Here is a 103,096-nt window from a genome sequence, read left to right as displayed (position 1 = left end):
GGTACACGAGGCTCGAACTCGTGACCTCAACCTTGGCAAGGTTGCGCTCTACCAGCTGAGCTAGTACCGCATCACATCTGTGTTCATTTCTTGCCAGCTGAACTTACTGTTTGTTTTATGTAACGGCCAAGTTACATGGGCCAACGTCAGCTTGTTAATACTGCTTCGTTGCCGGATGTGCTGCGCATTCTAATGATTAAAACGAACCAGTCAACACACTTTTTTAAACTTTTTGATTGCTCGCCTATAATTTACGCAAAGCGAATATTTATTAGTCAAACAAGGACCTTATTGGGCACTCAGATCTTTCCAAGCAGCCGAAAGGTAGCTAAACATCGACCAAAAAGTCAACGCTGTCGCGATATACAATAGCCCAAGACCAAAATATTCCATCCACCCTGCTTGTTGCCATATAAGCGCAATAAGCGCCATCATCTGCGCCGCCGTTTTCCATTTACCAATTGATGAGACAGCAACATTAGCCCGCTTGCCTAACTCGGCCATCCATTCACGTAATGCCGAAATAATAATTTCACGGCTGATCATGGTCAGTGCAGGGATAGTCACCCAAAGTGAATTGTAATGCTCTACAATCACAACCAGTGCAGCAGCAACCATTACTTTATCTGCGACAGGATCTAAAAATGCACCAAACGCTGTTTGTTGTTTAAGTTTGCGCGCTAAGTAACCATCAAAATAATCGGTTACCGCTGCGAGCCAAAAAAAGAATGCAGCCCAAAATGCGGCATGCTCTATTGGAAGGTAATAGCATAAGACGAATACGGGAATCAGAAAAACACGAAAAGCAGTTAAAATATTGGGAATATTAATCATTATGGTTACAACGTTAAATTAGCGCATGGTCAGTCGGTTAATGGTGCAATGTATCATAGATCTTTTGCGCAAGCTCATGACTTATACCTGGGACACGAGCAAGATCATCCACCGATGCTTTTTTAACCTCATGCAATCCCCCTAAATAAGTCAAAATAGCTTGTCGTCGCTTAGGCCCAACACCAGAGATAGATTCAAGTGTACTCTGCTTTCTGGCCTTGTCGCGACGCTGGCGATGCCCTGTTATTGCAAAACGGTGAGACTCATCGCGAATATGTTGAATAAGGTGAAGTGCGGGTGAATCCCCGGCCATTTCAAGCTCTTCATGGGTTTGTCCCATAATCAAGCTCTCAAGCCCAGCCTTACGAGTCACGCCTTTTGCAATACCAATCAGTAAAGGCATTTTCTCAGTAAAATTTTCGCTAAAATCAGCCAATACAGCTTCCGCTTGAGCAAGCTGACCTAGGCCACCGTCAATAAATACGATATCGGGAATATTCTCTAAAGCCTGTACATCGCGAAAACGTCGTGTCAGCACTTGTTTCATAGCCGCGTAATCATCACCTGGCGTAATGCCAGTAATATTGAATAAGCGATAATCAGACTTCAACGGCCCTTCCCGATTAAACACCACTGATGAGGCAACGGTTTTTTCCCCCATCGTATGAGAGATATCGTAACACTCTATCCGCTTAATAGGCTGCTCTAAATCTAAAGCTTCTTGTAGTAAATAGAATCGCTGCAACATGGTGCTTTTATGGCTAAGTTGACTGGTCAGGGCCGACAGAGCATTGGTACATGCAAGACGTAAAAAGCCAGCCCTATCCGCTCGCACCTTCTCTGTTAGGACTACTTTGTATTTAGCAAACTCAGACAACGCAGCAGAGATCGCATTTTGCTCTTCTAATGCTTGGCTAATCAAGATCTGTTTAGGGATCACTCTTCCATTAGCACCAGACAAATAAAATTGACTGATAAAAGCAGTAAACACTTCGTCGGCAGAGCTAGCATTAGGCACTTTAGGAAAATAACTACGGCTGCCCAAAACTTGACCCTGTCTTATGAACAGTACATGAATACAGGCCATGCCATTTTGATAGGCAAAGCCAATCGCATCAAGCTGCTCCCCTGCTCCAGTAACACTTTGTTGTTCAGATACTTTACGCAAAGCTTGAATTTGGTCTCGAAAGCGCGCAGCTTGTTCAAACTCTAATCGATCACTCGCTTGCTGCATTTTCTCAATCATTTTCCCGATCACATCTTGGCTTTTACCTTGTAAAAACAAGGTCGCCAATTCTACTTGCTGCTGATATTCATCGTCCGAGACCATATTGGTACAAGGCCCTAAACAGCGCTTAAGTTGGTATTGCAAGCAAGGCCTTGAACGATTTCGGTAATAGCTATCCTCGCACTGACGCACGGGGAAAATTTTTTGCATTAAATGCAGGCTTTCACGCACTGCGCCACCACTGGGATAGGGGCCAAAAAATTGCCCTTTCGACTTTTTACTACCGCGATAGACCCCAAGACGAGGATGCTTATGATCGGTAATTACAATATAAGGATAGGATTTATCATCACGCAACAATACGTTATAGCGCGGCATGTATTTTTTAATGTAGTTATGCTCAAGGATCAGCGCCTCTGTTTCAGTATGAGTAACAGTGACATCAATCGAAGCAATGTTTTTAACTAAAACACGCGTCTTCTCATTATCCAGAGTAGAGCGAAAGTAGCTGCTAAGGCGATTTTTTAAATTTTTGGCTTTACCAACATAAATGACAGTTCGCGAGCTATCATACATACGATAAACCCCCGGCTGTTGCGTCACGGTTTTTAAGAAAGCTGCAGAATCAAATAGTTCGGTCATAACTTCACATATAAGGCTTAAAACAAAAAAGGTGCCCTCAGGCACCTAGTTCACAATCAAACATTACGCTTAAAATTGTATTTATAGGGTATCCGCATCTAACATACCATGGCGAATCGCTAAGTGGGTTAGCTCTACATCACCACTGATATCTAACTTATTGAATAAGCGATAACGATAGCTATTGACCGTTTTCGGACTTAGGCTCAATTGCTCCGAGATTTCTGTCACTTTCTGTCCCTTCGTAATCATCAACATAATTTGAAGCTCACGTTCAGATAAGTTTTTAAATGGGTTTTCATCATCCGGAGAAAAATGGGCTAGCGCCATTTGTTGTGCTATTTCTGGCGATAAATAACGCTGACCCGCATTTACCACGCGAATAGCATTAAGTACCTCATCTGGCGCGGCGCCTTTAGTTAGGTAGCCAGAAGCTCCCGCTTGCATCACTTTGGTCGGAAAAGGGTTTTCGGTATGAATAGTTAATACTACGATTTTGATATCGGGATTGTATCTTAAGATTTTACGGGTGGCTTCTAAACCACCAATACCCGGCATGTTCATATCCATTAGGATGACATCAGGATTATTATCCCTGCACCACTGCACTGCGGCTTCGCCACTTTGAGCTTCGCCCACAACCTTGATGCCACGAATGTCTTCAAGAATACGTCGGATCCCTGTTCTTACCAACTCATGGTCATCAACAAGAAATACGTTAATCAAGAGAATTACTCCGCAAAATACTGATAGACCGATTCGGAATTAAAGCGGTCTTTGCTCGATGATAACCAAACTAATCAAATTAAAAAACACAAAAGCAGCATATCGTGTACATATTTGCAAATTTGCAACACAACGCAAAGAAATGAATTTAAAATTGTAATAAGCAGCTGTTTTTATTGTTTTTTCGTAAGGTGTTGAAAGTGGTGATTGCAATGATATAGAAGAGGAAAGGAATGGCGGAGGAGGAGAGATTTGAACTCTCGGTGAGCTATTAACCCACGCCGGTTTTCAAGACCGGTGCATTCGGCCACTCTGCCACCCCTCCGCAGCGGGGCGCATAATACTGGATATAAACCTGTGATTGCAAATAAAAATTTATTTTTTTAATGCATTTTTTAAAAACGCTTAATTTAACATCGATAGTTCAGTTTTTTATGACAAAACTACTTTACCTAGGATAAACTAAAGCAACTGATATCTTATCATCGATAGTTCAACGAGTTAATTTGATCTAAAGTGTGATAATCTCAGTACTTGAAATAGTAGGGGTTAAACCCCATTTAATAATTATGTAGCATCGTACTCTTATTTGATGGTAAGACTAATGACTCATTAGCACCGCAGGTACAGAGCACGACGTTCGATGCAAAGCAGATTCGTACAACATTTTTCATGAGGATTCAGCAATGAACCAATTTAGTCAAACTCAAACGGTTGAACGCGTCAGCGAAACCAACAAAGTGTTACGTAACACCTACTTCTTACTCGGTCTTACTTTAGCCTTTTCATCCATTGTGACTGCGGTTTCTGTAGCAATGATGGCTCCAGCTTTACCATGGTGGGGTATGTTAATCGGTGCTTACGGATTAATGTTCCTAACTGAAAAGAACCGCAACTCAAGCCTTGGTTTAGTGTTTGTTTTCTTATTTACCGGCTTTATGGGTTACACCTTAGGTCCATTGATTGGCATGTTCTTAGCTGCTGGCGCGGGTGAAACAGTAATGACAGCCCTTGGCGGTACTGCGTTAGCCTTTTTTGCAACTTCGGCCTACGCACTAACAACTAAACGTGACCTATCATTCTTAAACGGCATGATAGTGACAGGTTTTGTGGTATTGATTGTAGCCATGATCGCTAATTTTTTCCTAGCTATGCCTGCACTTTCACTGGCAATCAGCAGCATGTTTATTTTGTTCTCTTCGGCGGTGATCATGCTAACCACGCAAAATATTATTCGCGGTGGTGAGACAAACTACATTTCAGCGACGGTTACTTTATATGTCTCTATCTACAATATCTTTGTTAGCTTACTGAGCATCTTAGGTATTGGTGGGGATGATTAATCTCTTTTAGATTAACGTTGGCTTAATCTAAATCATAAAAGCCCTAAAAAGCCCCTGCCATCAGGGGCTTTTTGTTTATGGATGTTTTACACTGACAGCAGTTTGATTTCATCGATACTTGGATAACTTTCCGCCCCTATGCAACCCTTAATCAACCTGCTCCAAGACCAGCTTCGGACACTCATTACGCACACCTACTTTCATGCAGGCGCGCGAGTGTTATGTGCCATCAGCTTTACACTGTTGCCTGCATTATTGTGGCAACAAACGGAATTATCACTCACTCTCGCACTGGGCGTGGTGGCCTGCGGTATCGCTGAAACTGACGATGCCAGCGTTAACCATTTAAAAAGCTTAGGGATCACTTTAGTCTGCTTCTTGATTGCGTCATTTTCAGTTGAGTTGCTTTATGCCACGCCAACACTCTTTGTTATTGGCTTAGCCGGCTCTACTTTTATTTTTATCATGCTTGGCATTTTTGGCCAGAGATACGGTCAGATTGCCTTTGGCGCCCTAATTATTGCTATTTACACCATGATAGGTTACCAAAGTAACCACCCTTTCTATATTCAACCCTTAATGCTCACTGCCGGTGCCTTATGGTATGGGTTATTTTCACTTATGTGGGCATTTGCCTCGCCTTACCGCTCATTACATGAACAATTAGCCCAGCTGTACTTCAACCTAAGCCGTTATCAGCTGGAGAAATCACGCTTTTTTGGTAGTAATCAAACCGATTGGCTGGCGGTAAGGCAAAACCTCGTTGTGCAAAATATCAGTGTGGTGAACAGTCTCAATATTTGCAAAGATACACTCAATAACCGTTTGCACGACTCAGGCAAAAAAGAGCGTCTTGATTTGTTATTGCAGTATTACCTGATCGCACAGCAAATACATGAGCGGGTCACGGCCACGCATTATCAGTACAGTCAGTTAGAGAGTGCTTTTTCCGAAACCCAAATGACGCAAGGGTTCCACCAGTTAATTTCGCAATTATCTGAAGCCAGTCACCAGCTTGGGAAATGTATTTTAATGCGTAAGAGTTATACCGTACCAGCATCATTAAGCTGGACGGTAAAAGCCCTGCAGGATCAACTTGAACACCTCAATAATAAACACCATTTTGATACTTCGTTGTTTACCCCTTTATCTTTTGTACTCAAAAACTTAACGGGTATTCATCAGCTTTTATTAGAAGCCAGTGAAATCAGCCATACAGGCAGCCGCCTATTGGACGACGCTAAATTATCCACAGAGCCCAAAATAGCAACATGGGATCGTATTACGCACCACATTAAAAGTCGTTCAGCCATATTTAGACACGCGATTCGCATGAGCCTGTGTTTTGTTACTGGCTATTTGCTCTTACAATATTTAGATCTAGAGAAAGGCTATTGGGTGTTACTCACTTGTTTGTTTGTTTGTCAGCCCAGTTTTAGCGAAACGCGTAAACGCCTGATCCAACGTGTTATTGGCACCTTTATCGGGGTCGCGATTGGTTTTCCACTGCTTTATCTATTACCCAGCGTGTATGGCCAATTTTTTGTTTTAGCCCTATCGGCTTTTTTCTTCTTTACCTATTTGAAAACGAATTACAGCATTGCGGTTATTTTCATCACTATATTTGTAATGATGGTGTTTAACTTATTATCAGGTACTGGTTTAGAGGTGGTTTGGCCGCGAATTCAGGAAACCGTATTAGGCAGTGTGCTTGCCGTATTAACCGTGAGTTTTATTTTGCCGCAATGGCAGTACAAGCGCATTCCAAGCCTGCTGTCATTGTCATTACACGCTAATTTGAATTACTTTGAACACGTAGTTGAGCAATATCATAATGGTAAACATGAGTCCCTGCCCTATCGTATCGCGCGCCGCGATGCGCATATTGCCGACATTAATTTGGCCAGCGCTTGGCAAAATATGCTGATAGACCCAGGCTCAAAACGCAAACTGGTTAAAGAAAGCTATGCCCTTACTAATCGCAATAATGCTTTATTAGCTTATATCTCAGCGTTAGCAGCACACCGTGCGCCTTTTAGTGAACTAGAAACGCGGCCCGATCTCGCGCCAATTTTGACCTTAACTAGGCAAGCACTGAATAAAGCCATTCAAAGTATTGAAACACCCGATTGTGGTCACACTGAAATAGAGGCACAATTACCGCCATTAAAAATCACCGAACTGACTCCTGAACAACTGTCGATCGTGCAGCAGCTGCAATTAATTGCTAACACGGCAACGGATATTCAAGCACTTGCTTGCAATATCACTCAGGTAAAATAAGTCAGAACGGTTTATTGCAAGTAAAGAGAAAATTATGTACATCATTAATGGCGAAACCATAGCAACTGACAAACAAGGCTACTTACTTGATCTTAACTTGTGGTCAAAACCATTAGCCGAACAAATTGCCGAACAAGAAAGTATCAAGATGACCGAAGCGCATTGGGAAGTGGTATTGTTTGTCCGTGAGTTTTACCTTGAATTTAATACCTCACCCGCTGTTCGAGCATTGGTCAAAGCCATGGCAAACAAATTTGGCCCTGAAAAAGGCAACAGTCGCTATTTATTCAAGCTGTTTCCACAAGGTCCAGCCAAGCAAGCGACTAAAATTGCAGGCTTACCCAAACCAGCTAAATGTCTATAGCCCCTCGTTAAGTTCACTTTGGAGTCACCAATGAGACCTTATTTATCCATTGCTTTCTTGTTACTACTACTTGGCTTCTCAAATATTGGCTTTGCATCGAGTTTGAGCGAACAACTCGAGCATATCGCGCAAGCACAAGAAGCGCTTAAATCTGAACAATCTAAGCTGGCTCAGTCGCATCAAGAAGAACGCTTATACTTTGAAGATGTAGTACAACGTCAGAATCAGAAACTAAGAAAGGATCTTGCAAGCATCATCAATCAATATGGCAAAAGCCATCAAGATGAAGTTGCACCCTATATTTTTGCGCAATTGGCTTTTTTAAACCAAGCGCTTGAGTTAACAAAAGCTGAGCTCACCGACTCACTAAAGCTAGGGGAACAAAGTCAAGGGGAAGACAAGGCTGAACTGACCCATGTATCACAAGAGCTGTTTAATGTGATCGATGGACATTATCTAGCACTATCGGATACTTTCGCTTGGGCCATTCAGCTTGACCTAGATGTGGCGAAAGAGCTACACACATTTAAAATAGAATTAGACGGACGAGCAAAATTATTAAGTAACATGCTCCGTTTTTTTACTAAACGACAAGCTGATTTGAAAGCACGATTAGACTCTGCCGTCGAAAGTGATAAAGCCCCCATCCAGCAATCATTACAAACCCTTACCGACAACAACTATTGGTTAGTCAATAACCTTGAAAATACTGTCAATATCATGGACCGATACCAGCTAGATACTTCTGAATACAAGCAGCTCATATTCAGTATTACTGGCGCAATAACGGTTGATGTACTGGACCTAAATGTAGTTTCAGGACTGGCTCAGCAATGGCTTGGTAGTTTGAAGTCTTGGGCATTAGAGCATACCCCTACCCTAGTCATGCGACTGTTGCTCTTTGGGCTTATTCTGGTTGTGACCAGAAGCATTGCCCGTTTAGTAAAGAAAGCAGTCAAACGCAGCGTGTCACATTCAACCATGAAATTTAGCGTACTCATGCAAGAATTTTTCATAAACTTATCCGCTAAAATTGTTTATGTGTTCGGCATCATGGTTGGTATTTCTCAGCTTGGTGTTGAGTTAGGCCCACTTTTAGCTGGCTTTGGCGTTGCAGGTATTGTAATTGGCCTTGCCTTGCAAGACACGCTGTCTAACTTTGCTTCCGGTATGATGATCTTAATTTACCGCCCATTTGACGTGGGCGACTACGTTGAAGTGGCGGGCGGTGTACGCGGCAACGTTAGTCATATGAGCTTAGTATCAACGACCATAAAAACTATCGATCACCAGCGTCTTATCATACCGAATAATAAGATTTGGGGAGATACCATCAATAATATTTCGGCTGAACACTTTCGTCGCGTGGATATGCTCTTTGGTATTGGCTACGGCGATGATATTCGTAAAGCAGAAGCGGTGTTAACCGAGATCTTAGAAGCCCATCCTGCTGTACTAAAAGATGATGCTCACCCATATATGGTTAAAGTGCACGCATTAGGTGAATCTTCCGTCGATTTTGCAGTTCGTCCTTGGGTTAAAAATGAAGACTACTGGAATGTTTACTGGGACGTTACTCGCTCCGTTAAGCTGCGTTTCGATGAAGAAAAAATAAGTATCCCCTTCCCGCAACGAGACGTTCATATCTATCAGCATAATGAAGCGTAAGCTTGCAAAGTTAATATAAAAATGCCGCTCAATTGAGCGGCATTTTTATTGCTTATTTATGTTTGTTAGCCAAACAATTTAACCGAGATGAGTCAGTCCACCCATGTAAGGCACTAGCACAGCTGGCACTTCGATACGGCCATCGGCCATCTGGTAATTTTCTAACACCGCAACCAAAGTGCGCCCAACCGCTAAACCAGAGCCATTTAAGGTATGGATAAGTTCAGGCTTTTTCGCGCCTTCTGGACGAAAACGTGCTTGTAAACGACGCGCTTGGAAATCACCCACGTTAGAGCAAGATGAAATTTCACGATAGGTGTTTTGCGCCGGTAACCATACTTCTAAATCAAACGTTTTAGTTGCGCCAAAGCCCATGTCACCAGTACATAGCGCCATTACGCGATACGGCAAGCCTAGCTTTTGCAATACGGCTTCCGCATGACCGGTTAACTCATCTAACGCTGCAAAGCTCTGCTCAGGATGCACTAATTGCACCATTTCAACTTTGTCGAACTGATGCTGACGAATTAAACCACGGGTATCGCGGCCGTAAGAGCCCGCTTCACTACGAAAACACGGTGTGTGCGCCGTCATCTTAATGGGTAAATCAGATTCAGCGTAAATCGTATCGCGCGACATGTTTGTTAGCGGCACTTCAGCTGTTGGGATCAAAGATAAACCTTGGCCTTCTTCTGTCGCTGGCTGGGTATGGAAAAGATCGCCACCAAACTTAGGCAACTGACCGGTGCCATATAAGCTGTCAGCATTGACTAAGTAAGGCACGTACATTTCAGTGTAACCGTGTTCGGTGGTATGCAGATCCAACATAAACTGGGCCAGTGCACGGTGCATACGGGCAATTTGTCCCTGCATCACAATGAAACGAGAGCCGGTGATTTTAACGGCTGCAGGAAAATCTAACCCACCCAAGGCTTCGCCTAAATCAACGTGATCTTTAACTTCAAAATCATAAGCCTTTGGCTCACCCCAACGGCGAACTTCAAGGTTTTCAGTCTCATCTTTACCGACAGGCACCGACTCATGAGGTAAATTAGGAATACTTAATGACAGCCCATTAAGTTCAGTCATCAATGCAGTTAGTTGCTCTTTAGCCGCATCAAGCTCTGCACCGAACTTATTCATTTCAGCGCGCAGCGGTGCAATGTCTTCACCCCGTTTGGCGGCAGCACCGATAGATTTGGATCGACTGTTACGCTCAGCTTGTAGATTCTCAGTGCGAACTTGTAGCTCTTTACGTTGATTTTCTAATGTATTGAGCTTTTCAACATCAAGTTCATAACCGCGTGAGGCCAATTTAGCCGCAACTTCGTTTAAATCACCACGCAAAAATTTAGGATCTAACATGCTTAACCTTTAACTTTTTATTATTAATTGGGTGCCGATCCATGCAGCGATAATACAAATCACCACATTGATAACGACATTTAATACGGCTTTGATTAGCTCACCTTGTTGGATGAGCAATAAACTGTCCATGGAAAACGTGGAAAACGTGGTTAACGCACCGAGTAGGCCAACGCCAATTAACTGTTTCCAAGGATTGGTATTGAGAATATTTTGCTCTAATAAAGCAAAGATAATCCCCATTAACAATGAGCCAATCACATTGACTATCAGTGTACCAAAAGGGAAGCCCTTTCCAAAAGTAGCAAGGGCCCAATTACTGATAAGAAAGCGCAAACACGCCCCTGTCGCGCCACCACACGCAACAAATGCCAGTGCTGTGTAATTAGTCATAGCGTTTGTTCTCACTTAATTGGTCTTGCTCGCGCAGCCAATTAAGCTTATCTGAAATTTGTTTTTCCAAGCCGCGCTCGGTTGGAAAGTAATATTGTTGATGAGCGAGTGAGTCCGGGAAGTAGTTTTCACCTGCGGCATAAGCATTAGGTTCATTATGAGCATAGCGATACTCTGCGCCATGCCCTAACTCAGCGAGTAGCTGGGTTGGCGCATTACGTAAATGTACTGGTACAGGCGCATCGCCGTGTTCTTTGGCATCACGAAGGGCCGCTTTAAACGCGTTATAAACAGCATTACTTTTTGGTGCACAAGCCAGATAAACAATGGCCTGTGCAATCGCGCGCTCACCTTCAGCAGGGCCAACGCGACTAAAACAATCCCAGGCTGACACCGCGACTTGCATGGCACGTGGATCGGCATTTCCCACATCTTCTGATGCAATAGCTAAACAGCGCCGCGCAATATATAAAGGATCGCACCCTGCTGTTAACATCCGTGCATACCAATAAAGTGCAGCATCAGGCGCAGAGCCGCGAATGGACTTGTGCAAGGCAGAGATTAAATCAAAATAGATATCGCCTTGCTTATCAATGCTGGCCAATGGCCTACCCGCCACCGCTTTGAGTAAATCCTCAGTCAATCGTTTCTCGCCATTGACTAAGTCGGCCATATCAACCATCAATTCAATAAAATTAAGGACTTTACGGCCATCGCCCCCCGCTAATTGAACCGTCTTTTCCGCCAAACCATCAGCTAGCGTGACCGACACATCGGTAAAACCTTGCTTAACAGCACGCTCTATCATGGCTAATAAGTCAGTTGTTTCGAGCTTTTTTAACACATAAACACGGGCTCGCGAGAGCAGTGCGTTATTGAGTTCAAACGAGGGATTTTCTGTGGTGGCACCAATAAAAGTAATGGTGCCATCTTCAATGTAAGGTAAAAAGCCATCTTGCTGACTTTTATTAAAGCGATGCACCTCATCGACAAATAACAAGGTACGTTGGCCCTGTTGACCATTTTGCTGCGCGCGCTCAATAGCAGCGCGAATATCTTTTACCCCTGACGTAACCGCCGACAAACGCTCAACCTTAGCGTCACAATATTGAGCAGCTAACTCGGCCAAGGTCGTTTTCCCTGTACCCGGCGGTCCCCACAAGATCATAGAATGACAAAAGCCCGCTTCAAGGGCTTTTCTTAAGGGTTGCTCGGGGCCGATGATATGTTGCTGGCCAACATAATGCTCAAGGCTCGTTGGCCGCATCCGCGCCGCCAACGGCCTAAAGTCAGGCGCAAAATTAAGACTTAAGTTATCCATTAACGCTGGTCGTCAACCTCAACCCCTTCCGGGATGACAAATTCGAAGTCGCTGTCTTTAAATGTATTTTTCGAGTTAAATTCGGTTAGCACAAACTGACTGGTTTGGCCTTGGCGCTCTTTAATGCTAAAACCGATCAGTTGATCTTTTTGATTAAACTTCATGGTAAATTCAGCAATACTGGCTTGCTCATCCTTTGGCTTAATAACAAATTCTTGCTGTTGAGCCACAACCTCATATTGCTGCCAGACTGCTTTATCGGTCGATGCCAATAATAGAAAAGGCGTCCCCGCAACGGCGTCGGCTTGATCGAGCAAAGTGACTTGCTCAACAAATGGGCTGTAAACCCACACCGTATTACCATTTGACAACACTAACTCTTCATCAGGCATCAATACTTGCCAACGAAATTTATCCGGATGGGCAACGTTAAGCTCTCCTGATGCTTCTTGGATCACTTTTCCATCTAAATCTAATACTTGCTGCGAAAAGTTAGCTGAGAACTGCGATACTTTATGTAGCTTCTGCTGTAGATCTTGCGCGGCATCGGCCCACACTGAGCTTGAAAACAACATCAATGAGGTGAAGCCTGATGTTAATAATAACGATAATTTGTTCATCTTAATTCCTTGGCGGAGGGGGAGCTAATACTTCACGATTGCCATTATGGCCCGGCGCACTCACAATGCCTTGTTGCTCCATTTGCTCAACAATACGTGCCGCGCGGTTGTAACCTATTTTAAATTTACGTTGTACGCCTGATACAGAGCCACGGCGTGTTTCTGTTACAAAGGCAACGGCTTCATCATAGAAAGCATCAACTTCTTCGTCAGACTCAGACATTTCACCCGGCAACATATTTTCGGCAGTGGTATCACCCGATAAAATATCATCAATATAATTTGGTTCACCACGTAACTTCCAATCTGCAACCACTTTATGTACTTCATGATCATCAACAAATGCGCCATGAACGCGCGTTGGAATTGAGGTGCCCGGAGGCAAATATATCATATCGCCCATTCCCAATAATGATTCCGCACCTTGTTGATCTAAAATAGTGCGCGAATCAATTTTACTGGACACTTGAAACGCCATTCTGGTTGGGATATTAGCCTTGATTAAGCCAGTAATGACATCTACCGATGGACGCTGGGTAGCGAGAATTAAATGGATCCCCGCGGCACGCGCTTTTTGCGCAATACGCGCGATTAGCTCTTCTACTTTCTTACCGACAATCATCATCATGTCAGCAAATTCATCAACCACTACAACAATACTCGGCAGTTTAGTTAGCTCAGGAGCTAACTCATCCACGCTGTCACCCGGCTTCCAAAGGGGATCAACCATAGGGTTACCCGAATCAATAGCAGCCTTCACCTTAGCGTTATAGCCTTTTAAGTTACGCACACCGACCGCTGACATCAACTTATAGCGGCGCTCCATCTCACCCACACACCAACGCAGTGCATTGGCAGCGTCTTTCATATCAGTTACCACTTCTGACAGCAGATGCGGAATGCCTTCATAAACTGACAATTCAAGCATCTTAGGATCGATCATAATCATCCGCACATCTTCCGGTGATGACTTGTACAATAAGCTGACTATCATACAGTTAACACCAACTGATTTGCCTGAGCCGGTGGTACCCGCCACCAGCAAGTGCGGCATTTTCGCTAGGTCAACCACCACGGGTTTACCAGCAATATCACTGCCCAGCACCATGGTTAATGGAGAATTACTTTCAGTGAACAATGGGCAATCGAGCACTTCGCGCAAATAAACCGTTTCACGGTATTTGTTTGGCAGCTCTAAGCCAATATAGGTTTTACCCGGGATCACCTCAACCACGCGCACACTGATAGCCGATAGCGCACGTGCTAAATCTTTTGCCAGTCCGCTAATTTTACTGACTTTAATGCCCGGTGCTAGGTCTAATTCAAAACGTGTAATCACAGGACCGGGGAAGACTTCCATCACCTTAGCTTGCACGTTAAAATCTAATAACTTGGCTTCAACCAAACGGGAAACTTGATCCAATTCTTCTTGGCTAATCGGATTTTCTGACTTATTGGGTCTGTCGAGCAGGTCAACCGATGGCAAAGGGGCTAACGGTGGCATCGCCTGTTTTTTCTGCAAGTCAGCGACTGCATCTGCCAAGGTTGGCTGCTGGCTGCTGTGTTTACTGACCATCTGCGCCACTTTAGGCGAATCGGTAGCGTCAGTAGGAGAATGCGAAAAAGAGGGGCCGAAATCATCCTCGTCGTCATCTAAGTCTGGCATCCACGGCATACTCAAATCATCGAGTTCGCTATTGATTGGCTCTGGTGCTGTTGTTGAGGCAACCTCTGTGACAGCAGGAGGCTCTTGCTTAACCTGTGGTTTAGTCCGCTTAACTTGTTCATTCAATGAAGACTCAAACTCAGGCAAAATCTTATCTAGGCTAGGTAAAGGAGGATCATTACGCTCAGATTTATCATCTTTTTGCTTTGGTAACTCTTTCGCGAACAGCACATCTTCCGCTTCTTGTTTCGATTTATTGGCGCTGCGTTGCGCTTTAAACTCACGCCATGCAGTCGGCGCATTCAATAACAGCCGCCCTAACTTGATACAGTATTCACCCAGTTTATCAATAAACATTAATAGTGAAATCCCCGTAAAGAGGGTAAAACCTGTCGCGATAAAACTGAGTAAAATCAGTGTTGAGCCCAATAAACCAAAATAACTCACCATTGATTGAGACAGAATGTCTCCGATCACACCACCACTTGAGAAGTAATAAATATCATCAAAATTAAGCGCGGCCAGTGCCGTCACCCCAAGGACAATAAAAATAAACCCTATAATTCGTAAACCCAGCGCTAAATAATCTAAAGAAAGCAGCCCCTTAGGCTTCCAGAATAATAGCCACGCTATGGCCACTGTAACAAATGGCATCAAGTAAGCGGCAATACCAAAGGCAAACAACAAAATATCCGCTAACCAAGCCCCCGCTGCCCCACCTGAGTTATGGATAGAGCCTTCCCATGCTGTTTGCGTCCAACTGGGATCAGAAGGGTGGAAAGTGATTAATGACAGCATCATGAAAATAGCAAAGGCATGACAGATAATTAGACTGACTTCTAGAATGCGGGCAACACCAGATAAAGAAGACATGGGTTTTGCTTGGGTCAAGCTTAATTCCTTGTTCATTTTAAACGCCTGAAGAGAAAATAAAAAAGCGGCAATAAGCCGCTCTTTATTGTATCCATTTAACTGCTAAGGTAAAGCTTAGCGAGTCTTTATCACTAAAGAATTGGACTGTTTCACTTCTTCCATCACCACATAAGTGCGAGTATCGTTAACACCAGGTAACCGCAACAAGGTTTCACCTAGCAATTTGCGGTAAGCCGACATGTCACACACGCGGGTTTTTAGTAAGTAATCAAAATCGCCAGAGACAAGATGACATTCTTGAATTTCTTCTAATTCCTGAACTGCACTGTTGAATTGCTCAAATACATCCGGCGCGCCGCGATTAAGGGTAATTTCAACAAACACCAACAAGGATGCATCTAGGTATAATGGGTTTAGAATTGCTGTGTAGCCCTTAATGTAACCTTGGCGTTCAAGGCGGCGTACACGTTCTAAACAAGGTGTTGGGCTTAAGCCAACACGCTTTGAGAGCTCAACATTAGAAATTCGGCCATCTTTTTGTAATTCATTTAAGATATTACGGTCAATGCGATCCAAATCCTTAAGTGGTCTAGTATTTACTTCCATCATTATTATATTCCATTTAATTACATCCCAGTAAAATAATATCACGCTTTAAATTTAATTATAGGTGCATGGGCGGTTATTTTTCCGCCTATACTAGCGTGATAGCCTTTTATATTTCTCAACCCAACCCCAACAATGAGTGAGGTGAATAATGATTATTGGCGTACCAAAAGAAATCAAAAATCACGAGTACCGCGTTGGCTTAGTCCCATCTAGTGTGCGAGAGTTAACTCGCTTAGGCCACATAGTCAATATTGAAACTAATGCCGGTGCAGGAATTGACCTCACCGATGCTGAGTTTAAAGCAGCTGGAGCAAACATAGTTGCCAGTGCTAGTGAACTATTCTCAAAATCTGAGATGATAGTCAAGGTAAAAGAGCCTCAAGCGTCAGAACGAGCATTACTTAAACCTGAACACGTTCTTTTTACCTATTTACATTTAGCGCCAGATCTGCTCCAAACTGAGGATCTTATCAAGAGTCGAGCCACATGTATAGCATATGAAACTGTTACTGATAAAAATGGCACACTACCTTTACTGTCACCAATGTCTGAAGTGGCTGGTAGAATGGCCATCCAAGCCGGTGCGATGGCTCTTGAAAAGTCTTGGGGTGGCAGAGGGTTACTGTTAGCAGGGGTGCCTGGTGTCGCACCCGCTAAAGTGCTGGTTATTGGCGGCGGTAAGGTGGGTCAAAATGCCATTAAGATTGCGATCGGCATGGGCGCGGATGTAACTGTTTTAGATAAGAATATTAATACTTTAGAACAACTGGATCGGCAATATGCTAATACCTTGACGACCCTTTACTCAAATGCAGAAAACTTAGAACAAGAAGTGATCCGTGCCGATCTAGTGATTGCTGCCGTACTGCTACCCGGCGCAGCCGCACCGAAACTCATCACAAAAGCATTACTGAAAAAAATGAAACCGGGTGCGGTAATTGTTGATGTTGCAATAGACCAAGGAGGCTGCTGCGAAACTTCTCATCCAACCACCCACGATGATCCTATTTATATTGTTGATAACATAGTGCATTATTGTGTTGCCAACATGCCAGGCGCAGTCGCTCGAACGGCCACTTTTGCTCTCAATCATGCCACCCTTCCCTATGTAATTAAACTGGCAGAGCTCGGCGCTGTGGAGGCCATGCGTCAAGATCCGGGCTTGCTGGCTGGACTAAATGTATTTAACGGCCAGATTACTAATGAGCAAGTCGCAATTAGCCAACAAAAGCCCTGGATCTCAACCACTCAGGTGCTTAATTTATAAAAAAACTCAAAAGGAGCTTATATTTTCAGCTCCTTTTTTTATAAAATATAACAAATTGTTCTGTCGATGCTTTTATCCGTTGACCATTTTTGCTAGTTAGCGGTGATTTATTCTGTAGATATATTTCGCCGCTTTACCCACTGTTATTATTTCCATACAATCACCTCAAGCATTACTAGAAGAGACTTGCAATGAGCGAACCAAAACACTGTAAATTATTAATTTTAGGCTCCGGCCCTGCTGGTTACACTGCCGCTGTTTACGCTGCACGTGCCAACTTAAATCCGGTATTGGTAACAGGTATGCAACAAGGTGGTCAATTAACTACCACCACAGAAGTTGAAAACTGGCCTGGCGATGCACATGGCCTAACGGGTCCAGCATTAATGGATCGAATGAAAGAGCATGCAGAGCGTTTTGAAACAGAGATTTTATTTGACCATATTCACACCGTTGATGTGAAAAATAAGCCATTTACGCTAACTGGCGACAGCGGCGTATATACCTGTGATGCGCTGATCATCGCAACTGGCGCATCAGCTCGTTATTTAGGTTTACCGTCTGAAGAAGCATTTAAAGGCCGCGGCGTATCGGCATGTGCCACCTGTGACGGTTTCTTTTACCGCAATCAAAAAGTAGCTGTCATTGGCGGCGGTAATACCGCAGTTGAAGAAGCGTTATACCTATCTAACATTGCTTCTGAAGTACATTTAGTTCACCGCCGTGAAACATTCCGCTCGGAAAAGATTTTGCTTGACCGTCTACAAGATAAAGTAGCAAACGGCAACATTACCCTACACTTAAACCGCACCTTAGATGAAGTGTTGGGCGATGAGATGGGCGTAACGGGTATGCGCATTAAAGATACACAGTCAGATGCAACAGAGAACGTTGATGTAATGGGTGTTTTTGTCGCGATTGGCCACAGCCCGAATACGGAAATATTTAAAGGCCAACTTGAAATGAAAGATGGTTACTTAACTATCCAATCAGGTACTCAAGGTAACGCGACACAAACCAGTGTTGAAGGTGTGTTTGCAGCGGGTGATGTTGCAGATCACATTTATCGACAAGCAATTACTTCTGCTGGCAGTGGTTGTATGGCAGCATTAGACGCTGAGCGCTATCTTGATAATATAGTGAAATAAAAAATGAGATAGGGATGAAAAAAATACTGGTCATCGAAGATAGCAGTACGGTTAGAAATATCTTACTGCAAGTGATCCAAAAAACCTTAAACATCCCTACCGACTCTGCAAAGAGCATGGCTGAATGCAGAGCATTGATAAAAAATAATGGCAGCAAAGCGTACTTTGCTGCCATGGTTGACTTAAATCTCCCCGACGCCGCACCCGGCGAGGCCGTTGCTTACACACTGGCTCATCAACTTCCTTCTATTGTATTAACGGGTGATTATAACGAGACAATGCGTGAAAAATTGCTCAATATGGGTGTGGTTGATTACGTCATTAAAGACAGTACCTATTCTTTTAATTATGCCATTAGCTTATTGCAGCGTTTACACAAGAATCAGTTTATAAAACTGCTGGTAGTAGAAGATTCTAAGGTATCACGTAGCTATTTGGAGGGACTGTTAAAACAGCATTTATTCCAAGTTTACACAGCCAATGATGGTGTGGCAGCACTCTCAATGTTAGAACAAGAGCCCGACATAAAGATTCTTTTGACTGATTACAACATGCCAAATATGGACGGCTTTCAACTCGTTCAAGCCTTGCGTCAACGCTTCGATAAAAATCAATTGGCCATTATCGGGCTTTCATCTGCCAATGAACCTTCACTGTCGGCACGTTTCATTAAACATGGCGCCAATGATTTTCTGAGTAAACCGTTCATTCATGAAGAATTATACTGCCGAGTAAATCAAACCTTGGACCACATTGAACTGGTTGCTGAAATCCAAGCGACAGCCAATCGTGATTTTATGACAAAATTGTATAATCGCCGTTACCTCTTCATTCAAGGGGCTCAACTTCACGCCAGGGCAAAGCAGGGCCAATACAGTTTAGCTGTAACCTGCATGGATATTGACCACTTTAAAGAAGTGAATGATACCTATGGTCATGAGGTAGGTGATATCGCCCTAAAACACGTTGCCAATATGCTCACAATCTGCTTTCCAAAATCTGTTGTGGCTCGTCTCGGCGGCGAGGAGTTTTGTATCCTAATGACAGACACAGACAACGAACTCGCCAGTTCGCGACTCAACAAATTCAGAGAGAAACTGGCACAAAGCCCAATCGTGGCTAATGAGCAAGACGTTTGGATAACCGCTAGTTTTGGCGTGAGTAACTTCATTGGTGATTCATTAGATAGCCAACTTAATCGTGCCGACAAATTACTTTATGAAGCAAAAAACGATGGTCGCAACCGCGTTTACAACGATACCGACGCTGATTTTTAACACTTAAATGAGGGTCTAAGACCCTATATTAATAGGCCAGGTCAACTCTAACGCCTTCATCGAAATACAAGATACGAACGGCGTCCCCTCGTTTAAACCTCATATTGGGATCTTTATCTTGAATAACATTAATTAATTCGCCCTGCTCGGTTTTTAACAACAGCTCAACCAACTGATACTCCAAGACAATCGGCGTTTGTGAACGGTAATCTGCTATCCCAGCCCCCAACACAGCCCCAGCGGTAGTAGCAACGATTTGCCCCGTTCCATCGCCAAATTGATAACCTAATAAGCCACCTATAAGTGCGCCAGATAATGTATGCCAACCATGACGAGTTGACTGGAGCACTTGTTGCTTCGTTATATTTCTTGCAGAATCAACTGAGGCAAATACCACTTGATTCACAGGCCGGGCAACATTACGCTGATATAAATCGGCACCGTAAGAACTAGCTACGATAAAATTCGAGGCCATCATAGCGACACAAATCAAAACGAGTCGCCTCAACAAACTGTATTTATGATGCGCCATAATTACCTTCTTAATATTACTGAATGGTCATGAGTCATTTTATAACGCAATTAACTCAGCAAGCGAGTTTATTTCCTGATCCAAGCCTAGCATTAACTGAACCTGATGGGCTACTGGCAGTTGGTGGTGATTTAAGCCCTACTCGTTTATTAGCCGCTTATCAAAAAGGAATTTTCCCTTGGTTCAGTGATAACCAACCCATAATGTGGTGGAGCCCCAGTGAACGAGCAACCATTATACCGGGTGAAGTACATATAAGCCGCTCTATGGCACGCCTCATTCGACAACACAAATTTGAAATTACCGTCAACATTGGCTTTACTGAAGTAATAAGGGCTTGCGCCGATGAACGCAAAGATGATGGCACTTGGATCACCCCTGAAATGCAGCAGGCTTACATTCAACTACATCAACTGGGCCATGCCCACTCGATTGAAGTTTGGCAACAAACTCAACTTGTGGGCGGTATTTACGGCGTCAATATTGGCCGTTTATTTTGTGGTGAATCTATGTTTCATCGCGCATCTAACGCATCAAAACTGGCTTTTATCGCATTATGTCGGCATTTTGGACAACATGGTGGTCAGTTAATTGATGCACAAATTCCAAATCCGCATCTCTCTTCACTCGGAGTTCAGTCACAAACGCGAAATCGATTTCTCATGCAAGTACAACGGCTGGCAAAAGAGCCAATAGGAACAGAATGTTGGACAAAACAGACAATTCATCTGAAATTATCTTAAAAGTCGGCTTGACTCCTGAGCATACTTGTAGCTATTTGCCAGAAAAAAAAGAGCAGCTACTCGTAATGATGGATCCGGGTATGTTCAACCCTCACGACTATGAACGACTCCTTAGCCTAGGTTTCCGCCGCAGTGGCAAAGACATTTATCGTCCTCACTGCCGCCACTGTCAACAATGCCAATCAATTCGCTTACCTGTTAATAGTATTCAGCTAACAAAAAGCCAAAAACGAGTAGTCAAAAAGAACCAAGCTATCGTCGTGAAAATCAGCCATCAGAATAAGCCTGAATATTTCGAGCTCTATAAAAAGTACATTAATACTCGTCATCAAGACGGCAGCATGTATCCGGCCGATCTTATTCAATACGAGCAGTTTGTCCTAGCACCTTGGCTATCACCGCATTATTTGGAATTTTATGACCATGATACGCTAATTGCAGTAGCGGTAACCGATGTTGGCACGGCGAGTCTCAGTGCGATGTATACTTTTTTTCACCCTGACTTTGGGCATTTGTCTCTTGGCACCTTCGCCATTTTGCAACAATTAAGCTATGCAAAAAGCCTAGCATTGCCTTGGCTATACCTAGGTTACCAAGTCGATGACTGTGAAAAAATGAATTATAAGACCCGATTTTCACCCTATGAACGCTTGATCCGCGGTGATTGGCATAAATTCACGAATTAAATTCAGCCATTTCTTTACCCTTTCATGCAAATCTGGCATTATTCGGCGGTCAAAAAATAGCTTAAATTGCAAACCGAGGACTCGATGGCGAAAGAAGACAATATTGAAATGCAGGGAACTGTGTTAGACACACTACCAAATACCATGTTCCGTGTAGAACTAGAAAATGGTCATGTTGTGACAGCACACATATCTGGTAAAATGCGTAAAAACTATATTCGCATTCTAACCGGGGATAAGGTGACTGTTGCTTTGACACCTTACGACCTATCTAAAGGACGTATCGTGTTCCGCGCAAGATAATCTTCGCCATAAAAAAACCAGCTTACGCTGGTTTTTTTTGGTGTCAATTATACCATTCAGGCCTAAGCAACAGGCTCACCCACTTCTGAATAGTTAAATCTAAGTTCATCATCTTTCAGAGACACACGCACATCGCCGCCGCTAACTAAACCACCAAAGAGTATTTCATTCGCTAACGGTTTTTTCAGATGCTCTTGGATCACTCGAGCCATTGGGCGGGCACCCATTGCCTTATCGTAACCCTTAGTAGCAAGCCACTCTCTTGCATCTTGATCCACCACCATAGATACACCTTTCTTATCCAGTTGAGCTTGCAACTCCACGATAAACTTATCAACAACTTGGTAAATCACGTCCATATCAAGGTGATTAAACCAAATAATATTGTCTAGCCGGTTTCTGAACTCAGGTGAGAAAGTACGATTAATCTCGTCTAATGCATCATAACTTTGATCTTGCGCTTTAAAGCCAATGCTATTGCGCACCGTCTCTTGCACACCGGCATTAGTGGTCATCACTAAAATCACATTACGAAAATCAGCCTTACGGCCATTATTATCAGTTAATGTGCCGTGATCCATTACTTGTAGCAATAAGTTAAACACATCTGAATGGGCTTTCTCTATTTCATCAAGCAACACCACACTGTGTGGATGCTTGATAACAGCATCGGTTAGCATGCCACCTTGATCATAACCAACGTAGCCAGGAGGCGCACCAATTAAGCGAGAGACCGCGTGACGCTCCATATACTCTGACATATCAAAGCGAATAAGCTCAACGCCCATTACTTTCGCAATTTGTTGCGTCACCTCTGTTTTACCAACCCCTGTTGGGCCTGCAAACAAAAATGAGCCCACTGGCTTCACTTCATTGCCTAAGCCAGAGCGGCTCAAACGGATCGCGTCAGTCAGCGCTTCAATGGCATTATCTTGACCAAACACCACCATTTTCAAATTGCGGGATAGATTTTTCAAAATATCTTTATCAGATGCAGAAACCGATTTTTTCGGAATTCGAGCCATTTTTGACACGATGGCTTCAATATCACCCACATTAATGGTTTTACGACGTTTGCTGATCGGCAATAAGCGTACACTTGCCCCCGCTTCATCAATAACATCGATAGCCTTATCAGGTAGGTGGCGTTCATTGATATACTTAGCACTTAACTCAGCCGCGGCACGTAAAGCTTTAGCGGTGTAACGCACGTCGTGGTGTTGCTCGTAGCGAGGTTTCAGTCCCATCAGTATACGAGTCGTGTCATCGACTGACGGCTCGACAATATCAACTTTTTGAAAACGACGAGCCAAAGCGCGATCTTTCTCAAATATTTGATTGTACTCTTGATAAGTGGTCGAGCCAATGCAGCGCAGCAAGCCATTACTTAGCAATGGTTTGATCAAGTTTGCGGCATCCATTTGCCCACCTGAAGCGGCCCCTGCGCCAATAATGGTATGAATTTCATCAATAAACAAAATAGCGTTATCTTTTTTCTCAATTTGTTTAAGTAAATTTTTAAAACGCTTCTCAAAATCACCACGGTATTTTGTACCCGCTAACAGAGAGCCCATGTCGAGTGAGTAGATAGTGCTATCAGCAATCACATCGGGTACTTCACCGTGAACAATACGGTAAGCTAAGCCCTCGGCAATCGCTGTTTTGCCCACACCAGCCTCACCCACTAACAGTGGATTGTTTTTACGACGGCGGCACAGCACTTGAATACTGCGATTAAGCTCTTCATCACGTCCTATTAGCGGATCAATACGGCCTTCTAAAACCAGCTGATTTAGATTAGCCGCATAATTCTCAAGTTTGACACTGCCCTCTTCACCAGCTTCATCCATCATCGGTGAATCGGGACCGGAATTATGTTCATTGTCATCATTTTTACGAATACCATGAGACAGATAATTCACCACGTCTAAACGCGACATATCGGATTTTTTCAGGAAGTATACGGCCTGTGATTCTTGCTCACTAAAAATGGCCACTAGCACATTCGCACCTGACACTTCGGTATTACCCGAAGACTGAACGTGAAACACCGCGCGCTGTAACACCCGCTGAAAGCCTAAGGTTGGCTGGGTTTCACGATCAATATCATCAACTGGAATAAGAGGCGTAGTTTGTTCAATAAATTCAGTGATTTCTTTACGCAATGCGTCAACATCAGCACTGCACGCCTTAAATGCATCACTGGCGGATGGATTGTCTAACAAGGCAAGTAATAAATGCTCAACCGTCATAAATTCATGACGATGTAATCGGGCCCTTTTAAATGCGTCGTTAAGTGTTTGCTCTAGCTCTTTGTTTAACATATAACACTCCCAAAAATACTACGACGAAAAGACGAACGCTCAATTAATCCTTTTCCATGGTGCACAACAAAGGATGTTCATTGTCTCGTGCATAGGTGTTAACTTGAACAACTTTAGTTTCTGCAATCTCTGCAGTATATATGCCACATATACCTTTTCCATGGTGATGAACGCTCAACATAATCTGTGTGGCCTTATCTATGTCCGCGTTAAAAAAACGTTGTAACACTTCTATCACAAAATCCATCGGTGTGTAATCGTCATTATTTAATATTACCTTATACAACGACGGCGGTTGGATTTTGGTTTTAACTTCATCAAGTAACTGACTGTCGTGGTTAGGTTCGTGAATTTTGCTCATAGTAAAATACTAGTATCTCTGGTGGCCGAATGCTAAATAGTTTTTGTCACGATGGACATCACAAACAAATCGATTCATTTGCAATAACACCTTGACTATGTCTGAATTTTTACTAAATTGATATATTGATGATATTTATCATTGTACGTTGATATCTTAAAGCGTAACAGACATGATTTTTTAGGGTTAATTTCAATCAACAATAAGGATGCAGATGTATGGCAACCGGTACGGTTAAATGGTTTAACAATGCAAAAGGTTTTGGCTTTATTTGTGCTGAAGAAGGCGGTGAAGACATATTTGCACATTATTCAACCATACAAATGGAAGGCTATCGCACACTAAAAGCCGGCCAACAAGTGCAGTTTGAAACGCACGCAGGTCCAAAAGGCTCACACGCCACCGAAATTTGCCCCTTAGAGCAAAAATAAGGCTTCTTGACAAAAAAAGCAGGTTCTCCTGCTTTTTTTATTTTACGCACTTTGGTTCAAAAAAACACCTGCTTCATTGCAAACAGCTTGTTGCAATAAAAAATCGCATTTTTTATCTCTTCTATCTCGCTCTTTCTTTGCTATCATTGCGCCATCCACTTCATGACACTGATTGATCCGCTATGGGAACATCGTCAATACGACAGAGCCAAAAACGCCCAACAAACAAATCGGCAACCAGTTTTAGCAAACGAAAAGCGGCAATACGCAAAAAACCTAAAGCATTTCACAAGGCGACATCAACGCCTACTAAAACGCGAATTATTTTATTCAACAAGCCATTTGACGTCCTCAGTCAATTCACTGATGACGCCAACCGAGCGACATTGAAAAACTTTATTGATATTCCAGAAGTGTATGCTGCCGGACGTTTAGATCGCGACAGCGAAGGGCTACTCGTACTGACCAATAATGGTAAGCTGCAGGCTAAAATAACATCACCAAAAGCCAACACCAGCAAAACATACTGGGTTCAAGTCGAAGGTGAGCCAAATGCTGAAAAACTTGAACAATTGCGCAGTGGCGTAGCGCTCAAAGACGGCATGACATTGCCGGCAAAGGTTGAAGTGATGGCTTCGCCTAAGCTTTGGCCACGAAACCCGCCAATCAGAGAGCGTAAAAACATCCCGACTACTTGGCTATCAATTAGTATTAGTGAAGGTCGTAACCGTCAGGTTAGGCGCATGACGGCACATATCGGCCACCCAACATTACGTTTAGTCCGCTACCGTATAGGCAATTGGACCCTAGACGGTATTAATTCTGGACAATATAAAGAGGTTTCAGACCATGTTTAGCCCCCATGTTACCGTTGCTTGCATCATCAAATACAAGCAAAAATATCTAGTTGTTGAAGAGCAAGATAATGGCCGAACAGTATTAAATCAGCCCGCCGGACACTTAGAGTCTGATGAGTCATTGATTGCCGCGGTTACGCGTGAAGTTTGGGAAGAAACAGGGTTAACAATTACCCCGCAAGGGTTAGTCGGTAGCTATTTATTTACTAGTCCAATCAACAATATCACTTACTTACGCTTTTGCTTTTATTATGAATTTGACCAAGCGCCGCCAGCCTGTAAACCTCAAGATCCTGACATCATAAACTGTCATTGGCTCACCCTAGCAGAGTTAGAAACGGAACAAACTAAACTGCGTAGTGCCTTAGTGTTAGAAGTGATTGAAGATTTTGTCGCGGGCCAAAAAGCCGACTTGTCGCTCGTGAAACATTATCCTTTAGCCACGGTTTAAGGCCAGCAACAAGTGACAAAATGGCGATGGTAACAACAAGAAATGCCGATTAAAGAAATAACTGTGGTCTAACTCACAAAGCTGTTTTAGGCCATTAAATTCTGCTAGAATCACGCCCGTTTTTCCCCAGAGAATAAATTAATATGACAGACAATAGTCAAACTAAAGTAATCGTTGGTATGTCCGGCGGTGTCGATTCTTCCGTATCTGCGTATTTATTGCTTCAACAAGGCTATCAAGTTGAAGGCTTGTTTATGAAAAACTGGGAAGAAGACGACAACGAAGAATACTGCGCGGCAGCCGAAGATTTAAAAGATGCTCAAGCCGTTTGTGACAAACTTGGCATTCCATTGCACACTATCAACTTTGCGGCCGAGTATTGGGATAATGTATTTGAGCATTTTCTTGAAGAATACAAAGCAGGTCGAACCCCTAATCCAGATATTCTTTGCAATAAAGAAATCAAATTCAAAGCATTCCTTGAGTTTACCAGTGAAGAACTTGGCGCCGACTACATCGCCATGGGACACTATGTACAAAACCGTTGTGTTGATGGCCAATGGCAAATGCTGCGAGGCCTAGACGACAACAAAGATCAAAGCTATTTTCTCTACACCTTAAGTGCAGAGCAAGTCGGCAAAACTTTATTCCCTGTTGGTAATATTGAAAAACCGCAAGTGCGTAAAATTGCCGAAGAGCAAGGTTTAGTCACTCATAACAAAAAAGACAGCACCGGCATTTGCTTTATTGGTGAGCGTAAATTTACCGATTTTTTACAACAATATTTACCCGCACAGCCCGGTAACATCGAAACCACTGAAGGCGACGTAATCGGCCAGCATCAAGGGCTGATGTATCACACCTTAGGTCAACGTAAAGGCTTGCATATTGGCGGGTTACAAGAGGGTAACGGTGAACCTTGGTATGTAGTTGAAAAAGATTTGGTACGTAATGTACTCGTCGTCGGCCAAGGTGCAAACCACCCAGCCCTGTTCTCTTATGGTTTTGACGCCACTCAAGTACATTGGGTTAATCGAACTCCCCTTGCAGCGCCTTTACGCTGCACCGTAAAAACACGTTATCGTCAACATGACGTGCCTTGCGTCGTCACGCAAACAGGTCCTGATAGCTTGTCTGTTACTTTTGATGAGCCAGAGAAAGCAGTGACACCTGGGCAATCAGCCGTATTTTATTTGGACGAAGTCTGCCTTGGCGGCGCCGTCATCGATCACCAATACCGTGAGAAACCGACTTCAAATGAGTAAAGAATTATACGATCGCACCATCGCCTTTGCTGGTATTTGGCAAGCAGCTTCTTTGGTAGAAGAAATCGCCCGTACTGGTAACTGCAACCAAGAGCAATTAAGCCACACCTTAAATGCGTTACTAGTGACTAACCCAGATTCAACATTAGGGGTATACGGTGAACTGGCTAACCTAAAGCGGGGCTTTAACGTATTAGTTGAGCAGCTTGAAAACCAAACAGATCCTAAAAATATTGCCATCACCCGCTACGTGATCGGCTTACTTGCGCTGGAGAAAAAACTCGCCAAACGCAATGATGCCATGAATGTGCTGGCCGAACGGATCACTCAGGTGAAGCGCCAAACTGCCCACTTTGAGCTGGTTGACGAACAAATATTAGGTAACCTCGCCGATATCTACAGCGATGTGATCAGCCCGCTAGGGCCACGCATTCAAGTGCAAGGCAATCCTGACCAGTTAAAGCAAACTCGGGTGCAACAAACCATCCGCGCCTTATTGCTATCGGGTATTCGTGCCAGCGTACTGTGGCGACAAGTAGGTGGTAAGCGCCGACACATTATTTTTTCGCGTAAAAAAATGATCGAGCAAGCCAAAATCAATTTGGCGCGAATTTAACAATCAATAACAACTCAGTCAGCTGAGCTGGCTGTCATAATCAAGTCAGCTCAGCTGACATATGCAAACAGGAGTAAGCAATGGAACTTTCAGCACTAACGGCTGTGTCTCCGGTCGATGGCCGTTACGGCAGTAAAACTGCACTTTTACGTTCAATTTTTAGTGAATTTGGACTCATTAAATACCGAGTGCAGGTAGAAGTTCGCTGGTTACAAAAATTAGCCGCTACCACAGGGATCGCAGAGGTACCAGCATTTAGCGCTGATGCCAATGCTATTTTAGACGCCATTGTTGCTAACTTCTCAGAACAAGACGCACAACGCGTTAAAACCATTGAAGCGAGCACCAATCACGACGTCAAAGCGGTTGAGTACTTCTTAAAAGAAAAAGTAGCGCAAAATGCTGAACTTGATGCGGTTTCTGAGTTTATCCACTTTGCTTGTACTTCTGAAGACATTAACAACACTTCGCACGGCTTAATGCTGACAGAAGCACGTAATGAAGTGGTATTGCCCTACTGTGATAAAATCGTTGCCGCTATCCGCGGCCTAGCGAAAACATACCGCGATACGCCCATGCTATCTCGTACTCACGGTCAGCCTGCTTCTCCCACTACGTTAGGTAAAGAGATGGCTAACGTAGTGGCTCGTTTAGAGCGCCAAGTAAAACAAATTAAAGCGGTTGAATTTTTAGGTAAAACTAACGGCGCGGTAGGTAACTATAACGCCCACCTAAGCGCTTACCCTGAAGTCAACTGGGAACAGTTTGCCGAAGAGTTTGTTACTGGCCTAGGGCTAACTTTCAACCCTTATACCACGCAGATTGAACCACACGATTACATCGCAGAATTCTTCGATGCCATTGCGCGCTTTAACACTATCCTACTTGATTTTGACCGCGACATTTGGGGTTACATCTGCCTAGGCCACTTCAAGCAAAAAACTATCGCGGGTGAAATTGGCTCATCAACCATGCCACACAAAGTTAACCCTATCGACTTTGAAAACTCGGAAGGTAACTTAGGCCTAGCCAATGCCATCTTTGATCACCTTGCAGCGAAACTTCCGGTTTCTCGCTGGCAACGTGACCTGACCGACTCAACGGTATTGCGTAACTTAGGTGTAGCGATTGGTTACTCTGTGATTGCGTACGAAGCAAGCTTGAAAGGCATCAGCAAGTTAGAAGCCAACGAGCAGAATATGGCTGACGACCTAAACGGCAACTGGGAAGTATTGGCTGAGCCAATTCAAACCGTTATGCGTCGTTACGGTATTGAAAAGCCATACGAGAAGCTAAAAGAGCTCACGCGTGGTAAACGTGTCAACGCACAAGGCATCGCTGAGTTTATTGATACACTAGAATTACCTGAGTCAGTAAAAGCTGAACTTAAGCTATTAACGCCTGCGAATTACATCGGTATCGCGGTGAAATTAACAGACGATCTTTAAGCGACTTAATCGCACTATTAATAAGCCGCAACTAGTCTTCTAGGCGCGGCTTTTTTGTCTCTACAATCTAAAGAGCTTACTCGTATGACCATGCAATTACAGCTGGATATTAATCACTTCTTATCTACCTATTGGCAACGCAAGCCGTTGTTTATCAAACAAGGCATTGCCAATTTTAGTGATCTGATCAGTCCCGAAGAAATGGCAGGACTGGCCATGGAAGAAGAAGTGCAATCTCGCATGGTAATGCGCAAAGATGGTAAGTGGCAGGCCCAGTGTGGTCCTTTTACCGATTTTAGTCCGCTGGAAAATAATGGCGCAACGTTACTCAATCAAGCCGTTAACCATTGGCATCCACCTTGTGGCGACTTGGTTGAACTGTTCCAATTTATTCCCAATTGGCGTTTTGATGATTTGATGATCAGCTACTCAACGCCAGAAGGTGGCGTAGGCCCCCATATCGACCAATACTGCGTTTTCATTATTCAAGGCCAAGGTAAGCGCCATTGGCGTGTTGGTGAAAAACAAGATCTAGAAGAGTTTACGTCCGACCAAGCCCTTAAGCATTGCGGCCCATTTCAAGCCTGTATCGACGTGGTGATGGAGCCTGGTGATATTCTCTATATTCCACCCGGCTGTCCTCATGAAGGCTACGCAATTGAAAGCTCACTTAATTACTCCGTGGGTTTTCGCGCCCCGGACCAAAAAGAGCTACTCAACGATTTTACCGACCACTTATTGCAGCAAGATCGCAGTTACACCCGTTACAGTGATCCAGAGCTAAGGGCAGAGCAAAATTACGGGGAAATAAACGCCCATGAAACTAATAAGCTCACGGCGCTATTAAGTGATTTAGTTAATCAACCCGATGTCATCTTGCCTTTTTTTGGCCAGCACTTTTCCAGCTCCAATCATGAATTGGACATCTTACCGCTGTCAGAACAAGAGCAGTGGGATCAGGTTAGCTTAATTGAAGCCTTAGCAGCAGGTGAAATTGCAGAAAAAGTGGCGGGACTAAAGTTTATCTACCTGACACAGCTGCCGAACAGCGTATTTGTCAACGGGTTACAATATCAGGTCGATAGTAACGTTTGGTCTGATTATCAAAGCTTATGCCAAGCTGGTTGTAACCAAATAGCCATGTTAAAGATCTTACAAAGCAAATACTACCAACCTTTGCTCAGCTGGTTTAACTTAGGTTATTTTTTCATTGACGGTTAACCTCGCTAAAATTTACCGCCGAATACGAAAAGCACCAGAGTAAGATTAATCACTCTGGTGCGTAGCTACGTTAACTCCTTTTAAATCATTAACCTCCACTCTAGTTCAACCTTTATCGCTGAATCGAGATTATGTTGTCCCAAAAATTCCGTTAGCTAAATAATTTGGGTTACTTATCAACTAAGCGGCAATCTCAAGGTTACCCTGTATATTACTTATGATAGTTGGCCAAATTTCAACGAGATCAGCAAAAGCATTAATATCCGACAACACCTTATTGATCATACTTTGCTGACTTTGCTTAATAAACAAAGCGGTTTGAGTAAATTCATCACCCAACGGCTCGTAAGCTGCGATAATCAGATCTAATTTTTGTTTTAGCTCATAACTCAACGTGGGCTGCACGGCTTTAATGGCTTGTAACAGCACCTCATTTGCGGGAGCTGCTCCCCCATTAACATTTAATACCAACTGCCCTGATTGCTTTAGATACGCAAACAAAGCATGATTAAAGCTCATATAAAGTAAATAATTAACGAGCCTTAGTTGGTAAATAACCCGACCAGAGACAGTACGCCGCTCAGGTGTATAAAAATTGTCTATATGTCGATTATGTTGCACAAACGTCAGTTTTTCATACTTCATCAATTGCAAGTAAAAATAATCTGCACCGATGGTTTCACTGCAATTAGGCAAAGGTATCAAGCGGTAAATATCTGTAAAACAAATATTACACATGTCAATGTTAACGGCCTGCCCTTGCACCAATTCAACCTTGTCTTTCTCAAAAGCGGTGGCCTTACTGCTAAAAGCATTCTGTACCAATAACTGTTTTTGTTGTTGGCTAAATTGCAGCGGACACATTAAACCTAAAACATCGTAAAAAGCTGATTCACTCCGTTCCAATAGTGGCTCAACATCAACCGAACGTTCGCCCACAAATGAGGCACCACTTATATATATTGGCTGCTCAGGCAGATGTTGTGCCGATAAAGATTGCTCTACTCGCCAGCTACTTTCTAATACATCCAGCTTAGCGAAGGCGATTTCATGCTCAATCGGAAAGACTTCTTCGCCCTCTTTTGTCTGATAACCACTGTCAGAGTCTCGTCGATGGACACTATCGCAACCGTAGCTTTCAGCAAAGATAAATAGCCGATTAGTTGCCGCACCATAAGACGCATCCCGCGGTAAAAGCTGCTGTACAATCTTTTCACCATTGCTCAAATGCCGGGTCACATTGTGGAGAATGGTAAATTGTTGCTCACGGTCTAAATGTATTAATTTCACCCCCGGCACAGTCAGCGTCTGTTGACGCAAAACCGCTTGCTTATTGATGACCAAAGCATCATCCGCCGCCGTATCTGCAATTAATAATATCACTTCAACACCACACCGATGCACAGCAAAATTGGCTTCCCTCACGATAGCCTCAATTCCTTCGGCACATGCCCTGTTTGTCGGCATAGCTAAACAAATCCGTCTTTTGTTGATCATGCTGACTCCGTTTCCTTTTTAACCATAAGCGTTTCAGGAGTGCGCCCACCTTTTGATTTTTCTTCAAGTAACGCGTTAACATCAACCAGTGATTCTCCTGTTTGCCAAGATGTTTTACCCAGTAGTTTTTCACCCAGAGGTGTAAGGCTAGCTTGCCCGTAACGCTCTTTCTCATGCTTGACGGGATCGCCCACTAAGGACTCATTCCAAGTGGGCGTATTGTTCGTTGCCCATGAATAAACGCGCTCATTAATCAAATCTTGGTGCTCCTCAATGGCTGGCATCATCGCCATATACTGAATCGCTCGCATTTCATTTTCAGTAAAGTTTGCTGCAATGCCATGCGCTAATAACCCATTAAAAATTAACAAATCTCCAGCCTCAAGTTGCGGCACAATAATTTTATGATGGGCACTTAACTCAGGAATAATAGGACTACGATCTTCCGGTTGCGTCTTTACCCATTCATCGTATTCCTTGAATAAACTCGGAATGCACTGAAAACCGCCTTGTTTAGGGCTTGAATCATTAATGGCCAGCACGCCTTGGATCCGTAATGGCATAGGATTTTCAGTGGTATTGATATCCCAATGTATGAACGGGTTAATTTTGCGATTGCGAATATTAGGTGGATTCATATTCACTCGGTCTAAACTCACCCACAACTCATCCGTATCCCACACATCAACAAATGCATCATACACGCGTTGATTCTGACGGTTATCCCAAAGTAATTGATGATGATATGCCTCCATTAATCCAATCGCATGAGTTTCACTTTGGCGTACGGTTTTAAAATCCGGTAATTGATACCATGTATCAGGATCCGTTTTACTGTACCCCAGAAAATCAAAACTAAAATCTAAGGTGGCTAAAGCAGCATCACGACTGATCGCTTGCTTAATGACCACGTAACCGTTTTCTTGCCAAAAGGCCCAATCCTCTTCCGACAACACCCGAAGCGGTAATTTTTTCTCCATGGTATGGAATTTTACTGGGCCATAATATGACTCGGCATCGGCACTGGTGTAAGGAATATGGCCTAAGGTACGGTATTGTTTACTCATTATTTGGTCCTTTTTGTACAGGTTTTATCTTAGTTAGAGAATGTTTGGACGTAGCCAACCACTGAAGGCAATATTGCTCAGTTATCGTTGTGCTACGTTGGGTTATACCGCTCTTAACGGCTGTATTACTTGACGACGGGACTAAGTTGGGGGCTTAGCTCTATATAGGAACCCTGTCATATCATGCAGCCTCAACAGTGGCGGTGGAAATATTTGTATCGCTTTCATCGCTAATAAGGTTGCGCATCCATAATCGGCTGCTAATACGGTAGACAGAGCCCATTATCTTGACGATTTCTTCGACAAAAATAGCGGCAAACACCCATAGCAAAGAGGCTTCAAAATAAAATGCCAGCATCAAAACAGTGGGGATACCAATGACCCATTGCGCAATCACATCTTGATAGAGACAAAATGTGTTATCACCACCCGAGCGCAGTACCCCTATAATCATAGTGATAGGCAAGCTACGGATAATGATACCGATGGCTAAGATAGGATACAGTTGATGAGCAACACTGATGGTTGCAGCACTAAGCCCTTCAAAACTACCTATAACTAAGTCTGCACTCGCGAGCATGATAGCAGCAGTTACCACCGCACAAGCCGCACTAAAAGTCACTGCTAACCAAGAGTGGCGATATGTGTTTTCGGTTTTTCCTGAGCCAAGCTCATTACCTAGCAACACAGCAGTCGCAGACGCATTACTGATTAATAATGAAATAGCAATAGACTCGATTGGACTCATCAGCGTAAAGATAGCCAGCGCCTCGGTACTCATTCGACCAAAAATAATACTATAAGTGAACAGACCTCCTGCGTACGCCACCATATTTAAGGCAATAGGCACAGATAATCTCATCAGTCTAGATACTTCGCCTTGAGGCAAATTTTTCAGCGCTGTCAATGAGAATGCTACCGCGTAGCGACGCCAATAGGTGTATGCAATCAAGCATAACAACTCGAAAAATGCACTTAGCAATGTTGCCCAAGCAGCGCCTTCAATCCCCATCGCTTCAACACCGAAATGACCAAATATTAAAACGTAGTTCAGACCTATATTCAGCAATAAGCCTAAGACACTAAAAGTAGTACTAATATTAGCCTTATGTATCGATCTCAAGCCTGCTGCAAAACTAGATACCACACCAATCACAATTAACTGGGCGGCCGTTATTTTTAAATATATGGCGCCCTGCTCAATGACTTCCGGTGCGGAGCTGGCTAAGCTGACCACCCATTCAGGAAAATAGTAAAACACGCCAAATAACGGCATTGCCACTAGTAAAGAAGCCCATGTGGTAAGCGCCATGGTGCGCGTAAAGCCGGAGTGATCTTGCTTCCCCCAGTATTGCGCCAATAGCACACCACCACCAGAAGCGACGGCATATAGCACAAACGTAGCAATAAAAAATGCACGCGTTGCAACTCCGATGCCTGCTAGGCTGGCCTCACTGAGCTGCCCTAACATTAAAACATCGGCTAACCCTTTCGATGAAAACATGATGGACTGTAAGGTTAGCGGCAATGAGATCACCAATAATGCCTTAATAAAATGTCGATCTCCCGCCTTAAACATCACAGGTCTCCTTGAGTATTGATTGGTTAAAATTAAGTAGTGAAATTAGGTCATCCGCAAAAAAATCCAGTAGCCGTTGCATATCAAATGTACTGTAGTTTTTGCTAAAGGAGAGTGTGAGCACTAATTGTTGGTCACGATGCCAAACCCTAACAAATGCAGGAATATTTGCCGCTATAGGACCATCTGGTTGCCCTGTCGACTCTGGCGCGCGCACAAATTGGTCTTGCCGTTGCGAAGATTGACGAGGAATATAGTTAAGCTCTAATTGATGCTGCGTCTTTTGCTTGAAAGACGCACGCTCAGCATGTTGAGCAAGCAGTAAGCTTGGTAAACTTTCTTTGCCTTGAATAAGTTTAAAGGCGCGCTTCACTGTAGCGATCTGCTGTTCAATATGCTCAGCTTGACTAAAATCAAGCAACACGTTGACATACTGACTAACCCAACCAACGGTACGGGCTAAATCCACGCCCATTTCTTGATTAAATTGACGACCATGATGCGTTAAATTCAAGCTCAAGGCTTGGTGCTGACTCCATCGACAGTAAGCAGACGTTAAAGCACAACTTAACATTTCTATATTTGTCGCCGAGTTGCGACTAGTCTGATTCGCTAAAGATTCAAACATCTTGCTGCTTTTATCTGGCAACGCGACTTCAATACTTTTAATGTCAGTTGTAGCTTGTTCCGGTACCGTTTTACGGTACGGATCAGGCTGCGATAAGTGCCAGTTTTGCTCAAGGTACTGTTGCATAAATAATAACGTGTCAGGACTGTGTAACATTTGCTGTTGTAACTTAGCTAAGGTATTAACCGATGTTGTTTGCGTACCTAAATGAGGGGGCTGCTGTGCTTTTATCTGCTCCAATACTGTCTTAAGGTCTTGCGCTAATACTTGCCAACCAAAATAATCAATGAGCAAATGATGTGCGAGCATAAATAAGCGGTTTTCAAACCCCGCTGGTGTTCGAATAAAACTCACTCTAAACAAACATTGTCCTAGCTCGAGACTGGGCTGCATTTGATTGCAATGTGACGTAATTGCTTCTGCTAACTCATCTTTTGACCATTGCTTTTGTTGCCAATCATGCTGCTGCCAATATTCAGCCATTTGTGCAACGTTGACATATCGCTTGCTCCAACCGTTTTCATGACGATACCAATTTGCACGTAATTCAGGATGATGACAGACCAGAAAATCAACCGCAGCGTGTATCTCTTCCGCACTGTAATGGTTTGGCATTACAAACAAATATGGCGCATTCCAGTAATTTAAATCCGCACGTTGAAAGAACCACCAATTATTGGACAGCAGTACCGCTTCTTCCTGCTCTAATGATTGCTTAGCGCTAAAGGGCAGCGCTGCCTTAGTTCCCCTCTCCTGCCCTATAGAAGGAATATGTTTAATGAAATCCAGTAAGTTAGGATGCTCCTGAAGAAAATCAAGTGAAACGGTAAGCTGATGCTTTTTCAGCTCGTGCAGTAAAATAATGGCCGACAAGGAGTCGCCTCCGACGCTGTAAAAATCGTCGGTTAGCGCTAACCCAGGATGCTCAAGCACCTGCTCCCAGCATTTTTTTATTAGCTGTCCTTGGCGGGTTAGCGGCACCTGTTCATCCACAACTTTATATGGAGCTGGTAATTCGTTTTTATCAACTTTACCATTGGTATTGAGCGGCAAATGAGCGAGTTGAGTAAAGGTGGTTGGCAACATATAGTCAGGTAATTGTTGCGCTAACTGCATTTTTATTTCTGCGTCTGAGATAATTTTGTCATTAGTAGGAACCCAATAAGCGTCCAACCTATTGTCACCACGCTGCAAAGGCGTCGCCACAACAGCAACATGCGCAACCCCTTCAATCTGAGCCATCTGAGCTTCGATTTCGCCTAGCTCAATGCGATAACCACGGATCTTAACTTGGTAGTCGTTGCGCCCTTTAAATTTTATCCACCCCTGCTCAGTTGCAACGACTAGATCACCGGTGCGATAAAAACGTGCTGGACCACTTTGAGTTTGAAAATAAGCAAATTTTTCTTCGGTCAGTACCGGTTGATTCAAATAACCTTGTGCTAAGCAATCCCCCATGATCACCAATTCACCCTTGGCTCCCAGCGGTACTGGTCGGTTATGCTTATCAACCACCAACATGCTACATCCTGTTAATAAACCGCCAATTGGCGCAACTTTATCAACATCTAATAAACGTTTATTAAGCTGTAGCGCACTGACCCAAACTGTCGCTTCTGTTGGCCCATACATATTCCATAACTGGGCACCTCGATTTAGTAACCAGCAACCTAATTGGCTGTCCAAGGCTTCGCCACCAGACAACATGATTAAGTCGGACTTTCCTTGCCAATCATGTAGCTGCATCATTTTCCAGGTGGAGGGAGTCGCTTGCATTAAGCTGACATTTTGCTGAGAGATCAGCGCAACAAGTTGTTCCGGGTGACTGGCGCAAGCGGTATTGGCTAACACAACACTCCCGCCAGAAATAAGCGGCAAAAACAACTCTAATACCGCAATATCGAAACTAATGGTTGTCAGTGCCAACACTCGATTGAGAGCCGAGCCTGAAAATATTTGCCGACATGCCAACAGAAAATTAGACATGGCTCGATGACTAATACTGACCCCTTTTGGCTGGCCAGTCGTCCCCGATGTAAAAATGGTGTAAGCCAATTCATGATAACTAGGTTCAAAACTCGTAACAAATTCAGGCGCCACTGCTAATTTTAACGTTTTATTGGCACCTGATAGTCCGCTTGTATCGAAGGTATCATCGATGATTAAAAGTGATGCTTGTGAGACTTTGAGAATATTATTGACTCGGTCTTGGGGTAAATTATCTGCTAGCGGTATGTATTGCACCCCAGCCTTCCAACAAGCCAGTAAGGATGCAACTAACAGCGGCGTTCTTGCTAACATTACTGCGACGCTCAGCTCTCCGACATCCAGACGTGCTTGTATTTTTATTGCTAAAGCATTAGACCACTGATCAAGCTCTTGATAACTGAGCTGCTGTTGGTCGAAGCACAATGCCACCTGCTCAGGTGCTAAAGCAACTTGTTCACTAAATAAGTCTAGTGCTTTAGGTAACAACGCAAATGAAGAGCGTGCTTTTATCGCGCCCTCTATTGCATCGTCAGCAACCAGAGACAACTGCGAGAGCGGTCTTTGCTCTATCAGCATTTGGTGTAATACATTTTGATACTCGCGCATCAATTTGTTAACAAACCGCTCGGATAAACCACCACGACTAGCAATAGTTAAATGAATATCGCCTTGCGCGCTATAAATAAAATCAAAAGTAAAATCAGTCGGATAAATGGATTGACTCGGTATACTAGCATCAGAGAAGTGAAAACAAACATCAAACATCTCCCCCTGAATTTGGTCACACAAGTATTGATAGCCAGGAAAAGCAACGTCACTATGCTGCTGCAGAGCGACCTCTAATCTGGCTATTTCAGAGGCCCTGTCATTCTCTTGCAACTCAAAGCTAAAAGGCAACAACTGCTTATTTTGATCCATTTCAGAGGGGCTGGTTAGATATAAGGTAGTAGGATGAGTGCAGCCTTGATAAGTAGCGACCACCTTTAAATGTGCTAGTAAGCAAAGGGTTCGAATTTGCTCAGCTGGCCAGTCCGGAGCTTTTAATAATAAGCGAGACTTATGTAATGCTCCTTGACCGCTTTGTCTATCAAATGAAGTGGAAAAAGTTTGCTGTTTTAGCCAACGTTGCCAGTAATCTTGAACTGCTACTTTACATTGCGCTAATGCTTCTTGCTTGATCCTTGCTTTCAATGTTCGAGCAGTAAGAATGGCATTAGAAGAAATATAGGATTGGGCGATATCAGCCAAGATCTGTTGTGCATCAAGGGCTGTCATCAATACCGGTGAATAACTCAATACGAGTTGCCAATGCCGAGTTGAAATTGGATAAGCGTATACTTCCCATAACTGAGAATGATGATGATCAAAGTGGTTAGCAGGGTAAACCTGCCACTTCGGTGTTTCCGACACACAAACTAACTTAGTCCGCAATATCTCTTGGCTATAAACAACGTGCTTCACTGCATTATTTAACCTGTCTTGGCTAAACACACCATCAAACTGACGCACAGCTTCGGCCATTTTCACATCGGGATCAGCTTTATAGAGCAAGCGTTGTAGATCACTAAAAGGGTAAACCGACTCTACCCAAGGGTCATTAGATAACATAATAAAGATACTCATATTGAACACATGAGCTTTATAACCAAGCTTCAATCAATGTGTAAATGTCTTTTATTAACAAATACATATAATGAGTACAAGCTCAAAAAAAGCATATTACAGTCAAATATAGCAAGGGCATTCCACCCTTTGATAGGTACAACCTTGACTCCCGTACAAGCAAAAAAGAGAATATCACTATAAAAATTTACTTTAGCAAAACCATCTTCCTCTCAATCTAATTATTGCAGCAATATTAACTATTTATTTCTTATCCAATAACTATATTGACATTAACAAGATGACTCATTGTTAACGTTTAATGATCTGAAAACCGCGCCAATAACTAACCTAAAATGAAGCAATATGACGCAGCCTGAGGCTTTCTGCTTTAGCGGTGAGTGATGAAATAATGCAGGGCTGGAATCGCAATATAAATACAAAGGGCTAAAGGAAATTTAGGCATCAGAAATATTAACGGTGCCAAGATTTGGCTGGTGCTATCAAAGTTTAGCTTCAGCCCCTTAAATCAACAGGGATTAGACGACTTTTAACGAAAAAAGGTAAGTAACCTCAGTTTTGCTTAAGCCAATTACAAGCGGATACAATATATTTTACTGCAAAATTTCGTTTTCAAGGATGAAAATGCAAAGCGTATAGGGATATTTTTACCGCGTTTTTGCAGGAAAAACATGTTGTTTACTTATCCAGAACTCGGGTTAAGTCATTAGGAAGAAAAAGCCGCCAGCATGCGGCAATTAAGTAATTGAAAGTAATAATAAATAGCTTTAGGTATTTAGTGCAAAAATGATAGCGATTGGTTTGTTACTGAGCAAAACACCAGTTGCTGAATCACAAAAAGGCTGCAGCTATGCAGCTAATTGTCTTCTATACTGAGTTGTTTTTCTTCTGCCTCAAGCTGAGCAGCATAAATCTCGTCTAAAATCGACTCTACATTAGCCGCATGCTCTGGTGCGACAAACTCACCAGTTAACTCCGTATCGGGTGATAAATCGCCCACTTCATACAACGCCCACATTTCTTTAGCGTATTGAGTAGTCAACAGCTCAGGAGCATACTGGCCGTAATAAGCGCGCATATTATTAACATCACGCTCAAACATCCATTTCGCATTGTTATTAGCAGCAGCATTCACGGCTTGGGGTAAATCAATGATCACCGGGCCGTAGTCATCCACCAACACGTTAAACTCCGACAAGTCGCCGTGCACTATGCCAATACACAGCATTCGTTGAATATAGTTAATCATCACTTGGTGGTCTTCAATCGCCTGCTCAGCTGACATACTGACATCATTAAGCCTTGAAGCCACAGTGCCATCTTCTTCTGTCACTAGCTCCATAATAAGCACACCATCAAAACAACCGTAAGGCTGCGGTACACGCACGCCTGCCCGCTCTAACGCGTATAAGGCATCGACTTCGGCATTTTGCCAAATTTTTTCTTGTTCATTACGACCAAAATTCGAACCTTTTTCCATCGCGCGAGCTCGACGACTATTACGCACTTTGCGCCCTTCTCGGTATTGTACCGCTTGTTTAAAGCTCCGCTTCGCTGCCTCTTTGTAAACCTTAGCGCAGCGAATTTCATCACCGCAACGAACGACGTAAACGGCCGCTTCTTTGCCACTCATCAATTGGCTTATCACCTCGTCAACAATGCCGTCTTCTACTAAAGACAAAATTTGCGCAGGTACCTTCATATAACGTTTTGACCCTCGGTTGTGATCCCTGATAATTCTAATAAAAGAGATAAAAATGCGTCACTTGAGCCCAATAATGCCGACTCTTCCATAGTGTGATAGCCCATTGTTGGGACTTGTAAAGTAGTGCCTTGAACAAAACCATTTGATGCCGCCGTGATCCGACCTAATTCAGTGCTGCCTAATGACGCAGGCTCCCTTCCCTCGGCCAAAGCAATTTTGTTTTGCGCTTCAATATAGGCATCTTTATAAGCATAGGTTATGCCGTTATTGAGACACATTTGCTCTAATTGATTCGTTAACGCTTCATTAAAGCTTGCATTAGCATCGCGGCGACGCAATACCACTTGCTGCGCTTCTAAACTTGCACGATCAGGAAACGGGCTGGTATCCACTACGATTAGCTTATCCGTCGCCCCATTAAAGCGGCGAAACCATTCTAATAAATAGCGCCAACTGCTGCCCGATTCTTCTTCCGCGGTAAAAAAGGCTGTGCCTTGGAAACCTAAACCAAATAAATGCACTAATGCCGCTGCTGTCATCACATTATCTAGTTGCCCCGTGAGTAAGCCATCTTGCATTTTTAAGCTATCGGTAAACGCCACTGGCGTGCCTGCCACTAAATGCTCTAACCCTTCCACTTCAAAAATAAGGTTATTGCGAAATTCACAAATGTAAGCATTTTTGATCATGCCTGCGCCACGATATGAACCAGACCAAGGCTCATAAGCGGTTAGCGGTACGTTACGAAATCGATCCACTATCTTGGTCATTAACTTTTCAGAGACTGAATTACCGAGCAAGTCAGAACGGTGACCAGTGACGAATGCCGCGTATTGAAACTCATTTGGACCCGTGCAAATTAAGCCATGACGGTCAATATGCGCCGAAAACATGGCGCTATCTGGCTGGTTACCTTGAGCGACCAGCAGGCCTTCATACCAAGTCACTTTGGCGCCACGCTCTTCCAACTCACGCTGAAGCACTCGGAAAAATGAATGTTCAGCTCCAACAACACTTGGTTGGCGGATCAAAACGCGCAATAAATCGATAAAATTTTGGTGTTTATTCAATGTTAGCTTCCAAGCTTGGCTCTCATCATTTGGGCACAATAAATCCATTTTATCTTTCATGCCATGCATATTTAGTAAATCAGGTGAATAATTTAGCGCAGACTAACAAATAATCATTCATTAACTAGAACGTTACAAGTCATGTCCTTAGTTGAAAAAACCAAATAAGTAGGATTATTCAGATAACGAGATTAAAATGAGATATACAGTTGGTTGAAAATTAAATTATAGACTTAACAACTACCCACCAAACAAAAGCAAGAATATAAAACCAAAAACATAGAATAATAATTGGTTTAAATTCACTCTTCCATATGCATATAAATGTTGTTAAATTGAAAAAAACTCAAAAATACCGCTTTCTTATACACATATATTAGATTTTTATGTCGCAAATATGTGATCAAACAGCTTTACATATTATTCAGTAAGCTCTAATTTAGCCCACCATAATGCTAAATTAATTCACTATAGTTATAGCCTATATTAAAAACAAAGGACTTAGGATTGAGTCAGAGTAAGCATATGTCACTACTTGAAGTGCAGCACCTTCAAATCGAATATCCCTCACGTCATGGCGTGATGGTAGCGGTCAAAGACCTTTCTTTATCCGTTGAAGCAGGAGAAATTGTTGGCATTGTTGGCGAGTCTGGTGCGGGCAAGTCAACCATCGGCAACGCGGTGATCGATCTGCTTAGCCCACCAGGTGTCATTGCCAACGGCGATGTTTTTCTCAATGGTGAAAAAATTTCCGGTCTCACTCGCGAGCAAATGCGCGCGGTACGAGGCTCAAAAATCGGTTTTATTTTTCAAGATCCGATGACCTCGCTGAATACCTTGTTCACTATTGAACAACAAATGATCGAAACAGTGTTAGCCAATGAAAAAGTAACCCGTGAAGAAGCTTACCAGCGTTCGATTGACATGCTTAATGCCGTTGGCATTCCCAAGCCTGAACTGCGCATTAAACAATATCCACATCAATTTTCCGGCGGTATGCGCCAACGTGTGGTGATCGCCATTGCCTTAATTTGTAATCCACAATTAATCATTGCCGATGAGCCAACCACGGCGCTGGATGTTTCGATTCAAGATCAAATCCTGCAATTGATTAAAACCCTGTGTAAAGAGCGTCAAGTCGGCTGCATGCTAGTCACACATGATATGGGCGTTGTATCGAGTGTGACAGATAAAGTGGCCGTGATGTATCGCGGTGAGCTAGTCGAAATGGGCACCACTAGCCAAGTATTAGGCGCGCCTGAGCATGAATACACTAAAAGCCTAATTTCTGCAGTGCCACGCAGTGATATCAAATTGGTTCGCTTTCCATTGGTTAATTACATCGAAGAAGCAGAAGAATTGCACCAGCTCGATATAGCGAATCATTGGTTGGGGCAATCTCAAGACCAAAAAGAATATCAAGGCCCTCTGCTCAAAGTGGAAAACGTCAACTTACGCTTTACCACCAAAGACTCCATTTTTGCCAGTCGTCGTGAATATGTGCAAGCCTCCAACAATGTGTCATTTGAAATTTTTGAGGGAGAAACGTTCGGCTTAGTGGGTGAAAGTGGCAGTGGTAAATCGACTATCGCGCGCGCCATCGCCGGTTTATATGCGCCGCAAAGTGGCAAAATAACTTTTGAAGGCGTTGATCTTACCGCACTAAAAAATGAGCAAGCGCGCCGACCAATTCGCCGTCAAATGCAAATGGTGTTTCAAAACCCATACACCTCCATGAACCCAAGAATGAAGGTAGCTGACATTATTGCTGAGCCGATTCGCTTTCACAAACTGGCCGAAAATAATCAACAAGTCGAGCAAATCGTGGCCGACCTACTCGATCATGTTGGATTGGGCCGTAAATCAGGCATTAAATACCCACATGAATTTTCCGGTGGTCAGCGCCAGCGTATTTCCATCGCCAGAGCCCTAGCCACAAGACCACGATTCTTAATTTGTGATGAGCCCACGTCAGCGTTAGATGTGTCAGTGCAAGCGCAAATATTAAATTTATTGAAAGACTTACAAGATGAATTAAACCTCACTATGCTGTTTATTAGTCACGATTTACCGGTGATCAGACAAATGTGCGATCGCGTGGGTGTGATGCGACACGGCTGCTTAGTTGAGGTGGGTGACAGCGAACAAATTTTTACTTCACCACAAGATGAATACAGTAAAAACTTAATTTCGCTAATGCCATCGTTTGAGAACTTGAGTAAAGCACACTTACAAATTGCATCATCTTAACTAGACCATTAAGTAGCACAACCAAGTCGCAACATAGCGATAGAACAACAATAAACCTAAATTTAAATGCAAAACAACAACATTGGAGCGTATAAATGAAATACGGATTGACAAAAATTGCAGGAGCCCTGCTTGCGGCCGGTTTCGCTTTAAATGCACAAGCTGCAGACATCACCATTGCTTACGCATCAGACCCTATCTCAATGGATATTCATGAACAACTATCTGGGGGCATGATGCAATTCTCGCACATGAGTTTTGACCCTCTGGTACGTTGGACTCAAGATCTGCAATTTGAATCTCGCTTAGCCGAAAAATGGGAGCGTATTGACCCATTAACCATGCGCTTCCATCTGCGCAAAGGCGTTAAATTTCACTCTGGTAACGACTTCACCGCCAAAGATATTGCGTGGACCTTAGACCGCCTTAAAAGCAGTACCGACTACAAAGGCCTATTTGAAGTATTTGGTTCAGCGAAAATTGTCGATGACTACACCATCGACTTAGTCACCACTAAGCCCTACCCGCTACTGCTTCCGATGGCGACTTATATTTTTGCCATGGATTCAAAATTTTATACCGGCGTTGACGAAAACAATAAAGACAAAGCCGCGGTAATAAAATTTGGTAACACTTTCGCCTCTGGCCATTTATCTGGCACCGGACCATTTGTGGTAAAAAGCCGAGAGCAAGGCATCAAGTGGGAGTTTGAGCGCTTTGACGGCTATTGGGATAAGCAATCACCAGGCAACGTAGACAAGCTAACATTAGTGGCGATTAAAGAAGATGCGACTCGCGTAGCAGCCCTGCTATCGAGTGATGTCGACATGATTTCACCGGTGGCGCCAAACGATCACCAGCGCGTCAAAGATGCTAAAAACCTTGAGCTGGTTACCCTACCAGGTACCCGTATCATCACGTTTCAGATGAACCAAAAAAGTAACCCTGCGTTGCAAGATGTGCGAGTACGCCAGGCTATCGTCCATGCCATTAACAATAAAGGCATCGCGAAAAAAATCATGAAAGACTTTGCGACTGTCGCATCACAGCAAAGTCCTGCCGGCTACTTAGGGCATGTACCTGAACTTGAAGTACGCTACGACTTAAAACGCGCTAAAGCACTAATGAAAGAAGCAGGCTATGAGAAAGGCTTTAAACTCTCAATGATCGCGCCAAGTGATCGTTACATCAACGATGCCAAAATTGCTCAAGCGGCGGCGTCTATGCTAGCAAAAATCGGTATTAAGGTTGACTTGAAGACCATGCCAAAAGCGCAATATTGGCCAGAGTTTGATAAATGTGCCGCTGACATGCTAATGATAGGCTGGCACGCAGATACCGAAGACAGCGCTAACTTCACCGAGTTTTTAACCATGACCCGCGATGAAAAAACCGGCATGGGTCAATACAACTGTGGTTACTACTCAAACCCAGCTGTTGACAAACTGGTGAACGATGCCAACGTAGAAACCGACACCGAAAAACGTGCTGCCATGCTTAAGCAAGTTGAAACCACCTTGTATAACGACGCTGCGTTTGTACCCTTACATTGGCAAAACTTATCATGGGGCGCGAACAAAAAGCTCGATATGAAGCCGGTAATTAACGTGATGGAGTTTCCTTACTTAGGTGACCTTGTGGTCGCAGAATAAGCCAGCTGTGCGCTGAGTATATTTTTCACTCGTGCCGACATTAAAACTCAAGAGGGGGCACTGCCTCCTCTTTTCTCTTTTCCTTCTTTAAAGCTGTTAGGAAGTAATATGTTTACCTTTTTACTGAAAAGGTTAGTGCAAGCGACCATAGTGATGCTCGTCATCAGTCTAGTGGCCTTTGCTGTCAAAGATAACCTAGGCGATCCATTACGAGAGCTGACCGGGCAATCTGTTTCAGAAGCCGAGCGCCAAGCAATGCGCACCGAAATGGGCTTGAACGACCCGTTTGCGGTGCAATACAAACGTTTTTTGATTAACGCGGTACAAGGCGATTTTGGTACCTCTTATACCTTTAACCGCCCAGCCCTAGAGGTCATATTAGACCGGTTAGTGGCCACGTTGGAGCTGGTGTTTGCCGCTACCTTAATTATTATCTGCCTCTCCATTCCCCTTGGCATATATTGCGCGATTAATCCAAAAAACTGGTTTAGTAAGTTAATTATGGCCGTTTCGAGTATCGGTATTTCCATCCCAGTGTTTTTGACCGCAATTTTACTGATGTATGTATTTTCTATTGAGCTAGGCTGGTTACCCGCTTATGGTCGCGGAGAAACGGCTAATTGGCTCGGTTGGGAGTCTGGCTTTTTTACCTTAGACGGTTTATCCCATCTTATTTTACCGGCCTTTGCTTTGGCTTCTATTATGCTGCCATTGTTTATTCGCTTAGTGCGCAGTGAAATGATTGAGCAATTAAGCTCAGAATACGTCAAATTTGCCTACGCTAAAGGCTTGCCGCAGCGCCGTGTTTGGTATGTGCATGCGCTAAAAAATACCCTATTACCCCTACTCACCGTGGGCGGCGTACAAATTGGTACTATGGTGGCCTATACCATTTTAACGGAAAAAGTATTCCAATGGCCGGGCACAGGGTTCTTGTTTTTAGACTCGATTCAACGCACCGATACCCCAGTGATCACCGCTTACGTGATTGTGGTCGGGCTTATTTTTGTTATCACCAATACCATTGTTGATTTGCTTTACGGCTTGATCAACCCAACGGTTAACTTAACGGCTAAGGGATAAATTATGACAACTGCTGTCACCGCTAGCCTAAGCCGCTGGCAAAAAATCAAACAATCTGATTTTGTGTATTACTTTTTACGCGACAAAGTCGCGATGCTCAGTTTCGCCGTATTTTTAACCTGTGTGATTGTGGCACTGACTTCTCCTTGGATCGCCCCTCATGATCCCTATGCTCTTGAAAGCATCGATATCATGGACTCAGAGCTACCGCCGGTGTTATTTAGCGATGAAGGTGATGAGCGATTCTTCCTCGGCACAGATAACCAAGGCCGCGATATTCTCAGCACCATTATGTATGGGATGCGCGTTTCTCTTACCATAGGTATTTTAGCAGTTGGTTTACAACTCTTCTTAGGTATTGTTATAGGCCTGTCTGCTGGTTACTTTGGCGGCAAGATTGATAGCCTATTGATGCGCATTGCGGATGTGCAACTGTCCTTTTCCACCATGATGGTCGCGATTATCGTATCGGCGATATTTCAAGGTGCCATGGGCTCGGAAATGTACAGCCAATATGCCATTTTAATGTTGGTATTAATTATCGGCATTGCCGAATGGCCGCAATATGCCCGAACTATTCGCGCCTCGGTACTCGCAGAAAAGAAAAAAGAATATGTCGAAGCGTCTTTGATCATGGGACTTAAAGCACCGCGAATCATGTTTCGCCATATTTTGCCAAACTGTTTATCGCCCATTTTGGTTATTTCAACGGTACAAATTGCTAACGCTATTATGAGTGAAGCGGCATTATCGTTTCTCGGTTTAGGCATGCCAGTGACACAGCCGTCTTTAGGCTCGTTGATCAGCATCGGCTTTGAGTATATTTTCTCAGGCTCATGGTGGATAACAGTATTCCCGGGTATCGTCTTAGTTAGCTTGATCTTAGTCATCAATTTACTTGGTGATTGGCTAAGAGACTTCTTCAACCCTAAAGTTTATAAAGACTAAGGTGAAGCGAGCAGCCAGCTAATGGCTGCTCTTATTTATCTAAAAACACCTACCCTGTTAGTTTTTTTGCCTGCCAAATCAAACTTTCGCCAGATATTACACAATTTGCCTTTAGTAATTTAACAAACACCCGATACAACATAAATTATTGCCTATATTGTTAGTTATATATATCGAGTATCGGGGAACACTATGAATCTAAAAGTCTCACAATCGCTTTATCTTGCCTTTGGCGCCATCTTATTAATGATGGTGGGCATGAGTGTTATCGCATGGAATAAGGTCGACCATGCAACTAAGATTGCTGATAATATCGCCACCGATGATGTGCCAGGAGCAATGATTGGCTTACGCATGCTCAATTTGCTTAGTCAAATGGAGCTTACGGCATTTGAATACTTAAGTGGTGAGGCAGAAGAAGCCGCTGTCTACACGTCGTTACGAAATGAGTTTGACCCTTTGTTTGAACAACTTTCTCAACTGGAGTCAGATACCGAAGCTAACCGAACTAAAATGGCTAACATGGGTGAAATCATTAAGGATTACGAACAAGCCCTTGAGCAAGAAATCTTTGCTACTTATCAACCGAATCAAGCTTCCCCTGAACAATTAGTAGCGGCTTACACCACGTTAAATAAAATAGAAAATGAGCTGTATGAAGTATTACAAGCCTTACTTAAAACCATGGCAGAAGAGGAAGTAAAAGACGTCAATTCAGGCATGGCTGTGCAAGTGGGTACATTAGGTGATATGCAAACCGGCCAAATCATCATTACCACGATTGCGGTATTACTCGGATTAACTATTGCCTTCATACTCTCTCGCTCTATTACTACGCGTTTAGAAACCTTAGTCCAAGCCGCTGACGATATCGCCCAAGGCAATTTAGCCACCCCTTTGAAAACCAGTAATAAAAAAGATGAAATCAGCGCTTTAAACAACTCCGTATGTCAAATGCAACTCTCGCTACGTGAACTGATTACTGCGATTAGCGGTGTTTCAAGCCAAGTAAAAACCGCTAGCGATGAATTAGAGCAAAGCAGCTTACAAGTTCAATCCGCTAGTGAAGAACAAGCTAATAAAGCCGATTTAATTGCCACGGCAGCCGAAGAAATGAGTGTCACCGTTGAAGAAGTAGCCCAACAAAGCGCAGTGGCTAGCCAAGAAGCTAAGGCCGCTGGTGATCAAGCGCTTGCTGGAAGCAAAGTGATGGATGAAATGGTCAATAGTGCTCACACGACTGCAAGCCGTATTGAGAACATGTCTGACGGTATCGTAAAATTAGGCCAACGCAGTGATGAGATAGGCTCTGTCATCAAAGTAATTACCGATATTGCCGATCAAACTAATCTCTTAGCCCTAAATGCCGCCATTGAAGCCGCCCGAGCAGGCGAACTTGGCCGGGGTTTTTCTGTGGTGGCAGACGAAGTACGACATTTAGCCGAGCGCACCAGTAACGCCACCAAGGAAGTCGCTGAGATTATAAACGCCATTCAAAGTGAAACCAAAGCCGCAGTGAAAAACTCTCAAGAAAGCTGTGAGCTGGTACAACAAGGCGCGACTATCAGTGAAAGTTCTCGCCGCGCGTTAGAAGAAATCGTTAGCAAAGCCACTCAAGTGGAAGCCATGATCATGTCTATTGCTACCGCAACAGAACAACAAACCGCAGTAACCAGAGAAATTGCTAGCGATATTACCCATGTCAGTGATGGAGCCAGTAACAGTGTTCAGCTTTCTGCACGCAGTGCCCAGCAAAGCCGTCAACTAGCCGAAAATGTCCTTGAACTGGACAAAATGTTAAGTCGATTCAGCCTATCTTAATGCCTGCCATCATTAACAAGGCGTCAAGGTCATCAGACTTTGGCGTCTATCTTTAGATAGTGCTACAACACGCAGCTAGTGCACCAAATACTTGCTGCTCTTCGTTCTAAATTCTCAGTCACGACTATACTCGTAACTTGGCATTCCTTAATAGGAACTCAATGAATGAGATTGTTTCGTCGTTTCTGTTTTGTGCTCATCATGCTTTGCTTAGACCTTTCTAGCGCTTGGTCAGAGGACCTACTTGTAGGTAAATCCTGCCCTATCAGCTTTCAAGGTCAGCCTCTTGGTATCTTAGTGTTTTCCAAGGAGTGGTATCATAATGGCCGTGAACGGGCCTCCTATACGCCTTATGACAATGCCACCGGAGTCGGCATTGAAATCCACTTTTTAAGTAATCAAACTGGTGGACTAAAGCAACAAAATATCGCTCGCTGCGATCGTTATCGTTTGCTGCAAATTCGTCGCTCAAACTTGCAGTTATCAGATGATGAGCAAGAGATACAAATTGATGTCCCTCCTCAGTTTGAAGAGCCTTTTTATGATCACTCTCCGTTAGAGCATGGCTACGGTACTCATGCCAGCCCAGACGATCTTAACGATAAGCCTTGGCCAACAAGGCCGATGCGCGCTTCAACCGTGGCGATCTATGATACCCCTTATGCTTCAGATCATTATGGTAAAGAAGGCGAGCCCATTAAGGTAATGTTTGAAACCTGCGTTGTCTGTCAGCGCGATCAACAATATGATAGCTTATTGGCCTGTGGCAGTTGGGGCTATCAACGTGATTACATGGGGGGGTATGTTGGCTGGTCTGAGCCAGAATTTATTGGTCCTCAATGCCTTAACCAACCTAGCTACCACTTTAAAAGAACGCTAGATCAGCAAAAAATGATGGATTATCGCTACTGGTTGGACTGGCGCTAAGCTCTATAATGGCTTGTTTATATTTTTATAAGTTATATAAATCGATATTATCAACATGCTGCATCAATTATTTCTAACTTATGTCGATATTGGCTGAGCCTAACTTGAAAATATGCCATTACAGACACAAAATATAACTCAAACACCAGCGCTACTCCTGTGTTTGTCGATATTAAGCTTTCGCTGGACCAACACGTTACCCATTAAAAGCGCGTTAAATTTTTGGTAACCCTATTTCGTAAAGATAAAGAGTCCTATGTCCATTGTTCTTAGAGAATTAGAAGGCAGAAGTTACATCCACGTCCGTCGTAAAGTAAATAAGGTGCAAAAGCAGCGCTTTATTAACATTGATGGCTTGAGCCGAGAAGAAATAGCCCTTAAAAAGCATGAAGCCAAAAAGCTCGATGAGCAATGGCGTGATGAGCAAGGAGAGCTTCATCAAGAAAGTTTTATTAAACATTTCTACGAAGACGGCCACTTTAAACACATTAAAGTAAAAGCACCCGATCACAAAAATGGTTGGCGTATAGGTTTTATCGTCAATCCTAAAAATGAAAAAGCCACTACTTGCTCTCGCAGCATTGAACGTAATGGCTTTGATGAAGCGTTCAAACAAGTTTACGAGTGTTTATTGGCCTACTACCGTTTTTCACCAAAAAGTATGCATGCTCGCATTCTCGGTGACATTTGGCGACAAGATCTCAAACGTGAATATGCCGCTATGCAACATTGAGCGATAGCAAAATAAAAAGCTAAATATTACGCTTTCGGCTCCGCGAGAACAGCCAAGGTAAGTCGAGAGCAACAAATTAGCCTTGATTTGTCATCACTGATATTGATATTCCAAACCTGACTGCGGCCACCAATATAAACCGCAGTCGCTTGGCCAACTACAAAGCCTGAACGCACACTGCGTAAATGGTTAGCATTAATTTCTTGACCGACGCACACTCTACCGGTTGGCGCAGCTAAATTCCCAGCAACGCTGCCAAGAGTTTCGGCCAACACCACCGATGCCCCGCCATGTAATAAGCCAAAAGGTTGGTGAGTAAAGCTGGTAACAGGCATGGTTGCGACGAGGTAGTCATCCCCCAACTCGGTATATTGGATCTGCAAATGCGATACTAGGGTATGCTCACTTAATGCATTTAGCCTTGCTAAATCAGTCGGTTTTTGCCAAATTTTAGCCATATAACACTCCTGCAAAAACGGCAGTAAAACCCAGTTTTACTGCCGCCTCAATTGACTATTTTCAAGAAAAAATTAAATCAAAGACAATAGCGCTTGCACTGGGTGCTTCAACTTCTCACCTTCAAATCGTTTAACTTGACTGCGGCATGAATAGCCCGTTGCCAAACATTGGCTATGCTCGTGTTTCGCCAACTCTTGCTGCCAACTTAAGCTATAAATGCCCTTTGAATTCTCGTACTGCTTAGCATCATGACCATAAGTGCCCGCCATGCCACAACAACCAACACTGACTTCTTTTAGTTCTGCGCCAAATGCTTTGAAAACCTTTTGCCAATCACTGGTTGAATTAGGTAAGTTGGTCTTTTCAGTACAATGACCAAATAAGTAGTATGACATCTTATTTTTCGTCATCGGTTTGATATCACCTAATCTAGGCGTTAACCATTCTTGGAATAACTCTACCTTGAAGTTACCGCGTTCATCACCTAAGGCTTTGTTGTATTCATCGCGATAACAGAGCACCAATGCAGGGTCGGTGCCTATCATAGGGATGTTAAGTTGTGCTATTTGATTTAAGAATTCTGCGGCTGTTTTTGCCGTTTTGGCAAAGTCGCGTAAGAAACCTTTTATATGTTGTGGCTTGCCATTAGGTTTAAACGGTAAAATCACCGGATTAAAGCCCAGCTTTTCGGCCAATAATACCAAGTCACGCACTACATCAGCATCGTAATAACTGGTAAACGGGTCTTGTACAATCAACACCGTTTTATCGCGCTCTGCCGTCGACAACGCCGCTAACTTGTCCATATTAAATGCCATGGCACTATGGCCAGATAGCGAACGGGCGAGTGTCGGCTGACTTAATACCGGAATGTCCACCATTCCCGTGGTCTTAGTGGCTATGTTTTGTACCCAATCTTGCTTTAAGAACACATTAAACAAGCCCGGCGCTTTAGCCATCAAAGGCGTGTAAAGCTCCGAGTAGCCCACCAAATAGTCTTTTAATGAGCGTTGATAGCGACTGTAATATAAAAACATAAAACGCGATCTAAACGTTGGCACATCCACTTTAATCGGACATTGGCTCGAGCAGGCTTTACAGGCCAAGCAGCCTTCCATCGCTTCCATCACTTCGCCAGAGAAATCGTATTGACCGCGCTTTTTTGACCAAGTGTTTGCAAAACGCTTCACCAAACTGACATCGTTTTTGCCCGCAAGTAACTCTTTCTCAAGTTGGATAATATCCACATTGTTATTCACTAGCTGACGTAACCATTCGCGCATTAAACCAGCACGGCCTTTTGGCGAATGACGACGGTCTTGCGTAATTTTACTCGATGGACACATAGGTGATGAGGCATCGTAGTTAAAACAAAGACCGTTACCGTTACAGTCTACTGCTTCAGTAAAGCTATCACGTACTTGCACTGGAATTTGGCGATCGTAAAAACCGCGTTTAACGGCATCTACGCTAACCAGCGTCTCATCCGACTCATAAGGGGTACAAATTTTACCGGGGTTAACGCGGTTATCGGGATCAAAGGCCGACTTAATCTTACGCAGCTCATTGAATAAGGTATTACCAAAGAACGCCGGACCGTATTCCGAGCGAAACCCCTTACCGTGTTCGCCCCACATTAAGCCTTTGTATTTCGCAGTCAGCGCCACCACTTTATCGGAAACATCGCGCATTAATACTTCTTGTAGCGGATCACACATATCCAACGCAGGACGCACATGCAATACACCAGCATCAACATGGCCGAACATGCCGTAGTTTAAGCCTTTGCCGTCAAGTAGGGCGCGAAACTCCATAATAAAATCTGCAAGGTTTTCTGGTGGCACACAAGTGTCTTCGGCAAACGCAACCGGCTTAGCACGGCCTTTAGCAGCGCCTAATAAACCTACTGCTTTTTTACGCATACCATAAATACGATTTAAACCCGCTAAATCATCGCATACTTGGTAACCAATAATACCATCTTCCTCATTCGCTATTTTGCTATCGAGTAATTGGCAAAGAGCAGCGATTTTTTCAGCTTGCTTATCTTTATCATGCTCGGCGTACTCCACCATGTTCAAGCCGTCCATTTCTTTGTCAGGCACGTCTTGAATCAAATCAGATACGCTGTGCCAAACAATGTCTTGCTTGGCTAAATTCAATACCTTGGAGTCAACGGTTTCAACGCTCAAGGCGTTGGCTTTGACCAAAAATGGCGCGTTACGCAATGCTGACTCAAAGCTGTTGTACTTTACATTGATAAGAGCACGATATTCAGGGATGGGCGTAATATTCAGTTTGGCTTCGGTAATAAAAGCCAATGATCCTTCAGAGCCACATAAAATTCGGCTTAAATCCACCGCGCCCGTTTCAGCGTCATAAACGTGCTTTAAGTCGTAACCGGTTAAAAAGCGGTTTAGCTTAGGAAAACGTTGTTCAATTTCTTGCTGCATGGTTTCACAAGTACTGAGCACTTGGCGGTATATTTTACCCACGCTGCCCTGCAGCTCAGCCAATTGCTTGGCTTGCTCGTTACTCACAGGGGCTGAATCTAATACCGTGCCATCGACTAATACCGAGGTAAGCGCCAATACATGATCACTGGTTTTACCGTATTTCAGCGAGCCTTGACCCGACGCATCGGTATTGATCATACCGCCAATAGTGGCGCGATTACTGGTTGATAAGTCTGGCGAGAAAAAGAAGCCATGTGGGCGCAATGCGTCGTTGAGCTGATCTTTAATCACTCCCGACTGAACACGTACCCAACCCTCAGCCACATTGACTTCTAACACCTTGTTCATGTGACGAGATAAGTCCACCACAATGTCTTGAGTCAGTGATTGGCCATTGGTGCCGGTGCCACCGCCACGAGGTGAAAAACGTACTTGCTGATATTCAGGCTGACTGGCCAATTGCGTTAAAATAACCAGATCTTGCTGGTGCTTTGGCAATACCACGGCCTGTGGCAAACTTTGATACACAGAGTTATCGGTGGCAACCGCTAAACGACTGGCATAAGACTTTTCAATATCACCAGCAAAAGCTGTTGCGGCTAATGCATCTAAAAAAGATAAGGCGTTTGAATCAATGTTTTCTTGATGACTTAAAATGGGGATCATTTGCTCACAGGTCCCTGTAATACACGCATAATAATAGTGAGCCGATTATACCAAAATACGCTTAAAAATCCTGTCTATCTCACAGTTTTAAATTGCTTAAAAACAAAAAATGCTGCTTTCGTTAAAAAGCAGCATTTCGTTTCAACTAGTAAAGCTATAACCCTATATTTTAGGGGTTTGCGTCACTACATCGTTATTTTGTGCACGGTGGCGCAGGTAATGATCCATTAAGGTAATGGCCATCATGGCTTCAGCAATCGGCACAGCGCGAATGCCTACACAAGGATCGTGACGTCCCTTGGTAATCATTTCCGTCGGCTCACCATCCACCGTAATGGTTTTACCCGGAATAGTGATACTGGACGTCGGCTTAAGGGCAATGTGCGCAACAATGTCCTGACCCGTTGAAATGCCGCCTAACACACCACCAGAGTGATTTGATGTGAAACCTTCTGGGGTCAATTCATCGCGGTGCTGGGTGCCTTTTTGATTGACCACGTCAAAGCCATCACCAATTTCAACACCCTTCACGGCATTGATGCTCATTAGCGCATGGGCCAAGTCGGCATCAAGGCGATCAAATACCGGTTCACCTAATCCTACAGGCACTTTTTGCGCAACCACAGTGATCTTAGCGCCAATTGAATCACCCTCTTTTTTCAAGTCGCGCATGTATTGGTCAAGCTGCTCTAACTTACTGGCATCAGGGAAAAAGAACGGGTTTTGCTCAATTTGGTCCCAATCAATGGTCTCGGCTTTAATATCAGCCATTTGGCTCATATAGGCACGCACGGTAATGCCATGCTTTTCAAATAGGTATTTTTTCGCGATTGAGCCAGCCGCCACCCGCATTGCGGTTTCACGCGCACTGGAACGACCGCCGCCGCGATAATCGCGATGACCAAATTTCTGATGGTAAGTGTAATCAGCGTGACCGGGACGAAATAGTCCTGAAATAGCCGAGTAATCTTGCGAACGTTGGTCGGTATTTTCAATCAGTAAACCTATGCTACAACCCGTGGTTTTACCTTCAAATACACCCGATAAAATGCGCACTTGGTCTGGCTCACGGCGCTGCGTGGTGTAACGCGATGTACCCGGCTTACGTCGGTCTAAATCTGCCTGTAAATCGGCTTCTGAGATTGCTAATCCCGGTGGTACGCCATCAACGACACAACCCAAAGCCACACCATGGCTTTCACCAAAAGTAGAAATTCTAAATAACTGTCCGAAACTGTTCCCTGCCATGCCTTTACTTCCTAAAAATTAAACGGAAAACACCTGTTGATGCTGCTTTAATTGTGCTTGTGTCAACATAAACACCCCGTGGCCACCTTGCTCAAATTCAAGCCAAGTAAACGGCACATCTGGGTATGCTTGTTCGAGGTGGATTTGTGAATTCCCGACTTCTACAAATAATACGCCATTTTCAGTTAGCATATCTGCTGCTTGCGCCAGCATACGGCGCACTAAATCTAATCCGTCAAAGCCTGCCGCTAAGCCTAGTTCAGGCTCATGGTGAAACTCATCGGGTAAACTGTCCATGTCTTCTTGGTCCACATAAGGTGGATTAGATACGATCAAGTCGTACTTGTGGCCTTTCAACTCATCAAATAAATCTGACTGCATCGGGAAAACTTGTTGCTCTAAACCGTGATCGCAAATATTGATTTGCGCCACATCAAGGGCGTCAATGGAAATATCTACCGCATCCACTTCGGCCTCAGGAAAAGCATGAGCACAAGCGATCGCAATGCACGCACTACCGGTACATAAATCTAATACTCGCGTAGGCTGCTCTGACACCCAAGGGGTAAAACCTTGTAAAATTAACTCAGCGAACGGTGAACGCGGCACTAATACCCGTTCATCAACGTAAAATTCTAGCCCTGCAAACCAAGCGCGGTTAATCAGATAGGCGGTTGGAATGCGTTTAACAATACGCTTTACCACTAAAGCCACCAGCGCTTCACGCTCACTTTTTGTCAGTTTAGCTTGGCTCACATCGGGGCCAATATTAAGAGGCAAATGTAAACTTGGCAAAATTAATTGCACCGCTTCATCCCAGGCGTTATCACTGCCATGGCCATAAAATAAGCCATTCGCACTAAATTGCGAAGCGCTCCAGCGGATCATGTCGCCGATGGTTTGCAGTTCTGCAACAGCTTCGGCTTGCAAATTCTTGTCCAAATTTCACTCCAACTCGGTTAGTATTGCCGGTTTTACACTCATTCAATTGAATTATCAGGGGCCCAGAGATGACAAACAAAGAAGATCTAGACGACTTTTCTCTGTTTAAAGATGCTGTATCCGGTGCCCGTAAGATAAAGCAGGATACCATAAAACCGGATAAACCTAGGATCAAGGAAAAAATTCAGCGCCAAGAAATAAAACATGACCGAGTACGTGATGAGTTAGAGAAGGATTATTTTTCTGATTTGTACGAACCCCACCTCGAAGAGCAAGGCCCAACACGTTATATCCGTCCCAGTGCAGATAAATATGAACTGAAAAAATTGCGCCGCGGTGATTACGCGCCGGAGATTTTTTTAGACTTACATGGCCTCACTCAACAGCAAGCCAAAGCTGAGTTAGCCGCCTTAATTCGAGAGTGTAAAAAACGCCACTATCAAACTTGCTGTGTGATGCATGGTATTGGCACTCATGTTCTGAAGCGAAAAACGCCGCTTTGGTTGGCACAACACCCTGATGTGGTGGCATTCCACCAAGCACCATTAGAGTTTGGCGGCAATGGCGCACTGTTAGTACTGATTGAAATAGAAGAAATGTACGCGCGCCGTTAAAACCAAATAAACGCTTATGCAGCGGTAGCTAAACGCAGCGCTTTAATATGCTTGTTAACCTCTGAAGCGGTTTTTTTATAATGTAATGGCGCCTGCTCTGTAAAGAGTAACTTCGCTTGGTTAAATTCAAACCGCCCCACGCCTTGAATAAAAATTTGGCCTTTAAAGTAGCTTTTCACGTATTTTGCAATTTTCACTGGGTTATACACTTTAAACTCTTTCATTACCTGCTCAGCTCTTATGTTTTAAGAAACCCGAGCAGCATAAAGAGACTGTGTGACAGTTTTATATCAAACAATTGTCATCTTGGTGACAAGATCTATACCCAAACTACTTGGAGTCGCAGGTAGGCGGCAAGTGAGTGAACCTCATGCGCATAGATAAACTATGTGATTGGGGTGAACGAGCTTAGCCCACATCGCTGTAGCTTCAAGTAGAAAGGGGATATATCAAAATTGAAATAAGCTATGGGGGGCATGTAAGAAGTGTAATTGACCTTGTAGATCATCGTCTAGTTCAATGCAAGCGATGCCGCTGGTGGCAAAAATAGGCGAGCCTTCATCAGGGCAAAGTTCCCCCACTAAATAACCCACTAAAGGCAGATGAGAAACAATAAGTACTTGCTTCATGCCTTGCTCTGCTAACTGAAATAAATGATTAGCCACAGCGGTAGTATTGCCGGAAGGAGTTAAGAAAGCTAACTCTTCGAGCGACGAGGCCTGAGGTAGGTGAGGTTGAATCGCACTAAGCGTCTGCTGAGCCCGTAAATATGGACTGCATAGGATATAATCTAACTTACTTACCTGAGGCGCCAGCCAACGCGCCATTTTTACCGACTCATCATGTCCCTGTTGCGTAAGTGGACGCATTGCATCGGTTTTTGCCAGCATTTCTGCTTGGCCATGGCGCATAATATAAACAAGCATTAAAACATCACCTGAAAGAGCTATATAAGTAAGTTGTCTAGTTTACGTTGCTATCACTTTTGGTAAAAGCACTTGCATCAAATTAATGAGATTTGTTTGCGAGAGAATTTTTGCGCCATAATAATAAATACAAATGAGAACGCCTTGGTTTTATACTCTTTTTAGGTCATTGTGGTAATGGGCCTTTTTCTTTTAATACATCGGAGCCACTACCTTGCTTAAAAGTCCTAATGACAAAAAAGACTATCAATTCTTAACCTTAACGAATCAGCTTAAGGTGTTATTAATTCACGATCCCAAAGCAAACTCCGCAGCAGCCTCAATGGCAGTGAATGTCGGCCATTTTCACGACCCCATCAAGCGCCAAGGCATGGCACATTTTCTTGAGCATATGTTGTTCTTAGGTACTGAAAAATACCCTCAGAGCGGCGAATATCAACGCTTTATTAATCAGCATGGTGGCAGTAATAATGCTTGGACAGGCACAGAGTTTACCAATTTCTTTTTTGATATAGACCCCCAATACCTTGAAGCAGCCTTAGATCGTTTTAGCCAGTTTTTTATCGCGCCACTTTTCACCTCAGAGTTAGTAGACAAAGAGCGTCAAGCAATTGAATCAGAGTATCAACTTAAACTTAATGATGACGTGCGTCGACAATACCAAGTGCATAAAGAAACCGTTAACCCCGCCCACCCTTTTGCCAAGTTTTCGGTCGGTAATAGCCAAACCTTAGCAGACACAGAGCAGAGCTTAGCGCGAGATGACTTACTCGCTTTTTATCAACAGCAGTACTGTGCGTCGCGGATGACGTTAGTGATTTCGTCTAATCATCAATTAGATGAGCTCGCACCATGGGCACGTCACTACTTTGGCGACATCATCGATAAAAAACTGCCGAAATGGACAATTGAAACGCCGCTCTATACCAAAGCAGAGCTAGGGCTTGAGATCCATGTACAGCCAGTGAAAGACCACAAGAAACTGTTTGTTGCTTTTGCACTACCTTGCATCGATCATTATTACAAAACCAAGCCCTTGACCTATCTCAGCCATATTTTAGGTAATGAGTATCCAGACAGCCTGTTTTCAGTGCTAAAACAACAAGGTCTAATCAACAGTTTAAGCGCTGGTGGCGGAGTCAGCGGCTCCAATTTTAAAGATTTTAACATTTCATTTGGCTTAACAGATAAAGGGCTGGAAGAGCGCGATGAGATAGTGAATCAACTATTTGCCTACATTGCGCAAATAAAACAACAAGGCCTCGACAGTTGGCGTTACCGTGAAAAGCAAGCCATTGTGGAGCAAGCCTATCAGTTCCAAGAAACCAGCCGCCCAATCGACGTGGTGTCTCATTTAAGCATCAATTTACATCACTACCAGCCAGAGCATGTGATCTACGGCGACTATATTATGGCCGGATTTGATGAAGCGGAACTGCGCCAGTTACTTGACTACTTTTGCCCGAACAACATGCGCATATTAGTCAGCGCAGCAGGGTTGGCCACCGATAAAGAAGCCGCTTGGTACTTTACCCCTTACGCGGTGAAAAAAATTGAGCCTGAGCGAATTGCCCACTGGCAACAAATCGGTATCAACCCATTACTCAAATTACCCCCGCCCAACCCCTTTATCGTCTTAGGGTTAAACGGCACGCAAACAGGCCCTTCCACGGAAAAGCCAATCATCCTCAGGGATCAGGCTGGGTTTCGGGTGTGGTATAAAAAGGATAATACCTTCAATGTCCCTAAAGGCAGCCTCTACATTGCAGTTGATTCAGAGCACGCGGTAAAAAGTATTCGTCATATTGCCATGACACGATTGGCGGTAGAGCTATTTTTAGACTTACTCACCGAAATCACCTATCCCGCTGAAATAGCAGGATTAGGCTATCGTATTTACTCTCATCAAGGTGGCTTTACCCTGCACTTTAGTGGCCTAACCGCAAAGCAATATTTGTTAGTGCAACTGGTGCTCAGTACTCGTAAATTCGGCAAAGTTGACTCCGACCGATTTGAGCACATTAAAAGCCAACTCATCCGCAGCTGGAAAAACCAAAAGCAAGGCAAACCTATTTCACAGCTGTTTAGTCAGCTCACTTCACTGCTGCAGCCTGCCAACCCACCCGCCAGCTTAATGGCCAAGGCAATCAGTGACGTCACGGTAGACGAAATGCCCGGATTTGTTGAGCAACTATACAAACAAGTACATATTGAAGTGCTTGCTCACGGCGATTGGCAACAACAAGAAATTGAGACCTTAGCCGACTTTTTATTAAAAGAGCTGGCACCAAACAGCACGCCGGGGGCTGAAACTAAGCGCAGATTAGTCGATATATCCCGCAAAGGCAGTTTAGTGCGCGAGGTAAATTGCGATCATAATGATTCCGCCATGATAGTGTATTACCAATCAATGCACACCACACCGATGCACGTGGCCCGCTACACCTTAGCTAACCATATAATGTCTACCACCTTCTTTCATGAATTACGCACGCGTAAGCAACTTGGCTATGTCGTGGGCAGTGGCAACTTGCCGCTCAATCGTCATCCGGGGATAATTTTTTACATTCAAAGCCCAGTCGCCGGGCCACAACATTTGTTACGCTGTATTGACGAGTTTATTGACACCTTTGCTTTAGTGTTAATGGAGCTCACCCAAGCGCAATGGGAAATAAGCAAACAGGGATTAATCAGCCAAATAACCGAAAAAGACGCTAACCTAAAAAGCCGTAGCCAACGTTACTGGGCTAGCATAGGTAATAAAGACTGGCGTTTTGACCAACGTGAACAAGTGGCCAGTGCCTTAGAAATAATGACGCGTGCAGATTTGATCCGTTTTATCACACAATTAAAATCACGAATTTCCGATAGAGTGATCATGTGCAGTTACGGCTCAGCGCACGACGGCAGCGATAAACTCACCCAAGGTAACTTTATTTGGGATCCGGGCGAATTTAAACTGATGGCACCGAAATTTATTAATTAACCCCGAAAGCGAAATTTGCCGGAAAAATACTCTGTCCATTGATAGCGGGCTAAAGCAGCGCTGGAGTTAATTGACAACCTTGCCTGTTTTGGCGTAATACAATAAGCCGAGCAATGTTCGGCTTATTTCATCGCGGTAATATCAATAAATACAAGCCATTACATCATGCGCAGCGATCACACTAAGAGACGAAATGGGTAGCACAAACCTTGTTACCTGACGGATCGCGTAAATAAGCCAAATACAACTTACGCTGTCCATTTCCTCTCACACCAGGTGGCTCTTCACAGGGCGTACCACCGCTAGCTGCGCCCGCTTTATGCCATGCATCTACCAATTCTGGACTACTTGCTTTAAAACCAATCGTCATCCCGTTACCCGACGTTGCCACCTCGCCATTAATTGGCGACGTAATCGCAAAAACGCCTGCGGGCGTCACATAAAAACAACGCCCCTTCTCGTCAAACACACCTTCTGGATGGCCTAAAACTGCCATAACAGCATCATAAAACGCCTTTGATGCAGCAATATCATTTGCACCAACCATTACATGACTGAACATACTTAATCCTTATTGATTGAAACGTAAAAACTATACCTCCCTGAAGACACTCGAGATTCGGTAACTGGACGGAACTCAAAATACGTCTTAACTACTGTGGTTTTTCTTTACGATTACTTATTTTACTTAAATACAGAAATGGGACGAACCAAATTGCAATAAGTATAATGACAATGTTTTGCGTTAAATCTTTATCTGCAATTACATATGAACTGACTAACATTACCACGGCAAATAATATTGAAATGGCAATGTTTGCCTGCATTGCTTTTTTACGATTCATTTCTTCACTCCTTAAAAAGATTGAAAACGACCATAGTTGAAAAATTCATTATTAAGTGCTAAATACAGCGCTAAACCATTTTTTGCTACTTCAAAAAATTGATTTTCACCGGATTGTTCATACAGGGCAAACGCATGAATATTTTTCGAGCGTTTAGTGGTGTTTTCTTAGACGAATATCTGCCGCAAGGATGCGGCAGTTAAGCCATCAACAGCTTCTGAGGGATGATTTCACGGCGTTTCGTATAAGAAAATTCCACTTTGTTCGCTTGGTTGATTGTATTTTGTACACTCATGCGCTCGCCCTGATTATTCATACTCCTGACTAAAGGCTCATTCATTAATTCATGTATGACACCGATTTTTATTTTGTTGCGCCTGAATTATCGCAACAAAATCGAAACAAATACCCGTCAGGATCTTGCACAATAAATTGCTTCTGTATGGCAACGAGATCTGCGCATTGGTATTCTTTAGTCTCTAGTTCAAGATAAATAGAGTCGGGTGCGCTGGCCTTTACCCTCGAATATAAATCATCAATATCAGCAACATCCCATTGAAAATTGACGCCTCGACCAAATGGTTTCTCCATTTCACCAGTAAGCCATCGCCGCCCCACCCCAGCTATACCTTCAGCCATAATATCTACGCCGCCTAAGGTGAAATAAACAAATTGCTCTTCAATTCTTTCATATTTCACTTCAAAGCCAAATACTTCAGTATAGAATTTTTTAGTTACTTCAATATCTGCACAATAGAGTTCTGGGACTAACTTCAAGTTGGACATGTAAACCTCTTATCATTACGGCGGCCATATTGATTATGGCCGCCAATGGAAATGCAATGTGTACAGCGTATCAATGCATGCTTATTAGATTAAAATTACAATGAAAATATATTAACACTTGTTTTAAATTGCCTTTTAACTAGGCCCTTGTATTTTCTTTGATGTATTTCTTAACCTTTTTCAGTGCTACTTGACGCTTTAGGGGAGACAGATAGTCAATAAATAAATTACCTGATAAATGGTCAATCTCATGCTGCATGGCGATAGCCAGAAAGTCATCGCTTTCAATTGTGATTGGCTTACCTTCTCTGTCTAAAGCGGTTACCACAACCGACGTAAAACGCTCGACATCGGCATAATAATCAGGAATCGATAAACACCCCTCTTGCCCTAGTGCTTTATCTGTTCCGCTGACCACTTCTGGATTGATCAGAATTAACGGTTCATTGCGACTATCTGACAGATCGATAATGACAACGGCTTCTTTACGACCAACTTGAGTAGCAGCGAGTCCGATGCCATTGTCTGTCGCGTATAAGGTTTCCAACATATCATCAATCAATGTTTGTACAGATTCAATATCCTGCACTTTCTCGGCCTTAATTTTAAGCCTTGGATCAGGCGCGGTGAGAATCTCTAAAATGGCCATATTTACCTCTTTTTATTATGCCCAGTCGTGCTCAAAAGAGCTGTTAATACGTCGCGATTATTCGTTTAGTTCTGCCAAACCATAAAATGTGACAGTAATATGACGCAACTCTTTGCAATAGCAATGCCTGAATGCAATGGCGCACTTTATATATTGAACTCTTGTAATGCTAGCAATGCCGCTTCGGCTTTACTGGATTGAACAAAAATATGATCGTGATAGTAAGCCGCCAGTACATTGGCACTAATACCTTTAGATGCCAACTTTGCCGAGACCGCAGCAGTTAAACCAACCGCTTCTAAGCTTGAATGTACGGTTAGGGTTATTTGGCGAAAACTCCCCTCAAATTGCAAATTAGCACGCTCTGCGCAGCTCTTTTCTAGTACCAGAGTAAGCCCCTCTGATTCAATAAAGGTTGCAACTGGGCTCAACGCTAAATAGTCACAGAGATTGCCTGCAACAGTACAAAACACAAACTCCGGCTCCTTTAATTCAGGCGACATGGAGCGAAGTAATTCATCTAATTCGGTAATTCCTGACATAATAGTTCCTTGAAAATTGCTGGGAGAAGGACGAGCCGATACTAGGCTAGGATCTATTGCGCACACATTGCTTTTTAGATTTAGTTTTGAGGTTTAATGGCGTAAAAGATTAGCAACCCATTGAAATAAATAAAATTACAACTGAGTTTCAATGGCCGTTTAGCAAGTTTTGCACCGAGTTCCCAGCATCACTTGGCCAAAATATTGTTGATATTGTTTTAATATAAGAAGTGAAAAAACCGTACCATCATTTGCTTTTCAGGTACAAAAAGCCAAGTTAGCTTGCTTTTAACAAGGCAACTTGGCTTTTTTACTAAGGCTTAGTTAGCCAAAGTATTAGAACGGCATTTTCATACCTGGTGGTAGTTGCATACCGCCAGTCACGTCGGCCATTCTATCTTTGCTATTTTCTTCAACGCGGCGCACAGCATCATTGATCGCAGCAGCCATCAAATCTTCTAGCATCTCTTTGTCGTCTTCCATTAGGCTAGGATCAATTTCAATGCGGCGCACATTATGATTACCAAGCATGGTTACTTTAACCATGCCTGCGCCGGCTTCACCGACCACTTCCATTTTGGCAATTTCTTCTTGTGCTTTTTGCATCTTGTCTTGCATTTGCTGGGCTTGCTTCATCAAGCCAGACATTCCACCTTTACCAAACATATTCTTTCTCTCATTCAGGTTAATGGTTTAAATGTTGGGGCAACCCAACTTATTTCAAGGGCATTATAAGGGTTTTATACTTTCTTCATCCACTGACGCGCCAAAACGCTGAATAAAGAAGTTAATGGCCTCATCTTGTTGGATATCTACTTTTGCTTGAGCCAATCGAGCAAGATAAATGGCTTGCTCAATTTCCACCGGCGTTTGCATGGTTTCATGCTGGCCTATTACAATTTCAACCTGCTCTACATTGGGCAATACGCTTTGCAACGCCGCCGTGATCTGACCTAAATTACGGGCATTGTCTAAATGCTGACTGCTGGGCTGTAACATTAATTGCACTGCATTTGGCGTTTGAATACAGACACTGTTAATGGCGAGTTGACGTAATATGCCCACTAAGCCCATTTGTTCAATCAGCTGACACCAAGAGTCGTTATTTTGCGGTGAAAACTTACTCGCCATGTCGGGCATGGCACGGGTATATTCGGCTTCGGTTCTAGCCGATATTGCGGGCGTTGGCGCTTCAACAGGCGCGCTTTCAACCGATTGAGCTTCGCCTGTGTCCCATGGCACATCAGCGAGCGGCGCAATTTGTGAACTAGGCCTACTTGCCACTGGTGTGACTGGCGCTTGTTGCTGCGTTACTGGCTGGTACGACGGTTGCTGTGACGCAGGCGCGCTCGCTGGCGAGGCGTCAAAACCGTCATTTGTATTTAATTGTTGCGGTGCAGATAAACTGGGGTCGTATTCATCGGTTTGGAAATACTGCGCATAGTCGTTGTCATAGGCCTCGAGCGGCGGTAGCTCATTAAATCCCTCTGGAATATCATTGCTTGGCGCAGACGATTGCGTAGCAGTTATTGCAGGCGTCTGTGCTGACGGCCTTGTGCTTGTTGGCTGAGAGCCAGACGTTTGCGAGACAGGCGTTTGGGAAACATGAGATTGTGAGACAGGCGCAGCGGCCACCGCCTGAGGTTCAACATTGGGCTTAGCTGGCGTGGTCACTTTCTTCACAACCGGCTGTTTTTTACCTGCCTCTAACGCCAGTTTTCGACTGCGCAGCATATTACGGGTTTCAAGGGCATTACTGACACTGGGCATGGCGGGTTGCGCTGATTCCGACTGTTGCGTTGTCTGCGCTGGTGATTGCGCCGCCATCGTCGCCGTTATGACTTCCTTGGGCTGTGCTGGGTTAGCATCATCACTAAGTGGTTGCGCAGCTTTTGGTTTTTCTTGTTTGTTAGCATTATTTGCTTCGCCGTCGTGACCAACGACATGAGATGGTTGCGCGGCTTGCACTTCCGTTTCGGCCGCAACCTGAGGCGTTGATTCTATAACAGACAAGGGTCGAGCGGGTACTCCAAGCACGGGCTCGTTCGTCGTCGCAGGACTAATTTGAGCAGGCTGAGCTGCCGAGCTAGTTACATTGCTCATAACATTAGCGACAGGGCTAGCTGGCGCAGATGGCAAGCTGGTGGCGACTTTTGCAGGATGAAAGGCAAGCATGCGCATTAACGTCATTTCAAGCCCGACTCTGGGCTCTGGTGCCAGTGGTAAGTCTTGCTTGCCTTTTAATGCAATTTGGTAATAAAGCTGCACTTGCTCTGGCGACAATTGTTCACTGAGTAATTGAATACTCTCACTGTTGTCTAAACCATTTAGCGTCGATGGCAGCATGTGAGCAAGAGCAACTTGGTGCAAGGTGGCGGCTATTTCATTGTGCACTAAATCAAAATCTGGCCCAAGGGTCACTAATTCAGCCACTTTGTCGAGGGTATTTTGCGCGTCACCTGCGGCAACAAAGTGCAATAATTGAGTCACTTGCTGATGATCTAAGGTGCCAAGCATCGCCAATACGGGCTGATAGTTTACTGCCCCATTACCAAAGGCGATAGCCTGGTCGGTCAAACTTAAGGCGTCTCGCATGCTGCCATGAGCGGCTTTGGCTAACGCCTGCAGCGCGCCTTGCTCGTAGCTGTGTTGCTCTTGATCGAGAATGTAGGCCAGTTGCTGATTAATATCCTCACTGCTTAAACTTTTTAAATGAAACTGCAAACAGCGAGACAAAATGGTAATCGGTAGCTTTTGTGGATCTGTGGTCGCTAATAAAAACTTAACATATTCCGGCGGCTCTTCTAAGGTTTTAAGCAGCGCATTAAAACTGCTTTTCGACAGCATATGTACTTCATCAATAAGGTAAACCTTATAACGACCTTGTGCTGGCTTATATTGCACATTGTCGAGTAGCTCGCGCGTGTCTTCGACTTTGGTGCGCGACGCCGCGTCAATTTCCAATAAATCAACAAATCGACCTTGATCTATATCTTGGCAATGATGACAAACGCCGCAAGGCTCTGATGTCACCCCTTTTTCACAATTTAGACTTTTTGCAAGAATACGCGCAATACTGGTTTTACCCACACCGCGAGTACCGCTAAACAAATAAGCGTGGTGCAAACGATTTTGATCAAGTGCATTCACCAGTGCTGTTAGCACGTGTTGTTGCCCCACCACTTGTTTAAAGTTGTGTGGTCGCCATTTACGTGCCAGCACCTGATAGCTCATGGTATTAATTACTCACCTGCAAATTGGATAAGACTAAATAGCTCTACATTTTGAGCATCTAGTTTGGCTTTGCCGTTTAACTCCGGCAGTTCAATCACCACACCAGCCCCCACCACATCGCCTTTTAGCTCGTGGATCAACTTGATTGTGGCTTCTAGGGTGCCGCCCGTTGCTAGCAAGTCATCAATCACCACCACTTTTTCGCCCGGTAAAATGGAATCTTTATGAATTTGCAGCATGTCGGTGCCGTATTCTAAGTCATACACTTGCACCACAGTGGCTCGAGGTAATTTGCCCGGCTTGCGTGCGGGTACAAAACCCGCGCCAATGGCGGCGGCCACTGGCGCCCCAAAAATGAAACCGCGCGCTTCGGTGCCCACTACTTTATCAATGCCCTTGTCTTTATAGTGCTCAGCTAATAACTCAACCGTTTTAGCAAAAGCTGCCGCGTTTTCAATCAAGCTAGTGATATCGCGAAACGTGATCCCTGCTTTTGGGTAATCTTCGATAGATTTAATGCTGTCAGTAAGCAGCTTGAGCGTGGCAGAGTCCATGATGGGTCCTATTTGAAGAGTGAATTTAACAAGCCGTAAGCTTATTCACTTGGCCTGTCCCTTTCAAGAGATAGCCAAGTAATTTGCGGCTTAAGTTTCTTTTAAACTAAGCATCCAGAAGAACAAGCATAAAAAACAAACCACTAATATTGCTTTTATCCATAACAGTGGTGCCCAGTAAATTGAAATAGCAAACGCACAACTCATCATCAGCAAGGCTTTACGTTTAGTGGTTTTGGCAATTGAGCGATCCCTTTGCCAGTTTTTGATCATTGGACCAAACCATTGATGATTTAACAACGCTTGATGAAAGCGCGGTGAGCTTTTGGCAAAACAAAATGCAGCTAATAAAATAAAAGGAGTGGTGGGTAACACAGGCAAAGGAATACCAATCAACCCAAGCACAAAAGCCAGGCTGCCTAGCACAAAGTAAAATGGCCGTTTTAGCAACTTGATATATCCTTAGTCATTCTATATTAACCTCCGTTCTGTTTACGCCTAGCCAAATAGAAAATGTTTACGGAAACAATACGTTTCCAAGAATATAGTGACAGCGTTTTTGCCGCAAAGCACACTACTTTTCTTATCAAGCATTAGGGTTATATTAACCCTCCCACTGATGTTGATGGCGGTCTAAAATCGCCAAAATATCATCGGTTTTACGGCATGGACGAATATCAGAAAATAATGCATCTGCTTCAGGATAGCTACACACAACATACTTCAGCCACTGTTTAATTCGGTTACTAAAGTACAAATGCTTATCGCCGCGGCATTCTAACCCTGAGTAACGAATTAATAAATCCAGTACCTCTCGCCAAGGCATAGGTTCGGCTTTTAATTTGATCACATTACATAAATTTGGCATCGCCAAGGCGCCACGCCCTAACATTAAATCATCACAGCCACTTAAAGCCAAGCAACGCTCAGCATCGTCAAGTTGCCAAATTTCACCATTAGCAATAACAGGGATAGCAATCCCTTGGTTCATGTCACTGATCGCATTCCAATCAATGCGATCCGCACGGTAACCATCAGCACGAGTGCGCCCGTGTACGGTTAATTCACTGGCGCCACCTTGATACGCAGCATCGGCAATTTCTAAGCGCTGTGATTTACACTCCCAGCCTAATCGTACTTTTACTGAGACAGGCTTGTCTGGCACCGCCCCTCGCATCCCCTTGACCGCTTGGTAAATCACTTCGGGCTCTTTTAATAATGCCGCGCCGCCATTAGAGCCGTTTACCGTTTTAGACGGACAACCGCAATTTAAATCAACGCCTGCCGAGCCTAAGTCAACCGCACGATAGGCGTTTTCAGCCAGCCATTGCGGTGATTGTCCAAGCAGCTGTACCCGCACGTCGGTACCCGAATCCGTTTTGCCACCTTGATGCAATTCTGGACACAAGCGATAAAACACTTTTTTTGGTAGCAGCATGTCAACCACTCGAATAAATTCGGTGACACATAAATCATACTGATTAATGCCCGTTAATACCTGCCGCATTAAGGGATCAACGACCCCTTCCATCGGGGCCAACACAATACGCATAGTTTGCCTCATTTTAATAGAGCGCGAATTTTAGGGGCTTATGACAGCTTTGTCACTCACTTGCAGAAACTTACTTGTTGCTGTGATGGCAACACTTCTACTGACCGTTGTTACGTGGTGCGCCGCTGCCCATGACACACCCCTTGCTTATCGCTTTGGCACCTTCGATCCGTTTTGGTATAGATCTAAATCAATCTAAGTTAATTTGTTGATGTAAATGATTTTAACTTTGACCTATATCAGCACCAAAAAGCCCTAAGGTCACTATGCTTTAGCACTAAATTATCATTTGCCAGAGCAAACAATGACAGAACATGAATTAGCCGATGTGACGGGGTTTCAAACCTTACTCACACAACAACTCATTGACTACAAACATCAAGTTTTAGCGATATTAAACAATGCGCAACAATCGAGCCACCAGCTAGCAGCATCGCAATTATTGAAGCTGAGTAATAGTGATTTTATTGAAGCCGTGGTGCGGTTAGACATGCCACAAATAAGCGAAAAAGTTCGCTGTATTAAGCGCATTGATGCGGCTCTTTGCCAAATTGAATTCGGTCTTTATGGTGTTTGTTCAGATTGCGAAGAGGCTATTGAGCCTGAATTATTAAGCAGCGATCCCACCGAACAACGCTGCTTAAGCTGTAAAACTAAGTTTGAAAAACGCAAAAAAGGCTTCATCGCGCTTTAGCAACGCTGCAACTGTTCCCCTTTATTTTATGCAGTTAAGGTCTGCGGGTACGGGTACAGGCTCAATCCTATTTCTCAATTCATTAAGCAAGCCGTTAATTCAAGGATGAATCAGCGAGTGACAGTCAACGGACATGCTCATTCCCACCGCTTACTGCCAACGCCGATACACAATTACATTTGCTCTAACGCCCATTGTAAAAAGGCTTTTTTCTCAGTATCCGTGAGTTGAGAAAATGTTTGTTGTGTCATTTCAAATGCTGAGCTTGTTGCCGTAGCAGATGACGACATTGTGGATGTTGTGGTTGATTCGACTTGTGAGGACTCTGCCAGCGTTGACGCCTTAGGAAGCCCAATAACGGTTTCACTCATGACCAACGCAGCAACTCCTTTGCTTTGATTATAAGCTTGTACTTCTTGCTCAAAATCACGCGTTAGTTGCACGCCTTCTTTGAACAGCTCGTCTTGCACCAATGGCACGGATTTCCCATCTTGGTCAACCAGAGTAAATACCGGATTTTTAGCGTATTTATCAACGGATTTGGCAGTATATAAATGCGGCTTTTCAACACTAATATGACTTAAACCATCTGTCGAAAACGTCAACACTATGGGTTGAGATTTAGCAATGCCACGCATATCTTCTGTGTTCACCACTCCACGCGGCGCAGCAAAACGCAGCACGACTTGCTGCTTCCCTTCATCGGCTAAGGTAATACTGCGATCATTTTTAAAAAATACATTACCCGATTCTTGACCATTAACCACCAAAATTTCGTACATATTCGGCACATTAAACTCGGTAGCAGAGGCTATAAATGCGCTACAGCTTATAACAATAAATGCCATCGCCTGATTTAATCGTTTCATCAAGATTAATCCCAACCCACAAAGTAGAAAAACACAAAAGCCAGCTCTAGGCTGGCTTAACGTATAATATTAGTTACCAGTGATTACCACTCGTAACGTAGACCTACAGAAGCCACGCCGCCTTCTTTCTTGGTTAGTCCCGACCCATTAAGCAGCGCGCTGCCTGTTTGGCCATGACCATTGTTGTAGCTGTAGTTAGCAAAAATTGAAGATTGTGCCGTTAGCTTGTATTGGCCTTCAATGGTCCAACGATCTTGGATCTTCTTGTCTGACGAAGGTGCATCTTTAAGATCTTGGTAACGGTAACCTGCGCGTGCTACAAACTGGCCAAAGTCATAAGCCACAACTGCATCGGTCCCTTTCGTTTTATCATTGCCACCCGCAAAGGCATCAAATTTTTCTTCTACATAAGTTGCACCTGCGTAGAAATCACCTAAGAAATATTGCGCACCCACACCATAAGTTTGATATTCCTTCACTGAAGAAACGGCTTTTGGCTGAGCATCGGCTTTATTGAATTGGTACATAGCAACAGGTACTAACATACCCATATCGCCTAGCTCAATGTTGTAACGCGCGGCGGTGTTGAAACCGTAGTCAATTGAACTATTTGTAATGTAAGCCGCTGAAAAATCTAAATCACCAAAGCTATTACGGTATTGGAAAGTACCGTCTTGGCGAAATACCAATGCCGCACCAGAATCCACAGTGTTTACATTAGCACCCGCAACCACGTCACCGCCGGCGTAGAAAATATCACCAATGTCCGTAAACATGATAAGACCTGATGCAACGCGACCCGCTTCAACGCGACCGGCGTCAGCCATGTCTAAACCAGCCCACACGTAACGAGCATTCCAGCTAGTATCAGAAGAACCTGGCTCTTGGCTTAATTGATATTGCGCTTGGCCGATAACAGCCATGTTTTCGTTAACAACTTGACGACCATTAAAGCCTAAGCGCGCGTATACTGAACCTTCAGTTTCGCTATCGCCATTAACATCATCTTTGTTTACGAAGTTAGCTTCAACACGGCCGTACATATTAAGTACTGAGCCATCTTCTGCTTTGTAGATTTCAGCTGCGTTGGCTGCACCCGTTGCAAGAAGGGCGGGTACTAGTGCTGCAAGAATTGTTTTTTTCATTATTTCACTGCCTGTATATTTATTGAATGCCATCGAGTTAACATCCTCGATTTGATTGTCCGTTTTAAGTGCAGTGCTTCCGTTGCGGGGCGCATCATTACAAACAAATAAAAACTGGTCAACACAGGAATAGCAACATAAACACCTGATAATAGAGGTAAGCATGATATTAAAGTCCAACTTAAAAGCTTAATACCTCTTTATGCCACTCGCTTCGAAGCAATCGGTTTCCATTTCTTAAACGTTATCCAGTTAACTGATAAATAAGAAATTAAATCATCCTATCTGTTACTCTCTCACCACATCACGCTGCGGCTAGCAGATTAACAATATGATTTTTTATTTACAATAATATATTGAACTAAAAAAAATTTTAAACGCTTAAAAATTAAACACCTTAGTAAATGTAAAGTTGAACTCTATTTACAACATAAACATTAACCCCTTGCTTTATTTGCTAAATTTGCTGCCATACAACAGGGTTTTAACGATTGCTATTCGAACATCCTTGGGCAAAACCAGATAAGTTGTTACAATCACGCCTCGTTTATTTATCGATTTCGCCATGCTAAAACCACAAGTAAAACAGCTCATTCGTGAGACCTATCAGGCAATCAGCCAATCTTTGCCCGACTATCAGGTACGTAAAGAGCAAAACTACTTGGTCGCCGAAATCGCAAAAACCTTGGCCGGTGAATACGACCCACAACGTCGGATTTTGGTGGCTGAGGCCGGCACAGGTATTGGTAAGTCTTTAGCCTATCTACTCGGCGGTTTAGCCGTGGCGCAAAACCAAAACAAAAAATTGGTTATTTCCACCGCGACAGTGACGTTGCAAGAACAGCTCATCAACAAAGATTTACCGTTTTTTTTGCAACATAGCAGCCTAAAATTCACTTTCACCTTAGTCAAAGGGCGTGGCCGCTATTGCTGCGAGCACAAATTACGCGAGCATGCCGACCCACAAGATGGACAACAGGCTCTTTGGGATGAAAAACCCAAAAAGTCTGATATTGATTTAATTAAGCGACTATTTAAGGCCTACCAAGAAGGTAAATGGCAAGGAGACCGTGACACTTGGCCGATGCCAATTGCTGATAATGTTTGGCAACAAATCATAGCCGACAAACACAGTTGCAGCCGCGCCTTGTCTCATCACCACCAATGCCCGTTTCACCGCGCGCGTGACGAGCTAGAAAAAGCCGACGTATTAGTCGTCAACCACGCGCTGTTATTAGCAGATACCGAACTCGGTGGTGGCATCATCTTACCCGACCCAGATAGCTGCTTTTATGTGATGGACGAAGCGCACCACTTGCCTAGTATCGCGCGCGACTTCGCCAGCGCCAATATCGCCATTAATGCCAGTATTAACTGGCTTGGCAAGCTAGAGCTCCTTAACCGAAAAGTAGCGCAACAAATCAGTGGCCAATCGACCATGGCGCCGGGCAGTGAAATGGTAAGTAGTGCGCTCAGCATTAAACAAGAGCTTGGCCATGTTGCCAGTTTTTTTAATGCAAATACCAGTCTATTTCAAAATGAGTCAACCTACCGTTTTGCCATGGGCGAATTACCCGAGCCCCTCACGGTACATGCCTGCGCCATCCGCGATGAAACTAAAACGTGTTTAAAAGCACTTAATAAGTTACTCAGTATCATCGCCGAGCAACTTAAAGACGGCGACATCAAAACAAAGGTTGCCGAGCCATTGATGGCCGACGTTGGTAGTAATGTGCAACGTTTAGAAAACTTTTTTCAACTTTGGTTTATGCTCGCCAAAGAGCCTACGGGGAAACACGCCCCCCTCGCTTGCTGGGCCAAACGGTTAGAGCAAGCCGATGCAGACATCATGCTCGCCGCCTCTCCCATTGAAGTGGGAGGATTACTGGAAAATCAACTGTGGTCACGCGCTGCGGGTGTATTTTTATGCTCAGCCACCTTAACCGCTTTAAACAGCTTTGATTTTTTTCGCCATCAAAGTGGCTTAAAAGAGCAAGATGGCACCCAGTACTTGCGACTGCGCTCTCCCTTTGATTACGACAAAATCACCTTACAAATCCCGCCCATGCAACACGAGCCCGGCAATGACGCCTATGATAAAGAATTATGTGAGTTGATTCCGGCGCTGTTAGCAGGAAAGCAGGGCAACTTAGTGTTATTTGCTTCGTACTGGCAGATGCGGCTAGTGGCTGAAAAAATTAAGGGCAAAGTTAAAGCGCCGCTGTTGTTACAAGGTGAATTGTCGCGCTCTCAAATGCTCGAACAATACAAAAGCCGTTGTGATAAAGGCGAAACGGCCATTATGTTTGGTACCGGCAGCCTATCGGAAGGGTTAGACTTACCGGGGCACTATCTAACTAACCTCATTATTACTAAACTGCCTTTTGCGGTGCCCACCTCGCCCGTAGAAGAAGCGCACGCAGAATGGATTGAAAGTAAAGGCGGTAATGCTTTTTTACAAATCACCATACCTGAAGCCAGTAAAAAACTGATCCAGTCCTGTGGACGATTAGTGAGAAAAGAGAACGACTGGGGCAAAATAACGATTTTAGATCGTCGCTTAGTTACCCGTCGCTACGGTAAAGGGTTGCTTGATGCCCTGCCGCCATTTAAGAGAGATATTCAATATTAATGTTTGAACTTAGTTTTGCTTTGCCCGTTGAACCAAGCTTGTTGCTGCTGTTATGTGGTGTTGGTCTGATTGCTGGTTTTATTGACGCGGTCGTCGGTGGTGGTGGTATGCTGACCATCCCTGCCCTATTAAGTGCTGGATTACCGCCTCATGTCGCCCTTGGCACAAACAAATTAGCTGCAACCTTTGCCTCGTCCACCGCAGCATGGACTTATTATAAAAAGCAGTTATTTAACCCCGCATTCTGGCGCAAATCCTTTTTAGCGACAGGGATCGGCGCAATCAGTGGCACCTTAGCCGTTAACTTTGTGAGTACTGAATTATTAGAGAAAGCTCTGCCTTTGGTCATACTGGCCACTGCTATCTACACCATATTTAGTCAATTCCCTAGTGAGAAAAGTCACTCACTGCCAAAAAATGACCCCAAACTAGCAAAGAAACAATGGCTCCAAGGCAGTATTTTAGGTTTCTACGATGGTATAGCCGGCCCCGGAACGGGGGCTTTTTGGACCGTATCGAGTATGGCTCTTTATAAAGTTAATATTTTATTGTCGTCTGGCTTAGCCAAGTCAATGAACTTTACTAGCAATTTCTTGTCTTTAATTACATTCATCATGCTTGGCCACATTAATTGGATGCTAGGACTGAGCATGGGGGCGTGTTTAATGATAGGCGCATATTTAGGCGCGCATTCTGCGATCCGCTTTGGCGGCAAGTTTATCCGCCCTATTTTTGTTTGTGTGGTGATTGTAATGGCAATTAAATTGGCAATTGAAGCATGGTAGATATTTCACAACTGTCAGCCCGTTTAGCACAACTGACCCAGCAGTGCCAAACTTTAGATAACCAATTAACGGCGCAGCAGCGGGAAAACTTTCATTTCAATAAAAGCTTGTTTGCCAAGCCAGAAAAAAGTTTAACGGGCTATTGCAATCAGGTCGGGCAAAGGCTCAAAGATCTTGAACAAGCATTAACCGAAGGAGTGTCAAACCAGTTGATAGCACATCGATGTGAAGCGCTAGCTGATCAGTTTGCTGGATTATTAAAGTTAGTCGCTCAAGCGCAAAAAGGTAACGGGCAGCTGTTTAGTCATCACCCCGCACCTGAAGAAAAAAAACTCTACCAAAAACTGCAAAAACAATATGAATACGAACGACGATTAGAGCAAATGTTGGCACATAGTAAACAGCAAGGAGCAAGACTCATTGGCGCAGAAAAACGCAGTGCTCAACAGGCTACCAAAACCTTAGAAGAAAGACTCGAACGCTGTAAAACAGCTACCTTTGCTGTTGAATTGGCGATTAGAGAATTCGAGAGCTCTAGCGCCTTTATTGGGAATTTTTAGATCATGACATTGCGTTTTTTCACCTACCTGATCTGTTTACTGAGCAGTACAGGCGTCTTTGCTGGTAGCCAAATTCAGATTCCTTCGATGTTTAAATTGCTCTATCACAACGGCGAAAAAACTCAGCTAACCTTTTATAATAAAGCGCCATTGCAACTATCTGCTGGCAGGCAACAATTGGTTTTACAATACCAACAAGCCTTTGATGGTGAAGCCGATAGCGCCTTTATCTCTGTGCCTATTGTTTTATATTTTTTTGCCAAGCCAGAGCAACAATTGCGCATACTGGCCAGCAAGCCGAGAACGGTAGAGGAGGCGCGCAGTTTTGCCCAAACACCTGAATTTAGTTTAGTGGACATGATTAAAGGCACAGAGATTGCCTTTGACACGATTTTAACGCCACGTTTTGGCTGGCAAAATGGCCCTAACATCGCGCTGCTTGATGAAATCAAAAAAGGCCAACAACAACCTGATCAACAACGTATTTTGAACCAACTTAAGCTTCTTTACCAAAGTGCGAATACAGAAAAACAGACACATTTTATCCAATGGCTAAAGCAAGAGAATCAAATTTCAAAGGAAGTACCATGAGCTTAACCAATGCCCCAAAACATATTCAATTAGCCGTTGATCTGATTCAGTTACTGGAAGAAAACCAAATAGATATGAACACAGCTGTGGCGGCGCTCGAAGTCGTACTGACGGATTGCAAAAATAAACAAGCTAGTAACAACAAGGCTAGCTGAAACCTTAACTAAAGTATTTCTCATCCATGGCTTCATCGTTTATTAACGAACAAAGATAGATTGCTGCTTGGGTTTTACTAAGCGAAAGCCGCTATACGCGGCCTCCCTATCATTAATTGTCTTTCTTAACATAGGTTGATTACAAGTCGAGTGAGCCGCATTATCATTAGTGTTATATCAATGTCTCGAATGAAGGAAACATAATGACACTCTCGGATATAGCTAATGATTACGTCGATGATTTAGGCTTGCGCCCCGCTACCTTAGATTTAGAATTTTTACAGCGTCTGAATCGCGCGCACCTTACTCATTACACCTTTAATAGCCTATCAGTAGTATTGGCGCAGGAAATGCCATTAGATGTGACGCATCTGCACAATAAAATTGTTACTCGCCGCCGCGGTGGCTATTGTTTTGAACATAATAAATTGGCGTTACATGTTTTATCAGAACTGGGCTTTGATGCACGTTTACTACTGGCTAAAGTAGTCTATAACCGAGATACTGACGTGCCCCGCACCCATCGCATTAGTTTAGTGACCCTTGATGGCGATGATTACTTATTAGATGTAGGGTTTGGTCCACTTGGTCCACGCCATCCCGTCAAAATATCAACCCCTGAAGTACAACAACAAGGTAATGAGCAATTTAGAATAGTAAATGTTGAGCGCGGCGAATTAGGCTTACAAGTATACAAAGACGGCGATTTTTTCACTCTTTATACCTTTAACTTACATCATTATTCGGAAGCGGAATGCACGCCAGCGCATTTTTACTCCCATAAATCGCCTGATGCTGCATTTGTGAATAATTTAGTAATAGCGAAAAAGTCGGATAACCAAACCGAATCGTTGCGCAATGGCACTTGGCAGCGTACCGATAATGGCACCGTAACAGAGCATACCATCGCTAGCGAAGAGCAACTGAATACGGTGATGAAAGAAGTATTTGATTTAGAAATCGACTTAGCGACCGCTGCATTTTTATTCAAAAAATTCGTGCGACCGAGTCTAAATCAATAGCCAGGTTAAGCGATTTATGAGCCATGTAATGTGGTAATTTTTCAAATGCTAGTTATTGCAATGGCCGATGACCGCACAGCAGGTGCGGTCACATAGATAGATTACTTTTTATGGTTTTTGCTTTTAAAACCCGCGTAAGGATTCTTGCTATCGCTCGATCCTTGAGCGCGCTTTTGTTCATTGCTGCGTTGACTATTGGCATTGCGCTGTTCGCTACTATATTGACTACCCAATGCATCTTGACGCTTAATTGAATCAACGCCGCGTGTCGAGAAATGACGCTTGTGACCAATTTTAACTGTCCCCAATTTCGCCGCTTTTTCTTGCTGAGCCTGTGACACTTTAGTCGAAGCATCTTCGGTCTTGCTGGAGCCCGCTAACATAGCGGTAATATCTTGCATTTCGCTGTCGGTCAACTCACGCCATTCCCCTTTACGGATGTTTTCTAACGTCACATTCATAATACGAATGCGTTTTAACTTAGTGACGTTGTAACCCAAATATTCACACATACGACGAATTTGCTGGTTCAAACCTTGGGTTAGAGTAATGTGAAAAATAAATTGGCTTTTCTTTTTCACCGTACAACGTTGGGTAATAGTACCGAGGATCGGCACCCCTTGCGCCATACGACGCAAAAATTCATCGGTGATCGGCTTATCAACAGTGACCACGTATTCTTTTTCATGTTGATTACCAGCGCGTAAGATTTTATTTACAATATCGCCATCACTGGTTAAAAAAATCAACCCTTCTGATGGTTTATCCAAACGACCAATAGGGAAAATACGCAGCGGATGATTAATGGCATCAATCACATTGCCATGAACGTGACGCTCAGTGGTACAAGTAATGCCTTCTGGCTTGTAATAAGCTAAGTAAACCGCTTTTTGTTTCGGCTTGACTGGTTTGCCGTTAACCAGCACGGTATCTTGCTCGGTTACTTTAACGCCCACACCAGCCACACTGCCGTTAACGTTAACTTTACCGGCTTCGATTAACTTATCGGCTTCGCGGCGCGAGCAGTATCCCGTTTCACTAATGTATTTATTTAGCCGTTTTGGCTCACTTGCTGGGTTACTCATCACCTGACTCCGAGAGAGAAAAAGCGAATTTTAGGGGGATAAAGCCACGACTGCAAATAAAACACTCGTTTAATACAAAGAAGCTTAGATAAACAACGCGGGAAATTTACGCTGATAACGCGCCAACATGCTGATGTTACCTAATACGCCGCCTTGATGCAGGTATAGCATGGGAACCTTCGGCTCACGTTTAATCAACTCAGGCACCACATAAAGCCAGGCGAGGGGGTCATATAACAGCTCAAATTCCACTTTAGTTTGCCCTACCAGTTGTTGCCATATGGAAATAAATTCAACGTAAAGTTTACCAAAGTGATGTTTCTTAACGGGCACGATAATCTCAGGGTAGCGCTCTAAATGAGGCGCGAGGGCTGAAAACTGCTGCTGCAAATAATCACGGTCGCCGACACAAGGACAAGTCACCACATTAAACGGTAAGTGTTTTTGTAAAAATAGCGCCGTGGTGCCCGTACCTGAGGGCAGTACAAGATTGAGTTGCTTTATGCCCTGTTGGTGTGCCCACGCCATGATTTCTTGTGCCAATTGCGCAATGCCCCACTCCGCTTCTTGCATCCGGCCCCCCTCAGCGATAAGCACAGCATTAGGTTGATGTTGCTGCTGCCATTGCTGCAAATACGGCTCTACTTGTGCGCCTTTTACATGCGGCGGTAAGCAAATGATATTCGCGCCAAGGGACAGAGCATGCGCATAATTACCACTGGGGGATAATTGTAAAAACTGCGGTAAGTGTTGCACATAATAGTCAAGCTTTGCTCCTTTAAACTTGGCCAGTGCCGCCAAACTTAATAGTGAATTAGCTTGCGCTGAACCATTACCAATCAGTGTTTTACCTGCCAGGTCTGTTTGCGCTAAAAGGTAGGCAAATTTGCGCGCCTTGTTACCTGAAAAATCAGGATGGAGCAGATCGTCGCGCTTTAACCAAATAGAGTGCCCAGCAAAATGAATTGTTTGAACAGGGCTAGGCTGCAATTGCATCGCAGATGTCATTAACGACAAGCAGGTGAACGGTTGGCTTGTTGGCCTTTTGCTTCCCACTCTTGTGGGGTAAATGTATGTAGCGCTAAGGCGTGAATGTCATTGGCGAGCTCTTGCGCGAGTAATTCATTGATGGCGCGATGGCGAGCAATTAAGCGTAAGCCTGTAAATGCTTCACTCACTAACACCACGCGAAAATGACTTTCAGCGCCGTGATCGGAGCGATGCTTGTGACTTTCATTTTCCACTTCAAGTACCACAGGGGTAAAGGCTTCGGTTAATTTGGCGGTAATTTGCTCTTGAATCACTATCTTTCCTTAAAGAGAATAAAGCACTATTTTAACGTGCTTACTATCATTAAAGCCAGCGCCGAACGCGTTGGCAGTATTGGGTAAACTCATCACCAAATAGTCGCGTAAGAGCCATTTCCTCGGGTTTTATCTGAAACTGGTTCATATACAGCACAAATAAGGGCGCGGCAAAAAAACCGCTGAGGGTTTGTAAATAAAAAGCCCAAGTAAGCAAACAGGCCAATAAACCTAAGTACATAGGGTTACGACTGTATTGGTAAACCCCCGTTGTGACTAACTTTGTCGCCTGCTCTGGGTGCATCGGGTTAACGGTTGTATCTGAGCGGCGAAATAATTGCACCCCAGCCAGACCAAATATCAACCCGATGATTAACGTTACACCTCCCCCCAACATAGACACCAGTGCCGGTAAGCTAGCAATAGGTAACCAAAGTGATACTAATTTAGCGATCACCATCGCCACCAAAAATACGCCAACAGGTAATACTTTAAGAGATAAGGTCATGGCTGCGCCTTAGTAAAAATAAAAGTTATTCTATCGTCAATTTTCTTTTTATGACTAAAGTTTATTCAAAAACCTACAGATATAGGCATCTATTAGTGGAAAAATATTTTTAACAAAGCTAATGATTTGTTTTAAATGATATTTAGCCCATTTAACCAATACTAAAGTCGTGGCTTATATTTGACTATTGATGAGCCATTGTAGTATTAATGGCCGCAATTTTCCCACCTGACCAATAATTAAACCTGATGCCTTTGGCTCAGGTTCAAAAATAGTTGGTTTTAGGTGGTTTTGGATGTAACAAGGTTGGAAGGAAGTAACATGAAAGTTGGCATCATCATGGGGTCTAAATCAGATTGGCCTACAATGAAAAACGCAGCAGATATGCTAGATCATTTCGGCATAGCCTATGAAACCAAAGTCGTTTCGGCACACCGTACTCCGCAGCTTCTGGCTGATTATGCTGGCGCTGCTGCTTCTCGCGGCCTAAAAGTAATTATCGCTGGCGCAGGAGGTGCTGCTCACTTACCTGGTATGGCTGCTGCATTTACTAGCTTGCCGGTACTGGGCGTACCCGTTAAGTCTAAAGCCCTTAATGGCGTAGATTCATTACTTTCAATTGCACAAATGCCCAAAGGCGTTGCTGTCGGCACCCTCGCTATTGGCGATCCTGGCGCTGCAAACGCAGGCTTATTGGCGGCCCAAATTCTCGCGACTAGCGATGCTGAGCTAATGAGCAAAATCGATACCTTTAGGAAAAACCAAACCGAGACAGTATTAGCTAACCCAGATCCATCTGAGGACTAAAATGAAAGTCTTAGTATTAGGTTCAGGCCAACTTGCACGTATGATGTGTTTGGCTGCAGAGCCACTTAACATTCGTACCCTAGCCTATGATGTGAATCAAGACTTAGTGGTTCACCCGATCACTCAATTACCGATGAATATGTCTTACGCTGATGCCATCAACGAAGTGGACGTGATCACGGCTGAGTTTGAACATATTCCTGCGCCAATTTTATCTTTAGCGCAGCAAAGCGGTAAATTAAAGCCCGGTGCCAATGCCATTCAAGCAGGCGGCGATCGCCGAGTTGAAAAAGCTTTACTAGGCCAAGCTAAAGTGAACAATGCTAAGCATCATCTTGTCAGCGATGAAGCAAGCTTTAATCAAGCAATCAAAGCGCTCGGCTTACCCATCGTATTTAAAACCGCTAAAGAAGGGTACGACGGCAAAGGTCAATGGCGTTTAAAAGAAGCCAGTCAAGCCCAAGGGATCTGGCAGCAAATGGCTTCGGTTTTATCCAGCAGTGATGCCAGCCAAGCAATCGTTGCCGAGCAATTCGTTCCTTTTCAACGTGAAGTATCGATGATCGGCGCGCGTAATGCTCAAGGTGAAATAAAAACCTACCCGCTAACGGAAAATCATCACGAAAACGGTGTACTAAGTGTTTCCCTCGCCCTAGGTGAGAACGACGTATTGCAGCAACAAGCTGATCAAATGTTTACTGCCATTGCCCAAGCTCTCGATTATGTAGGCGTACTAGCCGTTGAATTTTTTGATTTAAATGGTGAACTGTTGGTTAACGAGATAGCACCACGCGTACATAACTCTGGTCATTGGACGCAACAAGGCTGCTATTCCAGTCAGTTTGAAAATCACATTCGCGCAGTGTGCGGTTTACCATTAGGTGATACTCAGCTTATTCAGCCTAGCCTGATGGTGAACCTATTAGGTGAAGCTCAGGTCAATAACCAAGTACTCGCCCTGCCGAGTGTTGGCGTCCATTGGTATAATAAAGAAAATAAGCCAGGGCGAAAAATGGGTCATATTAATGTTAGCGCAACAGATAAAGCAACATTAACCAATAAACTGTCGCAGCTAAAAGATCTGTTACCAATCAGCACCCATCAAGGCATTGAAGCCGTGTTAGGCAAGCTTACCAGCTAACTCGTCATGCTTTAAAACAGCAAGGTGTATATAAAAAACCAGCTTCGGCTGGTTTTTTTATCAATTTTCATCACTAAATACGGTGTGATATCAATTTTACCCAACTAAATTAGTTATAAAGTTACAACACTTTCGATCGTTAACAAACCAAAGATCGAAATACACTTAAACGTCTAAATACTGGGCTCAAATCTAGTAATTATGCAAAATTTGACAACAATGACCCCTTGTTTTTGTAACAAAACAACATTTTAAGTGGCAAAAATGGTTTCTATTACTGTAATCTGTAGCCTTATTACAGTATTTCTGAAATTTTTTTAGACTCGTATCATAGTTTTGCGAGATAAGAAACGTATTAAGAGCACCTTTTCAGTATAGTTGTGCAATAAACTTTAAATACTTGTACAGCGTATCCGCTGATTCAAGTTAGTATGGTAGCAGCAGGTAACAGAGCAATGAATACACTCGAAAAGATCCAAAAAAGTCTCGATAGCTTCAGTAAATCTGAACGCAAAGTTGCTGAAGTGATCTTGGCATCGCCTCAAACCGCCATTCACTCAAGTATTGCTGCTTTAGCTAAGATGGCAGACGTCAGTGAACCAACTGTAAACCGTTTTTGTCGCCGTTTAGACACCAAAGGTTTCCCTGATTTTAAATTACATTTAGCGCAAAGCTTGGCTAATGGCACGCCTTACGTAAACCGTCATGTTGATGAAGATGATGGCCCAGATGCTTATACATCGAAAATTTTTGAATCCTCGATGGCCTGTTTAGACGCAGCAAAAAATTCTTTAGACATTGCAACGGTGAATCGAGCGGTTGACGTATTAACTCAGGCAAATAAGATTTCTTTTTTTGGTTTGGGAGCTTCCTCTTCTGTCGCCCACGATGCACTGAACAAGTTTTTTCGCTTTAACATTCCCGTGCAGTGCTTTGATGATATATTAATGCAACGCATGAGCTGTATTAACAGTGGTGAGGGCGATGTAATAGTGTTGATTTCTCATACTGGTCGCACCAAATCATTGGTAGAAATAGCCAGTTTGGCCCGTGAAAACGATGCGACGGTGATCAGCTTAACAGCGAAAGACTCTCCCCTAGCACGAGAATCAAACCTAGTGTTATCGATGGATGTCCCCGAGGACACCGATATATATATGCCAATGGCATCACGCCTAGCCCAGTTAGTACTGGTGGATGTATTAGCGACCGGCTTCACCCTGCGCCGTGGTATTAAGTTCAGAGAGAACTTGAAAAAAGTAAAAGAGAGCATTAAAGACTCTCGCTTTGAAAAACCAAGTTTTAACTAAGGGCTCTGATGAGCCCTTTTTTTTGCTTTCTATTTGTCATTTGCTACCCAGCAAGCTGGCGTAGCCTAAGTTTAAAACATGGAGTTATAACATGACCAGACGTACCAAAATTGTCACCACCCTTGGCCCAGCAACCGACAGAGATAATAATTTAGAAAAGATTATTGCCGCTGGTGCAAATGTGGTGCGAATGAACTTTTCCCATGGCAGTCCAGAAGACCATGTTAAACGCGCACAAGAAGTGCGTGATATTGCGAAAAAGTATCAAAAACAAGTGGCAATTTTGGGCGACTTGCAAGGCCCTAAAATTCGTATTTCGACCTTCAAAGACAAAAAGATTAACTTAGCAGTAGGCGACTTATTTTGTTTAGATAGCGACTTCCCTAAAGGTGAAGGCAACCAAGAAAAGGTTGGCTTGGATTATAAAGAACTGCCTAAAGACGTGGTACCAGGTGATATCTTACTCCTTGATGATGGCCGTGTGCAGTTGCAAGTAGAAAGTGTTAACGGTAACTGTGTTAACACTAAAGTAACCATTGGTGGTGCTTTATCAAATAATAAAGGCATTAATAAAAAAGGTGGTGGATTAAGCGCTGCAGCCTTGACTGAAAAAGACAAACTAGACATTAAAACCGCGGCGTTGATTGATGTTGATTACTTAGCCGTTTCGTTTCCACGTAATGGTGAAGACATGCGCTATGCCCGCCAACTGGCTAAAGAAGCGGGTTGTAACGCCAAACTTGTCGCCAAGGTTGAGCGCGCAGAAGCCGTTGCTACCGATGAAGCTCTAGAAGACATTATCATGGCCTCTGACGCTGTGATGGTTGCTCGTGGTGATTTAGGGGTTGAAATTGGTGATGCGAACCTAGTGGGTGTGCAGAAAAAAATGATCCGCATGACGCGTAAATTAAACCGTGTGGTGATCACCGCAACGCAAATGATGGAGTCAATGATCAGCGCCCCCATGCCAACCCGTGCCGAAGTGATGGACGTCGCAAACGCAGTATTAGATGGCACGGATGCGGTCATGTTGTCAGGTGAAACAGCGGCGGGAGATTTTCCTGTAGAAACGGTGAAAGCCATGGCTGAGGTGTGTATTGGCGCCGAAGCGCACCCCAGTATCAATGTGTCGAATCATCGCATGAATTATACCTTTTCTTCCATTGAAGAGACGATTGCGATGTCGACCATGTATGCTGCGAACCACATGAAAGGGGTGAAAGCGATTGTCGCATTAACTGAATCAGGCTCTACGCCACGTTTAATGTCACGAATCAGCTCCGGCTTACCGATTTACGCCCTATCACGCAATCAAAAAACACTCAGTTTATGTGCTTTGTACCGCGGGGTAACGCCAATAGAATTTTGTAGCGGCGACACGGTGGCCAGTATAGAGATAAATAAACAAGCCATAGATAAATTAAAAGCCGAGGGATACTTAGATACAGGCGATCAAGTGTTATTCACCCATGGTGATCTGTACAACAAAGGCTGTACCAATACCTGCAAAATTTTAACGGTCGAATAATACTGAATTAAGCAACCTACTGCTAGCCCACTTAATTTTTAGTTAAGTGGGCTTTTTGTATATCATATTTTCGTGGTTATATTTGCTATACAAATTACAGCTTATCAAACACATCAACCGCGACAGCTTTATCTGTTAAAGCCAGAGAGGTGACTAACAATTCGAACTCGTGCGCATTAATAATCCCTAACGCTAGGCCTTGCGCAATTTTGTCCGCCATGGTCTCACCAACGATGGTTTTATCTTTAATAGCCTTAATAAGTTTACGCTCTGCATCTAGTGCCGCCAAGCGGGCTTTAAAGCTTCGCTCGACAATGCCTGTCGCATCATTTTCGTCATCACCGATGTAACACAAATGCGTTATAGCGTCACGCAGTTCACAATCCGACATCATGGTCTGGCATATCTCTTGATCGAGTTGATCCGATGGCAAACGATAATTAATGCCCCAAGGAAACAGCACTGTTTTTAAAACACGACTGATCCAAGGCTGACTAAAATTGTCAAAAAAGCCATCAAATGCCTGACCAATTTGATACAAATTATATTGTATGTTGTAGTGAACAAAAGGGATATCGCTACTAGGCGAGCCACGGTCATGAAACCATTTCAGGCTAGCAGAAGCCAAATATAAATGACTTAGCACATCACCTAAACGAGCCGAAATCATTTCCTTACGCTTTAAATCACCACCTAAAACCAACATAGAAACATCCGCCGTTAGGGCAAGAGCTCGGCTCATTCTCGTGAGCTGGCGATAGTATGTGGCCATTTTATTGTTAACTGGCGCGCCAATTAGTTTGCCCGCAGTTAAACCTTGCCAAGCCCCCATTAAGCTATTACCCATAGCAAAACCAATGTGCTTAATTAGCACTTGATCAAACTTGGCTAAACCAACTTGTGGATCGGGCTCCGCTGCAGCGGCTAACTCTGATAAAACATAAGGGTGACAGCGAGTGGCTCCTTGACCAAAAATCATTAAACTGCGCGTTAAGATATTCGCGCCCTCTACCGTGATCGCTATTGGAATTCCTAAGTATGCGTGGCCTAAGTAATTTTGCGGCCCCAATTGAATTGCCTTACCGGCATGTATATCCATTGCATCGCTGAGCAGTGTGCGGCCCATTTCTGTCATGTGGTACTTTGCAATGGCCGTAACAATAGCGGGTCGCTGCCCCATGTCGAGCGCTGTGGTCGTTAAGGTACGAGCTGCTTCCAGTTGATAGGTAAACGCACCAATACGCGCCATATTCCCTTGTACGCCTTCAAACTTACCAATCGGCAAACCGAATTGGTGCCTAACAAGAGCATAAGCACCAGTCATACGCGTGGACAAATGACCACAGGCCGCTCCTAAAGCGGGTAATGAAATCCCCCGTCCTGCCGACAGACACTCCACCAACATACGCCAACCTTTACCGGCATATTGCTGACCACCAATGATCCAATCCATTGGGATAAACACATTCTGACCTTGAGTCGTGCCATTTTGAAACGCCAGCCCCATCGGGTAATGACGCTGACCAATAATTACACCTGGATGGTCGGTCGGAATCAAAGCACAGGTAATTCCTAGGGCTTTGGTTTCCCCTATCAAGCCATCAGGATCATATAATTTAAACGCTAAACCAAGCACACTGGCAACGGGGGCAAGGGTGATATACCGCTTGTCCCAGGTTAAACTTATGCCTAAAACTTGCTCGCCTTGATAATCGCCGTAGCAAATAATACCTTTATCAGGAATGCTACCCGCATCGGATCCCGCATTTGGGCCGGTTAGCGCAAAACAAGGCACCTCTTCACCTTTCGCTAGCCTTGGTAGCCAGTATTTTTTTTGCTCTAAGGTGCCGTAATGACTTAACAGTTCACCCGGGCCGAGAGAGTTTGGCACCATTACCGTTACCGCTACCGACAAACTTCTGCTAGCAATTTTACTGACAATGGTTGAATTGGCTAAAGCTGAAAAACCTTTACCACCAAACTCAGGGTCAATGATTAGCGCAAAGAAACCTTCTTTACGAAGATATTGCCAGACAGCTTCTGGTAGCTTGTGGTCTTGCTGTACTATTTGATAATCATCAACCATGGCAAGTAGTGTATTCACTTGGTTGTCGAGAAAGCGTTGCTCTTGTTCGGTTAATTTGGCTTGCGTGTAGCCATGTAGACGCTGCCAGTCAGGCTTACCGGCAAACAATTCACCATCCCACCATACGCTTCCTGCTTTCATTGCTTCTTGTTCGGTCGCAGAAAGGGGCGGCAAGATTTTTTTAAAATAGCCGAATATTGGCCCCGAGATAAGCACCTGACGCACAGGTGCGAAAACAAAAATAATGACTAAACAGACTAATAAGAGTAACAAGATTTCCATACAACCCCCCAAACCAATGCAAATGACAATGGCGACATTTACCTAATCGCGTTAGGTGTGTTCAATCAAGGCTAGATAACAATCTCCATACTGTAAATATACGCCAGAGATGTAAAGTGAGTGCAGATGAAAGTGGAAATGATTAATTATTACTGATATGTCAGCAAGTTATTAATAAGCCACCTAAAGTCGATTGACCTTTTTGATAGTATAGGTGGCCTATTTTAGTTTGCTTAACTTAATGTGTAAGTTGTGATGAAGCAAGCCAAGTGCTGCTTAAGTGATTATTTGAACTTGAATGTATCGCTTCAGGCTTTCCCGTCAGCATTTCAGGGGTAACAAGCAAAATACCTTTGTCTGACACGCAATACTTTTTCTGATCCTGCACAGGATCATACCCAATCACTGTCCCAGAGGGGACTTGACAGCCTTCTGCTAATATCGCGCCCCTTATTTTACAATCACGACCAACGTTGACCGATGGCAGTAAGATGCAACCGTCAAGTTGGCTTCTTTTCTCTACTCTAACGCGTGAAAATAGCAGAGAATTTTTAACTTTAGCACCAGAGATAATACAACCAGCTGACACCACTGAATCGACCGCTTCACCTCGGCATCCTTCATCATCAAACACAAACTTGGCACCCGGTAGCTGCTCTTGGCAAGTAAAAATAGGCCAGCGCTCATCATATAAATTTAACTCTGGACTCACGCTAACTAAATCCATATTGGCTTGATAATATTCATCGAGGTTGCCAACATCTTTCCAATAGTGCTGTATACCATCAGAAACCGAGTTAAACACATAGGCATACACGTTATGATGCTGTATTGCTTCAGGAATAATGTCATAACCGAAATCGTGTTTTGAATTATCGTTGTTTGCGTCCGCGATCAGCATTCGCTCTAAAACGTCAATATCAAAAATATAAATCCCCATTGAACATAAGGCGTGTTCATTATCTCCAGGAATGAGAAATGGCGAAGCCGGTTTTTCTTCAAAAGCGGTGATCCGCTGCGCCTCGTTAATTTGACAAACGCCAAAGGATTTAGCGCGCTCAACATCAGAGCAAATCGTCGCTACAGTAAGCTCTGCTCCTCGTCTGACATGCTCTGCAAGCATTAAGCTGTAGTCCATTTTATAGATATGATCCCCCCCCAAAATCAATACATGTTTACAGCCCTGTCGACGTAGCAAATCTAAATTTTGAAACACTGCATCAGCCGTACCTTTGTACCAATCATCGCCCTTTTGCTGCTGGGCAGGCACTATCCCTACATATTCGCCAAGCTCCCAGCGCATATGGCCCCAAGCTCGTTGTAAATGAAATACTAAGTCACAGGCTTTGTATTGAGTGAGAACATCCACACGACGAATGCCCGAGTTAATACAATTAGAGAGAGTAAAATCTATAATTCGGTATTTGCCGCCAAAAGGAATACCAGGTTTAGCTCGATTATGAGTAAGGTGTTTCAGGCGTTTGCCTTTACCTCCCGCAAGGACAATAGCAACGGTATCTCTCAGTTGAGCACTCGCTGCATAGGTAGCATTAAACATGACGCGCGATCTCCTAAAATGCAGTTTTATTGCATTTATATTTATTTTACATTAAGTCTATTAGGTATGAGCGACGGGTCAGATCCTGTCAAATATTTAGATGGTAATTTAACCAGTAAGCGACGGTTGTTTGACCAAAATCAAGGCGTGTATTTTTTATCTTTTTCACGCTGGCGCCAATTGAGAATTTGCACTATCAAGCCCGCTCGTGATACGAGAAAATACTGACTCACCTCAGCTCTACTTAAACTTTATGTGGTCGAGTTCAAAGATGTTTATACGGCTAAATTCGTGTAAAGGGATTAAACGTAAAGGGAATGGGAGTAGGTAATCCGATTTTTTTAGTAAGTACCTGCTGCTTCACTTATCCATCAGCCAGAACGCTAACTCAGGCGAAATAACTTGAGATAACTGCTTAAAATGCCATCTTCAAATTCAACTGCCGAGTGAATGCCATTGTCATCACTACCAACAATATCAAATTCGTAGAGATGTTTGTCAGCTTGAATGGCAACATTGACAACGCCATTGTTCAAGGTCCAGCGACCCGTTAACGTTGCGCGATCAAACAACGCAATATCTCGAAGCGTACCATTGGCATAAAAATGCATTTCTGTGGTGTGACCACTTGGGTTGGTTTTCACCCAAACAGTATTGACGATTTCATGCTTAATAAGAGGCCGTTTACTTTGTAACCAAAGTACATATTCCCCTTTGGTAGAGACATAGCTTTTCAATTCTTCATCAAAAGGCGAGCTGGTATTCCAAAACGGCGAAGTATGCCCTTCCACCTCACGAGAATAAAGTAAAATTTTCTTATCTAATTCAGACCATTGCTGCGCTAACATTGATGTATTCTCGCTATTAAAAATCAGTGAAGGAAGCATATTAAAGGTCCACTTATTTCTAACCTTTACCTTTAGGCTTGGCTAACATGACCTCCTGATAGGATAGAAAATAGGCACGAAACTGCCGACTAAGATAAATAAACTGAGAGCCACAACAAAAAAAAAGCAGCCTATTTGGCTGCTTTTTCGATCTGTATCGAGTTTTTAATTCTGAGCTATCAATTAATCGTCAGCCTTTTTAGCCGCCGCCTTTTTCTTGGTCATCTCTTCAACCCACTTACCATCGATATACTTTGCCACCCAACCAGTAGGCTTTTTATCCACTTCTGTCATGACATACTGCTCTTTGGTTTTACGACTATAGCGAACTACCGCTGGCAAACCATCAGGGTCAGCTTGTGGGGCATGGGTTAAGTATTCAAATTTGGGTGACAATCTATCTTTAAATTGCACAAGCTCAGAGACTAAAGGAGCACGGGTTTCACGAGATTTAGGGAATGTACTTGCCGCTAAGAAAATACCTGACGCACCATCACGCAAAATAAAATAGGCATCGCTGTTCACACAAGGCAGTTCTGGTAAGTGCACTGGATCTTCTTTTGGCGGCGCAACTTCACCACTTTTTAAGATCTTACGGGTGTTTTTACATTCTTCATTAGTACAGCCCATGTATTTACCAAAACGGCCATTTTTCAACTGCATATCTGAGCCACACTTGTCACACTCAACAATCGGGCCGTCATAGCCTTTTATCTTGAACTTGCCTTGCTCAACCTGATAGCCATCACATGATGGGTTATTACCACAAACATGTAATTTACGGGTTTCATCGATGAGGTAACTGTCCATTGCCGTACCGCATTTATCACAACGACGTTTAGCCATGAGCGCTTCAGTTTCAGCATCTTCACCTTCAGCAATGGCTTCTTCACCTGGGGTAAGGTTTATGGTGGTTTTACATCTTTCTTTTGGCGGTAAGTTATAACCCGAACAACCCAAGAAAACACCGGTACTGGCGGTGCGAATACCCATTTCACGGGCACAGGTTGGGCAACTAATGTCGGTGATCACCATTTCATTCGGTGGCATACCACCTTCTTCTTCTGGCTGCTCTGCGAGGGCTAATTTTTGGCTAAAGTCGCCATAAAATGAATCTAATAAATCTTTCCAGTTTTCCTCACCGTTAGCGACTTTGTCCAAATCACCTTCCATTTCAGCGGTAAAATCATAGCTCATCAATTTTTCAAAACTACCCACCAAACGGTCAGCAACGATTTCGCCCATTTTTTCGGCATAAAAACGACGGCTTTCAACCTTAACGTAACCACGATCTTGGATCGTAGAAATAATACTGGCGTAAGTGGAGGGGCGACCGATGCCGCGCTTTTCTAACTCTTTAACTAAAGAGGCCTCGCTGTAACGCGCAGGTGGTTTAGTGAAGTGCTGTAATGGTTCCAGCTTCACTAAGTTGAGATTCTCACCCTTGTTAATATCCGGTAAATGCACATCTTCGCTGTTTTTTCGTACCGCTGTTTGCACCCGAGTCCAACCATCAAAACGTAAGATGCGACCCTTGGCTTTTAAGTGGTAATCACCTGCGGCAACAGTCAAGGTAGACGAATCGTATTTTGCCGGTACCATTTGACATGATACAAACTGACGCCAAATTAACTCATATAAGCGCTGTGCGTCACGGTCAAGGCCCTGAATATCATTTTGGGACACTGACACATCTGAAGGACGAATCGCTTCATGGGCCTCTTGAGCGCCTTCTTTGCTGCCATACTTGTTCGGCTGCTCCGGCAGGTATTTCTTACCGTAATTATCTTCTATATATTCACGCGCGGCATCAACGGCATCTTTACTCAAATTGGTTGAGTCGGTACGCATGTATGTGATGTAACCCGCTTCGTATAAGCGCTGGGCTAACATCATGGTTTTCTTTACACCAAAGCTCAAACGTGTACTCGCTGCTTGTTGCAGCGTTGAAGTAATAAATGGCGCTGAAGGTTTGCTGGTAGTGGGCCTGTCTTCACGGCTCAGCAGGCTAAATTTACTGCCTTGTAATTCACTGACTGCCGACATGGCTTGAGCTTCGTTGGTTGGCTTAAATGCCGCCCCTTGGTATTTAGCCACTTCCATGCGTAACTCGTCACCTTTAGGGGTGGTCAGGTCAGCATGTAAATCCCAAAACTCTTCTGGGTTAAAAGCCTTAATTTCGCGCTCTTTGTCTACTACAAGGCGTACAGCAACAGATTGTACTCGGCCTGCTGATAAACCTCGCGCGACTTTTTTCCATAACAGAGGCGATGCCATGTAACCCACTACACGGTCAAGAAAGCGACGTGTTTGCTGGGCATTTACACGGTCGATGTTCAGCTCGCTTGGTTGGCTAAATGCTTCTTGAATTGCAGATTTAGTGATTTCGTTAAACACAACGCGTTGATATCTGTCGTCTTCGCCGCCGAGAACTTCGCGCAGATGCCACGCTATTGCTTCTCCTTCGCGGTCCAAATCCGTTGCGAGATAAACCATATCGGCTTTATCTGCGAGCGATTTCAACTCATTAACTACTTTCTCTTTGCCCGGTAGAATTTCATAGTGAGCTTCCCAATCTTTATTAGGGTCGATGCCCATGCGAGCAACTAACGCTGCATAATCTTTGGTTTTTTTCAGTGCAGCCTTTTCTTCAGCTGACAAACCTGCCGTAGAGGTTTTAGCTTTAGCGGTCGTTTTTTTGGCGCTGCCACTGGTTGGCAGATCTCGAATATGCCCGACGCTCGACTTAACAACAAAATCCTTCCCTAGGTATTTGTTGATCGTTTTCGCTTTGGCTGGTGATTCCACAATAACTAGCGATTTGCCCATAAATTCAGCTTAACTCTGGTAATGAAAATTAAAAAATGGCCGCAAGTACTCTACCTGTACTACGTTCGACACTTATATAGATTGCCTATAACTGCTGTAAGATCAACTGTCATTTCTATTTATAATTCAGCAGCGGATTGTAGCCACGAGACCACGCATTGCAACCCTCTAAATATGAAAATGCGTTGGAATACCGCTTTATGTCAAGAAAAAAATATTTTTTCTTTTATCAATCGGTTCGCATTTTATTCCTTTATTACACTAAATTTAGAACTAAGACGAGCCTAAAAAGCGATGCCTAATGAAGACAGTTGAAATGAATTTTGATGGCCTAATTGGGCCAACCCATAACTATGCTGGACTGGCTTTTGGCAACCTTGCCTCAACGGCAGCAGCGCAGCATACTTCAAGTCCAAAGCAAGGGGCATTACAGGGTTTAGAAAAGATGCGACTACTGCATCAACTGGGCGTACCACAAGGCATTTTACCGCCATTGCAACGGCCGCATTTCCCGACCTTAAAGCAGCTCGGTTTTAGTGGAAAAAAATCAAATATAATCAAGCAAGTAGCCAATACAAACCCCACTTTACTGGCAAGCTGTTATTCCGCCTCAAGTATGTGGGTTGCCAACGCCGCCACCGTGTCTGCCAGTCAAGATTGCCAAGATGGTAAATTACACTTCACACCGGCTAATTTAGTCAGCCAATTTCATCGCTCTATCGAACCTCATGACACCGCCGCAATGCTAAAAGCCGTTTTTGCCCATTCCGACTATTTTGTGCACCACCCAGCCCTGCCACCTCACCCCGACTGGGCCGATGAAGGAGCGGCAAATCACACCCGATTGAGTTTGAATAATCAGCAAATGGGCCTTAACATTTTTGTCTACGGTCAAGCTAAAGCCACAACATTAACACCGCATATCTTTCCTGCTCGGCAACGGTTGGAAGCCAGCCAGATAATTGCTCAATCACACGGATTAACTCCTCAGCGAACCTTATTTTTGCAACAATCTCCCCAAGCTATTGACCAAGGGGTATTTCATAACGATGTTATCTGTGTTGGCCACAAAAATTGCTTATTTTATCATCAACACGCATTCGCCGATGAAACACTATTATTGCCCTTTTTAATCAAGCACTCAGCGCAACAAAACTGGCAACTTATCAGGGTACTAGAGTCTGAAGTTAGCATGAAAAATGCAGTCGAAAGTTATTTATTTAATAGCCAAATTGTGACGACAAAAGGCAATAAAATAGCTTTGATCGCGCCGCAAAACTGCGCAAGAAACAAACAAGTATCGGCGTATTTAATTGCTTTAACTCAATCTGATAGTGCTATTGATGAGGTCCATTTTGTCGATTTAGATCAAAGTATGAATAACGGTGGCGGGCCAGCTTGCTTACGCTTAAGAGTATGTGTAACAGAAGATGAATTAGCAGCTATTAACCCTGCTTGTCATTTTAATTTAGATCGATACGAGGCCCTGAAAGAGTGTATTGAGCGCACTTATCCAGACCGTCTTACTCCTCGCGACTTAGGCGATCCAGCATTACTTAAAACTACGCAAGCTGCACTAACCGAAGTTGGTAAAATATTAGGCGTGTCAGAACTTTACCAATTTTAAATGAATATTAATTGGCCAATTGCGCTTTTATTAGCAAGTTTCTAGGGGTAATTGAAAAATCGCAAAAGCGCATAACGTCAACTTGGTAACCAGCCTCTTGCAAAAACAAAGCACGATCGAGAATAAGCCAATATTCGAGTGGTTTACGAAAGCGCTGCCTCACTAACTCCATACGCGCTAAACCTTGGCGCTGTGTTTCGCCCAATGCCAGTGAATCCAGCAACAAACTAGCATCAAAGGGGATGGATTTTTCTGCACATGCCCAGCGACAAAAATCTTCATAGCTATGTGTTAGCAAAGACTTCGCAAAATTTGGCAATGGAGTATAAACCTGCTTTTCGGTCAGTAAGCTCACATAATGAGAAAAGCTTAAGCGCCAAAGTAACTCAGTGTCACGCAGCCGCTGCCCCCTAGCGCCTGTGGTAACGATTTGTTGTAGCGGAAGTTTTAAATCTAATTTACTTAAGGTTAGCTGTTGCTGCTGCGCTAATTGGCTCATGCCGGTGTATTGTTCATCTCGAATCAAATGATAACAACAAGGGCATACCAGCACAGCTGGCACTTTTTGCTGTTTAGCCATGAATAACAATTGCATATGTAACTGGCCGCAAGCATGTAATGCCATCACACCGCACTGCTGATGAACGTAATCACTGACGTCATCTTGAAGCACGTCAGCATGAATAAAGTTTTGTTGGCAATGGTGTTGCTCAGCCAAGCGTTGACCACTCTCACAAAGGCTCTGTTGCCACTCTATTGAACTCACTTGATGAACGGGTCCAAACAATGCTGCGCGCCCTAGGTGGCCTTTACCGGCACACCACTCTAGCCAATGGTTAGGCGACGACGGTAACTGAGCCGTAAACGCGGTTATTTGTGATAGCTTACGCCCTTTAATGCCGTTAGTAAGCCAAAAAGGTAATGCATTCGTCACGGGTGCGGGGGTGGATAACCAGTCATCCTGAAGAGCAACAAGATCAGGTAAAAAAGGGGCTATCCAATTTTCAGCTTGGTCATCATTATTAAGCAACAGGTTCAAGCTTGCCGGTGGTAACGCAAATAACGCATCCCCTAATTCACGGTATGTGTGCAGCCAAGGCGGTGTGGAATGTGCAAAAGGGACATATTGCCACAAGGCACAATAGCGTTTTAAAACCGCACTGAGCCGCTCAAAATGGTTACTAAGCAAGAAGATCCCCGAGATAAAATGACAAACACAAAAAAGCCAGTGATCAAACTCGAACACTGGCTTATTATCAAACGCGATTTACGCTAACAATTAGAATAAACGATTTGATAAATCATACAAGTCTTGACGGAATGGGCGACGCATAGTGGTCAAGCATTCAATAATGTTATGATGCACCAGCTGGCCTTTTTGAATACCCACACAGCGAGCACTCTCACCTTTTAACAAAAGCTCTACTGCATAGCTACCCATACGGCTTGCTTGTACGCGATCCCATGCGTTAGGCGCGCCACCGCGCTGAATGTGGCCTAAAATAGTGGCACGTGTTTCACGGCCTGTTGTCTTCTCGATGCGCTTGGCCATTGCGTTCACGTCGGTCATTAGCTCAGTGATCGCGATAATAGCGTGTTTTTTTCCTTTGGCTTCACCGTCTTGAATTTGCTTGAGAAGCTCATCTTCATCAAAATCTACTTCAGGTACTATGATGTATTCCGAGCCGCCTGCAACCGATGCCCATAATGCTAAGTCACCACAATGGCGACCCATGATTTCAACAATTGAAATACGGTTGTGAGAAGAAGAGGTATCACGTAAACGATCTATCGCATCAACCACAGTGTCTAGTGCAGTCATAAAACCGATAGTGTAGTCCGTACCTGAAATATCGTTGTCGATGGTGCCCGGCAAACCGATACAAGGAAAGCCCATTTCACTTAGTTTCATCGCGCCCATGTATGAGCCATCGCCGCCGATCACTACGAGCGCTTCGATGCCATGCTTTTCAAGGTTTTTGATCGCTTCTTTACGGATACTTTCTTCTTTAAATTCAGGGAAACGAGCTGAGCCTAATACAGTACCACCGCGGTTGATTACATCAGATACATCATGACGGCCCATAGGTTTGATTTTGTCATGATATAAACCGTAGTAGCCACCGTAAATACCAAATACTTCCATGCCTTCTGATAAACCAGCTCTTACCACAGCGCGTACCGCTGCATTCATACCTGGAGCATCGCCACCACTGGTTAGTACGCCTATTTTTTTAATCACTTGCTACCTCGACCAATTTAAATCAAAATTTTCCTAACAGCCCGATAATTTTATCCAGCTGCTACCTGCATTCTTGGAGTCTCTCACTCTCTTCAATTCACATCAGGAGAAAACCTCCTTAGTGTACCTATTTTTTTGTTTATTGTAGTTAGTAGATCAATATAAATTTCAGTTCTCACCTATTTTATGGCTAATCAAAGCAAAATTTTTGTTAAAGAACCTACTGATAACGAACTTTGGCTCATTATGATGTAATAAATCCACTTTTTCTTTGTTCTTTCGCAAAAACAGCGCGCCATAATCAGCCTTTTTAGCCATTAAGGGTAGATAATGATAAAAAAACACTACATGAGTAATTGAAGCTCTCCTGCCCTGCCAGAGGATCTCAGACCGAGATAAAGCGCACACTCTGTTGAAATAAATGTGGTTAATAAGTGAAAACCCTACTTGCAGATGGAACTAATAAAGCAGATAGTTGTCAAACTCGTTGGATCTAGCATTTAACTCCGCCATATTGCGGTATAAAGCAGGCTAACTGAGTATATTCACTAGATTGTCATTTTTTTGCCCCATAACTGTCATTTTTTCAGGGCAAGTTAAGAAGCTAAATTAAACAAACAATAAAGAAAGAAGAGAGAATTATATTATGCAAAACAAAAAACGAAACCTACGTAACCGACACCTTTGGTTCAGTTTATGGAATCCAAAGCAACAAGACCTACCACACTTATGTGACGGTCAACAAAGACCTATTCGAAACAGCGGTCGTTAATACCACTGTCCGCCCAACTAATGATTAACCGAATATAAGTAACAACATTTATCACTCGCCACATGGCAGTATCAGCAGTCACGGTTAATCAATAAGAAAAGCCCAACGGTTAATCCTTTGGGCTTTTTTGTTTCAACTAGGTTACGAGTGTAACTTAGTTCATGTAACGCGATTCAAAAGATACGACAGCTTCACCATCGCTATTATTCAGTGTTAGTGTTTCACCTTCAATGGTAAAGCTAACCACGTTAGCCATTGCATTTAAATAAGCTTGCTCCTGCTCCATCCCGTTAACACACATTTTGCGAGTACCCGCTAACGGTGTCAGGGTGACTTGACTACCCTTCACTTCATAATTTCCCATAAAGTTGTTACAGCCCGAAAATCCCCGAACTTGGTTTTCTTGAGTCATAAACTGCACAAACATTTCCCGCGCACCTTCAAAGGACGGCACGTCTTGCTTGCCTATTTTCATTAGTTTCCAATAAGTATTGGTAAACTCAGCGGCCACCGCCGTTTGTTCAACTTGCTTCACAATTATCTCAAATGGTTGCTTGGCTTCGTTAGCGAAAGGATCTAAATGTTCTGTTGATGTATACAACAGATTTTCATTCAATTTGATCGTTGCTCGAAGGCTATAACGATGGTTGTCTTTGATTTCATTTAAGTCATAATCAAGTACTAAGGCATAAGGAGGGCCGCCCTGAGCTTTCATTGATTGCTGCGCCAAAATATCTGATTTGCTATCTGCTTTTGACACATCCAGCAGGCTTACCTCAACAACTGCGCCCGGCTCTAACATGCTTCGATCTAAATAAAGAACTTGTATCGCAAGCGGTTTCATTTGGGTTGCCTTTGTTGATGTGCTTTCTTTAGTTGTGCCCTGCTGCGCTTCGCTTGTACCCACGCTTACAGCAGCTATGTCTGCTGGGTTGGTGTCAGCCTTTTCATTACATCCTTGCAAAAAACTTGCTGAAAGTAATACAGATGACGCCACAATTATGGTGTTTACCTTATTCATTGACACTCCTTCAGAGGAAATGGTTATCGCGAGTTATGTCACTTATCATGATGATTTGCCGTTATTAAGTGAAATAAAGAATTGTCATAGTAATTATGAATGACAACGTTAACCCATTATTACTTTGCATAAGTAGTAAATAATGCTGTACTTGCGTCGCAAATTTAATTCGACCAAAGAGATCTTAATTGATGACTGACCATGCTGCTATCGACGTGCCCTTTTCCTTTCGCCATCAATGCTGGTTTTGCGCTGAGCCGAGTAAGCAAAGTTTAAACTTCCCTTTACATGAAGATGAAATCGCCCTTTGTGAGCACATACCGCTACAGCTACCGTGCTGCCCTGAGTGCTTGAGCATCGCTAAGCAACATAAATGGTCCACTACCCATATCGACATGTTCAGATCAAAGCTTAAAAAAGCCTTGGCCCTACGCTATAAAAAGCATTTAGACATAGGTAACAATTGGACCAAAGAAGAGCTAGAGCAAAGTGAATTTAACGGCAAAGCCTTTGAAGGCTTTAAAAAAAGCGCTTGGATGATGTTTGAAATTGCCCAAGGGAGAATGGAGTTTCAAGGTTGGCCCATTATCGTTAATGGCCTTGAAATAAGCGCCTTCACCCAACCAAGTTTTAGCTTTGATGGCGAAGAGTTTCCTCATTTAGAAGCCGCGGTTCAAGAATACGCCAAACGCTTTCAGATTAATTCTACTTATCTCTCAGCCGTGGTTGATAAAATTGGCTCTACGCGGTTTTCAGCTGCAATTAGGCATTGCCGAATTAACCCTCTCGACGAACCCGAAGATTTAGCTTTATTAGTCAGCTTAGTGAATTAATCGCGCGCGTTGCAAAGCCTTACTTGGCGTCAAACTTCGTTGCTTATGACTTATAACGAGAGGTTTAGTCTCTCGTTATCACTTTTCTGCACGCAATAGCAAAGATAGACAATCCCATAGAAAGCTTACCTATTAATAATTGTCGCCCACTGAATTGGCTATAATTTGGCTAAGCTGAGTATAAGACAAACCACTTTGCTGCTGCAGTTCGTTAAATGCCTGTTGACACTGTTGCAGACCTTTTTTACTTGTAGTGCCAACGTCTAACGCTCCTTGTGAGCGTAAATAGCCTTCGACATCTTTGGTTAAAATAAAAGTATCTACGCCAAGTTTACGCAAACTGTAGGCCGCAATATTACCACCAAGGCGGGCGCCATGTTGTTTTAAATAAAGCCAAAGTCCAGTCACGTCATTACTGGGCCAATGAGCAACAAAGTTTGCAAATGAGCCATGCTCCCTAGCCAACTCCAGAATCATTTGCGCATTTTGTGGCACTGTGACAATTTTTTGTCGAGCCCTCACGATCCGCGTATCTTGGCACAGTTTTTCAATATGCTGATCATTAAGCAGCACCATTTTTTCTGGTGCAAAACCAAAGAAGGCCTCCTCAAAACCAGGCCATTTGTTACGCACAACCGACCAAACGAAACCAGATTGAAAAATAGTTTGCGTAAACGCTGCGAGAAAGCGGTCATCACGGATATTCTCCACCTCTTCAGCTGACAACGCACAGGAGAGCAATTTGCTTAGGCAAACCTCTCCTCCTTTGCGCTGGCAAGCTCGTTGATATAATTGCTCAAACTTTTCCAATGTGTTCTCCTACCTTTTTTGCTTTATAGCAAGCTCTCGATGACAAATATCGACTGAATTTGGATCATAAAACGCTGCCAAAATCTTGTTTCGGGCTCATGATCTAAATAGATAATCTGGCTATCATTCGTCGTTTTCCAGCGTAATCTTTTGCCGGAGTTGGGCTTACCAACTAGCTCCACTTGATAAGCAAATTGATTGATATGAGTATCGATCTGATCTGCCAACTGTACCGATAGAGAAGCCGAATCAATCAATACACCCATTTCGGTATTATGCTTAACTGAACGCGGGTCAACGTTAAATGAACCAACAAATAACCACTGACGATCAACAATAAAGGATTTCGTGTGTAAACTCATATTGGAAGAGCCTATCCAACTGCGATTATTCTGATATTGCTGATTTAAAATTGCTTTAAATTCGTACAAGGATATACCTTGTTTAAGTAGTGCCTTGCGATAGCGCATATAACCCGCGTGAACCAAGGCGACATCATTTGATGACAATGAATTAGTAATAATGGTGACTGACACACCGCGTTGCACCAAATCACCAAGAAATTTAACGAAATCATCAGTTGGCACAAAGTAGGGAGAAATAATTAACACCTCAGAAGCCGCCGAGTTTAACAACTCAAGCAGTGCTGGCGTAATATGAGTTTGAGAATGTATTTCCCCTGCGGTGGCTTTATCCGGAGCATCAGCTAATAAGTCAGCTTTCGCCCAAACGAGCTTTTTTAGAATCTCATCCGATAGCTTAAATTGGGAAGACTGTGCGATGGCATGCAGATAAGGATTGTTTTTATCTAAACTGTTTTGTTGCTCAAAATCAGCGCGCACTTGCGCTTCTTGTTCTGCGGAGATCTGATCTGGGCTGATAAAAGCATCGATTTGCCAAGTTAGCTGGCTGTTCCAATACCTATCAAACATAGCGGATACGGCTGGAACAATACTTCCCATTGCTAATACATCTAGATCACTAAACTCAGAATGACTTTGCGCACCAAAATATTCATTACCAATATTACGCCCTCCCACAATGGTAAAGCTGTTATCAACTGTAAACGATTTGTTATGCATCCGATTATTGACACGACTTAAGTCGGTTAAAAAATCAAATGATTTGATACTTCGATTTGCAAAGGCATTGAATAAGCGAACTTCAATGTTGTGGTGCCGATTCAGCAAATGTATCCCGAGATCTTTTCCAGATGTGTCTAAGTCGTCAAGTAATAAACGCACCCGCACACCGCGATCTGCAGCGCTAAGCAACTCGCTAATAATAAGACGCCCAGTTAAATCATTCTTCCAGATGTAATATTGTAAATCTAATGAAACCTCAGCCGACCTAATTAAACCCACTCTAGCAACAAATGCATCCATGCCATCAGCGAGTAGGTAAAGCCCAGACAGATCTTGATGGGCTAATCGATAAGGCTCTGCTTGCTTCGCTAAAAACGAGTGTTGAGTATCAACTAAGGTATAACTCAGTTTCTTATTATCATTACTTGGTAAAGTCGCACAGCCCACCACAAGCAAATTAAGAATTAGCAGAGTAAAAATTTGAATAAAAGACCAAGACAAAAGCGTTCGAGCCATACAGGGTTACCTAACCATTAGCGTGCAAAAGATGATAAATCAATTTGGCACTATAAGGCAGGCTGATAGTTATGCAAGTGAGTATCGAAAGTATGCTTTGGAGTGATAGGCAACACTAGGGTCTTTATATGAAACTTAAGGAGTGGTTTAAATCAATGGGGCTTAAGAGGTATGGGGTTTTGCTTACAACCTATTTTTTCTCTAACGGCACTTCGTTATCGTCGAAGTGGTGGGCGATACTGGACAAGTAATCTGTCCCCGCATTATAAATAGTGCGGTGCTCTCCCTTTAGAGTCTTCATTTTCTCTATCGGCACTTCGTTATCTTCGAAGTGGTGGGCGATACTGGGCTTGAACCAGTGACCCCCGCCTTGTAAGGGCGGTGCTCTCCCAACTGAGCTAATCGCCCGATAGAGTATAAAGTTGCCACTTCGCGTTGAAGTGGTGGGCGATACTGGGCTTGAACCAGTGACCCCCGCCTTGTAAGGGCGGTGCTCTCCCAACTGAGCTAATCGCC

Annotated in this window: 88 protein-coding genes and 2 tRNA genes; 39 read left to right on the top strand and 51 right to left on the bottom strand. The window is 43.7% G+C overall.

Annotation, left to right across the window (positions count from 1 at the left end; translation table 11 throughout):
• Positions 1 to 288: 288 nt before the first annotated feature.
• The 4 genes from pgsA to K1M91_RS05650 form a co-directional block, all read right to left on the bottom strand.
• Positions 289 to 834, bottom strand: a complete 546-nt coding sequence (gene pgsA / locus K1M91_RS05665; protein ID WP_232800578.1) for a CDP-diacylglycerol--glycerol-3-phosphate 3-phosphatidyltransferase — start codon at positions 832 to 834, stop codon at positions 289 to 291.
• Between the two features lie 37 nt (positions 835 to 871).
• Positions 872 to 2,704: an excinuclease ABC subunit UvrC gene (uvrC, locus tag K1M91_RS05660; RefSeq protein ID WP_232800577.1), complete on the bottom strand. Its 1,833-nt coding sequence runs from the start codon at positions 2,702 to 2,704 to the stop codon at positions 872 to 874.
• Positions 2,705 to 2,785: 81 nt separating this feature from the next.
• Positions 2,786 to 3,430: a UvrY/SirA/GacA family response regulator transcription factor gene (uvrY, locus tag K1M91_RS05655; RefSeq protein WP_232800576.1), complete on the bottom strand. Its 645-nt coding sequence runs from the start codon at positions 3,428 to 3,430 to the stop codon at positions 2,786 to 2,788.
• 234 nt (positions 3,431 to 3,664) lie between these two features.
• A tRNA-Ser gene (locus K1M91_RS05650) sits at positions 3,665 to 3,755 on the bottom strand.
• Positions 3,756 to 4,116: 361 nt separating this feature from the next.
• Here K1M91_RS05650 and K1M91_RS05645 point away from each other — a divergent pair.
• From K1M91_RS05645 to K1M91_RS05630, 4 genes are all read left to right on the top strand, one after another.
• The gene (locus K1M91_RS05645) at positions 4,117 to 4,773 is read left to right on the top strand and encodes a Bax inhibitor-1/YccA family protein (protein WP_232800575.1); all 657 of its coding nucleotides are present in this window, start codon (positions 4,117 to 4,119) and stop codon (positions 4,771 to 4,773) included.
• Between the two features lie 216 nt (positions 4,774 to 4,989).
• On the top strand, positions 4,990 to 7,056 hold the full coding sequence (gene yccS, locus K1M91_RS05640; protein ID WP_232800574.1) for a YccS family putative transporter: 2,067 nt from the start codon (positions 4,990 to 4,992) through the stop codon (positions 7,054 to 7,056).
• 34 nt (positions 7,057 to 7,090) lie between these two features.
• Positions 7,091 to 7,420 (top strand): TusE/DsrC/DsvC family sulfur relay protein, encoded by a 330-nt coding sequence (locus K1M91_RS05635; protein ID WP_232800573.1) that lies wholly within the window; start codon positions 7,091 to 7,093, stop codon positions 7,418 to 7,420.
• 30 nt (positions 7,421 to 7,450) lie between these two features.
• Entirely contained in the window at positions 7,451 to 9,088 is a 1,638-nt protein-coding gene (locus K1M91_RS05630) for a mechanosensitive ion channel family protein (protein WP_232800572.1), read from the top strand.
• 78 nt (positions 9,089 to 9,166) lie between these two features.
• Here the strand turns inward: K1M91_RS05630 and serS are convergent, their stop codons facing one another.
• The 6 genes from serS to lrp form a co-directional block, all read right to left on the bottom strand.
• Positions 9,167 to 10,453 carry a serine--tRNA ligase gene (gene serS, locus K1M91_RS05625; protein ID WP_232800571.1) on the bottom strand — a complete coding sequence of 429 codons (1,287 nt, stop codon included), beginning with the start codon at positions 10,451 to 10,453 and terminating at the stop codon, positions 9,167 to 9,169.
• Positions 10,454 to 10,462: 9 nt separating this feature from the next.
• Positions 10,463 to 10,846 carry a fluoride efflux transporter CrcB gene (gene crcB, locus K1M91_RS05620; protein ID WP_232800570.1) on the bottom strand — a complete coding sequence of 128 codons (384 nt, stop codon included), beginning with the start codon at positions 10,844 to 10,846 and terminating at the stop codon, positions 10,463 to 10,465.
• Complete coding sequence (locus tag K1M91_RS05615) at positions 10,839 to 12,167, bottom strand: replication-associated recombination protein A (RefSeq protein WP_232800569.1); 1,329 nt, start codon at positions 12,165 to 12,167, stop codon at positions 10,839 to 10,841. Before K1M91_RS05615 ends, crcB begins: the two co-directional genes overlap by 8 nt.
• Entirely contained in the window at positions 12,167 to 12,787 is a 621-nt protein-coding gene (gene lolA, locus K1M91_RS05610) for an outer membrane lipoprotein chaperone LolA (RefSeq protein WP_232800568.1), read from the bottom strand. Before lolA ends, K1M91_RS05615 begins: the two co-directional genes overlap by 1 nt.
• 1 nt (position 12,788) lies before the next feature.
• Positions 12,789 to 15,362: a DNA translocase FtsK gene (locus tag K1M91_RS05605; protein WP_232800567.1), complete on the bottom strand. Its 2,574-nt coding sequence runs from the start codon at positions 15,360 to 15,362 to the stop codon at positions 12,789 to 12,791.
• A gap of 78 nt (positions 15,363 to 15,440) precedes the next feature.
• Positions 15,441 to 15,935, bottom strand: a complete 495-nt coding sequence (lrp, locus tag K1M91_RS05600) for a leucine-responsive transcriptional regulator Lrp (RefSeq protein ID WP_232800566.1) — start codon at positions 15,933 to 15,935, stop codon at positions 15,441 to 15,443.
• A gap of 148 nt (positions 15,936 to 16,083) precedes the next feature.
• Here lrp and ald point away from each other — a divergent pair, with 148 nt between their 5' ends.
• From ald to K1M91_RS05585, 3 genes are all read left to right on the top strand, one after another.
• A complete protein-coding gene (gene ald, locus K1M91_RS05595) occupies positions 16,084 to 17,202 on the top strand; it encodes an alanine dehydrogenase (protein WP_232800565.1) in 1,119 nt (372 codons plus the stop codon).
• A gap of 191 nt (positions 17,203 to 17,393) precedes the next feature.
• Positions 17,394 to 18,350 (top strand): thioredoxin-disulfide reductase, encoded by a 957-nt coding sequence (gene trxB / locus K1M91_RS05590; RefSeq protein ID WP_232800564.1) that lies wholly within the window; start codon positions 17,394 to 17,396, stop codon positions 18,348 to 18,350.
• Positions 18,351 to 18,364: 14 nt separating this feature from the next.
• Entirely contained in the window at positions 18,365 to 19,627 is a 1,263-nt protein-coding gene (locus K1M91_RS05585) for a diguanylate cyclase (protein ID WP_232800563.1), read from the top strand.
• Between the two features lie 28 nt (positions 19,628 to 19,655).
• Here the strand turns inward: K1M91_RS05585 and K1M91_RS05580 are convergent, their stop codons facing one another.
• A complete protein-coding gene (locus tag K1M91_RS05580) occupies positions 19,656 to 20,159 on the bottom strand; it encodes a glycine zipper 2TM domain-containing protein (protein WP_232800562.1) in 504 nt (167 codons plus the stop codon).
• Between the two features lie 29 nt (positions 20,160 to 20,188).
• Here K1M91_RS05580 and aat point away from each other — a divergent pair, with 29 nt between their 5' ends.
• The 3 genes from aat (at position 20,189) to infA (ending at position 21,891) form a co-directional block, all read left to right on the top strand.
• Positions 20,189 to 20,902, top strand: a complete 714-nt coding sequence (gene aat / locus K1M91_RS05575; protein WP_232800561.1) for a leucyl/phenylalanyl-tRNA--protein transferase — start codon at positions 20,189 to 20,191, stop codon at positions 20,900 to 20,902.
• Positions 20,863 to 21,588, top strand: coding sequence for an arginyltransferase (locus K1M91_RS05570; protein ID WP_232800560.1), 726 nt, complete (start codon positions 20,863 to 20,865; stop codon positions 21,586 to 21,588). The genes aat and K1M91_RS05570 overlap by 40 nt, the downstream gene beginning before the upstream one ends.
• An 84-nt stretch (positions 21,589 to 21,672) precedes the next feature.
• Positions 21,673 to 21,891, top strand: a complete 219-nt coding sequence (gene infA, locus K1M91_RS05565) for a translation initiation factor IF-1 (RefSeq protein WP_119910160.1) — start codon at positions 21,673 to 21,675, stop codon at positions 21,889 to 21,891.
• A 62-nt stretch (positions 21,892 to 21,953) separates the two neighbouring features.
• Here infA and clpA read toward each other — a convergent pair whose 3' ends face one another.
• Together clpA and clpS are read right to left on the bottom strand one after the other, a co-directional pair.
• Positions 21,954 to 24,215: an ATP-dependent Clp protease ATP-binding subunit ClpA gene (clpA, locus tag K1M91_RS05560; protein WP_232800559.1), complete on the bottom strand. Its 2,262-nt coding sequence runs from the start codon at positions 24,213 to 24,215 to the stop codon at positions 21,954 to 21,956.
• Positions 24,216 to 24,258: 43 nt separating this feature from the next.
• Positions 24,259 to 24,576, bottom strand: a complete 318-nt coding sequence (clpS, locus tag K1M91_RS05555; RefSeq protein ID WP_232800558.1) for an ATP-dependent Clp protease adapter ClpS — start codon at positions 24,574 to 24,576, stop codon at positions 24,259 to 24,261.
• A 218-nt stretch (positions 24,577 to 24,794) separates the two neighbouring features.
• On the opposite strand from clpS, the gene cspD reads away from it, so the two are divergent.
• From cspD to K1M91_RS05520, 7 genes are all read left to right on the top strand, one after another.
• Positions 24,795 to 25,007 carry a cold shock domain-containing protein CspD gene (cspD, locus tag K1M91_RS05550; protein WP_232800557.1) on the top strand — a complete coding sequence of 71 codons (213 nt, stop codon included), beginning with the start codon at positions 24,795 to 24,797 and terminating at the stop codon, positions 25,005 to 25,007.
• Positions 25,008 to 25,189: 182 nt separating this feature from the next.
• Positions 25,190 to 25,864 carry a pseudouridine synthase gene (locus K1M91_RS05545; protein WP_232800556.1) on the top strand — a complete coding sequence of 225 codons (675 nt, stop codon included), beginning with the start codon at positions 25,190 to 25,192 and terminating at the stop codon, positions 25,862 to 25,864.
• Positions 25,857 to 26,315, top strand: a complete 459-nt coding sequence (locus K1M91_RS05540) for an NUDIX hydrolase (protein ID WP_232800555.1) — start codon at positions 25,857 to 25,859, stop codon at positions 26,313 to 26,315. The genes K1M91_RS05545 and K1M91_RS05540 overlap by 8 nt, the downstream gene beginning before the upstream one ends.
• A gap of 143 nt (positions 26,316 to 26,458) precedes the next feature.
• Positions 26,459 to 27,580 (top strand): tRNA 2-thiouridine(34) synthase MnmA, encoded by a 1,122-nt coding sequence (mnmA, locus tag K1M91_RS05535; protein ID WP_232800554.1) that lies wholly within the window; start codon positions 26,459 to 26,461, stop codon positions 27,578 to 27,580.
• On the top strand, positions 27,573 to 28,196 hold the full coding sequence (hflD, locus tag K1M91_RS05530; protein ID WP_232800553.1) for a high frequency lysogenization protein HflD: 624 nt from the start codon (positions 27,573 to 27,575) through the stop codon (positions 28,194 to 28,196). Before mnmA ends, hflD begins: the two co-directional genes overlap by 8 nt.
• Positions 28,197 to 28,276: 80 nt before the next feature.
• Positions 28,277 to 29,644: an adenylosuccinate lyase gene (purB, locus tag K1M91_RS05525; RefSeq protein ID WP_232800552.1), complete on the top strand. Its 1,368-nt coding sequence runs from the start codon at positions 28,277 to 28,279 to the stop codon at positions 29,642 to 29,644.
• A gap of 54 nt (positions 29,645 to 29,698) precedes the next feature.
• Positions 29,699 to 30,865: a cupin domain-containing protein gene (locus K1M91_RS05520; protein ID WP_232800551.1), complete on the top strand. Its 1,167-nt coding sequence runs from the start codon at positions 29,699 to 29,701 to the stop codon at positions 30,863 to 30,865.
• Positions 30,866 to 31,045: 180 nt separating this feature from the next.
• Here the strand turns inward: K1M91_RS05520 and K1M91_RS05515 are convergent, their stop codons facing one another.
• From K1M91_RS05515 to K1M91_RS05490, 6 genes are all read right to left on the bottom strand, one after another.
• Entirely contained in the window at positions 31,046 to 32,362 is a 1,317-nt protein-coding gene (locus tag K1M91_RS05515; protein ID WP_232800550.1) for a DUF6271 family protein, read from the bottom strand.
• A complete protein-coding gene (locus K1M91_RS05510; protein ID WP_232800549.1) occupies positions 32,359 to 33,429 on the bottom strand; it encodes a phytanoyl-CoA dioxygenase family protein in 1,071 nt (356 codons plus the stop codon). Before K1M91_RS05510 ends, K1M91_RS05515 begins: the two co-directional genes overlap by 4 nt.
• Positions 33,430 to 33,610: 181 nt before the next feature.
• Positions 33,611 to 35,008, bottom strand: coding sequence for an MATE family efflux transporter (locus K1M91_RS05505; protein WP_232800548.1), 1,398 nt, complete (start codon positions 35,006 to 35,008; stop codon positions 33,611 to 33,613).
• The gene (locus tag K1M91_RS05500; protein WP_232800547.1) at positions 35,001 to 39,248 is read right to left on the bottom strand and encodes a non-ribosomal peptide synthetase; all 4,248 of its coding nucleotides are present in this window, start codon (positions 39,246 to 39,248) and stop codon (positions 35,001 to 35,003) included. Before K1M91_RS05500 ends, K1M91_RS05505 begins: the two co-directional genes overlap by 8 nt.
• An 856-nt stretch (positions 39,249 to 40,104) precedes the next feature.
• Positions 40,105 to 40,950, bottom strand: coding sequence for a PA4780 family RIO1-like protein kinase (locus K1M91_RS05495; RefSeq protein ID WP_232800546.1), 846 nt, complete (start codon positions 40,948 to 40,950; stop codon positions 40,105 to 40,107).
• Positions 40,947 to 42,083 carry a peptidase M42 gene (locus K1M91_RS05490; protein ID WP_232800545.1) on the bottom strand — a complete coding sequence of 379 codons (1,137 nt, stop codon included), beginning with the start codon at positions 42,081 to 42,083 and terminating at the stop codon, positions 40,947 to 40,949. The genes K1M91_RS05495 and K1M91_RS05490 overlap by 4 nt, the downstream gene beginning before the upstream one ends.
• A gap of 465 nt (positions 42,084 to 42,548) precedes the next feature.
• Here K1M91_RS05490 and K1M91_RS05485 point away from each other — a divergent pair, with 465 nt between their 5' ends.
• From K1M91_RS05485 to K1M91_RS05455, 7 genes are all read left to right on the top strand, one after another.
• The gene (locus tag K1M91_RS05485) at positions 42,549 to 44,273 is read left to right on the top strand and encodes an ABC transporter ATP-binding protein (protein WP_348983261.1); all 1,725 of its coding nucleotides are present in this window, start codon (positions 42,549 to 42,551) and stop codon (positions 44,271 to 44,273) included.
• A gap of 95 nt (positions 44,274 to 44,368) precedes the next feature.
• Entirely contained in the window at positions 44,369 to 45,925 is a 1,557-nt protein-coding gene (locus K1M91_RS05480; protein ID WP_232800543.1) for an ABC transporter substrate-binding protein, read from the top strand.
• Between the two features lie 108 nt (positions 45,926 to 46,033).
• On the top strand, positions 46,034 to 47,008 hold the full coding sequence (locus K1M91_RS05475; RefSeq protein WP_232800542.1) for an ABC transporter permease: 975 nt from the start codon (positions 46,034 to 46,036) through the stop codon (positions 47,006 to 47,008).
• A gap of 3 nt (positions 47,009 to 47,011) precedes the next feature.
• On the top strand, positions 47,012 to 47,956 hold the full coding sequence (locus K1M91_RS05470) for an ABC transporter permease (RefSeq protein ID WP_232800541.1): 945 nt from the start codon (positions 47,012 to 47,014) through the stop codon (positions 47,954 to 47,956).
• A 192-nt stretch (positions 47,957 to 48,148) separates the two neighbouring features.
• Positions 48,149 to 49,777: a methyl-accepting chemotaxis protein gene (locus K1M91_RS05465; RefSeq protein WP_232800540.1), complete on the top strand. Its 1,629-nt coding sequence runs from the start codon at positions 48,149 to 48,151 to the stop codon at positions 49,775 to 49,777.
• A 165-nt stretch (positions 49,778 to 49,942) separates the two neighbouring features.
• On the top strand, positions 49,943 to 50,704 hold the full coding sequence (locus tag K1M91_RS05460; RefSeq protein ID WP_232800539.1) for a hypothetical protein: 762 nt from the start codon (positions 49,943 to 49,945) through the stop codon (positions 50,702 to 50,704).
• Between the two features lie 256 nt (positions 50,705 to 50,960).
• A complete protein-coding gene (locus tag K1M91_RS05455) occupies positions 50,961 to 51,437 on the top strand; it encodes a hypothetical protein (RefSeq protein WP_232800538.1) in 477 nt (158 codons plus the stop codon).
• 26 nt (positions 51,438 to 51,463) lie between these two features.
• Here the strand turns inward: K1M91_RS05455 and K1M91_RS05450 are convergent, their stop codons facing one another.
• The 4 genes from K1M91_RS05450 to prmB all read right to left on the bottom strand — a co-directional run bounded on the left by K1M91_RS05450 (position 51,464) and on the right by prmB (position 57,208).
• A complete protein-coding gene (locus tag K1M91_RS05450; RefSeq protein ID WP_232800537.1) occupies positions 51,464 to 51,895 on the bottom strand; it encodes a hotdog fold thioesterase in 432 nt (143 codons plus the stop codon).
• A 72-nt stretch (positions 51,896 to 51,967) separates the two neighbouring features.
• Positions 51,968 to 55,018 carry an FAD-binding and (Fe-S)-binding domain-containing protein gene (locus tag K1M91_RS05445; RefSeq protein WP_232800536.1) on the bottom strand — a complete coding sequence of 1,017 codons (3,051 nt, stop codon included), beginning with the start codon at positions 55,016 to 55,018 and terminating at the stop codon, positions 51,968 to 51,970.
• 162 nt (positions 55,019 to 55,180) lie between these two features.
• Entirely contained in the window at positions 55,181 to 56,266 is a 1,086-nt protein-coding gene (gene aroC / locus K1M91_RS05440; protein WP_232800535.1) for a chorismate synthase, read from the bottom strand.
• Between the two features lie 18 nt (positions 56,267 to 56,284).
• A complete protein-coding gene (gene prmB, locus K1M91_RS05435; RefSeq protein ID WP_282561091.1) occupies positions 56,285 to 57,208 on the bottom strand; it encodes a 50S ribosomal protein L3 N(5)-glutamine methyltransferase in 924 nt (307 codons plus the stop codon).
• Between the two features lie 68 nt (positions 57,209 to 57,276).
• Between prmB and smrB the strand changes: the two genes are divergently transcribed.
• Positions 57,277 to 57,822 (top strand): endonuclease SmrB, encoded by a 546-nt coding sequence (gene smrB / locus K1M91_RS05430; protein ID WP_232800534.1) that lies wholly within the window; start codon positions 57,277 to 57,279, stop codon positions 57,820 to 57,822.
• A gap of 14 nt (positions 57,823 to 57,836) precedes the next feature.
• Here smrB and K1M91_RS05425 read toward each other — a convergent pair whose 3' ends face one another.
• Positions 57,837 to 58,046, bottom strand: a complete 210-nt coding sequence (locus K1M91_RS05425) for a DUF1107 family protein (RefSeq protein WP_232800533.1) — start codon at positions 58,044 to 58,046, stop codon at positions 57,837 to 57,839.
• 225 nt (positions 58,047 to 58,271) lie between these two features.
• A complete protein-coding gene (gene sixA, locus K1M91_RS05420; RefSeq protein WP_232800532.1) occupies positions 58,272 to 58,748 on the bottom strand; it encodes a phosphohistidine phosphatase SixA in 477 nt (158 codons plus the stop codon).
• Between the two features lie 214 nt (positions 58,749 to 58,962).
• Here sixA and K1M91_RS05415 point away from each other — a divergent pair, with 214 nt between their 5' ends.
• A complete protein-coding gene (locus K1M91_RS05415; protein ID WP_232800531.1) occupies positions 58,963 to 61,734 on the top strand; it encodes an insulinase family protein in 2,772 nt (923 codons plus the stop codon).
• A gap of 181 nt (positions 61,735 to 61,915) precedes the next feature.
• Here K1M91_RS05415 and K1M91_RS05410 read toward each other — a convergent pair whose 3' ends face one another.
• The 10 genes from K1M91_RS05410 to dusC all read right to left on the bottom strand — a co-directional run bounded on the left by K1M91_RS05410 (position 61,916) and on the right by dusC (position 69,896).
• Positions 61,916 to 62,296, bottom strand: a complete 381-nt coding sequence (locus K1M91_RS05410) for a VOC family protein (RefSeq protein ID WP_232800530.1) — start codon at positions 62,294 to 62,296, stop codon at positions 61,916 to 61,918.
• A gap of 91 nt (positions 62,297 to 62,387) precedes the next feature.
• On the bottom strand, positions 62,388 to 62,579 hold the full coding sequence (locus K1M91_RS05405; RefSeq protein ID WP_232800529.1) for a hypothetical protein: 192 nt from the start codon (positions 62,577 to 62,579) through the stop codon (positions 62,388 to 62,390).
• 363 nt (positions 62,580 to 62,942) lie between these two features.
• Entirely contained in the window at positions 62,943 to 63,365 is a 423-nt protein-coding gene (locus K1M91_RS05400; protein ID WP_232800528.1) for a VOC family protein, read from the bottom strand.
• A 139-nt stretch (positions 63,366 to 63,504) separates the two neighbouring features.
• A complete protein-coding gene (gene def / locus K1M91_RS05395) occupies positions 63,505 to 64,014 on the bottom strand; it encodes a peptide deformylase (RefSeq protein ID WP_232800527.1) in 510 nt (169 codons plus the stop codon).
• 146 nt (positions 64,015 to 64,160) lie between these two features.
• A complete protein-coding gene (locus K1M91_RS05390; RefSeq protein ID WP_232800526.1) occupies positions 64,161 to 64,556 on the bottom strand; it encodes an ACT domain-containing protein in 396 nt (131 codons plus the stop codon).
• 336 nt (positions 64,557 to 64,892) lie between these two features.
• The gene (locus K1M91_RS05385) at positions 64,893 to 65,222 is read right to left on the bottom strand and encodes a YbaB/EbfC family nucleoid-associated protein (RefSeq protein WP_232800525.1); all 330 of its coding nucleotides are present in this window, start codon (positions 65,220 to 65,222) and stop codon (positions 64,893 to 64,895) included.
• Positions 65,223 to 65,285: 63 nt separating this feature from the next.
• Entirely contained in the window at positions 65,286 to 67,790 is a 2,505-nt protein-coding gene (gene dnaX, locus K1M91_RS05380; RefSeq protein ID WP_232800524.1) for a DNA polymerase III subunit gamma/tau, read from the bottom strand.
• A gap of 8 nt (positions 67,791 to 67,798) precedes the next feature.
• On the bottom strand, positions 67,799 to 68,344 hold the full coding sequence (apt, locus tag K1M91_RS05375) for an adenine phosphoribosyltransferase (RefSeq protein ID WP_232800523.1): 546 nt from the start codon (positions 68,342 to 68,344) through the stop codon (positions 67,799 to 67,801).
• Positions 68,345 to 68,434: 90 nt separating this feature from the next.
• Positions 68,435 to 68,794, bottom strand: coding sequence for a YbaN family protein (locus K1M91_RS05370; protein ID WP_232800522.1), 360 nt, complete (start codon positions 68,792 to 68,794; stop codon positions 68,435 to 68,437).
• A gap of 154 nt (positions 68,795 to 68,948) precedes the next feature.
• Positions 68,949 to 69,896, bottom strand: coding sequence for a tRNA dihydrouridine(16) synthase DusC (gene dusC / locus K1M91_RS05365; protein ID WP_232800521.1), 948 nt, complete (start codon positions 69,894 to 69,896; stop codon positions 68,949 to 68,951).
• 304 nt (positions 69,897 to 70,200) lie between these two features.
• On the opposite strand from dusC, the gene K1M91_RS05360 reads away from it, so the two are divergent.
• Complete coding sequence (locus K1M91_RS05360) at positions 70,201 to 70,590, top strand: TraR/DksA C4-type zinc finger protein (protein WP_232800520.1); 390 nt, start codon at positions 70,201 to 70,203, stop codon at positions 70,588 to 70,590.
• 173 nt (positions 70,591 to 70,763) lie between these two features.
• On the opposite strand, the gene K1M91_RS05355 is transcribed toward K1M91_RS05360, so the two are convergent.
• The gene (locus tag K1M91_RS05355; protein WP_232800519.1) at positions 70,764 to 71,459 is read right to left on the bottom strand and encodes a DUF2057 domain-containing protein; all 696 of its coding nucleotides are present in this window, start codon (positions 71,457 to 71,459) and stop codon (positions 70,764 to 70,766) included.
• An 83-nt stretch (positions 71,460 to 71,542) separates the two neighbouring features.
• A complete protein-coding gene (locus tag K1M91_RS05350; RefSeq protein ID WP_232800518.1) occupies positions 71,543 to 72,604 on the bottom strand; it encodes a porin in 1,062 nt (353 codons plus the stop codon).
• 565 nt (positions 72,605 to 73,169) lie between these two features.
• Here K1M91_RS05350 and dinG point away from each other — a divergent pair.
• From dinG to K1M91_RS05320, 6 genes are all read left to right on the top strand, one after another.
• Positions 73,170 to 75,236 (top strand): ATP-dependent DNA helicase DinG, encoded by a 2,067-nt coding sequence (dinG, locus tag K1M91_RS05345; protein ID WP_232800517.1) that lies wholly within the window; start codon positions 73,170 to 73,172, stop codon positions 75,234 to 75,236.
• Positions 75,236 to 76,021, top strand: a complete 786-nt coding sequence (locus K1M91_RS05340) for a TSUP family transporter (protein WP_232800516.1) — start codon at positions 75,236 to 75,238, stop codon at positions 76,019 to 76,021. Before dinG ends, K1M91_RS05340 begins: the two co-directional genes overlap by 1 nt.
• Positions 76,015 to 76,581, top strand: coding sequence for a primosomal replication protein PriC (gene priC, locus K1M91_RS05335; RefSeq protein WP_232800515.1), 567 nt, complete (start codon positions 76,015 to 76,017; stop codon positions 76,579 to 76,581). The genes K1M91_RS05340 and priC overlap by 7 nt, the downstream gene beginning before the upstream one ends.
• Before the next feature lie 3 nt (positions 76,582 to 76,584).
• Positions 76,585 to 77,172 carry a DUF2057 family protein gene (locus K1M91_RS05330; RefSeq protein ID WP_232800514.1) on the top strand — a complete coding sequence of 196 codons (588 nt, stop codon included), beginning with the start codon at positions 76,585 to 76,587 and terminating at the stop codon, positions 77,170 to 77,172.
• Positions 77,169 to 77,327, top strand: a complete 159-nt coding sequence (locus K1M91_RS05325; RefSeq protein WP_232800513.1) for a YbaM family protein — start codon at positions 77,169 to 77,171, stop codon at positions 77,325 to 77,327. The genes K1M91_RS05330 and K1M91_RS05325 overlap by 4 nt, the downstream gene beginning before the upstream one ends.
• 203 nt (positions 77,328 to 77,530) lie before the next feature.
• Positions 77,531 to 78,349 (top strand): arylamine N-acetyltransferase, encoded by an 819-nt coding sequence (locus tag K1M91_RS05320; protein WP_232800512.1) that lies wholly within the window; start codon positions 77,531 to 77,533, stop codon positions 78,347 to 78,349.
• A gap of 101 nt (positions 78,350 to 78,450) precedes the next feature.
• Here the strand turns inward: K1M91_RS05320 and rluF are convergent, their stop codons facing one another.
• From rluF to K1M91_RS05300, 4 genes are all read right to left on the bottom strand, one after another.
• A complete protein-coding gene (gene rluF, locus K1M91_RS05315; RefSeq protein ID WP_232800511.1) occupies positions 78,451 to 79,434 on the bottom strand; it encodes a 23S rRNA pseudouridine(2604) synthase RluF in 984 nt (327 codons plus the stop codon).
• 84 nt (positions 79,435 to 79,518) lie between these two features.
• Entirely contained in the window at positions 79,519 to 80,430 is a 912-nt protein-coding gene (locus tag K1M91_RS05310; protein ID WP_232800510.1) for a pyridoxal-phosphate dependent enzyme, read from the bottom strand.
• Positions 80,431 to 80,441: 11 nt separating this feature from the next.
• A complete protein-coding gene (locus K1M91_RS05305; RefSeq protein WP_232800586.1) occupies positions 80,442 to 80,741 on the bottom strand; it encodes a BolA/IbaG family iron-sulfur metabolism protein in 300 nt (99 codons plus the stop codon).
• A gap of 46 nt (positions 80,742 to 80,787) precedes the next feature.
• A complete protein-coding gene (locus tag K1M91_RS05300) occupies positions 80,788 to 81,246 on the bottom strand; it encodes an isoprenylcysteine carboxylmethyltransferase family protein (RefSeq protein WP_232800509.1) in 459 nt (152 codons plus the stop codon).
• Positions 81,247 to 81,567: 321 nt separating this feature from the next.
• Here K1M91_RS05300 and purE point away from each other — a divergent pair, with 321 nt between their 5' ends.
• The 4 genes from purE (at position 81,568) to pyk (ending at position 86,032) form a co-directional block, all read left to right on the top strand.
• Positions 81,568 to 82,053 carry a 5-(carboxyamino)imidazole ribonucleotide mutase gene (gene purE, locus K1M91_RS05295; RefSeq protein WP_232800508.1) on the top strand — a complete coding sequence of 162 codons (486 nt, stop codon included), beginning with the start codon at positions 81,568 to 81,570 and terminating at the stop codon, positions 82,051 to 82,053.
• A 1-nt stretch (position 82,054) separates the two neighbouring features.
• Positions 82,055 to 83,194: a 5-(carboxyamino)imidazole ribonucleotide synthase gene (locus K1M91_RS05290; RefSeq protein WP_232800507.1), complete on the top strand. Its 1,140-nt coding sequence runs from the start codon at positions 82,055 to 82,057 to the stop codon at positions 83,192 to 83,194.
• A gap of 455 nt (positions 83,195 to 83,649) precedes the next feature.
• The gene (locus K1M91_RS05285; protein ID WP_232800506.1) at positions 83,650 to 84,504 is read left to right on the top strand and encodes a MurR/RpiR family transcriptional regulator; all 855 of its coding nucleotides are present in this window, start codon (positions 83,650 to 83,652) and stop codon (positions 84,502 to 84,504) included.
• A gap of 91 nt (positions 84,505 to 84,595) precedes the next feature.
• Positions 84,596 to 86,032: a pyruvate kinase gene (pyk, locus tag K1M91_RS05280; protein WP_232800505.1), complete on the top strand. Its 1,437-nt coding sequence runs from the start codon at positions 84,596 to 84,598 to the stop codon at positions 86,030 to 86,032.
• Positions 86,033 to 86,126: 94 nt separating this feature from the next.
• Here pyk and K1M91_RS05275 read toward each other — a convergent pair whose 3' ends face one another.
• The 4 genes from K1M91_RS05275 to topA form a co-directional block, all read right to left on the bottom strand.
• Positions 86,127 to 88,400, bottom strand: a complete 2,274-nt coding sequence (locus K1M91_RS05275) for an acyl-CoA dehydrogenase (protein WP_232800504.1) — start codon at positions 88,398 to 88,400, stop codon at positions 86,127 to 86,129.
• A gap of 238 nt (positions 88,401 to 88,638) precedes the next feature.
• Complete coding sequence (gene glgC, locus K1M91_RS05270; RefSeq protein ID WP_232800503.1) at positions 88,639 to 89,958, bottom strand: glucose-1-phosphate adenylyltransferase; 1,320 nt, start codon at positions 89,956 to 89,958, stop codon at positions 88,639 to 88,641.
• 383 nt (positions 89,959 to 90,341) lie between these two features.
• Positions 90,342 to 90,845: a hypothetical protein gene (locus tag K1M91_RS05265; protein WP_232800502.1), complete on the bottom strand. Its 504-nt coding sequence runs from the start codon at positions 90,843 to 90,845 to the stop codon at positions 90,342 to 90,344.
• A gap of 183 nt (positions 90,846 to 91,028) precedes the next feature.
• Positions 91,029 to 93,674, bottom strand: coding sequence for a type I DNA topoisomerase (gene topA, locus K1M91_RS05260; protein WP_232800501.1), 2,646 nt, complete (start codon positions 93,672 to 93,674; stop codon positions 91,029 to 91,031).
• A 301-nt stretch (positions 93,675 to 93,975) separates the two neighbouring features.
• Between topA and astB the strand changes: the two genes are divergently transcribed.
• On the top strand, positions 93,976 to 95,301 hold the full coding sequence (gene astB, locus K1M91_RS05255) for an N-succinylarginine dihydrolase (protein WP_232800500.1): 1,326 nt from the start codon (positions 93,976 to 93,978) through the stop codon (positions 95,299 to 95,301).
• A gap of 7 nt (positions 95,302 to 95,308) precedes the next feature.
• Here the strand turns inward: astB and K1M91_RS05250 are convergent, their stop codons facing one another.
• From K1M91_RS05250 to K1M91_RS05240, 3 genes are all read right to left on the bottom strand, one after another.
• Complete coding sequence (locus K1M91_RS05250; protein WP_232800499.1) at positions 95,309 to 96,490, bottom strand: methyltransferase; 1,182 nt, start codon at positions 96,488 to 96,490, stop codon at positions 95,309 to 95,311.
• A gap of 90 nt (positions 96,491 to 96,580) precedes the next feature.
• Complete coding sequence (gene pfkA, locus K1M91_RS05245; protein ID WP_232800498.1) at positions 96,581 to 97,543, bottom strand: 6-phosphofructokinase; 963 nt, start codon at positions 97,541 to 97,543, stop codon at positions 96,581 to 96,583.
• A 926-nt stretch (positions 97,544 to 98,469) separates the two neighbouring features.
• Positions 98,470 to 99,336 (bottom strand): META domain-containing protein, encoded by an 867-nt coding sequence (locus K1M91_RS05240; RefSeq protein WP_232800497.1) that lies wholly within the window; start codon positions 99,334 to 99,336, stop codon positions 98,470 to 98,472.
• A 188-nt stretch (positions 99,337 to 99,524) separates the two neighbouring features.
• Here K1M91_RS05240 and K1M91_RS05235 point away from each other — a divergent pair, with 188 nt between their 5' ends.
• Positions 99,525 to 100,169, top strand: coding sequence for a hypothetical protein (locus tag K1M91_RS05235; protein ID WP_232800496.1), 645 nt, complete (start codon positions 99,525 to 99,527; stop codon positions 100,167 to 100,169).
• A gap of 132 nt (positions 100,170 to 100,301) precedes the next feature.
• Here the strand turns inward: K1M91_RS05235 and K1M91_RS05230 are convergent, their stop codons facing one another.
• From K1M91_RS05230 to K1M91_RS05220, 3 genes are all read right to left on the bottom strand, one after another.
• Positions 100,302 to 100,979, bottom strand: a complete 678-nt coding sequence (locus K1M91_RS05230) for a DNA-3-methyladenine glycosylase I (protein ID WP_232800495.1) — start codon at positions 100,977 to 100,979, stop codon at positions 100,302 to 100,304.
• 23 nt (positions 100,980 to 101,002) lie between these two features.
• A complete protein-coding gene (locus tag K1M91_RS05225) occupies positions 101,003 to 102,580 on the bottom strand; it encodes a phospholipase D family protein (protein WP_232800494.1) in 1,578 nt (525 codons plus the stop codon).
• Between the two features lie 332 nt (positions 102,581 to 102,912).
• A tRNA-Val gene (locus K1M91_RS05220) sits at positions 102,913 to 102,988 on the bottom strand.
• Positions 102,989 to 103,096: the final 108 nt, after the last annotated feature.

The organism is Motilimonas sp. E26, assembly GCF_021278025.1.
Lineage (GTDB): Bacteria > Pseudomonadota > Gammaproteobacteria > Enterobacterales > CBDFNC01 > Motilimonas.
Note: the sequence above shows the minus strand (reverse complement) of the source record. Positions and strands in the feature narration are given on the sequence as shown.

Bases quoted from the DNA above. Each gene is read 5' to 3' on its own strand.
- pgsA (WP_232800578.1), bottom strand. From the start codon at position 834: ATGATTAATATTCCCAATATTTTAACTGCTTTTCGTGTTTTTCTGATT.
- uvrC (WP_232800577.1), bottom strand. From the start codon at position 2,704: ATGACCGAACTATTTGATTCTGCAGCTTTCTTAAAAACCGTGACGCAA.
- K1M91_RS05645 (WP_232800575.1), top strand. From the start codon at position 4,117: ATGAACCAATTTAGTCAAACTCAAACGGTTGAACGCGTCAGCGAAACC.
- K1M91_RS05635 (WP_232800573.1), top strand. From the start codon at position 7,091: ATGTACATCATTAATGGCGAAACCATAGCAACTGACAAACAAGGCTAC.
- K1M91_RS05630 (WP_232800572.1), top strand. From the start codon at position 7,451: ATGAGACCTTATTTATCCATTGCTTTCTTGTTACTACTACTTGGCTTC.
- serS (WP_232800571.1), bottom strand. From the start codon at position 10,453: ATGTTAGATCCTAAATTTTTGCGTGGTGATTTAAACGAAGTTGCGGCT.
- crcB (WP_232800570.1), bottom strand. From the start codon at position 10,846: ATGACTAATTACACAGCACTGGCATTTGTTGCGTGTGGTGGCGCGACA.
- K1M91_RS05615 (WP_232800569.1), bottom strand. From the start codon at position 12,167: ATGGATAACTTAAGTCTTAATTTTGCGCCTGACTTTAGGCCGTTGGCG.
- lolA (WP_232800568.1), bottom strand. From the start codon at position 12,787: ATGAACAAATTATCGTTATTATTAACATCAGGCTTCACCTCATTGATG.
- K1M91_RS05605 (WP_232800567.1), bottom strand. From the start codon at position 15,362: ATGAACAAGGAATTAAGCTTGACCCAAGCAAAACCCATGTCTTCTTTA.
- lrp (WP_232800566.1), bottom strand. From the start codon at position 15,935: ATGATGGAAGTAAATACTAGACCACTTAAGGATTTGGATCGCATTGAC.
- ald (WP_232800565.1), top strand. From the start codon at position 16,084: ATGATTATTGGCGTACCAAAAGAAATCAAAAATCACGAGTACCGCGTT.
- trxB (WP_232800564.1), top strand. From the start codon at position 17,394: ATGAGCGAACCAAAACACTGTAAATTATTAATTTTAGGCTCCGGCCCT.
- K1M91_RS05585 (WP_232800563.1), top strand. From the start codon at position 18,365: ATGAAAAAAATACTGGTCATCGAAGATAGCAGTACGGTTAGAAATATC.
- K1M91_RS05580 (WP_232800562.1), bottom strand. From the start codon at position 20,159: ATGGCGCATCATAAATACAGTTTGTTGAGGCGACTCGTTTTGATTTGT.
- aat (WP_232800561.1), top strand. From the start codon at position 20,189: ATGAGTCATTTTATAACGCAATTAACTCAGCAAGCGAGTTTATTTCCT.
- K1M91_RS05570 (WP_232800560.1), top strand. From the start codon at position 20,863: ATGTTGGACAAAACAGACAATTCATCTGAAATTATCTTAAAAGTCGGC.
- infA (WP_119910160.1), top strand. From the start codon at position 21,673: ATGGCGAAAGAAGACAATATTGAAATGCAGGGAACTGTGTTAGACACA.
- clpA (WP_232800559.1), bottom strand. From the start codon at position 24,215: ATGTTAAACAAAGAGCTAGAGCAAACACTTAACGACGCATTTAAAAGG.
- clpS (WP_232800558.1), bottom strand. From the start codon at position 24,576: ATGAGCAAAATTCACGAACCTAACCACGACAGTCAGTTACTTGATGAA.
- cspD (WP_232800557.1), top strand. From the start codon at position 24,795: ATGGCAACCGGTACGGTTAAATGGTTTAACAATGCAAAAGGTTTTGGC.
- K1M91_RS05545 (WP_232800556.1), top strand. From the start codon at position 25,190: ATGGGAACATCGTCAATACGACAGAGCCAAAAACGCCCAACAAACAAA.
- K1M91_RS05540 (WP_232800555.1), top strand. From the start codon at position 25,857: ATGTTTAGCCCCCATGTTACCGTTGCTTGCATCATCAAATACAAGCAA.
- mnmA (WP_232800554.1), top strand. From the start codon at position 26,459: ATGACAGACAATAGTCAAACTAAAGTAATCGTTGGTATGTCCGGCGGT.
- hflD (WP_232800553.1), top strand. From the start codon at position 27,573: ATGAGTAAAGAATTATACGATCGCACCATCGCCTTTGCTGGTATTTGG.
- purB (WP_232800552.1), top strand. From the start codon at position 28,277: ATGGAACTTTCAGCACTAACGGCTGTGTCTCCGGTCGATGGCCGTTAC.
- K1M91_RS05515 (WP_232800550.1), bottom strand. From the start codon at position 32,362: ATGATCAACAAAAGACGGATTTGTTTAGCTATGCCGACAAACAGGGCA.
- K1M91_RS05510 (WP_232800549.1), bottom strand. From the start codon at position 33,429: ATGAGTAAACAATACCGTACCTTAGGCCATATTCCTTACACCAGTGCC.
- K1M91_RS05505 (WP_232800548.1), bottom strand. From the start codon at position 35,008: ATGTTTAAGGCGGGAGATCGACATTTTATTAAGGCATTATTGGTGATC.
- K1M91_RS05500 (WP_232800547.1), bottom strand. From the start codon at position 39,248: ATGAGTATCTTTATTATGTTATCTAATGACCCTTGGGTAGAGTCGGTT.
- K1M91_RS05495 (WP_232800546.1), bottom strand. From the start codon at position 40,950: ATGAAGGTACCTGCGCAAATTTTGTCTTTAGTAGAAGACGGCATTGTT.
- K1M91_RS05490 (WP_232800545.1), bottom strand. From the start codon at position 42,083: ATGAAAGATAAAATGGATTTATTGTGCCCAAATGATGAGAGCCAAGCT.
- K1M91_RS05485 (WP_348983261.1), top strand. From the start codon at position 42,549: ATGTCACTACTTGAAGTGCAGCACCTTCAAATCGAATATCCCTCACGT.
- K1M91_RS05480 (WP_232800543.1), top strand. From the start codon at position 44,369: ATGAAATACGGATTGACAAAAATTGCAGGAGCCCTGCTTGCGGCCGGT.
- K1M91_RS05475 (WP_232800542.1), top strand. From the start codon at position 46,034: ATGTTTACCTTTTTACTGAAAAGGTTAGTGCAAGCGACCATAGTGATG.
- K1M91_RS05470 (WP_232800541.1), top strand. From the start codon at position 47,012: ATGACAACTGCTGTCACCGCTAGCCTAAGCCGCTGGCAAAAAATCAAA.
- K1M91_RS05465 (WP_232800540.1), top strand. From the start codon at position 48,149: ATGAATCTAAAAGTCTCACAATCGCTTTATCTTGCCTTTGGCGCCATC.
- K1M91_RS05460 (WP_232800539.1), top strand. From the start codon at position 49,943: ATGAGATTGTTTCGTCGTTTCTGTTTTGTGCTCATCATGCTTTGCTTA.
- K1M91_RS05455 (WP_232800538.1), top strand. From the start codon at position 50,961: ATGTCCATTGTTCTTAGAGAATTAGAAGGCAGAAGTTACATCCACGTC.
- K1M91_RS05450 (WP_232800537.1), bottom strand. From the start codon at position 51,895: ATGGCTAAAATTTGGCAAAAACCGACTGATTTAGCAAGGCTAAATGCA.
- K1M91_RS05445 (WP_232800536.1), bottom strand. From the start codon at position 55,018: ATGATCCCCATTTTAAGTCATCAAGAAAACATTGATTCAAACGCCTTA.
- aroC (WP_232800535.1), bottom strand. From the start codon at position 56,266: ATGGCAGGGAACAGTTTCGGACAGTTATTTAGAATTTCTACTTTTGGT.
- smrB (WP_232800534.1), top strand. From the start codon at position 57,277: ATGACAAACAAAGAAGATCTAGACGACTTTTCTCTGTTTAAAGATGCT.
- K1M91_RS05425 (WP_232800533.1), bottom strand. From the start codon at position 58,046: ATGAAAGAGTTTAAAGTGTATAACCCAGTGAAAATTGCAAAATACGTG.
- sixA (WP_232800532.1), bottom strand. From the start codon at position 58,748: ATGCTTGTTTATATTATGCGCCATGGCCAAGCAGAAATGCTGGCAAAA.
- K1M91_RS05410 (WP_232800530.1), bottom strand. From the start codon at position 62,296: ATGTTCAGTCATGTAATGGTTGGTGCAAATGATATTGCTGCATCAAAG.
- K1M91_RS05405 (WP_232800529.1), bottom strand. From the start codon at position 62,579: ATGAATCGTAAAAAAGCAATGCAGGCAAACATTGCCATTTCAATATTA.
- K1M91_RS05400 (WP_232800528.1), bottom strand. From the start codon at position 63,365: ATGTCCAACTTGAAGTTAGTCCCAGAACTCTATTGTGCAGATATTGAA.
- def (WP_232800527.1), bottom strand. From the start codon at position 64,014: ATGGCCATTTTAGAGATTCTCACCGCGCCTGATCCAAGGCTTAAAATT.
- K1M91_RS05390 (WP_232800526.1), bottom strand. From the start codon at position 64,556: ATGTCAGGAATTACCGAATTAGATGAATTACTTCGCTCCATGTCGCCT.
- K1M91_RS05385 (WP_232800525.1), bottom strand. From the start codon at position 65,222: ATGTTTGGTAAAGGTGGAATGTCTGGCTTGATGAAGCAAGCCCAGCAA.
- dnaX (WP_232800524.1), bottom strand. From the start codon at position 67,790: ATGAGCTATCAGGTGCTGGCACGTAAATGGCGACCACACAACTTTAAA.
- apt (WP_232800523.1), bottom strand. From the start codon at position 68,344: ATGGACTCTGCCACGCTCAAGCTGCTTACTGACAGCATTAAATCTATC.
- dusC (WP_232800521.1), bottom strand. From the start codon at position 69,896: ATGCGTATTGTGTTGGCCCCGATGGAAGGGGTCGTTGATCCCTTAATG.
- K1M91_RS05360 (WP_232800520.1), top strand. From the start codon at position 70,201: ATGACAGAACATGAATTAGCCGATGTGACGGGGTTTCAAACCTTACTC.
- K1M91_RS05355 (WP_232800519.1), bottom strand. From the start codon at position 71,459: ATGAAACGATTAAATCAGGCGATGGCATTTATTGTTATAAGCTGTAGC.
- K1M91_RS05350 (WP_232800518.1), bottom strand. From the start codon at position 72,604: ATGAAAAAAACAATTCTTGCAGCACTAGTACCCGCCCTTCTTGCAACG.
- dinG (WP_232800517.1), top strand. From the start codon at position 73,170: ATGCTAAAACCACAAGTAAAACAGCTCATTCGTGAGACCTATCAGGCA.
- K1M91_RS05340 (WP_232800516.1), top strand. From the start codon at position 75,236: ATGTTTGAACTTAGTTTTGCTTTGCCCGTTGAACCAAGCTTGTTGCTG.
- priC (WP_232800515.1), top strand. From the start codon at position 76,015: ATGGTAGATATTTCACAACTGTCAGCCCGTTTAGCACAACTGACCCAG.
- K1M91_RS05330 (WP_232800514.1), top strand. From the start codon at position 76,585: ATGACATTGCGTTTTTTCACCTACCTGATCTGTTTACTGAGCAGTACA.
- K1M91_RS05325 (WP_232800513.1), top strand. From the start codon at position 77,169: ATGAGCTTAACCAATGCCCCAAAACATATTCAATTAGCCGTTGATCTG.
- K1M91_RS05320 (WP_232800512.1), top strand. From the start codon at position 77,531: ATGACACTCTCGGATATAGCTAATGATTACGTCGATGATTTAGGCTTG.
- rluF (WP_232800511.1), bottom strand. From the start codon at position 79,434: ATGAGTAACCCAGCAAGTGAGCCAAAACGGCTAAATAAATACATTAGT.
- K1M91_RS05310 (WP_232800510.1), bottom strand. From the start codon at position 80,430: ATGCAATTGCAGCCTAGCCCTGTTCAAACAATTCATTTTGCTGGGCAC.
- K1M91_RS05300 (WP_232800509.1), bottom strand. From the start codon at position 81,246: ATGACCTTATCTCTTAAAGTATTACCTGTTGGCGTATTTTTGGTGGCG.
- purE (WP_232800508.1), top strand. From the start codon at position 81,568: ATGAAAGTTGGCATCATCATGGGGTCTAAATCAGATTGGCCTACAATG.
- K1M91_RS05290 (WP_232800507.1), top strand. From the start codon at position 82,055: ATGAAAGTCTTAGTATTAGGTTCAGGCCAACTTGCACGTATGATGTGT.
- K1M91_RS05285 (WP_232800506.1), top strand. From the start codon at position 83,650: ATGAATACACTCGAAAAGATCCAAAAAAGTCTCGATAGCTTCAGTAAA.
- pyk (WP_232800505.1), top strand. From the start codon at position 84,596: ATGACCAGACGTACCAAAATTGTCACCACCCTTGGCCCAGCAACCGAC.
- K1M91_RS05275 (WP_232800504.1), bottom strand. From the start codon at position 88,400: ATGGAAATCTTGTTACTCTTATTAGTCTGTTTAGTCATTATTTTTGTT.
- glgC (WP_232800503.1), bottom strand. From the start codon at position 89,958: ATGTTTAATGCTACCTATGCAGCGAGTGCTCAACTGAGAGATACCGTT.
- K1M91_RS05265 (WP_232800502.1), bottom strand. From the start codon at position 90,845: ATGCTTCCTTCACTGATTTTTAATAGCGAGAATACATCAATGTTAGCG.
- topA (WP_232800501.1), bottom strand. From the start codon at position 93,674: ATGGGCAAATCGCTAGTTATTGTGGAATCACCAGCCAAAGCGAAAACG.
- astB (WP_232800500.1), top strand. From the start codon at position 93,976: ATGAAGACAGTTGAAATGAATTTTGATGGCCTAATTGGGCCAACCCAT.
- K1M91_RS05240 (WP_232800497.1), bottom strand. From the start codon at position 99,336: ATGAATAAGGTAAACACCATAATTGTGGCGTCATCTGTATTACTTTCA.
- K1M91_RS05225 (WP_232800494.1), bottom strand. From the start codon at position 102,580: ATGGCTCGAACGCTTTTGTCTTGGTCTTTTATTCAAATTTTTACTCTG.